The sequence below is a fragment of the Marinobacter orientalis genome (genome assembly GCF_004792665.1).
Taxonomy (GTDB): Bacteria; Pseudomonadota; Gammaproteobacteria; order Pseudomonadales; family Oleiphilaceae; genus Marinobacter; species Marinobacter orientalis.
This window is the reverse complement of the sequence record NZ_SRZX01000007.1, coordinates 1-115,343: the sequence shown is the minus strand read 5'-3', so window position 1 is coordinate 115,343 and position 115,343 is coordinate 1. Positions and strand designations below refer to the sequence as shown.

Below are 115,343 nucleotides of genomic sequence, written 5' to 3'. Positions count from 1 at the left end.
GGATACATAATTGATTGCCACGTCTGCGCCGCGCTTCGCAAGTTGCAGAGCTATTTCTTTGCCGATTCCACGGGATGCACCTGTGACAATTGCGGTTTTACCTTTGAGATCTTCCATGCTGCTTTCCTCTGCCAGTCAGTGCCTTTTAAAAGGCGGTCAAGGTCTTGTTTTTGCGGTGGGGCAGTTCTGTTGATTTAAGTCACGATTGACAGTATTCAAGCTAGCAGAGAGCAATTCAGTCCACAATATTTAAACAGGCAAAGCTGGCAAAAGGTCGCTGGAGGAGCGTTGTGCCACTTTCATACACCAGACATCATCGAGTACGGTAGCGAATCTCTTGTCATCGTTACCGGGGATTCTGATGAGCTGTCGTTTATGCGCGTATTGAAAAAAAATCTGGTCAGGGGATGGCATCGTTTTACCCGAAGAATGTCGCCGCCGGTCTTCATCGGCTCGGCGCTTTGTGTCATCGGTTTCTGCATTTTTGGCGGTCTCTATACCGCGACGGCGAGTGAAGCCTTTTCGGGTCTGCAACAGTCCATTTCCAGAAGTTTCAGCTGGTATTACGCCCTCACAGTAACTGTGTTCGTCGTCTTTGCATTCTGGTTGATGGCGAGTCCTTACGGCCGGTTGCGGCTGGGGCCGCCGGATTCCCGGCCCGAATTCCGCTATCCCGCCTGGTTTGCAATGCTGTTCAGTGCCGGTATGGGGACTGGTCTTGTGTTCTGGGGTGTGGCCGAGCCGTTATATCATCATGCTAACCCGTTGTTTGCGGAGGGTGGCACGCCAGAAGCGGCCAAAGAGGCCATGCGTTACACCTTTTTCCACTGGGGGCTGCATCCGTGGGCCATCTATATTCTGTTCGGTGCCTCCATCGCCTATTTCCATTTTCGTCACGACCTGCCGCTTGCGCCCAGGTCCATTCTTCATCCGTTAATTGGCCGCCATATCGAAGGGCCGATCGGTCACGGCGTGGACATTCTCTGCACCGTGGGCACTCTTCTGGGCGTTTCCACCTCTCTGGGTCTGGGAGCCATGCAGATCAACAGCGGCCTTGCCCAGTACATGGACATACCGCTACAGACCAATGTGCAGGTGGGCATTATCGCCGTGATTACGCTGGTTGCCACCGTGTCAGTAGTATCCGGCATCAAGGCGGGTATCCGGCGGTTAAGCCTTATCAATATGGCATTGGCCTTCGGCCTGATGACCTTCGTTTTTTTCGCCGGCCATACGATCTATATTCTGGAAACGCTGGTGGGTTCGCTAGGGATCTATATCCAGAAACTGCCTGAGATGAGTTTATGGGTGGAATACACCAAAAACACCGACTGGCAAGCAACATGGACCATGTTTTATTGGGGGTGGTGGATCTCGTGGTCACCCTTTGTCGGGGTTTTTGTGGCCCGGATTTCCCGGGGGCGAACCCTTCGTGAGTTTGTTCTTTCAGTGATGCTGATCCCGACGCTGGTCACCTTTGTCTGGCTGTCGGTCTTTGGAGGGTCGGCGCTTCATATCGAACTGTTCGGCGACGGTGGGCTGAGCCAGATTGTTCAGGAGGATGTCTCGCTTTCACTGCATGCGATGCTCGAAGCGTTGCCACTGGCAGGCGTTACCATGATGTGGGCGACTCTGGTTATTGTGATTTTTTTCATTACTTCATCAGATTCAGGATCACTTGTGGATGACATGGTTACCTCCGGCGGTCATCCCAACCCACCGCGCGCTCAAAGGGTTTTCTGGGCCGTTTCCGAGGGCTCGGTTGCTGCGACTCTCCTGATTGTTGGTGGGTTGCGGGCGATTCAGGACGCTTCGATATCTCTTGGTTTCTTCATGTCCTTTCTCCTGATCGCGATCTGCCTTAGCCTTTACAAGGCGCTGCGTTCAGAACGCAATATGACCCGCGTCGGCAGCCATGGGGACTTCCGTATAAAACCGTGGAGCCAACAGCCAGGGGATGCGGGAGAGCCGGGTCCATAAACCCTCAGGCGGAGTGGTGACGTTCCCGTTTTAGTACTAGGATTGATCTGTAGGTTAACGTCAGCCCGGCCCCGTCAACGTGCCGGCTCTGACAACATTATGATGGGAGAGATCAATGATTAACCTGACTATAAACGGACAGCAGCATGAGCTGGACGTGCCCGACGACATGCCTCTGCTTTGGGCCCTTCGGGATGTTATCGGCTTGAAAGGCACCAAGTTCGGGTGCGGTATCTCCGAGTGTGGCACCTGCACCGTCCACCTGGACGGAGTGGCGACTCGCTCCTGTATGATACCGGTCTCCGCCGCCAGGGGTGAGATCACCACCATTGAAGCGATGGCCGAGGACGCCGTTGGCAAGAAGGTCCAGCAAGCCTGGCTGGACCTGGGTGTGGCCCAATGCGGTTATTGCCAGGGTGGTCAGATCATGAGTGCTACGGCTCTGCTGAAGAAAACCCCGGATCCGGATACCCGGGAGATTGCCGATGCCATGGCCGGCAATCTCTGTCGATGTGGTACTTACAATCGCATCCTTGCGGCCATTGAACGGGCTGCAGACAAGGAGGCCAGCTCATGAGCCAATCAGACGATACCCTACTGCTCGCCAACGTCAGCCGCCGCGGTCTTTTGAAGGGAATGGCCGTAGGCTCGGCACTGCTCCTGGCTGCCCGCTGGGATATGGCACTGGCCAATGAAAAGGCCCAGTTCGGTGCCGGAGCCATGCCCGGTGGCTGGGTCGATAATCCGAATGTGTTTATTCACATCGACTCTGACGGCGTGGTCACGATCATCAACAACCGTGCCGAGATGGGACAGGGCATCCGCACGAGTCTGGTTATGGTGGCAGCCGACGAGCTGGGCGCGGACTGGGATCAGGTTCGGGCACAACAGGCGAACGCAGACCAGGATAAGTACGGCAATCAGAATACCGACGGCTCCCGCAGTATGCGTCACTGGTATCAGCCCATGCGCCGTGCGGCAGCCGGCGCCAGGCTGATGCTTGAGCAGGCCGCGGCCAATCAGTGGGATGTACCGGTACACGAGGTGCGCGCGGAGGTTCACAAGGTGGTGCATCGGGAGACCGGGCGGGAGCTCGGTTTCGGAGAACTTGCGAGTGCGGCAAGGGAGCTGGATGTTCCGGGTCGCGATGCCCTGGTTCTGAAATCCGACAGCGAGCTGCGCTTTATTGGCAAGGAATCCGGCCTGATCAATGGCGAATTGAAATCCGCCTACCCCAAGGCCGTCGACGGTGAAGACATTGTTACCGGCAAGGCGGTTTTTGGCGCCGATGTGGATCTGGAGGACACCCTGTATGCGGTAGTAGCCCGTCCACCTGTTTATGGTGCCAAGGTGAAAAGTGTCGACGACAAAGAAGCTCTGGAAGTTACTGGCGTAAAAAAAGTGATCCGTATCGAGGGCACCGGCCAGCCGGCAGCATTCAATCCGCTCGGCGGCGTTGCCGTGGTGGCCAGCAATACCTGGGCCGCAATGCAAGGCCGCAGAGCCCTCAGGATTGAATGGGACACGGCCCCGGCCGGCGACAATGCGGATTACACCTCCGATGCTTACCGGAAGTCCCTGGAAAAGGCGGCGCAATCTCCCGGCAAGGTCATACGCCAGTCCGGCGATGTCGAAGCTGCCCTGAACGATGCCGACCAGCGCGTCTCCGCGACCTATTACATGCCCCATATGGCGCAGGCTCCAATGGAACCGCCAGTGGCAGTCGTCAGGATCAGCGATGGCAAGGCCGAGGCCTGGGCACCGGTCCAGAATCCCAGGGCGACCCGCGAGGGCATTGCCGCAATAATGGAGACGGACAAGGAAAACGTTACTGTCCACCAGACCCTGCTTGGTGGCGGCTTCGGGCGGAAATCAAAACCGGATTTTGTGAACGAGGCGGCCCATCTGGCGAAAGAGTTCGAAGGACAGCCCGTCCAGTTGCAATGGTCCCGCGAGGATGATATCCAGCATGCCTACTTCCATGCGGTCTCCGTCGATCACCTGGAAGCGGGCCTCGATGCGGAGGGCAAAGCCACCAGCTGGCGTCACCGCACACTGTCACCCAGCATCGCCTCGCTGTTTTCTCCGGACCCCAAGCACAAAGGGGAATTCGAGATGGGTATGGGATTCAATACCATGCCATTCAGCATTCCTGCTATCCGCCTGGAAAATCCGCCCGCCCCGGCCCATGTCCGCATTGGCTGGTTCCGCTCGGTGTACAACCTGCCTCATGCCTGGGCTATCCAGAGCTTTGCTCACGAGATGTCCGTGGCGGCAGGGAAGGACCACCGGGACTATCTGCTGGAACTGCTTGGCCCGGACCGTGAGGTTCATAACCTGACGGTGGGTGACGGCTGGAATTACGGCGAAGACCCGGACCTGTACCCGATCGATACCGCACGCATGCGCAGAGTGATTGAGCGCGCCACTGAAGAAGCAGGCTGGGGACGTGAGACCGGCAAAGGGCGTGGCCTGGGGCTGGCCTTTCACCACAGCTTTGTGTCCTACACCGCTATTGTCTTCGACGTTGAAGTGGATGATGAGGGCGAACTCACCATCCACCGGGCGGACATTGCCTTCGACTGTGGGCCCCAGGCCAACCCCGAACGAATACGGGCGCAGATGGAGGGTTCCTGTGTAATGGGAATTGGTATTGCGCTGAAAAGCGAGGTGACCTTCGAGGATGGCGTTGCCCAGCAGGATAACTTTCACAACTACCTGATCCCTGGCATGAAGGACGCGCCGAAAGTAATAAGGGTGCATCTTATAGACAATCCCGACGACGCCATGGGCGGCGCGGGCGAGCCCGGTCTGCCGCCAGTTGCTCCTGCACTTTGCAATGCCATCTACGCAGCCACCGGAAAACGCATCCGGCGTCTGCCTGTTGGCGACCAGTTGAGCTAATGCCTATGCAAAGCCTGGATTACCGGGTGGTTGAACAGGCCATTGAGTGGCTGGCGAATGACAGGACGATCTGGCTGTGCACGGTGCTGTCCACCTTTGGCTCGTCGCCCAGGGAGCCGGGTTCCCTGATGGTTGCCAATTCCCAGGGGGATCACCTGGGGTCACTCTCGGGCGGCTGTGTTGAAGAGGACTTCCTTGAGCGCCTTGCTGCCGGCGAGTACGAGCTGCCTGCGGTCATCGTGCGCTACGGTGCCCCGGACGACGGCCCCGAGAACGCCCGTATTCGCCTGCCGTGCGGTGGCATTCTGGAAGTGCTGGTGGAACGAATACCCGCCCAGCCGGATAGCCTGGCGCATCTTGAACAGGTCAGGGAGACCTTGTCGGGCGAGAGTGAGCTTACCCGGTATGTCAGACTGACCGATGGCGAGCACTGGCTGGCTGAGACTGATCCGATCGGACCGAGAGTGGTAAGAGAGGAGACTGAAGAACTGGTCAGTATTCGCGTTGGCCCCGTCGCCAAGCTGATCCTTGCAGGCTACTCAACGGTGGCAGAGGCCTGTGCAGGTTTTGCCATCAGCCTGGGTTACCAGGTGGTTCTCTGCGACCCGAGGGAAGAAGTCACCCGGGGTCTTAACCTGCCTGAAGGCGTCGAGTTCATCCCTGTGCTCCCTTCGCTATACATTGCCTCTGAGGGTGCCTGCACCCTATCCACCGCGGTAGTGGCAGTCACCCACGATCCGCGTATTGACGATCTGGCCATGATGGCAGCTGTCAAAACCTCTGCCCGCTATATCGGGGTCATGGGTTCTGTTCGTACATCGCAAACCCGGGCTGAGCGCCTTCGTCGCACCGGCGGGCTCTGTGAGGCGGAGATCGAACGGATCCGTATGCCAATCGGCCTCAATCTTGGCAGTAAGACTCCCTCGGAAATTGCGCTGGCCATCATGGCGGACATTGTTCGCGTAAGGCGGGGGCAGAGTCTTGGTGAGCTATGACTGATCGCCAGGCCTGCCATCTTTTACTGCGTGAGCGCCTTCTGGTCGATCAGCATCCGGCGCCAACTTGCCTCGGATACCGGGCGGCTAAAGTGATAACCCTGACCTTTGGTACATCCGAGATGCCGCACCAGCGCTATCTGGCTCGCTGATTCAAGCCCTTCGGCCACGACATCGGCATTAATCGCCGCGGCGATGACGATAACCGCCTGGACAATAGCCTGGGGGTAGGGCCCCTGATCCAGTTGCGACACAAAGCTCTTGTCGATTTTAATTTCGTCGAAAAAGTAGTCATTTAAATGGCTCAGTGACGAATAGCCTGTTCCGAAGTCGTCAAGAGATAGGCGAACCCCCATTGCGCTGAGGGCTTCCAGATCCCGCTTTAAAGTCTGACTGTGCTGCTCGAAAACGCTTTCAGTGATCTCTAGGGTCAGGTCTTCGGGAGCGACGTTGTAGTCGGTAAGTGCCTGGCGAACTTTATCTGGAATAGAGCCCAGCTGGAACTCGATCAAGGATAGATTGATTGATATGGGGGTAACCGGGAGCCCGGCTTCTCGCCAGGCTCTCAGATCCCGGCATGCCTGACGTAACACCCATTCTCCCATGGGTCCGATGAGCTGACTTTGTTCAGCCAGAGGGATGAACCGGTCTGGCGGAATAAAGCCGGCCTGCGGGTGATTCCAGCGCAGCAAAGCCTCCGCTGAAACAATACCGCCGTTCACCAGATCCACTTGAGGTTGGTAGTAAAGTTCCAGCTGATTGGCTTCAAGGGCGTGGCGTAGCTTCGTTGTCAGATCCACGGTTTCGCGCGTTCGATGTTCAAGCGCTTTTGTGTATTTTGTCCATGTCACAGTTGGATTGCGCTGGCTTAAATGCATCGCCAATGCGGCGTCGGTCATCAGCTTTCGCGCATCGCCTGCACTGCTGCGGATTCTTGCGTAGCCGAACGATGCCTCGACGTGAAAGGTGAAGCCTCTGATTTTGAATGGTACATCGAATACAGCCGCCATACACTCGCGCAACCGCCGCGGCGTACGTTGGTTTTCCAGGGGCGCAAGCACGGTAAACTCGTCGCCACCGGTGCGAGCAACCAGGCCATTGTCACCGATCTCGACCGACAGACGGCGGGCGACTTCCCGCAGCACCTCATCTCCAACCTCATAGCCCCGGGTGTTATTGATTTCCCTGAGCGCCTTGATGTCGACCACTACGACCGGGCTTGCCGGATGCAGATCATTTTTCTGCAGGCGATCGTCCAGACACTGGGCAAAGCCCTCCGGGGAGAGAATACCGGTCAGGCGGTCCTCATAAGCGGCGCGCTCAGCCTCCTTTTCGGCGCGTTTCAACTCGGTAATATCCTGAGAAGCGGCAATCCATTCGAGGAGCCTGTTATCATCATCAAGCACCGGTGTAACGCGATCCAGAAACCACCTGCAGGAATCGTTCGTGACAGGCAACTGATAGATCACTTGAAACGGAGCAATGTCTCTTAGCGCTTTGTTCCACCCGTCCCGGAAAGCTTCTGCAGCCTCTGGTGCCAGAACACCGCGAATCGCTGCCAGATGCGGCGGACCACTTGATGATGGCAGCCCGGCCAGCTTTAACCATTTTCCGGGAGCCTCGATGAGCTCGCTTTCCACATTCATGAGCCAGATGTAGCCTGATTGCATTTCAATCATGCTTTCATAGCGACGCTTCTGCCGGGCCAGTGAAGCGAGGGCCGAATGCTCTCTGGTGACATCAAGCTGAATACCAATTATGTAAGAAAGCGCGCCGTCATGAGTACGGAGCGTTCGAAGCTTGACGCGGTTTTCGAAAGGCTCTCCGTTGCTACGAAAGTTGGTCACCACGGCCGTACAGTCCAAGCCGCGGGACAGGGCGCTGCGGATAATTCGGACACCGTGCTGATCCTGAAGATCACCCTGAAGAAAACGGCAGTTGCGACCCAATACATCGGCTTTGCGATAGCCCGTCATGCGCTCAAATGCGGCGTTGGCATAAATTAGAGGGGTGTCGGCAAGATTCGGGTCAGCGATGGTCACACCACATTCGATTTCTGCAAGTGCTGCCGCCAGAAAAGGTGATTGCCGCAGTCGCATCAGTTCGCTGGAGGTTTCAGCTGCCAGGGAGTGCAATAGCGCCACGGCGCGATCGCGCTCGTGCAAGTGCTCGCCTGCGAACGCAATCACTGTCGCAGGCGCCGTTCGGTGGGGAATGCTCAGGGGTTCAACCGCGATGAAGGCGGCTGAGGCGAGGTCCATATCGAATGGCGATGATTCCGAACGAGGGACCCCGTCAGCCAATGTAGCCTGGACGCTGTCGAGCCCAAGCAACTGCTGCGCGGCCTCGGGGTCGCCAACGAGATGGCTCGGAGAGTCTCCGTCCTCGACAATGACTGCGGCGCAGACTACCGAGCAAGCCGATGCTAATGCTTCAGTGAGATCGGTGAAGAGGTCATGGTTGTCCGGCGGCACCGCCATATATTTCTCCTGAAAATCACTCGGACGCGATCTAAATGGCTATGATGTGCTGGAGGTTGTTTCATTATGTCAGGCAAGAACGGCCCCCTTCCGTACAATATAATAGCTGGTCTCTGGCCGACCTGCTCAGCGCCGCCGACAGTGTCTGCTACCTGTCCACTGCATGCTATATCTTCCGGGCTATGGGGGCGCTTGCATGAGGAAATACCGTAACGATGGATTGCAGGGCCTGCGTCAGATTTTCGGAGTATGCCAGAAGCATGGTATTTTCTTGCCAGAAGATGTTGTTGGCTAATATCTGAAAACTGACACTGACGAGTAGACTCTATGAACGTAATCATCATCGGCGCGGGGATTATGGGAACCACTTTTGCCACTCTGGCAAAAGAGATGGTGCCTGATCTGGATATCACTATTCTGGAGCGACTCGACGGTCCCGGTGAAGGAAACTCCTCGGCATTCTGGAACGCCGGCACGGGGCATGAAGCGAACTGCGAGCTGAACTATACCCCGGTTGACGAAGAGGTCATTTCGGTTGAGAAAGCTCTGAAGATTCATGCCCAGTTCAACGTTGCCAAGCAGTTCTGGGCTTATCTGATCGAAAAGGGCGCGATCAAGGACCCTACGACGTTTATCAATCAGACCAAGCACTGCACCATTGTTTCCGAACCTGCTATCCAAGAGCTGAAATTGCGATTCAAGGAAATGTCGGCTCATCACTTTTTTGAGCACATGCGTTATTCGGAAGACTTTGATGAAATAAAGAGCTGGATTCCCTATACCATGGAGGAGCGCCCGCGCCATGAAAAGATGGCGGCGACCGTTATTGAGACAGGCACGGACGTTAATTTTGGTGCTTTAACGGAGCAGATGGCAGAGTATGCCGTGAATGATCTGGGTGTCCGGATCGAGTACGGCACCCATGTCAGACGCGTTCACCGGAGCCCGACCGGACGCTGGGTTATTGAAGCCGTCAGCAAAGGGGTTCCGGTACAGCATAAGGCAGATGTGCTCTTTGTAGGCGCGGGCGGGGGCGCATTTCCACTTCTGAAAAGAAGCCACTTGCCGTTCCGCAGCCGGTTTGCCGGCTTTCCAGTCGGCGGGCGTTTTTTGCAGGCTCAGATCAGCGAAGAGCAGGCCAGGTATTACACGGCCAAAACCTATGGCAAGGCGAAAGTCGGTGCGCCCCCCATGTCCGTACCGCATCTGGATTTGCGGGTCGTGGATGGCAAACACTATTTACTGTTCGGTCCTTTCGCATCATTCAAACCGGTTCTCGAGAGAGGTCGTGGTTTTTTTGATTACCTGACGTCCATTCGTCTTCATGATATCCCCGGCTTGCTTAACGTTGCCCTGGAGCATTTTCCGCTGGTCAAATATCTGGTTTCAGAGAGTTTCAAGGGCGAAAAGAGCATGTTCGAGGAGCTGGACAGCTTTGCGCCTGGCTTGAGTAAAAAGTTTGACTGGAAACCGATTGCCGCCGGCCAACGGGTGCAGATCATTAAAGACGGAGACTTGCAGATGGGCACGGAAATTGTCGTGTCCAAGGACAAGACTTACGGGACGCTGCTGGGAGCCTCTCCCGGGGCGTCGGTTTCGCCCGAAGTTATGTTGCGCTGTCTGGAACAGTTGTTACCGTCTATCTTTTCCAAAGAAGAAGCCAGGAAAAAGAAGCAGGAAATGTTTCCCGAGGATGATCTGGATACATTGATCAACGCCCCTGATCGCTATCGTGAGATTCGTGATGCAGTGAACAGACAGCTGGGAATAACCCGGTCAAAGGCGCAATGAGGTCGACCTACACCGTTAATACCGCAGGGAGAAATCTATGGACAACAGGATCAAAGTAACTTCGCCTTTGGTCATTCTTCATGGTGACGAAATGGCCCAGGTTGCTTTCGAGCAGATTCTCAGGAAATTCGTGGCCGCGCGCCTGGACATCCAGCTCGAGGAAATCGACCTGTCGGCGGAACATCGCCTGCTGACCAATGGCGCGGCAGTCATCGATGCCATCGATGCCCTTCAGCGTCATGGGGTAGGGGTGAAGAACGCCGGCATGACCGTCAATCGGCAACAACTTGAGGACCTGCTCCGCAAGCACCCGGATGTGGACGCCGCCAATCTTCATCCACTGGCCACCAAATCGCCTAACGGCGCCATCCGCAAGGGCATCGGCGGCAACATTACTCGCGAGGACATCCAGTTTCGCAACCTCAACATCAGCCGGCCGGACTGGATAGGGCGCGACATCGAAGTGGATACCATGGAGTTTGGTGGCATCAAGGAGAGCTTCAACCAGCTCTCCGAAGCCACGGGTGTGGTCAAGCTGATGTTTGTGGGCAGCAGCGGAGACCCGGTGGAGTTGCACCGCCGCGAGGTCTGTAAAGGAGACCCGTGGCTGCTGGCCACCAATGATATGGAGGACGTCAAAGCCTGGGCTCACCGTTTCTTCCAGCGGGCTATTGACGAAAAACGAGATGTCTACCTGGGCCTGAAAGACACCGTTATCCCCGGCTACGATGGCGCCATGCGGACAGTAATTGAAGACATCTACGACAGTGACTACCGTCAGCAGATCAAGGATCTGGGGCTGAATTACTACTACGAGCTCATCGATGCCCAGGCCGCTCGCATCGTCTCCAATCCGCCGGATCGAGCCCTCTGGGGCGTGCCTGACAACACCACCGGGCGCAAGCTCTTCAAACTGGTCAACCAGCTTCGGAAATTCGGCATTCCCGGCCGAGGAGCCCACGTGTCCATCTCCCGCATGAGTGCCGGCGGTGGCGACCAGTACGGCAGCTTCAACATGCCGGCACAGGAAGACGGCATCATCAAGGTGATCGTAGACGGCGAAGAGAAGCATGCCCGCCGCGTCAGGAAAGGCGATCCCATGCTGCTCATGTCCAACGACCGTGAAGCCATCAAGGACTGGGTAACACAGGTGTTCCGCGACGCCTCCCGCAAGGACAAAGAAGTCTATTTCGGTCTCAAGCGCGAATACATGGAGTACGACGAAGTCTTCAGCAACGTGATCACCGAAGTGCGTCGGGAACTGGCGCAGGAGCATACGCCTCCGCCTTCATTCATGATCATGCGGCCCTCCAGTCAGCTCAAGAAGATGATCACTGACCCCCCCAGAAACGCGCTCTATCCCTCGCAGAATCTGGACGGTGACATCTTCTCGGATATCTCGGCCGCCCTCGGCGGCAGCCTCGCCACTGCCAGCTCTATTATCGAGAGCAAGGACGGCACCATGCTCTTCGAGGCGCCCCATGGCACCGCCCATGATCTCTACCTGAAATATCTGGAGAGCGACGGCCGCGACGCTCACTTCAATCCCTCCGCCCTGATCTTCGCACTGGCTAATGCCCTGGAAACCCTGGGTGAGCGCGAGGGCAACGAGCCTCTGGCCGAATACGCCGTCAATCTCAAGGCAGCACTGACCGACACAGTAGACAGGGGTATTGTCACCGCGGACCTCAAGGGCAAGACCATTGCCCCGGATTCGGAGCAGGTAGTGGACATGGCAGGTTTTCTGGATGCTGTAGAGGAGGCGCTCCGGTAATTTCTGGCGAACATTCGCTGGCTGATTGATCATTGGGGATTTGCTGCGGTTTACCGAGCGCTTGCAGCTTATTCACTGAGGGAGGTTAAATGAACGCACCACGCAGCTATTCGGGTCTCTCGACTCTCAATCACTGGATCACCGCCCTGGTGGTGATCGTCATGCTCGTACTGGGGTTCGTCGCTGCCTACGCCCCTGACGAGAATACTGAGGGCTACATTATGGGCGTACACGTCGCCCTGGGCTTTTTTGTTTTCTGGTTCGTCCTCTGGCGGGTGGCCTATCGGATCTTCGAGGGGTTTCCACCCAGCCAGGGCCATACACGTCTGGAGTCCCGGGCCGCGTTCTCCGTGCAAAGTCTGATCCTGTTGGCGCTGGTCCTCCAGGTAATCACCGGGCCCCTGTACATCTTCACAGAGGGCGAGGCCATCGATGTCTTCGGTTGGTTCAGTGTTTCCCTGCCGCTGGAATCACTCTCGTTGCTGCACGAGCCGGCTGAATCCGTCCATATTATTCTGGGCATTTACGTACTGCCCATACTGATAGGGCTGCATTTTCTCGGAGCGGTGAGACACTATCTGTCAAAGCGGCAGGAGACACCTGCAGATCTGTCTTGAGCACAAACCGACAACGCGTCACAGGCGGGACCAGGTGCCCAACAGAATAACAAAAGTCAGAACTGGCTCTCGCTCTGTGCCATCCAGGCCTCGTAGCACTGAACCTGTTGGCCACCATGCTCTTTGGCAGCGTACATGGCCTGGTCGGCGTTGTGCATCAGCTCTTCAGCATCCCTGCAGTCATCGGGGAAAATGGTCAGGCCGATGCTACCGGCAATGTGTACCGGCTGAGAATCAACCTCAAACGTCCGCTCGAGGCTGGCTAGCAGCGCCGTGGCCGCTTGCTTCGCACCGTCCCTGTCGGTTTCCTTCAAGATCAGGGTGAACTGTTTTCCGCCGAGACGGGCCACGGTGTCCATGGCCCGGACTCTGGAGCTTATCCTGTCGGCCACAAGCGCCAGAAGCCGGTCAGCCGCTTCGTGACCAGGCTGGTCGCTGGTTTGCTGGAGACGATCCAGATCGATGAACAGCAAGGCAAAGGAACTGTCCTTTCGCGTGGCTTCCAGAAGGGTCTGCTCAAGCCGATCAGTGAACAGCCGCTGGTTGGGGAGGCCGGTGAGTGTATCAAAATTGGCACTACGCCAGAGCTGATAGTCAGTCTGCTTGCGCCCGGTGATGTCCCGTGATGTCTTGACGACAGCTTCGATTTCATTGCGGTCGTTAAAAACCGGGACAAACTGGCAGTCAAAACAGGAGGGTAAACCGTGATGAAACTCCCTGTGCTGAGTCTGCCCGGTGGTAACGGTGGTGGTGATCGCATCGCGCAACTCTGTAGCAAGATCCAGCACCAACTCAAGGGGGGCTTTGCCAATAGCATCCCGATACGGCGCATTGACCAGATCATCTATCACCGTATCGGTAGGCAACCGCCTGGCACCGGGGCCCGATGAGGCGGCGGGATCAAGGGCTTCGCCTATCAATTCCCGGGCTTTGAGAAGTTGCTCTATTTCCGCATCGATGAACTGGGCAAGCTTCATAGCGAGGGGGCCTTCTGTGCAATACATTGGCGGGAGATAAGGCGTGGGCCCCGTTTAACCCGTTAAAACTGCACGCTATCAGTAAAATCACAGTCCTGTTTGTGCGGTAACAGACAGATGGAGGAAGGATGTTTACTCTTCCTCATGAGAAACCTCGCCTTCGGCTGTGTCGTAAATTGCTTTTGCCTGATGCACGAAATCAATATACGACCTGACCCAGGCGCGGGCTGCTTCGACACTTTCTCCCGCTTGAGCTTTCTTTTCCATACTCTGGCTAAACCTTTCCCTGATACCTTCCTCCACGGCGTTGTGCAGTAAATCAAGCAGATTTTCCACTGACCCGATTTCGACGCATTCGTCTACGGTGCGAACAGCTGGCCCCTCGTCCAGGCCTGCAGGTTTCAAGCCTGTATAGGGAGCGCCCTCCATCATTCTGTGAACCCGAACGCAGGTTTCGAAAAACCAGTAATCGGCAAGTTCTTTGGCTTCAGCGCCGTTCTTTCTTACATTTGATGCCTTCTGGAAAGCCTGCCTTATTTCCTCCTCCTGATCTTCCGAAATCCAGGGAAATACCTTTGTTACATCCTGCGATTCCAGAGCATGTCGGGCTGCTGTAACGACCGGACCGTCGAGTGTGTCGCAATGTGGAGGCATAATTTCTTCTCCTTGCTGTCGGGTTTAAGAGATATACCTGTCATTTGCCTTCCTCTACAGAAATATACAGTATGTATTTTTTTGAGCACTTCAATGCTTTTGCTCCGGATAAGCCTGGTGGAGGGCCTTGCATTCATGTCCTACATAGATCGCGAACATCACCGCACACAGCGAGTTGGCTGGCTTCGGGCTGCTGTACTTGGTGCGAATGACGGCCTTGTCTCGGTTGGTGCTCTGGTGCTGGGCGTTGCGGCCTCCCAGTCATCACCATCGAGTGTTGCCATTGCTGGCGTTTCGGCATGGATTGCCGGCGCGCTTTCGATGGCGGCGGGGGAATATGTTTCGGTAAGTTCCCAGGCGGACACAGAGGAGGCGGACCTTAATATGGAGCGCCGTGCGCTCGAGCGCTATCCGCGGGAGGAGCACAAGGAACTTGCCAGGATCTATGAGCGGAGGGGCCTGGAGCCTGAGCTTGCCGACAAGGTGGCCCGTCAGCTCATGGAGCACGACGCTCTTGGGGCTCATGCCCGGGATGAGATCGGCATCACCGACGCTGCCAGTGCCCGACCACTGCAGGCAGCGGGTGCCTCAGGCCTGAGTTTCACTGTGGGCGTGGCGCCGCCACTTCTTGCGATGTGGCTGGTGCCGGGCTCTCTGATCATACCGGTCGTACTGGCCGTCAGCCTGGCATTTCTCGCGGTGCTTGGAGCACTCGCCGCCTGGACGGGAGGAGCCCCCATCGTCCGCGGGACGCTGCGTGTGTTTCTTTGGGGAACGCTCACGATGGTGGCGACTGGAGCTATTGGCGCCATGCTCGGCTCTGCGGGATAAAACCTCTGGCTTCACTCCCCCTGTGAACACCGATGTTGCGAGACCGAAGAAGTCGGCTTGCCGGGGGTGATTTCCAGTGCCGGGTGTCGCTTGCGTCAATCGGCGGTGAGACCAACTTCCATGGCAATACGCTCGCCCTCCACTGAGTCGATCTCTTCGGGATCCAGAAGGCGCACCCGGTCAGATGCGATACCGGTATCCGCATCTGGTTTGACCAGCGCGTCCCGTACCGCCGATGCGCGGGCGTCGGCGATGGCTTCGAGCTCAGCGTCCGTGACCGGTTGTGCCGCGATGACCCGTTCGGCGAGGTGGTTACGGTAGGCCAGGGCGTCAATGTCAGTCTCGTCAGACGACCCGGTCTGTTTGTCAGTAAAACGCGCCTGGACTGCCTCCAGATCAATATCCGGGTAATACGTGGTGAACATCGTTTCGACAATATCCTGATTGGGCTCGACGGTCAGGCTGGGATCCGCAACTTCGCGGTCTGCTTCAGCCAGGCGTTGCCGCAGGGTTTCGATGGCTTTCTCATGCTGCAGGGCCGGGCCATCAAAAGCCTGGCTATAGGGGCCGGCAAGCTCCAGGGCCAGCGCCGGGCGCTGGTTCAGTGCCTCGCGTAGCTTGGCAATACGCTCCCGCTGGGGAGGGAGCAGGTCGGTACCGCCCTGCGTAAACTCAACCTGGCCAAGGTCCTCGGAGTCAGCTCCGACGAGGCCTGCCAGAAAACTGAACGGTGCCTTGATGACAGACGTTATGGCGTTCCCCAGTGCCTCGCGAATGACCTTGTCAAAGTCGAATTCCGGGTCCCCAACATTCCCGGTCACAGGTAGAGTCAGATCAATGACGCCGTCGCTGTCCTGGAGCAGGGCGATAGCGAGGTCCAGCGGCAGGTCCATGGCGTCGCTGGAGGCCATCTTTTCGCCGAGCTTCAGATCATGGAGCACGAGGTTGTTTTGTCCCTCGAGTTGCCTGTCTTTGACCGTATAGTCGAGATCGAGATCCATGGTACCTCCGGCGATCTTGCGGCCGGCAAAGTCCACCGTGTAAGGAGAGTATTCCGGAATCCGGAGGTTACGGAACCTGAGATGCAGGTTGGTCTGGCGTGTAGGATGCCAGGCGTGGACGGCACCCTCGACGTGCGCCAGACCGAACTCTGCCACCTGGCCTTCAAGCTTAACCCGCGCCGGCTCGGCCGAGGTAGAGCTCAAAGTCGATATCTGTCCGCTCAACGTGTGAATGCTCGTTGAGAAGGGCAGCGGCAGGGAGTAATCTGCAAACCGCAGCGCGCCGTCGGTCAGCTCAATGCTTTCAATAGTGACACCGAACGGGGTCGCTTCTTCATCAGTGTCTTTCGTTTGCTCGGCGCCATCATTATCCTCGGGGTCGTCCGGTGGCTTCGCCACGAGTTGCCCGAAGTTGGTGGTCTGGTCTTCGTGGATGACTATCCGGCCGGACAGACCGTCGACAGTGATAGTAGCGGTTTCAAGCTGTCTCTCTTTGAGACGCATATCTAGCTCGTCGATCTGAAGGCTTTGCCATCCGATGAGTGATTCGTCATCGGGACCCTCGCTGATGCTCAGCGCGTCGATGCCGGCGGAGCCCTGAAAGGCAAAGGGCTGCCGCGCGTCTGTATGGATCTGCCCGCTCAGGTTCAGGTTCCCGCTACCGAGTCGCACGTTCGCAAACTGCCTCAGGTAGGGTTCTGCCTGCAGAAGCGCCAGCTCATCGATACGGGCGCCGCCCTCCAGGGCTGGGCTTGGTAGAAGTTGAAGCGTACCGTCGAAGGCGAGCTTACCGCCACCCGCGAGCTGTCCGGCCAGACGCAGAGGAAAATGTGTGTCTTTCTGCAGCGTGAAGTCCGTTACGGATAACCTGACATCCTGCAACGCCAACGACACCTGTTCCGGTTTATCGGCAGCAGCCGGGTCCTGCAGATTGTCAGCGAAGCGCAGAACACCGTTCTCGATCTGCAGATCGTTGATCCGCAACGCCGGCAATGAATCTGGTTCATCTTCGCCCGGAGCCTTGTCATCGGCCGGGGCCTTGTCAGAAGACTCGGGGGCAAGCCGGGTGAGGCGGGTTTCGCCCGAGGCGAAGCGTTCTTCCTGAACCACTGGCTTGTTGAGTCGGATTGTCTGGAAAATCCAGGTTCTGTTGACCAGGCTCGACCAGGCGAGATCAATGAACAACCGGTTCCAGCCCAGCAGTTGCCGGTTGTCAGTGTCGTCAAGTTCGACCCCGTCAATCCGGAGCGTGAGCATGTAGGGGTTGGTCTGCACCGACTCTATACGGAGTTCGCGGCCAAAATCTTCCTGAACGGTACTCACTGCGACGGACTGAATGATCCAGGGCAACGCGAAGAAGCCCAGCAGGGTGTACAGGACCACCAGCACGAGCAGCCAGAACCGGAGCCGGCGCGGTGATGCCCACTTTGTTCTCAGGTAGCCGCCAAACCGGCGGAAAGGGGCCCTTTGCATAACACTACGATCATTGGAATGAATCATAATACCCAGTGTAGACAGGCCATTGCCCAGCGTCACTTCTTCATTTGTCCATCACCTCGCCTTGTCGATATGGCGAAATGGGTATTGAGGGTGGCAATGCTGATTAGCCAAATCATCCAGGTGCTGCTAGCGTTACTGATAACGTGATCGCTGTTCATCGCGTACAAATACCCCGCGCTCCTGGCACGGGGTAACCCACAGGAGTACAGCAAATACAGGAGTTCACTTATGATACGCACACGCTTGAGTCGGGCAACGGGCATCTTTCTGGTGGCCGGTTCCATGGCTTTCAGCCTGTCGGCCAATGCCGCCCAGGGGCTGTATTCAGCGGATGACCTGATGGACGCAGAAGTCTTCGACAGCAACGGTGAGGAGATTGGTGAGGTAGAGAACATCCTCATGGACGACAACATGTCGGTCCACTCACTGGTGATCAAGACCGGTGATGTACTGGGCCTGGGTGGTCGTGATGTCGTAGCCGAGCGGGGCACCTTCACCCTGCGCATGGAAGGTGAGGGCGCCAACGAGTTCGGCGATCAGGATTACGAGGTCCATATCGAAGCGACCCAGGATGAGGTCAAGGAACTGCCGGAATACGATGAAAGCTGGTGGAACCAGACCAGTGACGCCATGAGTCAGGCCTGGGAAAACACCAAGGAAACTAGCCGCAGCGCCTGGGAGGACACCAAGCAGGCTACCTCTTCCGCCTGGCAGAACGTCAAGCAGGGAGTGGGAGGCATGTCTGATGGCGCAGAGGATAAGGTTGAAAACTGATTTGACTGATCCTGTTTGACGGCTCTAACCTGAAAACAGACTCACTGCCGGCAGGCGCCATCTGACCTGGTGTCTGCCGTGCAGGATTAAGGTACCGGTGGTTGGCCATTGATGGCTACGGGCAAGACCCATAATACGGGCAAGACCCATAAACAGGAACGCCGCCATGTCCCATGCGGAACCGCTTTACCCCGCTCTCGCCGATGAGCCCACTTCGCCGGAAGGCTGGCTGGAAGCTTTCAGGGACGTTCGGGCTGTTACCGAACAGTTGTGTATTCCCCTGGAGACCGAAGATTACGTCATCCAGAGCATGGACGACGTCAGCCCGCCAAAATGGCATCTCGCCCATGTTACCTGGTTTTTTGAAGCCTTTTTACTAAAGCCGTTTGTGAAGGGCTATGTGTCCCAGAACGACAGCTATGACTATCTGTTCAATTCCTATTATGAAACCCACAGCAGCCCTTTTCCCCGGCCCAGGCGTGGGTTGCTTTCCCGGCCGACCGTAGCTGACGTCTATCGTTACCGGCATTACGTGGATGAAGCCATGGAGCTGTTGCTGTGCAATGCGCCGTCGGAGCATAGCCGCGCCATTGCCGAACGGGTCTGCCTGGGCATCCACCATGAACAGCAGCACCAGGAACTGCTGGCCATGGACATCAAGCACATTCTGGCCCAGAACCCGCTGCGACCGATCTATAGCAAGCGCCTGAAGGTCCCGCCAACGCGTCGCCCCGCGCCCATGGGATGGCGGACCTACGAAGGCGGACTGTTGACCATCGGCCTGGAGCCGGACAGCGAGGCGTTTGCCTTCGACAACGAACGGCCGGCACATCGCCAGTACCTCGAACCTTTCGAGCTGGCAACGCGCCCGGTGACCAACCAGGAGTATATACGTTTCATGGAGCAGGGCGGTTATCAGGACCCGGCCCTCTGGCTCTCGGACGGCTGGCACCTGATCCGGGAGAAGGGCTGGACGGCGCCCCTGTATTGGGTCCGGGACGGGGAGAGGTGGTATCACTTTACTCTGACAGGTTTGCTCCCGGTGGATACCGCTGCGCCGGTGTGCCATGTCAGTTTTTACGAGGCTGATGCCTTCGCGCGCTGGGCGGGGGGACGCCTGCCCACCGAAGCGGAATGGGAGCACGCCGCCGTCAATACCCGGGACTTGAACGGCAATTTTGCTGATAGCGGCTACCTGCAACCAGTTGCCACCGAGGCTGGCACTGTCCGCAACCCGCAAGATCCGCCGTTGCAGATGTTTGGCGATGTCTGGGAATGGACGGGCAGCGCCTACAGGCCTTATCCGGGGTTCAGGACACTCTCCGGGAGTCTCGGCGAGTACAACGGCAAATTCATGTCCGGGCAGATGGTGCTGAGGGGAGGGTGTTGCGCCACTCCTGCCAGCCATGTCCGGCCTACGTACCGCAATTTTTTCCCGCCATCAGCCCGCTGGGCCTTTTCAGGGTTCAGACTTGCCAGGGAGGCTACCGGTGAACATTGCAGAGATTCATTTTCACAATCAGCTGTCTGAAGACAACTTCCCCACGATGGCGCAAGAAGTGATCGCGGGACTGAGCTCCAGGCCAAAATACTGTTCCCCCAAATACCTTTACGATCAGAAAGGTTCAGAGCTTTTCGAGAAAATATGTGAACTCCCGGAATATTATCCGACAAGGACAGAGGAGGCGATTCTCCGGCAGGCGATGCCCGAAATCGCAGAGCTGGCCGGCAAGGACGCAACCCTGGTGGAACTGGGCAGTGGTGCAAGTCGCAAGGTCCGCCTTTTACTCGAGTCACTCTCGGTACGGTGCTATCTGGGCGTCGATATTTCCCGGGATTTCCTGGTCAGCAGTACCCGTCGCCTTGCGGCGGATTACCCGTGGCTCGAGGTGCATGCCGCCTGTGCGGATTTCACCCGGGGGGTCGCTTTACCGGAGGGCATCAGTCCGAAGCGACTGGTTACCTTCTTCCCCGGCTCCAGTATTGGCAATTTTACCCCGGAAGCGGCTGAACGTTTTCTGATCAGTCTGCGCCGCTGCCTGCCCACTGGAAGCGGTCTGCTTGTTGGAGTGGATCTTCTCAAGGACCACGCCATTCTGGAGTCGGCTTACAATGACGCCGATGGCATCACTGCAGAATTCAACCTGAACCTTCTGGATCGATTGCGCAAAGAGCTGGGGTTTGACATCGAGCGGGAGGGGTTCAGCCACCGGGCGTTCTTCAATGAACGACAGTCACGAATCGAGATGCATCTGGATAGTCGGGACTTTCAGGTGTTGTCCCTGAATACCAAGTCCATTCGTTTCAGGAAAGGGGAGTCGATCCATACCGAAAACTCTTATAAGTACTCCATTCCCGGCTTCCAGCGATTAGCTGGCCGCGCTGGTTTCTCGAGCCGCAGGGTCTGGTTTGACGACGACGGGCTGTTCAGCATCCATTATTTGATATCCAGTTCAAGATAAAGGGGTTTTACCATGAGCCAGGCCAGTGATGCCTTTCCTTCACGCCTGAAAGAGTCGGAAGATCGGGTCGCTCCTTTTATCCGAACCGATCCCGTGGTCCATTCCGGCAATAAATACCGCTGGCACGGACCACTGGATGAGGTCGCGTTATCAAAGTATGAGCGGGATGGCTTTCTGTGGTTTGAAGGGTTCTTCAATCAGGAGCGGATGGCTCCTTTCTTCGACGAACTTCTTGAGATGGCGCAGGACAAGGAACTGTTGGCATCAGACCAGGTTATCCGGGACCCTACCACTGGTGACATCCGCTCAGTGTTCGCCATGCATGAGTTTTCCGAGCACTTCAGCCGCCTGACCCGAGACCCCCGTATCCTGGGCATGGTCAGACAGTTGCTCGGCAGCGAGGTCTACATTCATCAATCGCGGATTAATGACAAGTTGGGGTTCGAAGGCAGCGGGTTTTACTGGCACTCGGATTTCGAGACGTGGCACAGTGAAGATGGCATGCCCCGCATGCGGGCGGTCAGCGCCTCGCTGATGCTCACGGACAACAGCGAATTCAATGGACCGCTGATGCTGATTCCCGGCTCCCATCATTACTTCATCCCGTGTGTGGGTGAAACGCCGGACCTCAACTGGCGACAATCCCTCCGGTCCCAGCGATTGGGGATTCCGGACCAGAAGGCCCTCAAGATGATGGCCGATCGCGGCGGTATTCAGGCGCCCAAGGGGCCTGCAGGTTCGCTGATGCTGTTTGAGTGCAACACTCTGCACGCATCAAATGCCAACATATCTCCCTGGCCCAGGTCCAATCTGTTCTTTGTCTACAATAGTGTCGACAACCTCCTGAAAGAGCCCTATGCCGCCAATTCGGAACGGCCCGACTTCCTGGGGGCCCGGGAAAACACAACACCCCTGACCATGCATGACGATTTTCCGGAACTGGCATGAGCAATAAATGACCAACCAAAGCACTAAATCTGGCGTACCTGGCCAACCCGGCAACCATTTTTTAGACTCGGGAATCATCGTAAAAGGGGTTAGGCCATTTACTTCCAGAAATTCACGACAGCTTTTTGCAAACTCTCAATCTCTGAATATACTGAAATTTGTCATAGCAAGAAGTCATGGTGCTGTTTGCTGTTAATGGGCCTTGGTCCAAATCCGCGCAACAGGGTTTTGATTGTGCAGTCCGCGCAATCGGAGGAAAGGAAGTAGGCCTTCCGGCGGTCAATATTCCCGCGCACTTTCGTGCGTTAAGGGAATGCTATCGGGGAACCGGGACAAACATGACTTCAAGGGTACTGGCCTGTTTCAGAAGCCTGCCGGTGGTGGATTTGCGAAAGGGCCCCCATTTGCAAACCGGCCCCGACCAGTGCTTCTCCCTGGTTTGAGCCATCAACCGCGACCAGATACGCTTTTGGCAAGCCTTCGGGTGTACTTTCTTTGTGTTCCATACGGTTGTTAACCAACGGGGAACTCGGTCCTGGCATAGCGAACGTGGGATTTTCGCCGCGCTGTCAGGGTGTATCCCAGAGTGAGAGGACCAAGACGGCCTATCAGCATGACCGCCATGATCACCAACTGGCCTGCTGTGCCAAGTTCGCCGGTTGTGCCCCGGGACAGGCCGACAGTGCCGAACGCGGAGACTACTTCAAAGGCTATGTCGAGAAAATCATCTTCCACCAGAATGCTCAGGGTGAGTACAGCCACGAAGACGACCGCCATGCCGATAGTCGCGGTCGCCAGCGCCTTGAGGACTGTCTCGCTGCTCAGAGAGCGTCGAAGAAGACTGACGTCGTGACTCCCCCGGAGGAACGATCGGGTTGCCGCAATAAGGATGACGAACGAAGAGATCTTGATGCCACTGGCCGTGGAATTGGGTGCGCCGCCAATAAACATCAGAAGCAACATAAAAACACTGGTTCCGGCGGTTAACGCGCCAATATCAAAAGTGTTGAAACCAGCCGTTCGTGGCGTCACCCCCTGAAACCAGGCCGCCAGAAGCTTATCCCAGAAACTGTCGAGGGCGCCGAGGGTGGCCGGATTGCCAAATTCCAGAAGCAGAATGGCGCCAGTTGCCGTCACGTTGAGGAGCAGAGTGGCCAGCAGAATCACTTTTACGTATACGGATAACCGCGACCAGCTGCGCCTGTCCAATAGCTCCATCATGACAATGTAGCCGAGGCCGCCGGTTATGAACAGCGCAGTGACCGAGAGGCTGATGCCCGGGTGATCCACATACGCTGACAGGCTATCGGGTGATAATGCAAAGCCGGCATTGTTGAATGCAGAAATCGTGTAGAACAGCGCCTCGTAAAGACCGTCCTTCCAGCCCAGCTCGGGCACAAAGAACAGGCTCAGGACTACAATACCGATGGCTTCTGCAGTCAACGCAAAAACCGCAATGGACTTACCGGCCCCTCCGGCCGTCTGGAGCGAGATTTCATTGAAAGCTTCCTGGGCGACGAGCTGCTGTTTCAGACGAAGTTTGAAACCCAGGGCGAGGGCGGTTAATACCGCAAATGTCATCAGTCCCAGGCCCCCGAGCTGAATCAGGGTCAAGATGACCAATTGGCCGAACAGCGTGAACTGGCTGCCCGTATCCACAACGATCAAACCGGTAACGGTCACTGCTGACGTTGCAGTAAATGCAGCTTCCATCCAGGTAACGGGTTCGACGGTGGCAAAAGGCAGTTTCAGCAGGCCGGCGCCAATTGCTATCAGCACCAGAAACGATTCAAGCAGCAGTCGGGGAGGATTGATGCCCGCCTTGCGACCTGATCCTTTGCCAGTGGTGCGATCCGACACCAGATCCAGAAAATGTATTTTCATAGGCGGTTAACGAGATCTCTAAGGTCTTCCAACTGGCCGCCCAGTACAATCCGGTCTCCATTGCGTATCTTCCAGCTATGATCCGGATGAGGGTGCGCCTCCTTCATCCGCTTAACAACGAGTGCTTCAACAGGCTCACCATTTATGATCTCGCCAATGGTCTTGTCGATGAGATCCTCTGTGGTGTGAAAATCGACGATAAAGTAATCATCGTCGAGTCCAAGGTAATCGTGCACCATCGGGTAGTTCAGTTCCTGGGAGATCCGGATACCCATTTCGTGTTCCGGCGCTATGATACGGGTTGCTCCGAGCCGTTCCAGAATCCGGTGGTGCTGGTGTGTCAGTGCCTTGGCCCATACCTTTTCCACCCCAAGTTCGCAGAGTTGCAGGGTTGCCAGCATGGTGGCCTCGACATTTCGACCAATGGCGACCACCGCTGCATCGTAACTGCCAGCGTTTAATTCAACGAGGGCGTTTTCATCAGTTACATCAGCGATCACTGCATGGGTTAACTCCTCCGACAGTCGGTCGACGCGATTCTCATCCGAGTCGATACCAAGGACCTCATGCCCCAGCCGGGTCAGCTCCCTGGCAACGGTTGCTCCGAAAATGCCAAGGCCAATGACAATAAACTGCTGCTTTTCAACCATGCGCGCGACTGTCCCCCGGACTCCATGTAGTGTAAAAGAAGTGGTATAGCTGAAAATCGTCGCACATACCAGCGAGGGATTCCTGCTGATCCTCCTCAGCTTTTTCATGACACTTCCGGTTAATCTTTTAGTGTATGGAGAGACACCGGATTGGCTGGCATTTGTGAAGTCCGCGAATATCTGCTGGGCGGTATCGGAATCATTGGTATGGCCGTGGCAATCCTGCCGTTTCTCAGAATTGGTGGTATGCGCCTGTTTGCCACGGAATCCTCTGAATGGGCTGAGAAGGCGGTTCCACGCACTAACCGTCTGGCTCGAGGGCTGGTATTCAGTTACCTGATTCTGACCGTCAGCTGCATTTCCGTTTACTGGCTCCTGGGAATGGATCTGTTCAATGCGCTCAACCATGCCCTGACCACGGTCTCGACAGGCGGTTATTCGACGTCTGACAGCTCGATGGGGCAGTACAGCCAGCTTTCGATTCTTTTCGCGTCTACTGTCTTCATGATGCTTGGTGGCATTCCATTCTTCCTGTTCGTCAGGCTACTGAATGGTCAGGCCCAGCCGCTACTGCGGGATCAACCAGCGGCGGCATGAAGATGTTCCAGTTGTCGCATCAGTTCTGGCGCTGCTGAGGCTAGATCTGACAACAAGCCTGAGCGGGGCGGCTACGGCATTGGCAAACGTGGGCCCGGGCCTGGGTGACACGATCGGCCCGGCGGGAAATTTCCAGCCATTGCCTGATGCAGCGAAGTGGGTGCTTATGATGGCGATGCTGTTGGGGCGGTTGGAGCTTCTGAGTGTGTTCGTGATGTTCTCGCCCCAGTTCTGGCGTAACTGAAACTGAATCAGGCGCAGGTGTCTCCGGAAGCCTCTTTTATCCTTTGCCTTCAACAAGGCTTTTTCTGGCGCTCCCGTTCTAGCAGTGCCTCGAAATCGTCCTGGCGCAGGGGCCTGGAGAACAGGAAACCCTGGGCATAATCGCAGCCGGCATGGGACAGGAATTGCAATTGCTGGTCCGTTTCAACGCCCACTGCAACCACCTGGACGTCTATGGCGTGAGCCATAGCGATTATGGCCCCGAGTATTCGGTCTGCATTACCACCCTGGCCAGCGTTCCTGATCAGTTCTCTGTCGATCTTCACACTGTCCATCCTGAACTCCTGAAGAGCCAGCAGGGAAAATGGTTCAATACCAAAATCGTCGATTGCCAGGTGGAGCCGCAAACCTGCCAGACCCAGGCTCCTGACCGGATTGAAACCGGAGGCACGGATATTGTTAAGGGAGGCCGGAGTCAGCTCCAGGGTGATATTGCTCTTATCGAGACCAACTTGCGCCAGCCGCGCTCGCCATTGGTCTACAAGACTTCGGGTGAAAAAGGAGGCGGGTGATTCGTTGATGTTGATCGGAAAGGCCTCATCACTCAGGTCCCGCCACCGGAGCGAACAGATCATCGCCTGCTCCAGCACGTAGGCGTTAATACTGTCCGTCAGGCCGCTTTGTTCGGTGATACTGAGAAAGGCATCGGGAGTCAACAATCCCTCGTACGGATGATTCCATCGGAGCAACGCCTCTGCCCCGGATATGGTTCCAGTACGGATGTCGATTATAGGCTGGTAGTATAGCTCCAGCTGACTTTCACTGAGGGCATCATCCAGTTCCCGGTTCAGGCGCATATGCTCTGATTCGCTCTGCGCCATCCAGGACTCGTAGACCTGAACCTGTTGGCCTCCATCTTCTTTGGCCGCGTACATAGCCTGGTCGGCATTGTGCATCAGCTTGGCCGCATCCCTGCCGTCATCGGGGAACACCGTAAGGCCTATGCTGCCGGAAAGGTGGACCCGGTGAGAATCAACGTCAAACGCCCGTTCGAGACTGATCAGAAGTGCCTTGGCGGCCTCCTTCGCACCCTCTCTGTCAGTTTCTTTAAGGATCAGAGTGAATTCGTCTCCGCCAAGACGCGCCACTGTATCCATGGCCCGGACCTTGGTGCTTATCCTTTCGGCCACCTGCGCCAGAAGCCGGTCACCAGCCTCGTGGCCGAGTTGGTCGTTGGCCTGCTTGAATCGGTCCAGATCGATGAATAGCAGGGCAAAAAAGCTGCCCTTTCGCTGGGCCTCCCGCAATGTCTGCTCAAGCCGATCAAGGAACAGCCGCCGATTGGGGATGCCGGTGAGCGAATCAAAATTGGCGCTTCGCCAGACCTGATGGTCCGTCTGCTTGCGCTGTGTGATATCCCGCGATGTCGTGACAATTGCTTCCACTTGGTTCCAGTCGTTAAAAACCGGGACAAACTGGCAGTCAAAGCACAAATCACGGCCCGAGGGTAAACCGTGACTGAACTCCCTGCGCTGTGATTGCCCGGTAGTGACAGTTGTGGCAATTTCGCTGTGAAACTCGGTGGCAAAATCCACACCCAGCTCAAGTGGCGTTTTGCCAATAACGTTCCTGTGTGACTCATTGACCAGATTGGCCATTGCCGTATTGATAAACAGGTACCTGCCATCGGGATCGAATATGGCGGCGGGATCGAGGGAGGCTTTCAGCATGGTTTCGATCAGGTGTGTTTCCTGATCGAAACCATGGGAGTAGCCAGACACCGAGTTGACAATCAACTGGTCGATGGTCTCGTTGAACCGTATTAATTCATTGATGTCTTTTGCGGTGAGGTCGTGCTGTGCGTCGCCCCAGGCACTGGTAATACGAACCCTCAGTGCCTGGAGCTCCTGTATCATCTGAAGCATGGACAGACCCTGCCTGAGACGGTCTATGCCATGTTCGTTATCAATAATGCCCGGAGCGGAAGACCTGCCTTTACCCAAGGCTTTGCCTGCCGACTCTTCGCGAGTCTGGGAGGTCAGGAGATTTTCGGTGATGAACTCCAGTATCTCACGGGCATGATCCCTCAAAGCCGGGCTGTCTTTGCCCTTCAACTGCGGGGCGATGTCCAGCGCGGCTTCTTCCCAGTCTTCGAGCAGTCGCTCCATGTTTGTCTGGATAAATTGGGCCAGCTTCATGGCTAGAGACATCCTCCGTGATGCACTGGCAAGGTACCAGCGTGGTTCATAAATCATCCGGATCTCAGGGCCCGATCAGCCCGTAACAACATACCTCCATGTATTATGCTAGGGCATATATTTCAAAATACACAATAGAAAGTTGGAGACCAAAGAAAGTCCTGAACACAGCCCAGCGATATATCGACAGCTTGCGCCGACTATTCCACACAACATGCTGGATTCGTCGCGAGGTACAGGAGAGCAGACGTGAACGACAAAACCAGGCCCAGAGCAATTATTATCGGAGGCTCTCTCGCGGGGCTGTTCAATGCACTTATGTTGCGCAGTATCGGCTGGCAGGTAGATGTATTCGAGCGGACACCACATGCCCTGGAAAGCCGTGGCGGAGGTATCGTATTACAGCCGGAAGTAGAGCTGGCGTTTGAACTCTCCGGGCTAAAAGACTATCCGGATCTGGGCGTGGTCTCTCATGAGCGGCTATTTCTGGATCATGACGGAAGTATCGCGCAGCGGATGAACGGCCAGCAAACCCTGACTTCCTGGCCGATGCTCTACAACACGATGCGTAACGCCATACCTGACGACAACTATCATTTGAATTCGCGTCTCGTGAGTGTTCATGAAGAAGACGACAGAAAGGTTACAGCGATCTTCCAGGATGGGCGAATTGCCACCGGTGATCTGTTAATTGGCGCAGACGGCGTAAACTCGACCGTCCGCTCACTCATGTTGCCAGGCGTGACACCCGACTACGCTGGTTATGTAGCCTGGCGAGGATTGGTAAAAGAAGGGGAGCTTGATCCTGAAGCGGCCCAATTACTGAGCGAGCGCTTTGTGTTCCAGCAATTTCCGGGGTCCCACATTCTGCAGTATCTGATTCCGGCCCCGGATGGTTCGACACGGAAAGGTGAGCGCTACTTTAACTGGGTGTGGTACCGAAATGTCAGCGCAGATGATCTACCGGAATTGCTCACGGACAAAACCGGCCGAAGCCGACTGACCTCGGTGCCTCCTGGATTAGCAAAGCAGGAGTTGGTCGATGAAATGCGGACAGCAGCAAGGTCGCAGCTGGCTCCGCAGATGAAGAGCCTTGTTCTGGCAACCAGGGAGCCATTTATCCAGCCGATACTGGACCTGTCAGTGAACAGAATGGTTTTCGGGCGCGTTTTATTGACGGGCGACGCAGCGTTTGTGCCAAGGCCGCATACCGCAGCAAGCACCTCAAAAGCGGCCGCAAATGCGATCGATCTTGCGGTTGCGCTCCGCCACGGAGATGAAAATCCAGACGCTGTTCTGGCACACTGGGAACAGCGCCAGATAGCCCTCGGCGAACGTCTTGAATCACAGGGCCAAAGGCTGGGAAACAGGTCTCAGTTCCCAGGCAGTGCTCAGTAGTTTTTCAGTGGCTAAAGCCTGAAGAGTTCATTCCATTAACGTAAATGACCACAGAAAGTGCTAAATTTCTGTATACCTACGATATTCGGCCAGAGGATAGTTAAAGATGAAGCGACCAAAGTTTCTCCAGGATTTGATCACGCAGCTCTCACCAAAACTGGACTCGACGACCTATGTCTATTGCACAGTTCCCCACGCAAAGTATGGCGAGCTGGAAAAGCTGAAACCCATTGTCAGCATCGCCGAACTGGAAGGTCTGACCCTGGTCATTCCTCTGGAGCAGGCCAAAGCCGAAGGCCTGGACTACTACAGAGTCTTCCGCCGCATCACGCTCGAAGGCCACTCCAGTCTCGAAGCTCTGGGCCTCACCTCCGTGGTAACGAGCCTGCTTGCCGAACGGGGCATTACCACTAATGTCATAGCGGGGTTTTATCACGACCACATGTTCGTGCCCAGCGATCGAATCGATGAGGCCATGGAAGCGCTGAAGGAGCTTGCCAGCAAACCCAACGGCTGAAGACGGGCATTGGACGAGCCGGATTTTTCTGACAGTGAGCGGTACTGAACACGGGTCAGGGTCAGTTATAAAAAAGAAAAACTGCAGGATTTTATTTTCAGGTAAGCTATTTTTAAAAAAGGTCTGATTCCACGTCTTGGCAAACATCATTGAATCGGCAGTTGGAATTTCGCGACATCGAGATAGGCTAATGTTCGATGGTGTTGAGGTCCTTCGGCAACCAGCCTCACCGTTATAGCTTCTTGACCAGTTTAAGGAGAAATCATGGCTGGCATCGAGGAAATGATCGACGACATACTGCGTCGTGAAGGCGGCTATGTCGACCACCCCGCCGATCGCGGCGGGCCCACCAACTTTGGAATTACCCAAAACACCCTGTCCCGTTACATCGGCCGCGCCGCGTTAAAAAGCGAAGTCAAAAATCTCAGTGAAGATGTAGCCCGGGACATCTACGAGAGCAACTACTTCGAAGGTCCGCGCATCCACCGCCTGCCGGAAGAAATCCAGCCTTTTATTTTCGATTGCGCGGTCAACCACGGCCCGCGCCGGGCGATAAAATTCGTGCAAAGCGTGATCAACCAGGCCGGTAAGGAGCCGCCCCTGGACGAGGATGGCGCCATGGGCCCCAATACCGCCAGAGCCGCTGCCTGGGCCCAAAACGTCATGGGCGACTATTTTCTCAAAGCCTTGTTGGAAGAGCGGCGCAACTTTTACCGCACCATCGTCGCTGCCCGCCCTTCCCAGGAAGTTTTCCTGCGAGGATGGATGAACCGTGTCGACGAATTTGAGCAGGAGGTAGCCTAATGGCCTGGTGGAGCGCAATCGGCGATATTTTCAGAGGTGGCAAAGAAGTTGTCGAGGTTTTCAAGCCCAACGCCACCGAAAAAGAACAACACCGCCACAACGAAGTCATGGCCGACCTCGACCGCGACAAAGCCGTGATGGGGCAATTCGCCGCGGAGTTCGTCGACCGGAAAAATCGCACCTGGTGGGATTCTCTGATCGATGGATTAAATCGCTCGGTGCGCCCGATCATCACCTTCGGCGTCCTGGCGTTTTTTATTATCGCGCCCTTAAGCCCGGAAAAGTTTCTCCTGATCGCCGAATCCTACAGCCTCATGCCCACCGGCTACTGGGCTTTGCTGAGTGTCATCATCGGTTTCTACTTCGGCGGGCGCATGCAATTAAAATCCCAGGATATGGCGGTAAGAAAAGACGCCGTGCAAGCCGCCAAAAACCTGGTCGTGATGCGCAAGGAATTTCGGCAACTGGACGAGCAGAACGACAGTAAGGAATCGAAAATCTTCGAAGCGGCCGTGGCCGAGCAGGGAACGCGGCCGAGCAATAAAGTGGTCGCGGAATGGTTGGCGATGAAGAAGCCGGTGAATGATTGAGCGGTAGACCGCCTGGTTGCTTCTACCTGCTCACCAACACCAGCCCCAACATGAGACCATCGACGAAACGGACATTCATGCCTTTGACCCTCCGGGTTAGCGGATTAAGTTGGCTCAACACAGCGATACCGATGGCAAGAACCGGGGGCAGGATGGACCAAGGCATCCTCTCGCTCAACGTGCCGGACATGAGGAAGAAGTCTTCAGAAACCAAATCTTTCCCGGTTTCCTTCTATACATGATGCTTTGAACCGGTGGGGAGAAGCAGGCCGGTGGTAACCACCGGCCAACCGCCTGTGTCGTTAACGGTATTGACCCTTGTCAGCCAGTGATTTTACCAGTGAGGCACAGTTCCACTGTGAGCATCCTGCCCGCGTTCCTGGAGCCGCTTTGGGCGCATCAGTTACCCGACCACGTTGGCCAGGCGCGTGATCTCGCCACGGGACCCCGGTACTTGCATGACATTCCGCTCGGGAACCGCCAGGTATGCCTCATCACCGGCCAACGCGGGGAAGGGAACCAGCAAGTTGCTGGTCCGGCCGTCATCGCGCACCGCAGCATTGCAATAATTAATCTAGCACGTCCCCCATTTCCGGAGAAGTGTTGCGAGAATGAACGGTTTTCAGGGTTCAAGGACGTCGATGGTTGCAACCACGTCGTCGGCGAGCCGGTTGATGGTTGTCAGTGCGCTCTTGTCGGTTTCGCCAAGGCCGGTTGCGACGTCTTGACCAAAGCGGTTGTAGATACGCACCAGCGTCTCCGCCCTGGATTCGCCAACGCCGCTGACACCTTGCACTGCCTGTTTAACCTCCTGCTCGGTGGCGCCTCTTGAGAGTGCCTCCCGGATAGCTCCGGTAATAGCCCGGTTGAGCCGGTAGGTCCGGCTGCCCTTCTGCTCATTGATGGTGGCATCAAGGTCGCTTTGCCTGGGGGTGACCTCGGTATATTCCGTACTCGAGTCAACGTTAGCCATCGAATTCCGGTTATCCCTGTCACTTTCGCTGGGCAGGGCGTATTCGGAAAAAATGGTGGTGGTTACCCTGTTAACCCGTTTGGCGTCCAGAGTGATGATGGCGGCTTCGCAGACCATCCGGCTGTTGACGTAATTGAACCCCTTGTTGCTTTCCGGGTGACTCAGAACGGGGCTGCCGTCCAGTTCCATCCGTACCTGGTAATCCACCCAGAAGCGTTTAACGTTGACCCAGTCTTTCACCTTGTTTTCGATCTGGTCACGGTGAGCCATGTTGGCCTGATGGGTGATCGGAAACAGGTTCATGTCTGAGCCTTCACCCCCGAGCTGGCCATTCAAAAGGTGGCCGCGAATGTAGCGACGGTCGCCGGACAGGTTGGTGGGTGTTGTGGTGAGCTTGTTCATCAGTGCGTGGATACCATTGGCATCGCTGCCGGACGGATGGTCCGGCCCCAGCTCGGCCTCCATGGCGAGACCTACCGTATGGCCACCCACGGAGCCTGTTCCATAGGAGATCCGTGTTTGCTTGCCAGCCAGGCCGGTACCGGAGGCCTCAAGGGAGTCCAGTACTTCGAGTCTGGGGTTGATGGCCAGCTCCACCGCTGTCTTGTCGCCCTTCTGGACGAAGCGGATCTGGCTCAGTTGGTAACGTTGCCGGATTTTTGCAAAGTAGCGGTTTTCCAGATCTTCAGAATCCTCAGACTGACCGAAGGCCTGTTTCAGTACCTTCTCGGCGGCTTTCAGGTCTTCCTGCTGTTGTGCCGATGTGCGAGGCATGGGGACCGGTGGTTCGTCCAGACTGGCGAGGGAGGGTGAGCTCGGGTGTCTGGGCCCCTTTTGCGGTGGTGTTTCTTCCTCGGCGACGGTGCTTTCCGTACGCGCAGGCTGACCCGCACTCTGGGTGTTCTCCGTAGCCTGATCAGCCTGGTCCGACCGGCCCCGGCCTTGTGGCTGGTTCTGTGTTTCCTGAGTTCTGCGCTGCTCTGCCCGTGGGCGACCCCCGCCACTTCCCGCCGAGGGCCGTCCTCCGGTCTCCGGAGCCTGCTCGGCCTGTCTGGCCAGTTGTTCAGGTACTTCGTTGTCGCTTCCGGGCTGGCGTGTGGGGCCGTTCCATTCGGCACGATTCTGCAGGGCTTCCCGCGTACCCGAGGAGGGCGGGCCATCCTTGGGTATGGCATCCTGAATCAGCTGTTCTGCGTCCGGTATATCGCCACTTTCCACTTCCAGGCTTGGGGGCTCGGGGTTGGAGAAGTTGTAACTGAGCCTCGCCTGCAGGGCGAGAGTGGGGCCAAGATCCCATACCCACTCTGCCAGTTCCCATTCCTTTTCCCAGACCGTCACCCAGAGTGCCTCTATCTCCGCCCAGGCATTCAGGCCCAGCTTGAACTTGGCGGCACCGGCCAGGGTAGCGGTGCCGTTGATCATGTAATCCCCGTCCTCGTAGGCCAGCTCCGGTATCACCGAGATGGCTCCGTAGATGCCGGCGGTGGCCATGCCTTCGATGCCTCCGGTGAGTGAGCCCAGGGCCACATCCAGCCCCAGACCCGCACCGATGCCGAGATAGGCCTCTGCAAAGGCAGGGATGTAGAGCTCGCCGGTGACCGAGAATGACGGGAGTTCCTCCGCGCCAATCGTATATTCACCTGCCACCGTGATGTTACGCAGCTGCCCCGGACCGATGCCGGCCCTCACACCGGCGCGGATCCGGATAACGGCGACCAGGATGGCCCACAAGGGAATGTTCTGGCTGTGACTGAACAGCTCCCCTTCCAGGCGCTTTTCCGGAAACAGCTCGATGGGTTCCGGTACGCGGATCTCGCCACTGGTATCAATCGTACCGTCGGGGTTGATGGTAAGGGCCAGGGTGCCTTCAAGGTTAGGGGCAATCTCGGCGGTGACATCCCCGCCGCCGTATACGTTCAGCCCGCCGTCTTCCTCCTGGGCAAGGGCCAGGGTGACCGTTCCGTGCAGCCGGCCATCGTCGACGCTGAAATCCACCTGTTGCTCGGCAGACCAGAGGCCTTCCCGGTAGGTCAGGTGCAGCCGGGCGCCGATGCCGGGCAGGGTTTCACTGTCTACGGCAATGTCGGCTTCGCCCTCCAGGTCACCATCGGTCAGCGTAATCAGCACGCTGGCGGATTCCAGGCCGGGCAGGTCGGTCAGTTCCACATTTGCGGTGACGCTGGTCGCCCCGTTTTCATAGGCTGCAGAGAATTGACCGCGACCCACGCTGGCCAGGGTAATGGCCACGGTGCCGCTGAAACTGACATTGCCGGACTCATCCAGGCGGCCGGTAATGCGCCCGGACTCGACCGGTAAGCCTTCGGGAAAATCGTTGGCGGTGAGCCGGAAGCCACCGAAGAACTGTCCCTGTTCGTTGAAGCCGACGTCGCCACTCACCTCGGAAAATCCCGGCAGGGACAGGTTGAATTCGCCGCTGCCCTCGGCATGATCGTCGCTGAAACTCCCATTGAGTGTGGCATCCCCCAGTTCACGATAGCTGAGGTTTACCCCCTCGATGCTGCCGGACAGCCGCTGGTTACGGTAGGCAAAGGTGACCGTCCCTTCGCTTATGGAGAGACCGGGGGCCGGCGGCTCCAGGCGCGCGGCTGGAAGTGAGACGCTGCCGGCGAGGTCACCCGCTTCGTCGATACCCAGTTCCGCCCGGATACCCGAGAGCAATGGCTGGGTAACCAGTGCATGGCCGCTGCCGGAAAAGTTGCCGTCCTCGGTAAATCGCATGGAAATCTGACCGGAACCCAGTCCCTCATAGACCAGGTCGAAGCTGAGGTTGCCGTTAAGCTTCCCCCGGGTCAGGGCGATGCGGCCGCTTCCGGTGACCGAAAGCTTCCTCATTCGTGCCGGCACCAGGTCCGCTCCTGCAATGTCCACAGCGGCGGAAAGCTCGCGGTTCTCATCCAGAGACACCGTCAGTTCCGGGTTATTCAGAGCCGGCAACTGCGCCGTGGCAGTGAGCTCGCCGCTCAGGCTTGCAAGGCCGCTGTCATCCAGCGTCAATGTGGCTTGTGTGGATTCCAGATAAGGCACTGCGAGTTCGGCATTGAGACGACCCCAGTTGCGGTTGGTGTTGTAGCGGAAACGGGTCAGGCGAAGCCCTGGGATGCCCAGGTTGAGGGCCGAGAGGTCGGCGCTGAGCTGGTTTTCGCCTTCAATGCTGTCTGCGCTGATGCGAACACCGCCGCCCAGACCGACTACAAAGCTGCCGTCCTCCATCAGGCCGGTAACCGCCGTATTGCTCGCACCCGATTCTCCGTTCTGCGGTTGCTGGGCCGCAGGAGCCGGCTGGGGTGCCGGGTCTGGGCTGCGCGACTGTCTCTGGGGTGAGGCCGTAGCGGTGGTCTGGCTCATGGTCTACTCCCACTGCCGCAGGCGGCTATAGTAGGGACCAAACAGGGTTTTGCTCAGGGGTTTACCCAGTTTGCTGTATTCCCGGGCGATGGCCCTCACCAGGTGCTCCATACCGATAGATTGCTGTTCGCCAGCAGCGTAGCAGCCGGCCAGCAGCAGAATACTCTTGATGTTGGCACCGGTCAGCTCGAACTGGCGCGCGAGGAACGGCAGGTCCAGATCGTCCCGGATGGGAGCAGAGGTGGTGAGCAGCTGGCCCCAGATCCTCTCGCGCTCCTTCGGGCCGGGGAAGGGGAATTCCACCACCACCTGGATGCGGCGCATAAAGGCGTCATCAATGTTCTGGGCCAGGTTGGAGGCGAGTATGCAGACGCCGGTATGGGCCTCGATCTTCTGCAGCAGGTAGCTGGTCTCAATGTTGGCGTAGCGGTCATGGGCATCCTTGACTTCGGAGCGCTTGCCGAACAGCGCGTCCGCCTCATCGAAGAAAAGCACCACATCCGCCCTGGCAGCATGGTCAAATATGCTCTGCAGGTTTTTCTCGGTTTCACCGATGTATTTGCTGACCACAGTGGCCAGGTCAATACGGTATAGCTCCAGCCCGAGTTCCCGGGCCACGACGCCCGCTGCCAGGGTCTTGCCGGTGCCGGAAGGGCCCACGAACAGTGCGCTCAGTCCGGGTTGCTGCCCGAACAGCTGGTCCATCCTCCAGTTGCCGAGCACCTGCTGTTGATGACTGGCGCGCAGAATCAGCTCTTCCAGCAGACCTTTACTCGCTTTGGGCAGGACCAGCTGTTGCCAGCCCTGGCTGGTCTTCATGCGTTGGGCACCGGTGCTCATGGGTTCCGCCGCTGCGGATTTGCACAGTGCCTTGAGGTCTTCCGCATTGAAGTCCGGGCTGAGTTGCAGGTGATGGCTCAGGCGCTGGCTGATTCCGGCAATCCTGGCCGGCGTCAGTCTGTACCGCCGAGCAACGTCGGGAACCAGCCCGGCTGGTTGCAGGTCCAGCCAGTGCTTTGGCAGGTGCTGCTGCCAGGTCAGTTCCCGTGTTTCCGGTGAGGGGATTGGAAGCGCAATTTCCACCACCGGTGAGGGCGCGCCCGCTGTTTCTGTCTGCAGGATCAGGTTGTCTGGCAGCAACTCAAGCAGGGCGGACTGCTGCTCCGGCGACATCCGTTCGGACCGGGGTACACTGACCAGCGCATTATGCAGCCGTTGCTCCCGACGGAGAGCGTAGAGGCTTTCCTGCCATTCTGACGTTCCAATCCACGTTTCTGTCCGTACACGAAGCAGGTTCTGGCCACGCTTACGGGCCAGCCACAGGTCGTGATCCTGGCCCGGCTCGCCGGTCAGTTGCAGCGGGGGCAGGGGTTGGATGCCGCCCGGATTCTTCACCAGTCCCGTCAGGGCTTCCGTCAATGGCGGGCGAAGGCGGGGCTGCGGGTAGGGTAAGAGCTCCAGATAGCCCGCCAGTCGGCGATCAATGGTGTTCCGGCCCAGCAGGAAATCAACAATGCGGTCATCCAGTTGCAGGGGGCGTTCCAGCAATGGCCGTTGGGGCTCGGTCACTAACACGACCCGGTGCCGTATCAGGGGCGCTTTAGCGGATAGCATGGCCCGGATGTCCGTTGCTGACCGGCTCGAACGGGGCAGGTCAGAAAGGTGATCCACCAGCCCGGGTGTCAGGTAGCGGCGTTGAACATCGTCCTGCAGGAAAGCCCACACCCGGGCGAAGCGGGGGTCTGTTTCTCCGGCCAGCAGGTACAACACCAGGTCTGTTTCCTGCTGGCCCAGGCCAAGGGCTTCGGCCAGCCTCTGGGGCGGCAGTTTATGGGGTGTGGCCCGGGTTTGCAGAATGATCTGCTGCCGCAGCCGGCGAATGTTTTCAGGCGTTGCAGGGGAATTGCCGGTCTCCTTGAGCTCTGCCAGGTTCCGGTCTATATCCTCGTCATCCAGGAACAGGCCCAGGAAGCCCTCCCGGTTATGGTCGCCTCGCACTGCCCGGAAATGGGCCACCGCCTGTTCCATTTGCAGGGTAATCAGTTGCAGGACGTCGGTCAGGTAGTCCTGATCGTTCTGATAGCCGTCCAGTTGCTCTTGCAGGGTCATGGTGGTCACCGGTCTACCGGAAAATGAACCGGTGGTTGTTCACCGGCTGCCCGTAGTCGAGTCGGATGGTGCGGGTGAGGTCGTCACTGCCATCGCTCAGAGTCAGGGTGATTTCCCGCGCCAGGGGCAGGTTATCGATGGCAAAGAACCCGCGGTCGTCCGTGGTAACGGCCGGGCGCGTCTCCGGGGCGGAGACCGTTACCTCGGCATTACCCAGTGGGGTTTCCGGATCACCATCCCGCAAAATCTGCCCGGTAAGGCGCAACGGTTTGGGAGAGAGCTCCAGGGTGAGGTCGTCGAATGGGCCGGCGATGCGTGTGACTTCCCGGCTTTCTCCGGCCAGGTCGAGATCCGAATCGGTGCTGGTCAGTTGTTCCGAAGCCAGCTCGAAGTTGTGGCTGAGCGGTTGATAACCGGGCGCCTCGGCATCCAGCCGGAATTGCATGTCCGGCATCGGGGAGCGATCGCCGAAAACCGGGCCGCCACTGGCGGAGAAGCAGAAGTAGCCGTCACTGGTCACCTTTTTGTAGAAGCCGGCTGGCCGGTATTCGCCGGCTTCGGCATCCCCTTCCGGCGCAGGCCGGTACCAGAGGCTGAGGGTGAGTCCCCGTGAGACAGGCAGGTTCTGAACCTGGTCCAGTACACGGCCACTGATCAAGGCTTGGGCGACGATTACCGGGTTGTTGCTCATGGTTCTGTCCTTTGCCTCGGGTTATTTCTGGCCCAGCACGGTATAGGCTTCGCGAACCGGTCCGTACTGGTGAGGGCTGCGATACGAATCAATGGCGACACCGTCCACCCGCAGAATGGTGGCCAGTCGCATGGGCTGACTGAAGGCATTCCATAACTGGGTAAGCTGCTCCAGGGGAATGTCTTCCGCCATCACACGAATCTGGTCCTGTCCGCGCCCGAAGCTGCTGTCCGGAGCTTCCCCGGCGATGGATTCCAGTACCGGGTGGTCATGGAAGTGTTGAAGAATGCGCCCCAGCATCAGCTGATTATTGGTCTCATTGTCGACCGGAAGCAGAAGGTATCTCAGTTGCAGTGGAAGCGGCGGGCGTTTTTCTTCACCGGCTCCGGACCGCAGGGGCATTGGGTTACGCGGCCGCTGCTGCTGGCTGATGTGATACAGGTAAAGGCTGACCACCACCTGGTTGTTGAGGTTTTCCCCCGGCGCTTCCAGGGCGATATTGGTAGCTGCATCGGTTACGGAGAACTCGGTGTCCGGTGCCTCGTCCAGGGCGGAGAAAATCTGCCGTCGCAGTTCCTCGCTGACGCGTTCGATAATGGTGTAGTTGCTCACGACGTGGCCCTCTGCAGGTGCGGGAAATGGTCAAAATGAAAGGTCACTACCGTGCCCAGCCAGGGAAGCCAGCCCGGATTGAGATCCAGTCCCGCCAGACGCAACTCCAGTCGTACCTGGCTGTTATCCAGGTACAGATCCAGGTGTCCGGGTGTATAGGCCAGTTCAGCCGGAACCCGGATCAGCGTGGGAGACCAGAGATCCTCCCAGCTGAACCATTGCCCGGCCAGCGACAGCACGGCCTGTCGCTGCGGCAGCTGTGGCAATGATTCCAGTTCCGCTACGGACTCCAGGCCAAGCCGCTCAGCCAGAAAGGCACACAACGGGTCTTCCTGGTCCAGATCCAGTTCCCGGGCCAGTCGATAGAGCCAGGCCCAGCCACTGGGAAGTGTCTGCCAGGCCTGTTCCATGATGGCCTGTATGGGCGGCCGATTAAGGATATTGAGCAGGTAGAGCGCTCCCCCCATGTCTGTGCGTACCCTGTCTGAGCGGATAGCCAGACTCTGGTTCTGCGGGAGGTCGTATGCGGCTGACAGCGCTTCTGTGTCTGCATCGGGGGCGGTCAGTCCACCGCCAGCTCCAGAGAGCTCAGGGATTGCTGGAGTGTTAGTGCCTATGCGGATGGCCGGTGATTCGCTTGTGGTTTGCGGTCCGGGTTCATTGTCCTGACTGGCTGCATGGGAATCGGTAGCGCCGGAGCTCTGTTGAGGCCCAGGTGTGTGTAACCTGTCACCGGCATGACTGCCAGTGCCGTTTAGTGTCAGGACGCTGTGCGAAGGTTGAGGGGGCTCGCCAGAGTGCTTCATGCGCTCCCGGATACTGGCCAGGGTGGTGGCTGGTTCGGCAAGAAGTGCCACTGTTGCAGACTCTGTGGCAATAACAAGGGCAGCCAGCGTTGAGCGTGGATCGGTATCGGGCAACGTTGCAAATATCGGCTGCCAGCGCCGAACCTGGCGGGATGGAATGACCATCCCGGGGCTGTCAGTCTTTGGGTCTGCCGTGGCGGAGCCGCGAGTGTGGTGCGTCAGTCCGAGTTCGTGACACAGAGCAGACAGCACGGCACTACTATTCTCCGCAGAAAGACGCTGCCAGACATCAATCAGATTTCCTTCAGAGGCCAGGAGATGGCAGACAGAAACCAGTTCACGGGGATGCTCCTGCATCACCTGCTGTATGGCATCTCCGGCTGGCAGCGGCCAGAACCGGGACCAACGCTGCCAGTACCAGCGTTGGGAGGCGATGCCCCTGGATAGATCGGTGATGAGGGCAGCGACCAATGCTGCCAGGCTGGCGAAGCGCACGACCTCGGAAGGATCCCCGCTGTTGATCTGCTGGCGTGCCTTTTCCACCAGTTCGCTGGCCAACCGGCTTTTGCCGGCAGAGGCCGCAACCTGACGAACCAGCACCCAGCTGCCATCCGTGGGTGCCGGCCAATGGCTGGCCTCCAGCTTTGGTAACAGGCGCTGGCGGGTCCCGGAAGGGCCCCGCACGATTAGCCTGTGGATTCGGGTGGTGTCTGGTTGCTGCGGCAGGGTCACTCCGGTTTACCTCCGTAACTTGCCAATAACCGTGGACTGGCTGCTTATCCGGATATTTTTCTGTAATACCCGGGTGATGCTTACCTCGGTACTGTCGGCCACCTGGTCCTCAACGGATAACACAGCGGAGACCCTCTGATGGTCGTCCAGCAGCTGGAGTTCGGTACCCGGCAGAGGAAACCGGTTCAGCCGGACCCGCAGTCGCTCACCGGGCCTGATAACCCGTGGGGGTGCGGTCACCTGGCCCCGGATGATGTCTTCCGGATCTCCCAGGGAGGCCACAATCAGGGTCGCCCGGATCATGTTCTCCATGGCTTGCCGGCTCTCGCCGGAGGGCTTGCCGTCAAGCTGCCTGAACCACCACGTCACCAGTTCGGAGATGGTGCGTACCCGGTTGAAGTCTTCCTTTTCTGCCCGCTCCAGGCCTGGCCAGCGGCTGACATCCGCGACCCGGAGCTGGTTATCCTCGGCCAACTGGCCCCAGGTCAGCCGCAGTGAGCCTGACAGGCCGCGGAGGTGCTGCAGAAGACAGCTTTGCGCCAGTTCCAGGTTGTTGAGCAGTTCCTGAGCCTTTTTCCGGAGCGGGGCGGATTTTGTGGTGATCGCATCCTCCAGCGACAGTACCCGGGAATTCTGCTGCTGACTCTGCCGCATACTGTCGGCCTTTGCCGGGAAAACTTTCTGCGTCATGCCGGTCAGAAGCGCCCGGTTATTCAGCCTGAGGGTCTTTAACCGTCCCTGGAGGGCCGTGGATATCTGTCCTGTCTCCTGCTTCTGTTGCTTCTCCTGCAGGCGGATCTTGCGATACTGCCCGATGACAGAAATGTTGAGGTTGAGTGGAACCCGGGGAATGACTGGCTGGAGTACCGCCCAGTCCGAAACTGGAATTTCCGCGACCGTATCCATGAAGCCGGCGAGGGATTCGGGTAAATCAACCGTCTTATCCGGGGCACAGGCGGGCATTTCGTCATTGCCCCGCCGGAAGCGGAGTGTCAACGGGTCTGCCGCGGGCAGTGAAGCCTCGGCGCTGCGCACCCGTATATACCAGAGCGCCCTGATCCCGGCGGTGAGTATGCGTGAGCGTGCTTCATTGCGTTTCTGCACCCGCTGCCAGTCTTCCATCAGCAGCTGTTGGGCAAGCGAGTAATCGCCTTTTTGCTCATTCAGCGCCTGGGCAAGACTGTCCAGTTTCTCCCTGGCAATGCGGATACTGGCGGAAAGTTTTTTCGCTTCCGCTTCAAGACGATTGAGCTGACTGATCTTTGCTTCCCGTTTCCGTTCGAGATCGTTGAAGCGGGATTCTGTGCCCCTGATCCAGCGGGTCAGAGCTTTGCCTGCATCGAGTAGCGCATCGTACTGATCCTTGATGACCTTGTTGTTGTCGCCCTGGCTGGTGTTCAGCTTTCCCGGATCGACAAGTTGCTCTGGTTTGAACAGCTTGTTGAGATTTCTGGCATCACCCTTGTCCAGCTGCTGGTCGGCGAGGGTGTTCAGCTCGAGTAGCTTGGCGTGGTTTTTCTGATACTGGGCGGCAGCGGGGCTGGCGTCTTCCATCACCGTGAATCCGGAGACAAACGGTGTGAAAGACTGCTTCATCACCGGCGTGTTGCCCCCGAGAGGTGCCAGCGGCTGCCCATGGGTTTGTGCCATGATCTCGATGGCAGAGGTGTTATCCGGGTTTTTCCGTAGCAGGGTGTCCTCCTGCACAGAGGCCCGCTTGACGGCGCTCTTTTCCAGTAACTCCATGGCACTGCCTTTACGGCCACCGCTGCTCTTTAAAGCTTTCGAAACCCCCCCATAGAGCCGCTGGTTCTCCTGGGCGCTGGCCACATTGTAGGCGTCGGGACTCAGGGCGTAGCTGTACTGAAGCGTACCCTTACCCTTGGACGCGTTGGTGCCGGAAGCCACTCCCCGGGCGAGGGCAGAAAGAGAGGCAGACTGAACGTCCAGTTGCTGGCGTTGCAAGAGCAGGAAGTCTCTAAGGCGGCCACCGCGGCTGGTCAGGTTGCGGATCTGGTTGCGGGTCTCTTCGATGTTCACCAGCAGTGCCGCGTAGCGGACCACCAGGCCGTCCTCATCCGGTTGTGTCGCATCGGGTGACTGGCTGCCGCCATCCTCCTGTCTGGCGATCCAGGCCCGGTAGTCTTCCGGCGGCTCCGGCTGGGGCTGGTCATAGGGGTAGACCGGCGTTTCAGGGCCACCCTCTGAATTCGTTCTCAGCTCCGTGAAGAAAGTGTCCGGTGTGACCGGCGCATTCTCCGCCTTCGGCAGGCCCAGATCGCCCAGCCTGTCAGGATCGTGGATGGTCCGTTCCAGGGCCCGTTCTTCCTCCGTTCTGCCAACCGGTGGTTCATGGCTGGGGACAATGTGGTACAGGCGATAGAACTGGGATTTCCAGCTCATCCATGCCTGGTGTGCGCGCATCTGGTACCGGTAGAGATCATCCTCAAGCCGTTTGTCAGTCGGTGGGATGTCCAGAAGATCCGGACGATAGTCGGCAGGGTTGAGAGCAATCAGCAACCGCAGGCGTTCTCCCGCGGGATGGTGAAGGTTAACCGGCCGGGAAGGGAGGTGGCGATGAATCAGGTCAGCTATCCGGTCTTCCGGTACCGGAATCATATCCAGGCCAATGTGCTCGTGCAGCCCGGTCATCTGCACTTCAGCAGACTCGGGGCGGTGCAGCCAGCTGACGGGTAGCTGTCCTGCTGCCGGCAGGTAGTCCAGGCCAAGGTTGGATTTCAGGAACAGATGCTGTTCTGAAGGGCCAGACGTTCCGCTGTCACGGAGCTTTTCCATTACCCGGTTGATAGCGGTTCTGGTCTGGGCCAGTAACACCTGATACCCACTGTCTGCAGTGGCCATGTAGCGCCCGGCTTCGGGGGAAACCCATTTCACTTCGGGTGCATCCTCGGCGCCCGGCGCCACGCACACCAGGGCCACCGGCACGGAGTCGGGATGGTTTCTCAGCAAATCGGCGCTGACACCCGCCACAGCGACCCGGTTTTCGATCAGTGAACGATCCAGATCGCTGGCAGAGGCACCGGCAATGGCCAGCCGACGCAGGGCGGCGGTGGTAACGGTGGTTAACTGGGAATCGCGGGTGGGATCGAACTCCGCTCGCTGACAGGGTTCCACTCCGGGACTGTCTACGTGGCGCAGTTCCTGGCTGAGGGTCAGGTAGTAGATGCCAGTGGGATCATTGCTGGCTACCGACTCCAGGTATTGGTCGATCAGCGCCTGCCAGCCGGCCTTCAGCTCAGAGAACAGGTGGATGGTTCTGCCGTTTCCCGCAATGGCTACGCCGGGTGTCACCGTCACACTATCCAGTGATTCATCGGCCAGTGTCAGGCCGTGAACAATGCCCGGGTGGCGATGCAGGAGCAGGGGGGACAGTCGGGCGTCGGCCCAGCCCTGTTGCCGGTCCAGTTCCTGTTCGCCCAGGTGCCTGCCCGGGAACATGTGTACCCGTTCCAGGCGGTGGTCGCTGCGAACGGGTCGGTTCAGCGCTATCAGTGTCATGGCAGGTTCCTCAGCGAAGGGCGTCCAGTTGCTCTTTCCATTGCTGTAGCAGGTTTTCTGCGAGGCCCAGGTCCGCACCTGCGCGGATTATGTGCCTGGCTGTGCTCCCGATATCGGGTTCCGCTTCCATGAGGAGATCGCGAAGTCTGAGCAGATTGTCCTGCTGCTGCGCCTGTTCCAGGGTTTGCCAGATAACCGGGTCGTAGTGCCGCTCAACCCTTAACAGGGTGTCGAGGACGGCGCGGATGGCCCGGAGCTCCCGGGGCAGGCTTTCGGTCAGTGCCTTGATGGATTCTTCGCCTGCCTCACTGTTCGCGGGCCGGACTTTTGCCAGTGACGGCACATTGACCATGCGTAAGAAGATGGTGTGCTCGTCCTCGATCTCGGTTGGCACCTCTGGTTGGGTATCGGCGTCACCGTCGTTTTCGGGTTGCGCATCCGGAATGCTGGCCCCCTGGGCAAGGATGATGCCGCTGATGCCGGTTTCCGCCGCCCGGACCGGGCGCCTCACATAGATCAGACTGTCGCTGTCGATCCGGTTCCAGATTTCGCCCCAGACACTGGCGTCGGTATCCAGGTTGTGGGAAGGGGACTTGCGATAAAGGCGCAGCGCCAGAGGGTCGGGGTACAGAAAGTCCCGTTCGTTCGGCGGGTTATCGGCAACCAGCTGTCTGGACAAGGTCCAGTAGTCCTTGTCTGAGAGCGGGGCCAGCACCATAACGCTGACGTCACTGTCCCGGTTCAGGTCAATGGCCGGAAGCCCCATGGACTCCCTGCGGATCAGCTCCAGGTCTGCTTCGCGAACCGGTGCAACAGCAACATCAAAGGACGCCGGGAAATAGCTGTGATAACCCTTCTGCGGATCCACGGCATTCCTGGGCAACCCGCCGGCCGGGGGAATGATCGGGAAATAATCGGCAGCGGCAAATGGTTGGTCCAGCCCACCCCCGGCGCGATGGCCGATGATATCGCCCAGCAGAGACTGATACTGACGGTGGAGGTCCTCCTGCAGGTCATTGTGGTCCGGCTCCGGGCGTATCGGATGTCTCAGCAGTTCATTGTCGACCCATTGCGGGGTGTCCTGCGCAATGGCCAGTACCCCCAGCGCCACCGAGTCTTCGGGCACCACGCTGCTGGCCAGTTTGTTATCCAGCAGTTCCGCCATCAGTCGCGCGCGCAGCCGCAGAGTGTCGAGTGCGGGCAAAGCGAGTGGCAGAGGCACCAGTCCAAGCTGGATGGACTCCGTCACCAGTGCATAGTCGGAGCCCCGGCGGTTCTTCAGGTCAGTGGGGAAAACCTCGGCTATGTCGGTGGGTACGTCCACGTAACGCAGAACCACCGCGTAGAGCCCGCGGTTGAAGTGGCGGTGTCGGCCGTCGTTGAGCTGCGAGATAAGCGCCTTGTCGCCGGGGTTCACGGTCATTCGGGTACCCAGATGCAGCACCCGACCGGCTGGCGTCATGGCCTTGCCGGGCTCGACAACCAACCGGTACGGATCGGTGCTGAAACTCAGCTCGAGCCCGTTAATGATGCCACTGCCAAGAGCCTTGCCGACTTCCCGCAACCGCTGGTCCAGATAGATCTGGTCGCGCTCAAGGTCTTCGGCGGTCAACAGGCGGCCGTCGAAATAATGGGTTCTTGTCATGCGCGGATCGATATCCGCCAGCTTTTCCAGGTTGTCGCCTCCGGCGATCGGGTCGCCGAGAGGCTGGAAGAGTATGTCGCTCATAACCGTTCCTTGTTCAGGCCATTACCCGTTGCCGTTCTGTCTGGCGAGCCACGCAAGCTGGCTGGCGGTTGCCAGAAACGGACGGACAAGATTGTTAATGTGAATCAGACCCGGGTTGAGAACGGTGTTGGACGGATCTGACGCTTCTATCCGGACACGCGCCAGCAGCAACCGGGCACCGTCTTCCAGCTCATGAGCCAGGTTGTGGGTCGACAGGCCGTCGCCTTCCAGGGAATGGAGCAACTGCGCATGCAGCGCCAGTTGCTGTGCGGCCACCGGGTTGCTGTCCTCCAGATCGTCCAGGGTCTGCTGTTCATCGCCAGAAAGAGGGGGCATGTCATTGTCCACCAAGTTGTGGCTGGCCCAGGGTGTGAAACCGTCTTCCGGTGATCCGGGAGGCAATTCGGGGATCAGTTCCAGTTGAACGCTGTCGGCGGTGCGGCTGGGCTGGACGGCATCGGTTCCGGCATTGAGTTTGCGGGTCAGAACCGGTTGCCGTGCGACCGGGCAGTCCTTGTGGCGCACGGTCACCTTCAGCCAGAGCTCCCCGGCGTCGCTGTCAAAACCTTCCAGCAGCTTTTCTTCGGGCTGGGCGGCAAGCCACTGGGCCAGGCGGATACAATGGCTCTCGTGGACCATGACTTCCCGTCCCAGGCCGTCAATGCCAACCCCCGGTCCCACGCGCAACTGCAGATCCTCCAGGTGGTCACTGCTGTTTTCATGGGTTTCGGGGTTCATGCTGACCCGCATGCCGGCCAGGGTTCCGAAGCCGTGCAACCAGTACTGATGGCGGGTAAGCCGGCGGCGGTGGTAAGCCTGTTCATCCCGCGTGGCTTCCAGCCCCAGCATCATGCCGGCTTCATAGGCGACACGGCGCAGGGGCTCTGCCAGTTGATCGTCCTGCTCCAGCGTGGGCAAGTCCTCAGCACTACTCATGTGGCCTCCTTGGTATCAGGTCCGGGCATGGACATCGGAAGGCGAGAAGGCCGCGGGGTTGCGCAGCAGGCCTTCCTGTCCGAGCCAGGTGTTGTCCAGTACAACCGGTCGAACTGCGGGCCGGGTTTCCATAAAAGTGTCCACTTCCAGAAGCGGCGCGGTACCCAGAACAAAGGGCTGTTCACTCTCGACAAACTGCCACTGGACATGCGCCGGCATGCTATCCACCAGAATCTCGCTGACACGGGCCCGAAGCTGTATGCCGGGCCCGCTCAGCACAACGCTGACCTTGTGTCCGTAGTGGTCGAAAAAGGCCTCTACCGCCTCGTTCTCCTCTTCATCCGCCAGTTCCGGGGCGAACAGGGCAAGAAATTCCCGGGCATTGATGTCAGCCAGAATCAGGCTGTCGCCGATGATGCTGTTGCCACTCATGCCGGTACCAAGGGTCAGCGGGTGATCCCGGTCATCCATGTGGCGGCCGAGAATGGTGGCCATGGTGCGGCGCAGTCGGAAGTTTTCCACCAGCACCACTTCTCCCCGGGTAACTGCACCGTCGCAGGCAATATCCAGCGCCAGATTGGTGGCCGGGAGGGTTCCCTTGTATTGCTGGATGAGAGTGGCGTGTTTCAGCCAGCGACGCTGCCGCTGTTCCGGCCAGTGAGCGGGAAGGTCGGTACCGATGGCGCTGGCAAGCCATTGCAGATGGTCGGCCGGGGCAGAATCCGGATGTACCAGCTGGTCGCTGGCGGCAATGCGGCCTTCCAGGGGAGTCAGCATGCCTTCGAAGCTGGCCAGCAGTCGTTCACGCACATCGGCACCATTGGCAGGGCCGCTGCTGGCACCGTCGCTGCGTCGTTTTTCCTGCTGGTACAGCTCCGGGAAGTAACGCTGCTGGTAGGAAAAGCGAGGATGGTAGACCCTCAGGGCATGCAGCGCGGGTGTCTGCCGCGGCGTTCCTCGAAAATGCACCCGCAGCTGCAGGTATCGCCCGCGGATTTCCCGAACTTCCCCGTCCGGAGCCTGCAGCAGGAGTTCGAACAGGCCTCGCTGGCCTGGCTGGTAACCGGACAGCGCCGATCCGAATGGCAGCTCCGAGGGCAGGTGATTCCAGACCGGAACCGGCTGATCGAGCAGCGGCGCCGACGTGCGATTGTCCGGATGGTCGTAGACCCGGGCAGCGAGTGTGAGGCTGCAGCCTGCCGGAATGCAGGCATCCAGGTAGACACGGTGCCACAGTGTATCCGGGTGCCCGGAGTCCAGGGTGTGGCTCAGCAAGGCGCTGGACTCCTGGTGGTAGCGGACCTGGCGCAGGGGGTGAAGCTCACGGGGGCGGATGGGCGTGCCCGCGAATTCCGGCCCTGCTTCGGCCTGGTAGCGGAGCTGGCCATCGGCACTGGTCACGAAACGGGGAACCGCCTGTGAGAGCATCGGATAGCGCTCCCGCACCAGGCGCGCCTGGTGGTTTCCCTCCTCGTCGTTCCGGTGAAGGTGCAGTACCGGGCAGTCCCTGCGTACGAATTCTGTGTCGCCTTCTTCCTTTGGCGCCAATGCTGCCAGTCTGCCGGCCGCGGTCACGCCCAGGTCAATCGAGAAGGGTATATCTTCATGGAAGGGGTATCGGGTCCACCCCTGTTCCGGGTCCAGTGTCAGTGGGCGGGCGAACACCGCCTGCTCACCGGATTCCTCCAGGCCCAGCAGATAGAGGTGTTCTTCGTCGCCACATACCGCCAGGGATTGCTCCAGTTGCGGCAGGGGATGCTGCCAGGTCTTGGCCAGCTTCTCAGGGTTGATGGTCTCCGGCTCGAAGCGACTCTGATCCGGCTGGTAGGGCAGCGGCAGCGGCTCGCCCTCGCACAGCATCAGCAGGCTGGCCCCCAGGCACCAGGCGCGGTTCTGCCGGTCCAGCCAGACCCGGTGTGCGCGCTCCGGCAGCGAGCAACTGGTCTGCCACCGGCGGCCGAGGTGGAACAGGGTCAGTCCATGCCGGGTGTCCCCGTCACTCCAGATCAATGCCAGCAGGCCTTCCCGGTTGAGGTTCATGTCCAGATACGCGCAATCTTCTGCAGGCGTAACCTCGTCCAGCTGTTCGTCCTCCAGAGGTCTGTTGCCCCGGCCGCTGTTGAACATGACCCGTCTCCGGTCCTCTGACAGGCGGGCAATCTGTCCGAAGCTGTCCATGGCCATTGGTGTGGCGGTATTCCATTGCGCCATTGCTGTATCCGGCTGGCTGGCGGGCAGGCGCAGCTCCTGATTCTGGGCCAGGGTGAGTGCCTGGCGCAGGGGATGCCACTGCAGTCGTGTCGAGGCGTTTGCAAACTCCTCGGCGGTGCGCAGCAGGAAATAGCGGGTACCATTAACGTCCATAGTGCACCTAGCAGAGATCCGGAATAACCGGGACAGCGATACCCGTCCCGCGCTCCGGCTGTTCGCCGGAAGCCGGGCCTATACCATCCGGAAGTGGCAGCGAACCCGGCCCGCTTTCGATCCGCACGCCGAGCAGTTCCGGCAACTGGTAATCCTGCAGTGACAGTTGTTCACCGTCCGCCAGGGGTTGCCAGGGTGTTTTCTCATCCGGCCGGGTGAACAGGGCCAGTCCATACCAGGACTGAACGCCGCTGACCCGGGCAACCTGGGTGGCCAGCTCATTGGCGCTGACCGCACGGCCCAGGGGCCAGCCCTCGCCATCGGCTCCGCCCGGAGCTAGTGGCCACAGATATCGGACCAGGGCCTCGCGGATATTCTGCAGGGTCTGTTGTTCGGTCTGCGGGTCTCTGACGTCTACCCGCACAGAGACGGCCACAGGCACAAACTCCGGGCTGAGTACATGCAGCTCCGTGCCAATCGTGATCCGTTGCAGCAGATAGCCGAACACGTCTTTCAGCAGGCCGCGGCTGGGCCGGGGGGCAGATCCCAGCGCCGGGGCAGCAGGTGGCAGCACGAACACGCTGACTGCTCCGGGTACATTTCTGCGTACCGCATGAATGCTGTTGCCGGGCAGAAAGCCGGGGCTGACTTCCGCGCGGGCGACCGGGTTGACCGGATTACCCTCGGTAATCACCTTGAAATCGGTGGCGGTAACGGCCCGGTTGCGATGGGTCAGAAACTTGGGAATACGTTTTTCCGCCTGCTCGACGCTCTCTGCGTCCAGCCCGCCGCTTAACGGCCAGAGATGTCTGACGCGCAGATTGCTGCTGCCCCCGATGATCTCCTTGATGGCCTCTGGCGGAAGGCTGGTTTCAGCGCCTCCCCCATAGAGGTATTCCAGCGCCCGGATTCTGGCGCCCGAAGGCACTCGTCGGCCGGCGGAGAGGCCATCGCCGAAATAGACGTAACCTGTTTGTGGATTCAGGCGGTATACCCGGTCCTCCGGGGACTGACCGGCCAGGAAATCATGTCGTGTCCAGGTTCGCCACTGGCCGTTTTCCTCCACCTGCAACTGCAGCGACGAGGCATCAATCTGGCTGTCGGGCAGGGCAATAACCTGATCGGGCATGCCGGTTCCCATGCCAACAATCTGGTTGGTTCGCTGACCCTGGGCGACAACGTCGACGCCGTTGAGGTCGATGTATCCCAGTGTCAGGCCGGGTTCATCCGGGCATCGCAGGCGCAGCCAGAACGCGGTCCGGGCGGCTTCCTCGGGGTCTTCCAGTGCCGGGGGCTGATCCTGAAGGCCGTTGAACATCGGGTCGCTGTCGACAAAGCTCTGGAGCAGTTGCGGGTTGCGGGGAATTCGCAGCCCTGCAACACCGGCCTGGCGGCCGCCACCGGAACTGTCGGCGATAATATCCAGGGGGAGGAAGCGCACGGTGCCGTCCTCGCTCTGGTTGACCAGTTCCCACACCAGCGCCCGGGGGGCAATGCTGTCCACCTGTTCTTCGGGCTGCGCATCGGCAGGCGCGATAGCAACATTCAGAATGATGCCGGCGAGCTTTTCCCTGAGCGGGTCCAACTGGTCTGCCAGCTGTTTGGGGGCAACACACGCCAGATAAAGGGCCTGGTCAAGGCTCCCGGCCAGTGACAGCGCTTCCCGGCCAGGGCTGAACTGGCGCGGGCGGAAGGGCGTCGGCTCTTCCCCGTCTGCCAGGCCGAACTGCTCCTTGAGGTCACGGGGGGTAATGCCCATCTCCCTGAGTGCCTCAGGGCCAATGGACTCCTTGATCAGGACCCGACAGCTCAGGTTCGTTGGCTGCAGCTCTCCGCGAGCAGTGAGAACATGCTTGCCGCCCCGTAACTGGCTGCCATCCCGCACCAGCGGAGGCAGAGTTGTGCTGCCAGGAGCTGCGTCGATACAGACAATTCCTGTTGCTGCCCGGGCAGGGCGGACAGGTATCTGTAGCAGATTGAGGAAAGCCCGCCGCTGGCGTTCGGGAATCAGGTTGGCCCGGTACAGAATGGTTTCTGTAAACCAGGCAAACAGGTCCGTGAACGTATGCACCGGATCCCCGGGCGCGATCTGTGTCAGCTCCGGCAGATGAGCGCCCAGTCGCTCCCTGGCTTCCTTTACCAGATCATCGAAGCGTCTGTCGTCCAGATTGGGAACAGGTAATGGCATAGAAAGTCCTCGTTATGCTCCCAGGTTGAGCGTGAAACCCAGTTCCGCCACTTCGTGCCGGTGTTTCAGCCGGTAGCGGATGTTGATATGGACATCAGAAAGTTGTGCTCTGCCGGGCTGTACACTGACCTGCTCCACGACAACTCTGGGTTCAAGCAGAGCCAGGTTCTTGCGCACGACGCCGGCCATCAGGTTACGGGTGGTCTCATTGTTGGGCTGATGGATGAAATCCGGCAGTCCCGCTCCAAACCCGGGCCGCTGTATCCGCTCTCCCTGGCGGGTCAGCAGGATATTCAACATCACTTCCCGGATGCTGTGATCGTTTCTGGCCCAGTCAAGTCGGCCGGACTCATCAATCCCACCCAGTGGCCAGCTCAGTATGTTCGGCGTTGGTGCCTGCATAATTGGGTTACCTGTTGATCTTCGGGAATGGCAGATAGATTTTCACCCAAGGCAGCCAGAAGAAGATGATGTTCAGAAGCGACACCATCACCATCAGCAGAATCATTGCCACCAGAGTGATCACCGGCAGGCTGAAAATCAGTATCCACTGCATGCCGGACTGGGGTACCTCATCACCCATCAGATCCTTGCCGATGCCTTTTTTCGGTCTCAGCCGCTTCAGCATGGCAAAGGTGTCGGAAGGGGTGAGCAGGCTGGCGCCCTTGGCCATACCCCGCTTCAGGTCGCGCATGCCGGGAACCGGTATGAGGGACGGCCGGCTTGCATCCGGGTCCAGTGGGCTGGCCACCCTGAACGGGAGTGTCTGACTGCTCTCGTCGGCCCAGACAATCTGTTCCCTGCCTTGATCGTTGCGAACTCTCAGGAAGGGCACGACGCGGAAGACATCGTTCTCACCATCTCCAAATTTCGGCACAGGTATTTCCCGGGCCTGGTCCAGGACCAGTTGCTGATAACGCTGGCCCAGCAGATGACGGAAGGCATAGGCCTGCTCCTCTGAAAGCGTCAGGTGCCAGCCCAGGGAGCCGGAACCGTCGGAGTCGGGGAGCCGCTGGGGTTCTGCTCCGGACTCGAGCCGCTCCTCCTGCTGGTCGAGCCAGGCCACCAGCGGATTCTCCGCTTGTTGGAAGCAGTGCCGGAGGTAGTCCAGCAATGTCTGTTCTCTGTACTGCCGAAGCAGGCCTTCTTCCTCCAGCCCCGGTTTCATAAGGTGGGCAGCCAGATGATCGGGGGTGCTGTGAAACCAGATGCCGGAACACAGCTGCTCCAGATTCTTGTTTTCGGGCGTGCTGGATGCCCCCAACCGGTAGCGTTCTGCAAGTAACCGGACCAGGTCCAGAAAGGCAAGGGTGGGCTGGCCGGAGGCAACCTGAAGGACATCGTTGTCTTGCCACTGGCCGCCAGCCCGGTTCCGGAAACCGAATGGCCAGTGCAGGGACTGGGCGTCGAACTCCCTGGCTTCTGCGAGCGATTCCGGTTGCACTGCAGAGGTTGCGTCCTGGTGATAACGGAAGCCGCCCAGCGGCAGGTAACCGAACAGCAGGGTGCGACTCCTGCCTTCCGGGTCCCGGGTGCCAAGGGTGTGCAGGGGGTGGGTCTGTTCGCCGGTATAGGACGGGTTCCCGGTACGTTTCCCGAGTACGCCGCTGGCGCACAGGCGTCGATCCAGATCTGGATCACCAGAATGCGTCGGTGCCGGTTTCCAGCCGATCACATCCCCTCCCTCCAGCATCCAGGCCTGTTGGCCTTCCGGGGTGATGCGGCGAATGACGAATCCCGCCGAGGTAATCTTCTGTGGATCCAGGGCGGGCTGACCGAGTTGATCGCAGACTGCTTCGCAACAGACCAGGTGGAATGTCCGGTGGGTAGGCAGGCGCAGAACCGGCAGGTTGTCCCACTGGCTGTGGCTTTCCTCGTTCTGCCAACCGCTGCCATGGGCAGCATCCAAGTGGCCTGAAACCACGTCCTGGCGAAAGCGGTTGATAAAATCCGCGTCCAGGTAGCGATGCAGGCCCGCGCCGCTTTCGTGCTGGTAAAAGGGGGACTTCAGTTTTACCGGGTGCAGCTTCTGTTGCATGTTCATGGCGGTCACTCCTACCAGATGTTTCCGGCACCGGGGGTGTAACTGGTTCCGACCACCGAATTGGCAATGACCGTATCGGCCTGGACGACACCGCTGAACCGGGACATGCCGGCATCAACCTGAACCATGCCGGCGGACACGTTCACATTCGAGGCGTTGATTTCGACAGGCCCTGCGCTGTTCACCTGAATGGAAGAAGATGTCAGCGTCACCTTCTGGCTGCCCCTTTCAATATTGATCTCGCCACCGTCACTCTCGGTAATGCGAATGCTGTAACCAGAACGGGTGTGCACTTCGAACGATGGACCGGAGCCGCTGTCGTCAAATTCCATAACCGTGCCGGAAGGTGTCCGTACCACATAATGTTCCTCCTGCGGGTCCGCCTCCTCCGGTCGGCTGTCCCTGCCGGTCCAGATACTGCCCAGCACCAGTGGCATATCGGGAGCCGCGAAGGCGGCTACCACGATTTCTCCTTCCCGCGGTATGAAGCTTGCCCCATAGCCTTCCCCGGCCGAGGGGGCAACAACACTTGCCCAGCATTCGAGCCGGGTGGACTGGAAGCGGATCCGTATACGACCCCGGTTTTCCGGGTCGGCATTGTCGGTCACCTCCGCCAGTTGCAGGCTTTGCAGATTGCCGGGGATGTGGTTGTTCATGGTTCCTGGCTCCAGTGGGCTCTGTGAATTTTGACGTGGGTGCGAAAACCGTTACGGTTGTCAAAGACGTGCCGGCAAAGTCCTACCTGCCAGGTGCCGGTAAGCCGGGGTGAGACATCCTCCAGTCGAATTTCCCTGCCCGGTTTCAGGCCGGACTCGCCCATACAGGTGATATCGCCGTGCAGGAATCTGCGGGCCTGCCTGCGGAAGCCCGCGGTGGCATAGGCTTCTGCCTCTGACTGGCTCCGGGCCAGTGGGTGGGGCAGGGTGTCGCTGCTTTGCCATCCCAGATCGGACAGGGTGTCACGGGCTGTTTTGCCCGGGGCGGGCTGACCGGGTTCATCTTCAGACGCGTCGACGGCTTCTGCAGTATCCGGGTTGTATCCCATCACTTCCGAGGACTGATACTGATGGTTCAGGTCGGCCAGGGTGCGAATGCTGAGGGCACCGTTGCCGGGGCCAAGAACGATTGGCTCGGGGTCGGGATCTTCCGCCATGGCCCGCAGTGCACCCTGGTCCATCCGCAGACCGATATCGAAGCGCTGGCAGAGTCGCAGCGCGAACGCCAGGTCGCTCTCGTTCAACTGATGCCAACTGGCGGTTATGCCGGATACCGCCACGTCTGCTTCGAGACAGCTTTCGCTGGCCAGCGTCTGCAGAACCTCATCCGGGCTCTGGTCCTCGTAGCACAGGCTCTGGCGCCGGCGCGCGAGGCGGTGCAGACGGTCCTGCAGAAGCAGGGTCAGGGTGGGGGCCGATTTGCCGTATTGCTCTTCAATGCCGGTCACCTCGCCATCAAACAGGGTAACCGGCGATTCGCCGTGAGTGATTCGAATGTGTGCCCCCATCCCGATATCACCGAACAGATACGAAGGCTGCGGACCGTTCTCCGTTAGGCCCCAGTTGGTCACCGACAGCTCGGCGCTGGCACAACCGTGCCAGGGGAGCTGAATCATCAGCGAACCCAGTTGCGCTGCCAGGTCGGGACGGGATTCTCCATCCACAACTATCTCCGGCCGGGCATTGATCAGCGGCTGATCGTCCATGGCAATCAATCCACCTCCAGTCGCTGTTGCCGTTCGCGGAGTTTCTCCAGTTGCTCGAACAGAGTTGCCTGATTCATTCCGTTATCTGAAGGAGCTGCAGCCGTCTCCGTATTCGGGGCGGGCGAATCTTCTACCTCGACAATGACTTCATCGATCAGTAATGGCATGTCTGCTTACCTCAGGTTGCTCAATCAAATCCAACGCCGGAATCCTGTGCGGCCTGGCGTACTGTATCGAGCCAGGGTTGGTCTGTGCGCTCCCGCAGCTCGTTCACCTTCTGGTCTCGGGTTTGCCGTAAAGACTCTGCACTGAGCCCATCAAACGGGCTGCCTCCCAGGCTGTAGCCAAATGCCCCTTCAATGGTGCTGCCGAGACTGGAGGAATTGCCGTAGCGGAAAGCAGGGGCCGCCGATTTCATGGCATCAGCAACGGCTGATCTGGCCGGATTCTGGTCCAGCCCCAGTTGCCTGGCTGGCGACTGTGCAGGGCTTGCAATTTCGTTACCGGATGGCAGACGCGGATTTTCCACCCCGTTATACAGAGCGGTATCCCGCCAGTTACCCTTGCTCCTGTCACTGGCCCCGGGAAGCGGGCGGGTGCTGGCTTCTGCTCCCGGTTGGTTGCTGTTACCGGTTCCTGTCAGTGTGGGCATATCCCGTTCTGCCCGGGCCGCGTCCCGGTTGCGGAACTGGAAGCTGTCTTCCTTGAGGCTGAGAGAAACCGTTGCTCTCAGCGGCGTTCCCTCGGGGGAGAAGAAATCCAGTGTTTCATCAAACTTCTCCACCAGCCCGACAAATTCGAATGCACCCCACTGGAACAGACACCGGCTGGGTACCTGTCTCTCCTCGGAGCCTTCCTCGACGCGGCCACCGGGTTTCAAAAACCGTTCTGCAATTTTGCGGGTCAGCAGCCGGACATCCGGGCTGGTTTGTTCATCTGCATAGTCATCCGGAAGGGTAGTGTCGAAGATCAGTTCGATACTCAGACTGGAGGAGCTGGATGAAACATACTGTGCCGCTTTTTCTGAGCCCCGCTGATCACCGGTGTTCAGGGAATTGGACAGCCCGACCCTCAGGCTGGTCGGGTTGAACTGAACATTCACGGCGTTATCCAGATCAGGCGTGTTTTCCTTGCCGGAAACCGGTATCAGTTTGCCTCGCTCCGGGTGTTTCATGACGCCGCCTCCTCCGGACCAGAGGTGGATTCTGTATCCGGGGAATGGCGCTCAAGCTCCAGTCCCTCATGGACCAGGTGCAATTCCTCGATGGCCACCTGGCTGGCCGTAGAGTTCAGGTCCGGCCCCTTGAAATGCGTTGCCAGCACGCCCGTGAGTTTCCATGTCATCACAGGGTTGTCCTGGTACTCGCCACCGGCTTTCCGGGGATGTCCCAGCAATACGATTTCGCCGTGCATCCGGTAGCCATAATTGGCACCCCGGGTTGTGACATCAAACCAGCTCCACAGGTCGTTGACGTGGGTGACGCCCCGTTTCAGAACCATCGGGGAGAAGCGGGTAGCTCCACTTCTCTGGTGTTCTCCCCAATTCCGGCCGCCCTCTGCAATGCTGCGTGGTTCCATGGTCAGTTCAAAGCCGGTGACCTCACTGAAAGCACCGCTGCACAGCAGTTCACCGGAGCGACTGTCATGGAGGTTGACCCGGAAGCGAAAGGGGACAAATTCACTCATCCTGCACTTCTCCCTGCCACTCGCCGTGGCGGTTGGTGAATGTCAGCCGGATGCGATCGATTGGCAGCGCCGGAGCCAGCATGATCTCGAAAACGGCTGCGCCCTCCTGGAGCTGCAGCTGTTTTACCCGGAAAGCCTCTTCGGGCAGCTTCCCGCGCAGGGCTCCCAGGCGGTGCAGTTGACCGAAGAAATTTTCCAGGGCCAGGCGTGGAGTGGGGTCCCGATAGTCCACTCTGAAAACAAGCGTTTCCCCGAGTCGTTGCAGCTGACGACGCAGATGGCCGAGAAAACGCATCACCTCTGCGCTTCTGAATGCGTCGTAGCGGCCCGACAGACGGGAGCGTGAGTAGTCGTCCGGATGCAGAGCAGGCACGGTAAGTCGTTCATCGTCCAGCATGACCCCGCGGGGCTTTCGTGTTATCACGCTGATACCAGGGTGTTGCCGCAGCGTCTGCTGTGCCGGGATGGACTGAGGAGGGAAAGGATCACCGGATGTGACCAGAATCCGGCCGGCAATGGATCGCCAGGGGCCATTGGTTTGCGCCACGCCGGATTGCGCCCCGGCGAGCACGCCGCAGGAGCTGACCGGTCTGCCACGGGCATTGGTCAGGTAAGGGAAAACGAACTGTACCTGTCGCAACCGGTGACCGGCGGGGGTTACGGCGATTTTACCAATGGCTTCCAGAGCTCTGCTGCTGGCTGCGGGAATCTGGCGATCCTGATCATAGGTCAACGGGACTGACCACAAACACTGGATATCGGGGCGGTGCTGACACAGCCATGGCAGGATTTGCCGCAGTAGAGCCGCTGTTGCCATTGGTTCCGTGGGGTTGGAAGAGGCCGCCTCAGGAGCGGTGACCGCCTTTGGAGGTGGCGTTGAGCAGGGCATGAACTGCGGAGCCTCTCTGGCGTAGTCTGGCTCCGGTATGCCAGGCAGGTTGGCCGGGATCTGCAATCGTTCCAGGTCGGGCAGGGCGAGTAGCCCGATGGCGGGTATCACCAGCAATGATGCAACCCCCCGCAGGGTGGATGTGTCGTGCAATACGGTGTCGGGGGCGGGCAGGAATGCTTCATGACCTTTTTCTTCCGGCACAGCCACAATCCATAATCTGGTGCCGCCATTGGCAAAGAAATCGTCTACACAGCCGGGTAGCCAGGCGTTCGCCCCTGCCAGAGTGCTCTGATAATCGGTCCCCGAAGACGCAGCATCCGGGAAGATGTCATGGAACTCAGCGCTGGAATTGAGCGGAACTGGCAGGTGGAAAATGGCGTCATCCGCTGATCTCAGCGCTTCGAGCCTGGTTCCGAATCCGGCCGCCCGGATGGCATCGACGGCTTCGGGAAGGTCGAATAGCCGCTGTTTCCGAACTCTTCCGGGGCAATGACCCACCATGCCGCAGACCAGAACCGGAGCATGATTCTGATAGGGGCGGGGAGTTAGCTCAATCCGGGACGCCAGCAGCGTTTCCATAATGGTGCGCTATTCCTGGGTAATGTGTTCCACGGCGAGCACCAGCTCTTCAATGGCGACGTCACTGCCACCCTTTGCTGTCAGGGTCGGGCCGGTCCATTTGATGGGCATGGCATTGACCAGCTTCCACTGGACCACCGACTCCGCATGGTTCTCGCTCATCAGCTTGACGACGACGTTGCGCTTTGCGGTGATATCGCCGGAGCGCACCTGATCCAGCCAGTTGTAAAGGTTCTCTGCCCCGATCACGCCGCGCTTGAGGGTAATATCCCCGGACTTGTGAATGGCCGGTACCTTGGTGACGTAATTGGTTTTCTGGTTTCCGGCCCGGTATTCCGCGACGGTTACCTCGGCATTCAGGCCGGAGACTTCGGAAAATCCGCCGGCCACATCGGTTTCGCTGCCATCCGACAGATCAACCAGGTAGTTGAATACGCCGTATGGTGTTTCTCTGAACTGTGCCATATCACGATCCTTCTTGAGGGTTCAATCAGCTGTCAGCGGTTTTCTGACCGATCCGGAAGACAACGAATTCCGCAGGCTTGAGTGCTGCCACACCCACCTCACAAATCAGCCGGCCGTTGTCCAGGTCGTTCTGGGTCATGGTGCTGCGGTCGCAGCGCACGAACCAGGCGGTTTTCTCGGAGCCGAGCAGTCGACCGTTACGCCACTCATTGAAGAGGAAGGCGTCCACTGTGTTGCGGACGTTTTCCCAGAGGCGCTCGCCGTTGGGCTCGAAAACCGCCCATTGAGTCGATTTCTGGATCGAACGCTCCAGATAGAGAAAGTACCGGCGCACATTGACGTATTTCCACTCCGGGTCGTCCGAGAGGGTGCGCCCGCCCCAGACCTGATGGCCGCGCCCCGGGAAAGAGCGTAAGCAGTTGATGCCGCTGGGGTTCAGCAGTTCCTGCTGGAACTGGTTGATCTCCTGGGCAAAACGCAGGGCACCCAGAACCGGGGTGTTGGCCGGTGTCTTGTGGACACCACGCTGCACATCCGTATGGGCATAGATGCCGGCGATAAATCCTGCCGGTGGCACGTTGATGGTTGTGTGCACACCCCGTGGGTCAGCAATCGTAATCCAGGGATAGTAGAGCGCCAGCCGCGAGTCGTTGAAGTTGGAACGGAAGCCCCGCACCTCGGACAGGGCCATAGCGTCCTGGCTGTCGACAATACCCATGCGGTATCGCATACGGCGGCAATGCTTCTGCATTTCCGTCACCACCGCCTGGTGCTGATTGGGATCGGCCGCCGCTGCGGGAGCCATGACGATGGATATGTCCTCGATGTCTTCCAGCGCAGCAAACCCGGTGCTGCCGTTCACTTCGTCGGTCGCGCCGCCATAGTGCAGTGCCTGGGGTGACTCGCCGTCAGAACCGTTCTCAAGTTGGATCAGGTAACGGGGACCTTCAACGGAAAGGCCTTCGGGATTCATGGCGCCTTCGTCGAACAGGCTGTAAAGGGCCGCCAATACCTCCCCTTCGGCAATGTTATCAGCAAATTCGCAGGCTACCGGGCTGGTGAGCTGGTCATTACGCGAGTCCGGCTCTTGGGGTAGCCGCCTGTCAAGACTGTTGTCTGCGTCGTGGGCCGTGGAGATGTCGCTGTAGGTGTGTATCACCGTGCCGTCCGGCCCGCCGTTACGAACGGAAATATCGAAGGTTCTCTGGACCATGACTGCGCTGACGGTATCCGGAGAGGCCGCCAGGGCAGCCAGAGGCAGGTCAATGTTGCTGTCGACGTCTTCGTTAAGGTCGCTGTTGATCTGAAACTCTGTGCCTTCTGCATTGATAGTGCCCAGCAGGGTTGTCCGGTCACCCCAGTGATCGCCATCAAAGAAACCGGAAAGATCCGTGGGGGCGGAAAAACTGAGGGACCCGAAGGCTCCGCCACTCAGATTGCCGGAAGCCGGCTGACGGATGCTGACCCGGGTGAATCGCAGCGATGTCGTGTTATCCCTTGTCAGGCCGGCGGCTGCCAGCAATCCTTCGCCGTCGCCGTTGGTTTCGAAACTGGCCGGCTCAACGGGGTCTTCACTGGTATCGGTAATCTGGCCCAGGTTCTGGTGAACGGCGAAGGTTGTAGCCGATATACGGCGCACCAGTGCGCTGATGGTCAGGGGGAAGACGCCATCATCGGGGCTGTCTCCGGATTTGACGGCGTTGGTCACTCCGGTTGCCTCAAGGAACAGAATCTCATCGACTGTAGGGCTGGAAACCGGCTGCATCTGAAGCAGGTTTTCGCTGTCGCGCCAGTCGAGCTCCAGGGTGAAGTTGCCCATGGTGCCGGGAAAGCGGCTGCGGAAAATGACGTGATTGTCGGTGTCGCTCGCTGTGCCAAAGCTGTTGTCGGGGTCGGGAAAGTTCCCCACCCGCGATACGTAAAGCTGTTTGCCACCGTTGTCGAAAAAGGCTTTTGCAGCGATGGTGGTGTGGTTAAGCGTGGGATTGCCATGCAGCTTCAGATCCTGAATATCGCCGTATATCCGCTGGAAGTCGGCGAAGCTGGTGACAACTTCCGGACGGCCCTGTAGTGGCCCGAAGCGGGCAGGTCCGACAATGGCAGCAACGCTGGTGCTGACACCTTCAATGGAACGGGAACGAAAACTGACTTCCTCTACAAAGACACCCGGCGCCAGATAGTTGGACATGATCTTCTCCTTGACAGTGCGTCAGCATGAATGCATAGCGATAACGTCCCGGAGCCAGAGACCGGAACAAACTATCACCGGGTATAGCAAACGAACCGACGGGTAATAATGAAGGAAAAACAAAAGCAATGCGGAGCGGGAATGGGGGGAAGGTGCCAGCAGGAAAAGGGGCCAGGCCCATGCACGAAGTCATAGAGGACAGTCCTCTTCAGAGGAAACCCCGACTGGACCGGAGCACAGTCGTTCTGCAGGTTTACTTCTGGCGCAGGTGACGACTTCTGTACAATCCCTGACCTTCACCTTGTAGGTAAACATACCTAACTATAGGTCAGCGTGTATAGGTCATCTTTGCATACATATTGAGGCCCGTGCATTGAATCGACTCAGCTACGGACATCTGTGCCAGTCGCTCAGGCCCGCAGCTTTAGCTCCTTTCCATAAACGACTTTAACGGCAGCATAAAGAACACCGATGTCCCGCTCAACCGACAGATTTGATAAACGTCAGAATGTTTTACATATAAGTCGTTCATGTTAAGTCCACTAGAAAATAAGTGGACACTATCCTGACGGCGGTAGCGCCTGGCTCAAGATGGGAACACCGGATGCTTACGAAACGCGTTCAAAAACAACGGACATTGCTAAGGAGCAGTTGATTAAATACTGAGGCAGGTCAGCTAGTGCTGAGCGTCATGAAGTACCCCCACCGATTTTTGCGCAAAATTGTATATTTTTGTTGCATTACTTTTCCGCAAGGTGCAATCTTTTTTCATTTTGTAATTTTAATGCGCTCCTGGCTCCAGAAACGGATTTAAGAGAGTTTGCATATGAAAGCGCCCAACCGTAACAACACTAAAAGTGGCTCTGTCCGAAACGGTTCGCTAGATAAGACGCTTAGCAGGACAAGACGCTCCCAGCTCTGGTCCGCAGCTTTTGATAAGCCCATTTCACCTTTTACGACGCCAAAAAAAGAGCTGTTGTTTGAAGCCTTAGAGCCAAGGTTGCTGTTAAACGCAGATTTGCCTGGCGTTGATATACTTCTGAATCTTAATGATTCCCGCGACCATGACGTTTTGGTTCGAATGGTCTCGGAAGTGAATGCGGCGAGCAACGAAAACCACTTGCCGACCAATCGTTTGCAAATTATCGATTTATCAAACAATAACGCGTTGCTGGGAAGCGCCGATGTCGACACGTTATCTGCAGTAACGCTAAATCTGGGCGACGGCGATGACCGTGTTCTCGTCGATGCCCTGTCCTTTGGTGATCAGGTTATCCCGGAAATTAATGTTGACGGGGGTGGAGGTAGCGATGAACTGCAATTGCGTACCCTGAGTGCAACCGTCTGGGATATTACGGGTGAAGGTTCAGGTGTAGCCAGTGGCCCCGCATCGCTTAATTTTGACGGTTTAGAGCTGCTTACCGGTAGCAGTGACAATGAAGATACGTTCATTTTGCATGAGTCGGGTAGTTTGGCTGGTCACGTAGACGGTGGTGACGGCGGCTTTGACGTCTTGGAATTGAAGGGAAATTTCAGCACCGTCACGTCGACTGTTTTCGATGCTTCGTCCGGCGTTATCGATTTAGACGGCAAGTTGATTACTTATACTGGATTAGAACCGATCACCCTGGGCGCCGATAGCTCCGTTACGTCGCTGGTGCTCAATACAGGTGACTCTGATGATGCGGTCATACTCGAGCAAGGCGCCGCGGATGGCACCTTCAAACTGAGCAGTGCCAAGGGTGCCTTTGAAACACATATTTTTTCAAACAACGTTCAAACCATTGTGCTCGGACTGGGAAGCGGTGCTGACAGCTTTACCTCAACCTTAAGCTCAGAAGATCGTTTTCAGGGTGACATCTTTATTGACCAAACCGTCGACCTGACGCTCGGTGATGTGACGGGTATTGATGGAAGCTTTACGGTCAATACAGTTTCAGGACTGCACAAAGCCGATGGTACTGATCTCGGTTGGGAAGGGTCAGCCTCGTTAGATTACGACGGCAGTTCCGTGACGCTTGATGATAGTGTCAATATCGACATCACCGGTGACTTATCCATTACAGTCAATGCCAGCCCCGTATTGAATCCTTCAAGCCTGCAAGAATTCATTAATGCCCCTATTGTGCGAGGCATACTGAATGTTGGTGATAACGCCAACATTAACGCCAACAGTGTCACCATGGCCACAGTTACCAATGGTGAGCAGCAGATGCACCTGGGCATCGACACGGCAGCCCTGATCCAGATAGTGCTGGACGACGCCAAAGTTGCCAATGCCGGTACCTGGAGTCAGTTGGACTTCGTTGACAACAATGACGGTACCGGATCAATCACCCGCACGGGTGGTAGCTGGTTGGCTGATGGTTTCGCCGTTGGGCAGGACATCGGCATCGAAAACGCCATCAATGCAGACAATCAGGTCTATCAGATACTGGATGTCAGTGCTGAAGTGGTCACCGTAGCACTGGTCAACGGCGCTACTATGATGACCGCAACAGAGCTTGCGTCGGTTAACTCCACAATGACTGTCAGCGGCTATAGTTTTGTCCGTCATAACGGCAGTGAGCAGATCAGTTTTGCCGTCGATGACGACGGCAACTACCTGATCGCCCGCAGCGTCCCGGTTGCAAACGCAGAAGCCGGTATGACCGGAACTTTGAACCTGACCCATAGTGATAGTGCGTCAGATACCATCACCCGAAGTTCAGGTTCCTGGTTAAGCGACGGTTTCAAAGTTGGTCAGGCGATCACGGTGCGCAATGCCGGGGTGCAAAATGGTAACTTCACAATCGCTGCGATCACTGACACGACATTGACCCTGGCGTCCGGCGATAAAGTCACCGACGGCCTGGTTAACAACGCGATAGTTAAAGGGCAAACATTAGGCAGTTATATTGATGAAGGGTTTGCCGTAGGCGATGAATTTATTGTCGAAGGCAGTGAGTTCAATAACGGTACCTATACGATCGCAGAAGTATACGATCGCAGCCTGGTATTAACGAGTGGTCAACGGCTGCTGGCGGAAAGCATCGATTTAAGTGCGGCCGACGCGCCAGACCTTGTCATCCAGAAACTCAAGGCAGACCTCGCGCTTGAAGAAGTGCCCCTCGTATTAATGGGTCCGGACGGACAAGTACTGGATGGAAGCAATGGTCCATTAAGCTTTACCCAGCAAGAACTGCAGGATGCCTACAGCAATAACGCCGCTGCAGGTGACGAGATCCTGAACTTCCTGGAAACGACACCGGTGTTGAGTGATATCTTTTCAGCATTCACGTCTTTCGGTGTCAAGGTTTGGGTCAGTGATCTGACGGGCGAGGTAATCCTGGGCCAGGGATCTGCGATTACCGCCGCAGGTGATGTGTCGATTACTTCAGAAGTAGATGCGGCCGTCGAAGCGGCAACCCCGAGCATTATGCTGGGTGTCAGTGTCGTGAATTCGGTGGTGTCTTCTGCGGTTGAGATTCAGAGCGGCGCCACGATTTCAGCGGATGGTGCCGTCACTGTTGATGCCAGCACCAGCAACGTCATGGAGTCCTCCATGAGCGTTACTACCGGCACAATTCAGAATCCGGCGCAAAACGTTGTCAGCGGCGCCCTGGACGGAGCGACATCGGACGAGCTTGATCCGACTGGATTCTCGGCGTTTATTGCGCCAACGGTTGCGGGTGCCTATCTGGGGCCTGTCGGCTACATTCGTGTGCCAGGACCTGCCATTGCTGTGTCTTTGGGCATGGCTGATACCGACTCCTCCGTCACCATTGCCGAAGGCTCGGCAATTACGGCCAGCAATATTGATGTGGCTTCCGCCAATCAATACAGCTATAGCGTTGAAGCCGCATCGACCATCTTTCAGCCCGATGCCAACATGGGTATCGGCGCAGCCATTGCTGTCAGCATTACCAACACCGATAGCGTGACGACGGTTGCCGGCGAGCTTTCTGCGGGCAGTAGCGCTGATGGCGATATCAATATCAGCGCGGAATCAACCGTAACCTACGACGAGGTCGAACAGGCCGACGGCACCTTTGAGCGCGATTACACCGGCACCAATTCTGTTTCCTCATCAACGTGGGTGAGGGATGTTCCTGCGGGCGGTGGTCCTCGCGGTGTTGATGGTTTTTCCAATACCATCGCAGATATTCAGAATGATCTTCGCGATGCGACCGCCTTTGGTGATATCAGCAATGAAAACCCGGGGCAGTTTGAGCTAGCCGCGGCTATCTCAGTCCTGGTCAGTGACAACAATGCAGAAGTCATTCTGTCCAGTAGCGAAGACATTGACGGTAAAGGCGGAATTGTTGCCGGCGGCAATCTGAATATCCATACCGCAGCGGTGGATAAAATCTTTGCCGGCGCCTCGGGTACAGCGGAGTCCGGTGGCGAATTGGCGGTTGCCGGTGGGGTCAGTTTTGCGCGTTACGACAACAGTGCGACCACTACCATTGTGGCGGGTGCCGATCTTTTGGCCGGTGGCTCAATGGATATTGCTTCTCACGCCGAAATACCAAGCAATATCAGCCTTGATGAAACCTTTTATGGCAATTATCAGGCTGCGGCAGATCAGTTTGAAATAGACAAAGCTGCCGCAAATGACGGTGATTACACAGAAGAAGAAAAAGCCGAACTGCTGGCTGAAGCCCAGGTTAAGTTTAATGAAAGTATCGCCGCTGCCGCGGTCGAAACGGCTGAGTTCATGTATAACTTCGCGTCAACGTATCGTTTGGGACTGGGCGGTGCGGAAGGAGGCTTGTTATCCACCTATGTAAACAGCGCAGCCGGTGGCACCTACAACTCAACAGATACACGCGAAGAGCAGGTTTTCAAAAAAGATGGCACCACGCCTGTCTTCACGTCTACGGGCCGCGATAAAACCAGGACGGTTTCCAACGAAACACAAGCGGGCGACTATGCGATTTCGGGTAATGTAAATATCCTGGAAATCCACAACAGCGGTCAAGTCAATGTCGGCGAAGATGTGAAAGCTATCGCCAACGAAATAGTCAATGTAGTGAGTTCGGCAGAGATGGATACCATCAACATGACCGGGCTAGCCAGTATCCGGGATATTTTATACTCATGGAGAGAGCGGGCAGCCGGCGGAGACGACGGTGGGGCGATCGTATCCGGTACTAAAGGCGGTATTGGTGCGAGTGTTGGTATCCGAGTGCTGGAAACGGTTGCCCGAAATAGTGTTGCAGCAGGCGCTACGCTTGTTTCCAATCTGGACGCCGTGAACGTAGATGCGCAGACCCGCCAGATGCACATCAATATTAATGAGATGGGCAGTGATGGGGGTGAAGTTGGCATATCGGGCAGCGTTTCCGTCGATGTTATTAACACGAACACGGAGACACTGGTCGACGAGTCCGCTGTAATTTATGCCGCTACCGATATTACACTCAACGCGACCAGCGATTATCTGCAAGTCAATGCTGGTATCGCCGGTACTGAAACAGAGAGCGGTGTTGCAGTTGGTGCTGCATTATCCGTCGAAGTCTCAGAGTCGTCGACGCTGGCCAGAATTACCGACCTGGATGGCAATGTTGTCACCCCTGCTGAGACCACTATACAAGCTGGTGGTGATATCAATGTAACCGCCAAAGCAGAAGAAGCAGTCATCACGGTTTCGCTGGCTGGAGCACTGCAAAAAGACCCGGCCTCAACGTCATCAGATAGCTCCAGTCCCGCATGGGATTATGAGTGGGGCGATACGCTCACCCAGGTAACAGACAGCAATGCGACAGCCTCTGATCGTGCTGGCGCTGTCACCTCACAAGATCAGGGCACGCAAGTAGGTGCCGCGGGTGCGGCTAATGTCGCCATTAGCACGGCCACAGTCGGGGCAGGAATCGGTGCAGGCGCTGCTGTCATAGCGGAAGGGAAAACCAGAGTTGATGCCGACTTTGACCGTGACAGCATCATGGTTGAAGGGGGTGGTCTGCTCGATCTTACGGCTGACGGTAGTGATCTGGCGATTGCCGGCGCCGTTGGCGTCGTGGTGTTCAACCGTGACATTGACGCGCTGGTAAACGGTGCGACGATAATCGCCGGCGACCTTGATGTCAAAGCGGATCACGATGACCTCATAGTCGTCATCTCGGCCGGTGGAGCGGGCGCTGCCCGAGCAGACACCGCCGTTGGTGTTTCGGCCAACATTGTGGTGACCGACAGCAATGTTGACGCCAGAATCGCTGATAGTGATGTTGATCTGACTAACAGCGCTCTCATCAACGCCAACTCGAATGTCTTGCTCGTCAATGTCGCGGGTGCAATCGGCTTAACGCTGGGTGGCGATACGGGGGTTGGTGCCGCCATTGGTGTTTCACATGCCAGTGGCGACGTCATAGCGGCGATAGACCGATCGCAAGTTACCGCAGGTGGTAGCGTAATCGTCCACGCGTTGCACCAGCATCAAGTCGTTTCCATTGTTGCGAGTGCCGGTTTGGCCGGCGATGGGACAGGTGGTGCAGGACAACTCACACTTCATTTGCAGACGGGCGAAACGCAAGCCCGGATAGATGGTGGCGCAACTGTCTCTGCACTGAATAACTTAGCCTTAATCGCTCAAAGCCAGGTATCGATGGTCACAGTGACCGGCGGGCTCGCCGTCGGTGAAGACAGCGGTGTAGGCATTTCTTTGGCTAGCACCAATATTTACGATCGGTTGGTGAAAGCGTTCATTGGCAATGGCGCGACGATAACGGCGGATAGTCAGGGCAGCGCGCAAACGGTGGGCGATGCCAGCATTGACGGGGTAGCAGTCAGGGCTGTTGCTGACGACGACATTATTAATATCGTGGCGGGTGTTGCAGTAGCAGGTACCAGGTTTGCTGTTCAAGGCTCGGTATTAGTCGACACAAATGACACTTCAATCCACGCCGGTATTGGCAGCAACAATGGCACTGCAGGCAGCTACACAACGGTTACGGCAGGTAATAGCGGCAATATCGTTGTCTATGCGGCTTACGACTTTACCGGCATTAATGCGGTGGGTGGAGTCTCCGCCAGTTTTGGAAAACTGGCCTTGGGCGCCTCCGTTGACGTCTCGGTTCATAAACGTGATGTGACGGCTGAAGTCGGGCACTACAGCCGACTCAACGCGGACGGCTCAGTACTGGTCGATGCAAGTCTTGATGCGACTCATGTCTATGTGATTTTTAATGCGGGCGTATCCAGAGGTTCGGCTGGATCCGGTGCTGTCTCGGTACCTGTCTATAACGATACTGTTAAGGCCTTGCTGGGGAATCATAGCCGGGTTGATGCTGACGAAGATGTTGCGGTCACGGCTGCGCATCACTTCGACCACATCATGGTGGATGTAGCCGTTGCGGCTGCACTGGCTGATTTTGCCGGAGGTGTTTCGCTCGGCGTCGTGGTGCAAAATGACACCGTCCGAGCCCTGGTAGGCAATAACGCGACCGTTTCAGCTGGAGACACCGTTCTCGTTTCGGCAGAAAGTGAAGCATTGATTGCTAATGCGGCTGGCGGTATCGCCGTCGGCGGAAAAGCCGGCGCAGGTGCCAGTGCTCTGCTCCTGGTGCGCAACGATGATGTTCTGGCAGATATCGGCGCTAGCGCGGCCTTGACCGGCCTGGCCATAGGTAACGGGTTTGTGCGTCAGTCTCCGAATGGTTCAGGCACGCACCGTGGCGTAAGTGTGATCGCTGATTCCAAAGAGAAAATTGTGGGTGTTGCGATTCAGGGCAGTGGAGGTGGTACTGCCGGTATCGCCGGAGCAGTGCCAGTAACTGTCATCACCGAAACAACTGTCGCCAGGGTGCAAGATGGTGCCGCCCTCGAGTCTGGCCTGGATCTGCAGATCAGGGCGGAGGATAACACCGAGCTCTATAACGTAGCGGGTAATATTGCCGGTGGCGGCACCGCCGCGATAGGTGCCAGTATCGATATTGCCAGTGTCAACAAAACGACAAGGGTGAGCCTGGGTGACAGCACCATCACCAACCTGAATGCACAAGGCGTGTCGGCGGATGCATTGGGTAACATACGGATTGAAGCATTCGCTAAAGAACAGATCGTTTCGATTGCGGTCGGTATTGCAGGGGCCGGCACGGCGGCGGTTGGTCTGAATGGTGGCGTCTACGTCTTGGGGCTGGATACTCATGCAACGATTGGCGCTAATGCCGAGGTAACTGCCGACGGCTCTGTGGTGGTCGATGCCCTGCAGGATACCGAAATTGACATGATCGCAGCTTCACTGGCGGGTGCAGGCACCGCTGCGATTGTTGGTTCTTTTGATATTCCGATAGTGGACAAGTCGGTAACGGCGACTGTACTTGACGGTGCCAACATCAATGCCAAAGCCAAACTCGACGCAATTAATACCCACACAGGCGGTGTAAGTGCGGAACAGAGTGGTCAGGGTTCGAGCTTTATCAATACGAGCAGCGGTTCAGTTGCCACACCCACGGACGCCATCGACGGTAGCCTGAATCTGTCCATGCCAGGCACCGATCAATCAAAAGATGGCATGTTTGACGCGACCGACTATCAGGCGGATACAGCCAACGTGACCGGTGTATCGATCACGGCGACCAGCCTCGATGACTTGCAGTCGATTACCGGAGGTATCGCATTGGCCGGCAACGCCAGCGTGGCAGTGGTTGCTGATGTCGATGTGGCGAATATTACGACCCATGCCACTGTTGGAGATGGTGTCAGCATTAATCATGACACCGGCAACGATGCCGGAGCCAATCAGTCGGTTAATATTGCAGCAGGCAGCGCGCTTGATCATATGGGTGTCCTGGCTGCCGTTGCGGTCTCCGGCGGTGCGGGTGTAAGCGTGGTGGCGGATGTTAAAGCCATAACGACAGATACGCGCGCCATGGTCGGCGATGCTGATATTTATGCCAGGGATGACATTTCCATTATTGCAGAGGCGGAAGAAGACCTTCAGTCGCTGGTATTATCGATTGCTGGTGGTTATGTAGCTGTCTCACCCGCCGTTACGGTTATCTCCTTACAAGCGACCACCACCGCTGAACTGGCCGCGGGCGGTATGTTGAATGCCGATAACAATGTGTTGGTTCATGCTACGGACAATACCAACATCGATATGCTTGATGGTGGCGTAGCGGGGGGCTTTGCTGCGGTGAGCCCGGGTGTTGGCATTATGGTGGTGGAGAAAACCACAACTGCCAGCATTGGGCAGAACACTCAGGTTGACGCTCGAGCTCAGGGTAACAGCACTGATGGCGTGCAGGGCTTGTCGGTTTATGCGACGTCGAGTGAAGATCTGGATCAGGTAGCATTTGGCGCTGCTGGCGGGGTAGTCGCCGTCGGCGGGTCGGCTGCCGTGATTGAAGTTGATTCGGATACGGTTGCGGGGGTGGGCAGTGGTGCTGCTATTAATCAGAAAGGATACCAGGCCGGCACCGGACCAGGCGATAAGCAAAACGTAACCATCGTTGCCCACAACGATATCAGTGTTGATGTTGTTTCGGGGGGGATGGGGATTGGTCTGGTCGGTGCCGGCGTTGGTGTTGGCGTTTTGACCGTCAGTAACGATACATCGGCCTATCTGAATGGAACGATCAATGCGAATGATAACGTTGCCGTTCTTGCGTTGTCAGATCAGGATGTCAAGGGGGTTATTTTTGGAGGCGCGGGCGGCGCCGGTGCGTTGGCCGCGGCGGTTGGTGTGTTCGATATCGGTGGAGACAAGAGCGATACCAGTTATGAATACTCGGATGGCGACGGTCAGGACCAGTCTGACAGCGCTGATGGGGATACTGTCACCACTGAATCCAAGGTAATGATTGATGATGGTATTGCAGGCCTGGTGGGTGAGCTTACCTCGCCACAGGCTGCAACAGGCGATGAAAACCTGGACCAGACGAATCAGCAGACTACCGACATAACAGCCTCCGCATCAGAGACCTATGCTGGAAATAAGGTTGGCAGCATTACGCTGACGGATGATATTCCCGCCGGCACCAGCGCCATTATTGGCTCGAATTCCAGTGTAACGACTGGAAACGGCGATATTACGGTTACGGCCAGACAGAACGCCGACTTCAAGGCGGTTGTCGGTGGCGCAGCAGTTGGTGGTGTTGCGGCCTCAGGCGGTGTTGGCGTAGCCACTCTGGATAATGATGTGACCGCCCGCATCAACAGCGGAAGCCTGATTTCGTCGGGTGGCGACATTTCTGTCAATGGCATTTTAATTCAAGACGCCGAATTCACAGGCTTTGCCGGTGCTGGTGCCATCGGCGTTGCTCTGTCCGCAACGGTGGTCTCCTTAACCGATACCAGTGACGTTATTGCTGAACTCGGTGGCACGATCGTTTCGGCGAGAGATGTCAGTGTCACGGCGACCAGCGAAATTGGTTTGTTTGCTGAAACCATCCAGATATCGCTAGCAGCCTTTGGCGCGGCAGGCGGCGCGGTGACCATAGTGAATGCAGACGGCGCCACGACAGCAGGCATTTTAGACGAAGCATCCTTGGGCGATTACAGCAATCCATCGGCAGTCGAAAATATCAGGGTACATGCAGCCGGTTCGCTTGAAATAGGCGATCTAAACATAGGTTCTGGCGATAATAACGCTATGGCGACGGGAGGCAGCGGAGGCGCAGTCGCTGCCTCTGTTGGTTATTCAAGCGGCACGGACAAGCGAGACACCATCGCTTATATCGGTACTGACGTTGATATTATCGCGGCCAATACTATCGATGTGCTGGCAGAAAGTTCCAGTCAATTAGATGTTGTTACCAAAGGCGGCTCTGGAGGCCTCTTCGCGGCCGGGTTGATGTTCTCGAACGCCGTTATATCCGATTCAACAACGCGGGCAGAGGTCCGTAACGCAAATCGGACGAGCCGGCTTGCGGCAACCGATGTTTCTGTTGCCGTCAAGGGCGATAAATTAGCGAATGCGCAAACCCTGGCTGTGGCCTTTGGTGGCATGTCGATCAGCGGTACCAGCGGAACAACCAGGGTTACCGCTGATGTCGAGGCAACGATAGGCAAGGGTGTTTTGATAGAAGCGTTGCAGGATATTGCCGTTCAAACCGAAAGTGATATTGAGGGTGACGCCTTTGTAGAAAGTGTCAGTGGCGGTGTGGTTTCCGGTGGCTTTTCTAAAGGGGATGTTGAGGTCACGCCCACGACGACCACAACGATAAGCGCAGACGCTTTGCTGCTTGCAGGTGGCCAGGTAGAGATATACACCCAGTCGGGTCAGGCTGAAGCACCTGCCTCGGCTGAAATCAGCAATGACAGTTTAGTCAACGACGGCGAATTCAAGATCAATCGCCGTGATGCGAATACCTTTGAACTGATCGGCTATCAGATTGACCCGGTCACACAGGAACGAGTGCCCGAACTCGATGAGGATGGCAACCCGACGGGTGCTTTTGTTCGCGTATATGGCGATGTTAATGGTGATTTCGAGACCGCAGATGGCACAGTCGTTGATACCAATGCGGTTGAACTTGTCTATGAAATTCTAAACCTGCGTACAGGAGATGTTGTTCAACTCAAAGATCAGGGCGGTTCGGAAGGGCAGTACTTTAACCGGGATTTACCCGTCATTCGAGTTGATCGGGAATCAATCCGTTTGGGCGCAACGTTTAACGGCACCGATCTGGACAAAGACAAGAACCTGATCCGATTCGAGACGGAACATAATCTGGAAACCGGGGATATCGTCTCGGTGAGTGAGCCCGACGCCCTGTATTTTGATGGGTCATCCGTGGTTTACAGCAACGATATAAAGACCCGCTATGCCTTCGGCAATAATAGCGAAGGTATTATTTCAAACAGTTTCTACCTGCCAGAGCATGGTCTGCAAACAGGTGACGCGTTTATCTATAACGGCGGATCTTTGCCCCTACCGGGGCTGATAGAAGGTCAGACCTATTATGTAATCACCAATAGCACCTATCTTCCCAATCACATTCAGGTTGCAAGCACTCAACAGGATGCCTTGAACGGAGAGGCTATTGATCTTGTGCGCTGGGGCGAGGCCGGCAGCCTGACCACAAGCCCGGTTGAGGTGGCACTGAACGAAGACACGATTCTATTTGGTGAGAACAGCCTCTACATAGCAGATCATGGCATGACATCGGGTGATGTCATCAATTTGCAGGCTGCACAGATTGGTGGTTATAAGTATTACAGCGACGCTGCGAACCCTGATAATCGTGCCGATCACTATGTCATCGTGACGAGCAAAGACACGGTTCAGCTTGCGCTTACCCTGGACGCCGCATTGGCTGGTGACGCACTTGAATTGCAGCCCACAAGCGGACCAAAAATACTGCTTGAGGGTGGTGAGCAGGTTGAGCTCTTCAAGATGGTGGCGAATGTTGGTAATGAGCTATCGGACGATGGCGTGCCTGCCAACAGCTTTTTGTACGAGGGACACAGTTTCGTCACCGGCGATGCGCTGACAATGAATGGCTCCGGTTTTGTCGGAGACACGATCACGCTACAGGGCATTAATCAATCCGGTCGATGGGCGACTTACTATGCCGTTGTTGATGGCGACTACCTCCAGATAGCCAGAACACTTGATGACGCGAACAACGGTATCGTTATAGATTTTACCCTTGCTACCCTGGAAACAGGTTCGTATATCCCTCAGTCGCACTTCGAGTTAGCTGACGTACATTATGGAGATCAACCTTCTGCTGACGGGACGCCGGCCAATAGCCTGACGATAGTCGAGCACGGCTTTAATACCGGCGATGAGGTTGGCCTTAACCCGGGTGGTGTGCCGGTCCAAGGGCTCGGCGAAGGCACGTTTTTCGTTATTGTTAACGACGAAAACACGGTTCAGCTGGCCGCATCGCTGGCAGATGCGTTGAATGGTAATGAAGTTGATCTCGTTCCGATTGACGGTGTTGTGCCCAGCCTCAATGCCTCTGGCGTACTTGAGTACCAAATAGGTCAGCAATCGATCACACCATTGGTTGATGACGGTTTGTCGGGTGAGTACCGGGTTATAAAACTGGATGACTTCCGCGTTAAGCTGCTTGATACCGATGTTGAGGCCGTTGATCGTACTTTCCTGAGCGAAAACAGTTTTTACTATCAAAACAACGGTTTTAACACTCAACTGCTTGCGTTTTTCAGTAGCGGTCAGTTTCAGGCAGGTGATTTTATCACCTATTATGAGCCCGGTTTGCTGGAAAATATCCGGGTCGGTGACCTGGGTGTTGAGGCTGCCTTGGACCCAAGTGGTGAGAAACGCTATGGCCAGTCAGATACCTCGCAGGCCATTTTTGTTGAGGATCATGGTTATCAGGGTGGCGAAACCGTTTGGCTGACTGTTTTCAGGTATCAGGGTGTCTATACCGTCAATGTGGTCGATGAAAACCTCTTGACCCTGACGAATAACAGTACAGGTGAGGTGTTTGATGCGATTGACGCGAGGGAAACCTTCGAGGGCGTTCTTGATCCGCTAGACGAGTTTACCTCAATACGCTTGCTTCCCGATGGCGCAACCCAAGCGAAAAGTATCGTAGGTCACGACGCCCTCCGGCATGGCCAGGGATATTACATAGTCGATGCAGACCCAGGCGACCCCTACCTGAACTTGTCGACTACCCCGAATGGTGAACCTCTCACTGTTACCGGAAGCAACGAGGTGAGTTATGGCGTTGAGTTTGCGATTGATGGCAATGACCTCAATCGGGCCTGGGGCGACCTTGAGTTGGCAATTGATGTTTCGGGGCTTGCATCTTTTGATATCGATTTGATGGGGCCGGGCGGTGTCGACCTGAATGAGGTATTGAATGACGTTGGCGACAGTGTTTCTTCGGTCACGGTCAGAAATACCGCGGGTGGAGCAGCAAACGTCGGCACCAGTGACGGATTCCTGAATTTAGATGTGACGCTGGATACCGATATCGAAGGGGCGTTGATTGCTGATGGCAGCATACGGGTCGACTCTAACAATAAGACGTTTGGGAAAATTGATAATCAGCTCGTTTCGATTGGGGTTCTTGGCGGTGTGACCTCAACATTCTCCGAGGCCACCTATACAGAGCATCAAGCGATTACCATTAGCGGCGACGCAATTCTCGATGCCGGCTACACGATGGTGGCTAAATCCGAGACTGCACCAAACGTTACTACCTTGTCGCATTCAAGGGGGGGCGCAGCGATAAGCGGAACCAGTGCCCAGGCCCAAACTACAGTGACGATTTATAATGATATTGTGATTGAAGGAAATGCGTCACTTTCTGCCGACGGCCGGAGGGTCACTGATTTTGATAATAATCCGTTGCCGGGCATGTCAATTGAAGCCATTACAGGTGGTCTCGCAAGTAACGAAGGCTGGGCCTCAAGTGGAGGCTTGGTCGCTGGTAGTTCTGTGAACGACGCCAATCTGCGTAATACGTCTTTTACCGCAAACACACGCGTCACTGTGCAAGGGAATGCGCAAATTAACGCCTACGAACTGCTGATTGATGCGTCGAATAAACATATTGATCTGGACTCAACGGCTTATATGACGCTTGGGGGACTTTTTGCCGGCGGCAACGCGCGTGCGCAGATTTCCGCGAACCTTACGAGTGAAGTGCTGTTAGGAGGCTCGGTGGTCATCACTGGTCGTGATGGCGTGAGGATTCAAGCGCTCAACTACGGCAATACCTTCGATACCAATCTCGAGATGTACATTATTGCGCTTGGTGGCGGTGCCGGGTGGAGTGAGACGTCATTAACGACCACCAGTAACGTCAAAGCAGGCGAGGGTGTGACAATCTATGGCGGAGACTTGCTTGAGGTACGCGCTGAAGATTTCGGGAATATCATTGGCGATAACGGGTGGAGAGGCGCATGGATAGGGCCTGTCTATACTAATGATTCTCCCAATCACTCAACATTGGTCGATATGAATGCCGATGTTCATATTGATGCACGAGACACGAATTTTGGTCTGGAGGTCGACGAGTCCGGGAACATCGTTTCGATGAATGGAGTGAGTGTCGAAGGCTATGATGTTGGTGACCAGATTACAGGCGCTTTTTTCATCGAGGCTATTAGCGGTAAACCAGCCCAGTTAGGTGATATCTGGATAACGGCGCGAGGTGATGGCACCGATCGTGTTACCGGCGCAGACGGTACCTTCTTTTACAATACCTCAAGCAGTGATCTGACCCTGATTAACAACTCAGAGTTCACCATGATCACTCAGGGCATTGATATCTCCAGTGGGAATGTCATTAACAAAGGTGAGTTTGACTCTGATGTGAGTATTACCGCAGATAACTCCCGCGAGCTGACATTCAATATCGCATTTGAAGCCGAAGGCAGTGATATCGAGATATTGAGCAAAGGCGCCGTAGTTATTACTGGAAACATCGAAAACCGTAAAGGCAGAACGGCGATAACATCCCTTGACTCCAGCATTCTAGCTTTTTCTTTATTTGGTAAGCCGGTTATCCGCTCCCAAGACCTTAGCCTTTCGGCTGAGCAAGGGTCACTGGTTAATCTGGGCATCAAGCTGTTTGATGATGGGCGAGGCAATGTTTTCACCATTGATGCTGCAGATGATGTTTCTCTTGATCTTCAGTCTTTTGTTGTCGGTGGCTCGGTTAGTGGCGCTTATACGACCGTAGTGCCTGAGATTAATGTTGCGGGCGATGTCTCGGTCAACTTGCGATCAGCGCAAATTGTTGCTGAGCAAATTATCAGCGGTGGCTCGATCGTTGTACATGCGTTTGATGATTCAGGTGCCCCAATTTCCGGTGAATCAGGTTCTTATAGCGAGCATTACCTGAATGGAGCGGTAACGAAGGCCGTGCCGGTTTCGGTGTCTGGTGGTGGGCTTGGTGGCTATGTTGCCAGTACCTTGGGCTTAGCAGATATTACTGCCGATAATATTATGGTTGAGGGTCTGGCTGAGGATGGCGTTGATGTCAGCTTGAATATTTCGACGGACATTATTGGTGATGGCGGTATATCCATCAAGACTGACGGAAGTATTTTTGCGAGTGAAGCCAGTGGCGATATGCGTATCGAGCTTATAGAGTCCACCGAAGCCGATATCTTTCTTTTTAATTTTGACGGAAGCATCGTCGATGCCAGAAGTGACAGCGAAACAGATCTTATCGCAGACCGCATCCAGATCATTTCCATTGGTAGTCTGGGCGAAGCCGGAAATGCCCTGGAGGTTGATGAACGAATCCAACTATCCGCTATCGCCTTCAGCGATATTTATATCACCAAAAACCAGGGCGATTTAAGGTTGAACACTGTCACCAGCGTCTTGGGTGATGTCACCCTGACGACCCTGAATGGCAGTATTCTCGATGCCAGCTACGACGAGTCATTTATCCGCGGTAACACCAGCGGCACTGCTGACACGGATATATCCGCTAACTCAATAAACCTGACGGCTAATAATGGCAGCCTGGGAACAGCAGATTACCAGCTGGAAGTTAACGGAACTATTCACGCGCAAGCTGACAGTGATATTGCCTTAATAAATATCAACGACGATATGGTTGTCAGTAGCGCTATCTCCGATCAAGGCAATATCATTTTATCCGCCCTGAGCCCGGTGACTGACAGCGGTGATAAGTCGCTGTCATTTAAACTCCTGGAAAATGGGAACATCGAGGCTGCCGGTTCTATCGATATTGTCGTAGATGATGACATTCACGCGGCAAAAAACAGCAAAATTGAAGCTGGCACTCTCTTGACTATCAACGGCGATGCTGACTTTGGAGTTGCCAGTTTTTCAACCAGTATCCAGGGCAAAACGCTGGCAGTAATAAGAGCGACCGAGGAATATCAACAATTCAAGAGCGAATACCCTGAGGCTACTGAAAGCATTCGTGCGCGTACCATTACCGATAAAGAAACCGGAGAAGAAATTGTTCTCTTCTACACCATTACCCTGACGGGCACGGTGGCCGCTATTGAAGATGCCTCCGGCAGTAATATGTTATTTGAGGGTTATATTGCCAGCGGTGACGGTGCCTTTATTCATGGTGGCAGTGATCAGGACTCAATTCACTTTAATGGTGCAACCTTGGCCGGTGAAGTGACTGCTTTCGGGTATGGCAGTGATGACCTGTTGATCGTGACCCGGCTTAACGCAATGCAGGATCCTGTTGGCAGTCAGGTAGATGGCAGCATCATCGGCCGCGATGTTCTCAACCTGGTCGGCGGTGAGGGCGTAGATGATGTCGATATTTATACCCACGGATCGGGTGATGTCAGCAACGAGTATGTCATTAATATCGACAGCGATGCGCTCGATAGTGTTGCGATACATGGTGCGGACGACAGTGACGATATTTTCCTGATGCGAGAAACCCTGGGTGTGGCGAGCTATCCCGGTGGCTTCAATATGGTCTCAGTGATTAATGGCACCCTGGAAGAGGCGACAACCAGCGGCGGACCGGAGAGTGTGCAGCGTATAAATGTGAGCACCAATGTAGATCAACTCTGGGTGTCTGGACGGTCGGGTGAAGATTACTTTGCCGTCGATAGCTTTACCGATACTGAGTTGCTGTTGGCTGGGGGAGAAGGGCCGGACACCTATGTGTTTGGCCAGTTCTTTGGCAGCAAGCGTGATCAGAACGCCCAGGTTGCAGCGCTCGATCAGTTCGGTACCTCCACCCGGACGATCGGTATTTCGACGGTTGAGGTCAGTCCTTCCAGCGACAAGCCGGCAATTATTCTTGATGGCTTCGATGCAACCACGGGCAGCTTTGAAGATAAGGTTGTTGTAAGTGACCCGGCGAACCTGCCGTTAGGTGCTGCAAACGCAAAAGCGGCCATTCAACCTGCGGTATTAATGCCTGGCGAACTGAATGACATTACGCTTAAAGACTTACCCGGTGGTGGGGATGTCCTGCTGGACGATAGTGCAATTCTGGTGGTCACCGATACAGCCACTACGGACGTGGCAAGTATCGATGTACCGTATACGGCTGGAAGTAATGACTTAGCGTCATTCACGTTTGATACCGATACCGGTGCGATCAAACTGTTTGGACTGGATAGTCAGGCCAGCATTACCTGGTCCTTGCTAAACGGCGAACTGATTGCCAATGACGGCAACGCCGATATTCTGAAGTTGACGATCGCTTCAGCGCCAATCGCTGCCAATACATCAGGTAGCGTGACCGTTAGCGCAACGCTGATGGGCGCGTTCGCACACGAAAGCATTGTGAACGTGGACACCCTGGTGATTACAGGCATTAACCTGGTGGCCACGGATTCCCAGGCCAATCAAACCATGAGCAGCATTCGTGTTGTTGTGGCCGACGCTTATCCAGATGTCGATCTGGTGGGTGGCGCTGTGAGCGGTACAGCCAACGAGGTATTGAGTGGCACTTGGGCTGCAGAGGCGGGTGCCGATGGTTTGGGAGCCTATTCCGTCAGTTTTGAGGGCAATCGCTATAACCTTGACGATGCGATCGCGATCGTCAGAGAAGGGCAGCAGATCGGTACCCTCACCGTGAAGTCTGACGGTACCTGGGTTGTCGCCGCAGGCAATGCACTCAATGATTTCTACGTTAACCGTAACTTTGATGTGCAGTTTGGTCTCACGCTGACAGATGGTGACCAGGACAGCGATTCCGATAATGTGAGCGTCTGGCTGACCGGTTCGAAGATTCCAGATATTCCCGTGCAAGGCGAAGACGCTGTTCTCAACGTTTCTGACACACTCACCAGTGACGTCAGCAGTGTAGATTTAACTTACACCGCGGGAATAGGCGATATTGTTTCAGTGACTTTTGGTTCTGATCTCAGTGCTATTGAGATCAACGGTCTTGACGACGCTGCATCGATAGGCTGGTCCGTCGTCAATGGGTTGTTGGTTGGTAATAACGGCTCAGAAGATGTGATCAGCCTGGAAATAACCGCCGACAGGATTGCGGGATTAAATAGCGGTACGGTCACTTTAACAGCAACCCTGATGGGCGCACTTGCTCATGAAGATGATGTGAATGTCGATACTCTGGCGATTACCGGTATTGAACTGGTCGCGACAGACGAATTTGGCCTGCAGGCGCGCAACAGCGTGACGGTCAACGTTGCAGACGCGTTCCCCGCCTTAAGCATACAAGGTAGCAATGCAAGCGGCTCTACGAACGATTTCTTAAGCGGCACGTGGGTGCCTGATGCCGGCGCCGATGGAGTCGGTGCTTATGGTGTGGCGATCGACGGCAATAGTTATGGTTTGGATGAAGCGGTGACGATTGAACGCGAGGGCCGTCTACTGGGAACCATGACCATCAGCGCTGACGGAACGTGGTCATTGAACATTGCTGACAAGCTATGGCACCTGGGCGGAGATGTCAGCTATGACATTGAGTTCGGTATAACCCTGATCGACAGCGATGGGGACCAGGCAGTTTCCAACGCCAGAGTGACAGTTGACGTACCTGCTTATGTCCCGGCGACCGGCGAAGATGCGACACTAAATGTTACCGATACGCTCACTGTTGACGTCGATACAGACATGCCCAGCTTTACGGCCGGTACACTTGATTTGACTCAATTTGTGTTTGGTGACGACTTTGCGGCAATCACCTTTGATGGTCTGGATGATGCCGCCGCGATGAATTGGTCACTGCAGAATGGTGCACTTGTTGGTAACGACGGGATGACCGATGTAATCAGGCTTGAAATTAACGCACCGCTTATTGTCGCGGGCGAAACAGCGCAAATTACAGTGACAGCGACGCTGATGGGCGCATTAGCGCATGAAGACAATGTGAATGTTGACCAGCTGACAATCAGCGGCGTTCAGTTAATTGCCATAGATGAAGCAGGCTTTGAATTACAGCAAACGCTTACGCTTGGTGTCAGTGATAGCCTGCCGGCGATCACTTCGTCAGCCCTTGAAAGCGTGGTAGTGCAAGGCGAGTTCATTCAAGGCGTATGGAATGTTGATGCCGGAGCTGATGGCCTGTCGCAGCTTAAGCTCCTCGTTGATGGCGCGGCACAAGACTTCGACCAGGCCATTGAAATTTATCGGGACAACCGCGTTGTTGGCCTGTTGACCGTCAGTTCCGCGGGCAGCTGGTCATTGCAGGCTTTGCCCGACTTATGGACAGCTGATGGTTCTGCTGCGCTTTACGATTTTGCAACACAAATTTCAGTGACGGATGGCGACCAGGATATTGCGACAACGAGACTGGATTTAGCGATTGAAGTACCGGCGGTTGTCTTTGTCACCATCAGCCCGGGCGAAGTTGTGGTGCGGGAAGACGCTATTGTTGATGCCCAGTCGATTGATCTTGCGGTGGCGACGGGTACCTTTGAATTATCCACGATTACCTTTAGCGCCGATACTTCTGGTATTGAGATTAGCGGTTTGGATAACGAGGCGAGCTTGAACTGGCGCGTTGCCAGCGATGGTCGTCTGATTGGTAATGACGGTACCGCGGATGTTATTGCCCTTTCCCTGGATTATGACACGGTTATACCCGCAGAGTCTGAAGGCAGTGTCACACTGACAGCAACCCTGCTTGATGCGATGTCGCATGAAGATGTCATTAATGTGGATAGCCTGACCATCAGTAACATTGATTTGGTGTTAATCGATGGTTGGGGCTTCGCCGTGGTCCAAAGCGTTTCGGTGAGCGTCATCGATGACAACCCCGAAGTTGGGCTGTCCAACAACAATGACATTGGCAATTATCGAGGCGCACAAGTTCACTCTGGAACCTGGCAAATGGACATGGGGGCCGATGACGATGGCACTGTGTCGGTTTGGGTCAACGGGGCAGAGTATGCAGTTGGTGAAACGATTGCAGTGATGTATGGCGAGGGCGACAGCCTGGATTATGCCGGTGATCTCACCGTCAATAGCGATGGCACGTGGACCTTCGTAGGCCAGAAGAAAACATACATTGATTACGCCACTGTTTTAGACGTCTCGTTCGGCGTAAAAGTTGTCGATGGTGATGGCGATAGCGTCATGGCTGAAACAACCTTTGAACTGGTCCGTATCCTTGGCAGGGCCAACAACGGCGTAGGTAATGGCCTCGACCCGCAACCGCCAGGCAACCCGCCTGAAAACGATACCGAGGAGGCGGTACCCGGTGATCCGGGCAACAAGGGCGGCGCAGACTATGATGATGGCTCACTTTCGGGAGAAGGTGTGGTTTCGCTCAAGCCGACGGAGGATGATTCGTTTGACAGCCGCTTTATCGCTTCCTCAGTAGGGCTTGAATATAACTACAATGAATCGATCATCCTGGTAACGGCCTCTGCGGCGACGCCGATGGCAGGCAGCACCTCCTCGAACGACGAGCTATGGTTGATGGACGACGCGACGGGCCAGTTAGAAAACGTCAAGGATCGAAAACACGCTCCTTCAGCAGTGGTTTCTGTTGCACGTATGAGCCATATGGGTGAAGACTGGAATGTGGTTTAAGGATGCGAGTGCCGCCATGCGCAGTCTATGATTTAAAACAAAACGAAAAAGGAAGGCAGTATGTCGAACGAAATAAAAAACGATAGCGCCGTAGCAGCAGAGACTAACCAAACGAAAGTCATCTGGAACGATAAAGATATGGCGACTCAGTTCGCGAATGTCGTAAACATACAAAGTACGAAAGACCAGGTAGATTTGTTTTTTGGCACCAACCAAACATGGAATCTTGGTCAGTCCAGGGAAGTGGTTGTGGATCTTTCCAGCCGTCTGATATTGACACCGCTAGTTGCGAAACGTTTGCACCACTCATTAGGTAAATTGCTCGAAGAGCATGAGTCTCGCCATGGGGCTGTTTCTGACTAACAAACTCTGGGCTACGTATGGTGGCAGCGCAGTCAGCGGTCGGGACCTATAGTGATCATTATTGGCCCCTGTTAATTGAGGCGTCATCATCCAGTGACGCTTTTGAACCATGGTTGGCCGTTATCTGCCAATCACTGGATTTGGTCGTCTCCGGGTTATTACTGTTTCAGGATGAAGATCAAACCTATGCACCGGTCGCTCAGTGGCCGGAAGCCCAACTCCCATCCAGGCATCTGTCTGAGCTTGCTGAATTAACCATCAAGCAGCAACAAGGCTCAGTCCGAAAGATGGGTCAGCAAACGCTGATCGCTTATCCGATAAAACTTGATCAAGAACTTCTTGGTGTCGCAGCGCTTGCAATTGATTCCTCTGACATGTCGCTCGTGCGTGCAGGGATGCGTCAGCTGCAATGGGGAAGCGCCTGGCTACGGGATATTATTCGTAAAGATGCCCTTAGCAACGAGCTTGGAAAGACGGAATATACGCGCTTAGCGCTCGATATCATTGGCGATGTTATTGATTCGAAAGATAGTAAAACCGCAGAGTATCAACTGGTGCACCGTTTGGTGAACCAGTTTTCACTGGAGCGTGTCTGTTTAGGGTTTTTTCAGAAACAGACGATTGCAATCTCGACGATTTCTCATAGCGCCAGTTTTGGTAAGCAGATGAATCTGGTGCGTAGCATCGAAGAGCTGATGGAGGAAGCGATAGAGCAGCGCACCATTATTCTGCATCCTGGCCCGGATAAAGACATACCAATGATGACGCAAGCGCATGCGTCATATCGCGAAGCTTACAAGACCGGCGACCTGTTAACCATTCCGTTAATGGTGAAAAGTGAAGCTGTTGGCGCTTTATTTTGCGAATGTGGGAGAGGTAAAAACCTGGGTGATCAGGACATTGAGTTAATCAATGGCGTTGCAGCATTTGTGGGATCTCTGCTGATCGAAAAGCGCATGAATGACCGGCACATACTGTTAAAGTGCAAAGACTCTTTAATGCTGCAATATGAAAAAATGGCCGGTAAAGGGTATACAGGCCGCAAACTGTTTGCCGCCGCTTCGATCTTGCTCATCGCCTTATTGACTCTGGTAAAAGGCACTTATTATGTGGCCGCCGATGGTGTTGTTGAAGGGGAGATTCAGCGTGCAGTTGTCGCGCCTTTCGATGGTTTTATACTGGCGAGTCATTTCAGAGCGGGTGACTATGTTGAAGAAGGTCAGGTCATGGCCACGCTTGATGATCGGGATTTGGCGCTTGAGCGCCTGCGCCGGGTATCACAAAAGCAAGAATATCAGTTCGAGTATGACCGGGCCCTGAGTAGTCGTAACCGCGCTGATGCGAATGTGATTGAAGCCCGCATTGAACAAGCCGATATTCAGCTAGAGTTGTTAGATAAACAGTTGACGCGAACCAGGCTAATCGCGCCTTTTAATGGGCTGGTTGTCTCGGGTGATTTGAGTCAGTCCATTGGCAGTAGTATCCGCCGCGGGGACACTCTGTTTGAGGTGGCGCCTCTGGATGCCTACAGGCTCACCTTGCTTGTGGACGAGACACAGATTATGGATGTTGACGTCGGCCAGTCAGGTACATTTCTGAGTGCGTCTCTCCCCGATATGCCTTTTGAGTTTTCCTTAAACAAAGTCACGCCAGTTGCGATCGCAGAGGAAGGCAAGACCGTTTTCGAAGTGGAGGCCAAGATACTCGACCCCGGCGGTGTGTTGCGTCCGGGGATGAGCGGACTTGGTAAAATTGATGCCGGTGATGAACCGCTGCTGTGGATCTGGACGCGAAGCTTTAGCCACTGGGTGCGACTCACGTTTTGGTCACTAGCGGGGTAGCGCAACGCCATGGGCAAATCGCATTTCTCGCATCACTGGTACCGTGTGGCAAACCTGAAGCCCGCACTGCGCAATCATGTAGAGATTCATCGTCAACGCATGCGCGGAAAAACCTGGTTTATCATTCAGGATGCCCAGTCGGGCAAGTACTTCAGAGTGTCGCCCGCCACAAGAGCGATGTTATTGCGGTTAGATGGTAGCGAAACGATCGATACCATCTGGTCTGAAGAAGGTCAAAAGCTGGGTGAGTTACAGCCGACGCAGGCAGAAGTCATTCAACTCATCGCCCAACTGTACCGCGCCGATCTGATTCGCGGGGACGTGCCCCCGTTTATGGCAGAGTTTATTGATCGCTCGGATAAAACAGCCCGCCAGAACCTGTTGGTACGCTATAAAAACCCTTTGGCATTGCGCTTCCCGTTAGTTGACCCGGACAGTTTTTTTGAGAAGGGCTTGCCTTTTGTGCGGCTGTTATTCAGCCGCTGGGGAGTGATCTTCTGGGCTCTATTACTCGTGCTCGGGAGTTTGCTGGCTACGATGCACTGGGGAGAACTCACCAATAACCTTTCAGACCGCGTGTTAAGTGCCAACAATGTCCTGTTGCTCTTACTTCTTTATCCTGTGATCAAAGTTCTGCATGAGTTGGGCCATGGCTTTACCGTTAAATCACTCGGTGGAGAGGTACATGACATTGGCTTAATGCTTCTTGTATTCATGCCCGTTCCCTACGTCGATGCTTCTTCTTCCGCCGTTTTAAAAAATCGTTGGCACCGTGCGGCTGTCGGTGCGGCAGGGATAATGGTTGAAAGTGGCCTGGCCGTTATCGCGTTGTTTGTGTGGCTGGCGGCTGAGCCCGGAATAGTACGTGCCGGCGCGTTTAATGTGATGATGATTGGCGGCTTATCAACGGTATTGTTCAACGGTAACCCGTTATTACGGTTTGATGGGTACTATGTCTTATCCGATATTCTGAACATTCCGAATCTTGGCGCGCGCTCGAATAAATATTTGTTATACCTTATCCAGCATTATCTGTTTGGCATGCGCGAAGTCGAAAGCGTAGCGACCTCCAAAGGCGAGGCGCGGTGGTTTATTGTGTATGGTATCTCAGCGTTTGTTTATCGGATGATTATCATGGTGGCGATCGCGCTGTTTGTTGCCACCCAGTTCTTTTTTATCGGCATTCTACTCGCCGCTCTTGCCGTACTTAATGCCGTCGTGCTGCCGCTATTCAAGGGTATCAAGTATCTGTTCAGCGCGCATGAACTGGGTCAGAATCGCCGCCGCGCGAAGCTGGTTTCTTTTGGAGCGGTGGCCACACTTGGCTTACTTTTATTTGTTATTCCTGCACGTCATGTAACCGAGTCGCAAGGTGTGTTTTCGCTGGGAGAGGGGGGTGCCGTGATCAACACCGCCGCGGGGTTCGTTGCGGAGCTTCCTTTGGAATCTGGCACTTTAGTAGAGGTCGGGACTACTCTGTTGTTATTGGAGGATGAGGAACTTGATACTCAGGTTCGATCGTTGGGGGCGGAACTCCGGGAATTCCAAAACAGTTTTGCTGCCGTGAATCTGTTTGACCAGGTCCAGGCCAACATTCTCAAGGAGCAAATTGCGCGTACAGAAGCGACGCTAGCGCACTATCTGAGTCGCCAGGAGGGTTTAACCATTAAAGCCCGGCGCGCCGGTATTTTTATCCTGCCGTCATCGACGGATTTGTTGGGGCGCTATGTGAGCGAAGGTAAAACGATTGCTTATGTAGTCCCGGTTCAGGTCAGGGAAGCACAAGTCGTCGTAAGTAGTGATCGTTCATCACTGGTCAGTGATGATACCCAGTCTGTTGAAGTCCGTGTTGAAGGCGCGATTGACCAATTGATTGAGGCGAAGATTTTGCGGCAGGCGCCTTCGGCACTTATAAGTTTACCGAGTGCGGTATTGTCTTCTGAGGGCGGCGGTTCTGTCGCGGTGAACCCACAGAAGGATGGGCAGCTTGAGCCCTTGCAAAAGCATTATCGCTTCGATATTGAACTGCTATCAGAACCTGAACAGGCGCCCGTCAATGCGCGTGTTCATGTCCACTTTGTTCATTCGGATAAACCCATAGGGCTGCAATGGATCAGAACCGCACGCCAAACCTTTATGAGCTTGTTCAATGTCTGAACATATTCCTTCGATCCTGGATCGCGACACCTTACCCGAACTTGTGCCCGCCTATGAGAAAACAAGGCGAGAGCGAACCGCTATTGATGCGTTAGCAGGCTTCCTGGAAGGAAGGCTTGCACGGCTTTTCCGACCAATTTACCAACGCAAGATCAGAGGCTTGCTCGTTCATGCAGAAGCGATTCGCGAAGATCTTGGCTCCCTGGGTGATGACGAATTGCGCGCCCAAACCCGCGAAGCGGGTGGGGTATTACGGCGTAATGGTCTCTCTGATAAGGCAACGATGTCGCGGTTTTTAGCACTGTTGAGCGAGGTATCTACGCGCACCCTCGGTTTAACCCCGCACCCTGTTCAGCTAGAAGGCGTGAGGGTGCTGCTTGATGGGAAGCTGCTGGAAATGGCGACAGGCGAGGGTAAAACTCTGGTTGCTGGCCTTGCTGCGGCAGCGGCGGCGCTTTGCGGAATGCGCGTGCACGTTGTCACGGTGAATGATTATCTGGCAGCAAGAGACGCCGATTACATAAAGCCTGCCATGGACTTTTTGAGGTTATCGCTGGGTGTGGTGGTGAAGGAGAGCAGTCTGGCCAGGCGCATTGAGGCGTACGCCTGCCCGGTGTGTTATTGCACGAACAACGAATTAGCGTTTGATTATTTAAAAGACTCGCTGCAGAGCCAGGCCCAAGGGCGTTTATCTGAGCGGGTGTTCTCGAGGTTTTATCAGAAGTCGGCGCGACGGATTAAAGGTTTAGAGTTTGCCATAGTGGATGAAGCCGATAGCGTGATGGTCGATGAAGCGCGAACGCCGCTGATCTTGTCGGAAGGGATTGATCGCGTCATTGATGACGAGGTCATCGAGCGGGTGATGGTTTATACGCAGCAACTTGAGCCCGGGGAAGATTTCATCGTTGATCATCTGAGATGGTCTGTCGTGTTGACAGACGCTTGTCAGCAGAAGACCGAGGGCGACTTTGCTCAAGTGACTGACGGGCCATTACTACTCAAAGTTTTGCGGCAGGAACTCATAATACAGGCACTGTGTGCTCACTATTTATACAAGCCAAATGAGCATTACCTGGTGCGCGATGAGAAAGTAGAGATTATTGATGAGTATACCGGTCGTGTGATGCCGGATCGGGTCTGGAGTGCGGGCTTGCATCAAATGATTGAATATAAAGAACACTGCCCGCTAACTGAGCCAAGACTGACGGTCGCGCGCATCACGTACCAGCGATTTTTCAGGCGCTACCGAAAACTGGCCGGGATGAGCGGTACCGTTGCAGAAGTCAGTAATGAGTTTTGGAATGTTTATGGTCTGGCCGTATACAAGGTGCCGACGCATAAACCGTGTGCGCGAAAAATACTTCCGGGTCAGGTGTTTCAAAGCAAAACTCAGAAGTGGCAGCATTTAGTCCGCCGGGTCAAAGACATCCACAACAGCGGTGCTCCGGTATTGATTGGTGTTCGCAGCGTCGCAGCCATCGAGGAAGTCTGCGAGTCTCTCTCGAGCGCTGGATTGCACTTCGAGACGCTGCACGCTGCGAATGACGAGCATGAAGCCGAGACCATCAGCAAGGCAGGGCAAAGAGGAAAGATAACCGTCGCCACTAATATGGCGGGTCGAGGAACGGATATTGCCCTTGGGCCGGGGGTGGATGCTCTCGGAGGCTTGCATGTGATTATGACCGAGCGACACGATTCTGGCCGGATTGACCGGCAGTTGAAGGGGCGATGTGCCCGACAGGGAAACCCCGGAAGTTTTGAAATATACCAATCGTTGGAAGACCCCCTGGCCCGGCTTATCAAGCCCCGTTTTTTGCTTAACATAGCGCGCTTTGGACTCACGAAGAACGCATCGCGCTTTGCAAGTTATTTATTAGCCAAAGCGCAACTCAAGCTTGAGCGACAACATTCAAAAACACGTGAATCGCTCTTGAGGAGTGACCATTCAGAAGGTGACTTGCTTGCATTCAGTGGTGAGCCTGAATAACACAACAAAGTAGAAGAGAGTGGCTATGCTTTTCATCAAAGGATCGGCTTATCATAATTTTTCTCTTGTCATTACCGCTGTGCTGTTGTGCCCCGGCATTGCGCTGGCCGAAGATCAGAATGAATATGACTGCCTGGTCGATCCCGCGCAGGTGTTGGATCTGGCAAGCTTCAGTACCGGCATTCTAGACGAGGTGCTGGTGTCGCGAGGTGATGAAGTCAAGAAAGGGCAGATCGTCGCGCGTGTGGAGTCCAGTCGCGAGAAGGCCGCTTTGGCTATCGCTGAAATCAGGGCGGAAAATTCAGCCACCGTGACCTCGCGCAAGGCTCAGTATGACTATGCTCAAAAACAATTAATTCGTGCGCAGGGGCTAAAACAAAAGGGGGCTATCTCGAGCCAGAGATTTGATGAATACCAGGCAAACGAGATTATTGCAAAACAAGAGCTGGAACTCGCAAAGCTTGAGTTGGCGCGATTGAGGTTGGAGCAAGAAGCAGCAAAGGTTGTACTGAAGGAAAGAGAGATACGAAGCCCCGTCGATGGTGTGGTACAAAAGGTTGATCGAGGTGCTGGAGAGTACGTTTTTCAAGATGCCTCAATTCTAACCGTCGTACAACTTGACCCTTTGTTTATTGAAACATTTGTGCCTGTGGAATTCTATGGAAAGGTTATTCCTGGCATGCTCGCTCAAGTGAGTTTCGACAAGCCCGATAAAGTCGTTTTAGACGCGAAAGTTGATGTTGTCGATCGCGTTTTCGATACCGGAAGTCGTACCATGGGGGTACGTCTAAAACTGGGCAACCCGGATGGAAAAATTCCGGCGGGCCAGCGATGCAGGGTTAGTTTTTCAGGAATCAAACAGACATTGTAAATTTCAAAGTAAGATGAGACTTTATTTTAAAGGTAGGCTTTAAGTTGCTGTTTTATAAGGTTTCCATATCGACCGGGATTGAATGAACATAACTGACGGCTTTCTCATGAGTTTCCGCCAAAGATTGTTCAAATCGACGCCAGCGTCAATTGCCCACACAGTCGCCATCCTACGTGGAAGAAAGCACGGGGTATATCGGCAGCAACCAGGAAATCGGCTCATCCGAGGTTTTCCGCCCCGCCCGTTTGGCGCGTTTCTTCGCGTTAATCGCGTCGTACACGCCCAGCGTTCCCACTTTTACAGGCATGGTTGGATTGATCACAATCAGTGGGGTGTGCGCTTCGCGCAGAGAGACCGGTTGATCGAACTTCTTTTCCTTTTCCCATTTTTCGCGACGGGCATCCCGCTCGGCCTGAGACAGGCGCCAGCGAATGTTTACCATGGGTCGGACCACCAGTTTCCGTCGTTGGCGGAGTTCGGTGTTGGAAGGCAGTGACTGCACGCGGTTCAGTTCCCTGGAAACATTCAATTGCCACTGAGCGGGCTCCATTCCCTCCGGAGCCGGATCGTTCATGATGTTTTTGATGCGTTCGACAGCCTCTGCCACGGTGACCTTTTTGATCTCCGTTTTTACGCCCCAGGTGAAACTGAGGCTTTGAATCAGCGGCTTCGGGGGCAGGGCAGTGTAGTGGCGCAGAAGCTGGAGGGTCACCAGCATGTGGTGATGATTGTGCAGCAGTTCGAACCGATCGTTTCGGTTGCCCAGCGTGGGAACGAGTTCCTTGATCTGGTCTTTCAGGGCATTGGCCTGTGCGACCCGGCGATTGATCATCCTGGCGTTTGTGTCGCCGCAACGAACCACAATGGTACCGGGCGTCCGGGCAACGGCTTTGGTGGAATGCTCGCCATCGCCATACCAATTGGTCAGGGCGAACAGGGCCCTGTCGAAGGCCCCGGTCCCGGTGAGCAGCTCCGGTTCAATGCGTTCCGGCAGGTCCGTTTCCTCACCTTTTTTCGGCCGCGGAACGACAGCGACCTTCGCCTCGACAATGTCGCACTGGCGCAAACTGGACTGAAGATCCGCCACGACAGTCTCCAACGCGTCAATCCGTTCGTTAATCTGGTCGATCGCCTGAAGCTGCGCTGCGCTATACTGGGACATAATCGGCCTCCTGTTTGTTTCGATATTCAATAATATACCAACATGCAAAGACAATCCTACAACAAAAATCAGCCTGATACTCTGCGTCATTCCTGCCAACTCTACTTTCTCTGGAACTGAATAGAGTGACGCGCAGCGCAACGAACACCGATGTCCCACTGAGCCGATAAATACGATAAAACGTCAGAATATTTTACATGTAACTTCCAACACCGAACCGTCGCTTAGCGCAACTCTATAAAGTCAAGCTGTTATTTTTACATGGCATGCATGTGGCTTGTCTTTCGCTGGCCTAAAAAACCACTCAACTCATGTCCGAGGGAATTATGTAGTCGTCGAGACAACGATAAAAAATGAGCAAAAGGGACGGGTACTATGAAGCAATTAAAAGCGTTCAAGCTTGCGTTGGTAGTCATTTCAGGCTTTATGGCATTCTCCGCGTTAGCGGCACCGCCACCGGTGGTTACCGACGATCCCGACGACGAACATCAACATGTAATAAGCATTTCGGATGGCCTTGTCCGTGCGGATCCGAGCGCCCCGCTCGTGGCACACGATGCCGCAGTCGCGGACATCATAAGTGATGCGCCGTTCGCCAAAGTTATCAAAAATCTGGCCGAAGCCGGCCGCGGCGAACGGCTTTCTGCAAACTCCACAACCGATGTCTGGGCACTGGGCAACTATGCGTATACCGGCACTTTTAATAGCCCTTGTGGTGGTGACCCGGACGCGGGTATCTGGATATGGGACGTGCGCAACAAAACCAAGCCAGAATTTGTCGGAGTCATTCAATCACCAGCCGGCAGCCGCACTAACGATGTCAGGGTCGCAACAATGGGGTCGGGCGATATCCTGGTGCATTCGAACGAATCATGTGGCGGAGGCCCCGGCGGGTATGAGGTCTATAACGTTGACGACCCCTCAAACCCTCTCCACCTGGCGAGCGTACAGACCGACGACGTCAACCTGTTGCTGCGTGACGACCTGGGCTTCGCCGATTTAGGCGTGCACAACCTGTGGCTTTTTACCCAGGGCGCCAAGGACTATGTCGCCGCAACGGTTGAGTCCGAGATAGGCAACTTCCAGATATTCGATATTACCGATCCGACTAACCCCACCCTGGTGGGTTTCTGGGGCGCAGAGCAACTGCATCTTCCCGGCATAACCGATTGGGTTAATTTAAGTGACTTTAGCGTCATCCTAGATGCTGATGCTTTTCTGTTCGGTGGCTTCGGCGCATCGCAAAACCGTTTTCTGCATGACGTTACCATTACCCCAGATGGTCTGACGGCATACCTGGCGAACTGGGATGCTGGCCTCGTCAGGCTCGACATCAGCGATGTAAGCAATCCACAACTTGTATCGGTTGCAATTGATCCGACCAGCGAGGACGGAGAAGTAAACAGCCACTCGGTCTGGCCCAACGCAACCGGTACAATAGTCGTTGAAGGTGAAGAGGATTTCTCCCCGTTCGAATCCCAGTTCACAATAGAGGGCGCGGGCCCCAACGCTGGCACCTATCCGTCTTCTGAGGGAGCGATCACTACGCCCATTGCCGAGGAACCTGGCTCTGAAATGAGCGGGCAGACTACCTACGTAGGCTTGGCCTGTGAGGGGGCCTCTGTGCCGGCGGGTACCGGGATTGCGCTGATCCAGCGCGGGGCCTGCGCCTTCACAGTGAAAGGCGAGAACGTTATCGCTGCCGGTTATAGCGGTATGGTGGTCTTCAATAACGAAGCAGGTGGCGATGCGCTGGTCACGATGGGCGGTACGGCTGTCTCACTACCCGGCGTTTTCGTGCGGCACTCCACTGGCCTCGCCATCATGGGAGTGGCAAACGCTGCTGATCTGGTGATTGGTGCACCGGGAGCGACCATTACCGCTGCGGTGGTTCCAAATGACTGGAGCGGCATGCGGATCTGGAGTTACGCTGACCCCGCCAACCCGATCCTGATGTCTACGTTTAACACTGTATGCAGTGCCAGTCCGACCGATCCCAGCTGTGACCCGCGAGGCACCTATTCATCACATAACGTGATTGTTGAGGGTAACAAGGCTTATATTTCCTGGTACTCGGATGGCGTCGTGGTGTTGGATGTCAGCGATCCGGTCAATCCGGTGGAAGTTGCACGCTATCATCGGGCCGGCAGCGAATTTGAAGCACAGAATGGTGGTATCCAGGATGTCTGGGGAATTTACAAGATTCCGAATCAACCGTGGATTTATGCGTCTGATCGTAACGGAGGGCTTTATATACTGAAGGAGTACGGTTCAGGTTCAGCCAAGAACGGTAAAGATTAACCGAAGTGACGATTTTGTTTGCTGGAGGCGGTGCTCGGCATCGCCTCTTTTTGGTTATCCTTCCCGTTCCATCCGGTCTGCAGCCCGACGCGCCGGGTCTTCTAGATAATCCAAGTGAATAAAGGACACATAGTGCTTGCCTCCGGCGATGTTGTGCCAAAGCTTGACTCGACGAACATGCTCATCCGGCGTTCGCGGGTACGCCAGCCAGCCACCCATGTGCTCAACGATTCTCTCTCGTGATTGTCGGGACAGCCGATAGCTAAGGGGCGTCCGGCAGCTTGGCCATGAGCAGTAAGTACAAGAGACCCAGAAATACCTTTCTCGAAAGCTATAATGTGAAATAAAAGAAAAGACCGGTTGAGGGTACCAAGCGGTGGCAATTTTGGCTTCGAGACAATTATGAGTCCGACTCTGGGATGAGAATTTCTAAGTAAAAAATGGTTCAGCTAAAGCGGGAAAGGTCAGCGGGATTACACCAGAAAGCTCCGGCGCACTTCAAATCCCAGCAAGTAGATGCTTTGAGCGTCAGAAATGGCTTTATAGCCTGAGTTCAAAGGCTGGACGACCACAGAAAGTGCTAAACACCGCCTAACTACAAATCAAAAGCTTACGTGGCTTATTCCACGCAAAGTACTAAACAAACTTAATTGGTCCGACCCCATGCGTCCCTATGTGCTCCATGGACCAGCCTCACGACGGATGCGGGACGAAATACTTTCGGGCCGTACCGGAGGCGAAGTACGCGCGGGTCTCTTCCAAAAATGCACGGGTTTTGTCCGGCAACCAACTCTCGTTGCGGTTGGCGTAGCCAGCAATGATGTCGATTCCCGGGCTGACTCCTGTTACGGGGAGGGTGACTAGCCGGTCTCCCGTGAAGGTGAGGTCGACCTGGGGCCGGAAGTGGGTCAGACCATAGCCGAGCACCTTGCCGATCAGTGCCCGCATGTTTTCGATGGTGTTGGTGTGGGCGGCAATTTTTGGAAGCTGACCCATGCGCTTGAAGTAAAGCAGCGACGTCATAGTCGGGTTCCGCAGTCCTCCTCCAGGAAATCAACGGCGCGGATCAGGGCGGACTTGGAAATGTTGATCTGCTCGGCGGCCCTGGCGAAGCTACCGTGCTTTGCCGTAGCCATGAAATAGTTCAGAAACCGCAGATTGAGCATGTTCGACCGTCATATCCATCTGAATTTATTCAAGGTGTAAAAATTAGAAAATATTGTACAGTATTTAGTCGCTTTTTAGGCTTTTCTTCCACTGCTACAGTCAATCTCGAAGACTTCGGGCATGCCCCAGGACCACTGGAGCGAACAGAGCGGTCAACGAAAGCCCGGAAAGTGGCGCAAGAGCAGGCCGCCGAGACGATCAGTAGCGGCCGGCGGAAAAACTGAGAGGAAAGAGCTGATGATGACTCGAGCTAAAGACATCCCGCGCCCCGGCGGGCCAAAACCTCTGGATATCGGCTATGAGGATTCCCGTGGACGAATTCTGGTGGCGGACTCGATGAGCTACTTCGACGACCGCGTGGAGAGCACCGATGTCCTCGTATGCGGCTCCTTCGCCGGCTCCAAGATTGCTGATCAGCTGGGCCTGTGTTGGGGCCCCCGGGCGATGATCGCCCATGCCTGCGGGGTTGGCAAGGACGATGCTGGAATCAGCGGCTTGGCGCTATGCGAGGAGCTGGGTGTGCCGATGGCAGCGGTTGATACAATGTCGGCAGGAATCTCGCGTGGGCGATCGGTCTACGAGGAAGGCAGAATCAGCCACGTCAATAAGCCTGCTGAGGTGCTGGGCGTTGTTGCGGGACAGCTCACCAGCGAAGCAGCGCAGCTGATGCTGGATGCCATCCCGGGCACCCCGCTGAAGAGTGATATCACGCCCAGTGACGTCGACATCGTCTACCGCGGTGAAGAGGGCGCCGTCTATGCCGTATGGAACGTACTGCTGCTGTTGGAACAGGCACCGCTCTCGAACGATGTCGTGTGCATTGCCATGCATTCCGGGAAGGTCATGGCCGAGTGGTCTGCGGCGGCCGCGCCCAAGGGCGTAATCGGCAACGACGGCGGCTTCGGCAAGGACGATACAGGGATCGCCGGTCTGGCGATGTTAGAGCGGCAAGGTATCGCCGCCGCATCGGTGGCCGCCATGTCAGCGCGGATCGGCGACGCCAGAAGCACATACTACGACGGAGAGATTTCCGCCATGAATGCTATCGCGCAGGAATGCGGTGTGAGGGTTGGCATGATTGCCAAAGAGGCGGCACGCCTGATGATCGAGAGCAATCATGCCGTGCATGCTCGACGTAAGAGATAAAATCACAAAAAGTACTCAAATTATTAGGATAGACCAGTGGGCGACGCCTTTAGCACTTGTTGTGAAAATTTAGTACTTTCTGTGGCTGTTCTTTAACGCCCAACGACAAATCAAAAGCTTACGTGGCTTATTCCACGCAAAGTACTAAACAAACTTAAAGTAGATTCTAGAATAGCGCGCGCGTTCCATTTTCCACACAAAGTACTAAATTCGTCGTCCAAGTCAGGAGCCGGATTTTTCTGACAATGAGCGGTACTGAAACGGGGTCGGGATCATAATTACTGGCCACTACGACCGCTGCGGATTAAAAAGTTGGGGGCAGGTCGCATGGGCTGTTCGTCATACAGTTCCGGAAACAGTTACTGGATAAGTTTTCCATTTTTTCTATAGTGATAATCATTGGCTTGCGTGTTCGCCAGAGTCTCATGGAAAGGTGTTAGATGGAGTTAAACGGCAAACTCAAGGAAATTCTTATACCAGCCTATTCGCCATGCGAAGGATTTTCGGGTGCCTGTAAAAGCATGCGTTGGGATCCCCGAGAGGGGCATGTGCCTAGGGGGTTTTTGGGTGCGCATGGCAGCCTAGAGGAAATTGAACTTGTGGATGACGGAGTCCGTTTTATGCTCAGCCCCCGTTGAATCGGGCTCGGTACGTGGGGTGTGCGAACGAAACTGCGGAACTCGCTACCTCTTGCCTCAACTTGAACTGCTCAATCACTGCGTAATGGCTGCGTTGGGGGCCAAGGCTCGGGATCGAATGCGCGCACTCGGTATCGAATCCTTCATCCCAGCTGTTGCTGCTGCGCCTCCGGGTTGTAACCTTAAAGAAGTGAGGTCCTCATGGCAGGCAATAGCAGACGCTGTACACAGGACTAATGCAGCCTGAGGTGCCAGGCTAGTAGAATTTCAGACACAACGACTGAATAAGAAATCATGTTTATAGCTGGAAAATCTCAAAATGGTCAGAGTCACTACCGTACTACTGAAAAAGGGTCGAAAATAACCGACATTACCAAGTAGTGAGTGGGGACAGGTCAATACAGCCGCGAACAGAAACACGGGCAGCAGTGTCGCGACCAGCAGGCGCATTCCGATAGTTCTGAACACGTTTACGCTGAACGGTTCCCCGGCAGAAGGCTAGGCAGCACCTTCAGATCGGCCAGTGACATGGGGCGAGCAAAGTAATTGCCCTGGAGGAGATCACAGTGCCGGCGGGCGAGGTCCTGTTGTAGCTCCAGGGATTCAATCCCCTCGGCTACCACACTCATATCCATGTTGTGGGCCATGGTGATAACCGCCTGGACAATCGCTGCCATCCGATGATCGGTCTCAATGGCCTGGATAAAGCTCCGATCGAGCTTCACTCTGTGCGTCGGCAAATCCCGCAGGTAACTGAGGCTGGAAAAGCCCGTGCCGAAGTCGTCCAGTGCCACCCGAATACCTTTGGCTTTGAGTGTTTGCATCAATTCAATGACCGGTTCCGCGCCATCAAGCAGCACGCTTTCCGTCACTTCCAGTTCCAGCAGCATTGGTGACAGGCCCGACTCGGCCAGGGTGTGCTTTACATCCTCCAGAAATCCATCTCGCAGAAACTGTAATGAGGAAATGTTCACGGCCACTGGCAGGTCATGCCCGGTCCTGGCACTGAAGTCGACCATGTCTCGACAGGCTTGCTGAAGGATCCAGCGCCCCAACGGAATAATCTGTCCGGTCTGTTCCGCAAGCGGAATAAACTCGCAGGGCGAGACCATGCCCCTCGATGGGTGTCTCCAGCGCACCAGGGCTTCCACACTGCGAAGACGACCACTGAGTGAATCCACCAATGGTTGATAATGCATTTCGAATTGTTGTTCTTTTAGGGCTGTGTAGAGATCCTGGCGCAAGGCCAATGTTTGCCGGTTTTTTTCCACCCTTTGCCCGCGATACCACTGCCAGGTGTTTCGCCCCTGTCCTTTGGCCTGGCGCAGGGCCAGGTCAGCGTATTGTATGATCTCATGGGGTTGCTCAAGTGGCAGGGCGTTGCCTGCAACACCAATGCTGGCACTGAGGTGGACGCGTTGGTTTTCAACGATAATAGGCTCGGCTACGGCCTCAAGAAAACGCTGGGCCAACTCAGTGGCCATTTCCCGGTTGTCAAAGCCACTCAACAACACGCCGAATTCATCCGCTGCGACGCGAGCCACGGTCGCCGTTTTTCCTGCAACCGAACCAAGCCGCCCGGCTACGGTCACCAGAACCTGGTTGCCAATTGAGTGACCGAGCCCTTCGTTGATGGCCTTGAAACCATCAAGATCCACATACAGTACGACGATCCGGCTTGGCTGATCTCCGTACTTCTCAAGAGCCTCGCCGAGCATCTCCGTGAACGTTTCCAGATTGGGCAGGCCGGTCAATACATCATGGCGAGCCTGAAAGAGGATCTGTGCTTCCTGCTCTTTCTGCCGGGTGATGTCCTGTTGAATCCAGATGAAATGAGTGCAGACGCCATCGCGATCCAGAACCGGGCTGATGCGCAGGTGATTCCAGAATGGCACCCCGTTCTTGCGGTAGTTCCGCAACACAACGTTTACCTCGGTCCGGTCGCGCAAACCCGCGCGAATCCGGTCAATGTTGGCGGGATCCGTATCCTCATTTTGCAGAAAATGGCAACTATGACCCAGAACCTCCTCCTCGGAATAGCCGGTCATCGTCAAGAAAGACGAATTGGCATAGACCACCGGTAGATTCGGTTGACGTGCGTCGGCCATGACGATGCCGTGAGGGCTGGCCTCAACACCACGCTTCAGCATACGCAATTCGGTATCCCTCTCCTTGCGTTCGGTAATATCTCGGCAGACGCCGTACACACCGACGATTTTTCCTTCAATGACCACCGGGAAATTGGAGATTTCCAGATGGTAGCAATATCCGGCCTTATGAAGCGCCTGAATCTCGTAGGCCACTGATTCGCCCCCTCGGGCTTTTTCGAACGCAGCCAGGGTTCGCTCCCGGTAATTCGGCTCCACAAACTCGGTGAAGTGGGCACCCACGATGTCGGCTTGTGAATAGCCCGAAATGCGTTCCAGCGCTGCGTTGCAGCTCTGGAGGTATCCCTGTAGATCGTAGGTGAAAACACCATCCGGTTGGTTATTGAAAAGCGCTTGATGCCATTCCGACAGTGTTTGATGGTCTCGGGTTTGGCGATCCCGAAGTAATACAAGTGCTGCAAGAGAGGCGCCATACTCAAGACTTCTTTGATCGGACTCCGTTGGCGACATCGGATAGCGATAGTACGTGGCAAATGTGCCGAGCAACTCTCCTCGGGCGGTAATAATCGGTGTCGACCAGCAGGCTCGCAGGCATTCGGCCTCAGCGATATCGCGATACTGGTCCCAGCGCGAGTCCTCGCGAATGTCTTCAGTGACAATCAACCGGCGCTCATAGGCAGCTGTCCCGCATGTGCCCGAATCGGCAATCACCGGGAGGCCCTGCATGACCTCAAGATAGCGCTCCGAAAACCAGGAACTGGGCACGAGACTCAACGTGTTAAGTTCCGGATCAAACCGCATGACCGAAACCATGGCCTCCGGAATGGTTCTGTTGATCCAGACCGCAATCGCATTCAGGGTCTCGTCAAGAGGCAGTTGCCGGGCAATCAGCTCATGAATCGCCTGCTGGGATTCCAACAAAATCCGATCATCGTTCATGTGATCTTCCCAATAAAAAATTTGCGTTGCGCCCCGGATAGAACGGGAATCAACGACGCTGCGCCTGATTAAATCGCGCCCGCAAAAACGATCAAGAATAGCTGGTGCTCATGGTAGGTCCGCCTATGGCCAGTTAGAGGGGGGCGAATGAGAGGAGCGTGGCAAATGCCACAAACCCTGGCCCAACCAGAACGGTCCGGCCTCAGAAGGCTGCTGCGCGAACAGACCCAACATTTGTCATCCACAGCAAACATTTAGGCTTTACTATCCATGTTGAGGCCCAGGAACCGAGTTTTCTCACAACGAGCGGTAAGCACGTCCGGAGAACCCATCGTGAGCCGAACGCCGTTAAGAAGCTTTTTCCTGACGATCCTGACTAATTAATGCATCGAAATCATCCTGGCGTAGCGCCTGGGAGAACAGAAAGCCCTGGACATAGTCGCAGCCGGCACGGGAGAGGAATTGCAATTGCTCGTCCGTTTCAACACCCACTCCAACCACCTGAAGCTCTATCGCGTGAGCCATAGCGATTACGCCTTCCAGTATTCGGTCGGCATCACCACCCTGGCCAGCCTCCTTTATCAGCTCTCGGTCTATCTTGACGCTGTCCATCTGGAACTTTTTAAGAGCAAACAGGGAGAAGGGTTCGATGCCAAACTCGTCGATTGCCAGATGTAGTCGCGAACCCGCCAAATCCAACCTCTCGACTGGATTGAGACCGGAGGCACGAATGTCGTTAAAGGAGGCCAGTGTCAGTTCCAGGGTGATCCGACTTTCATCAAGACCCGCTTGTGTCAGCCGCTCCCGCCATTCCTCCACGAGGGTTCGGGTAACAAAGGAGGCCGGGGATTCGTTGATGCTGACCGGAAAGGCCTGATCATTCAGGTCACGCCACCGGAGCGAGCAGGTCACTGCCTGCTCCAGTACGTAGGCGGTGATGCTGTCCGTCATGTCGCTGTGTTCGGTAACGCTGAGAAAGACGTCAGGGCTCAATAGACCCCTGACTGGATGATGCCATCGGAGCAAAGCCTCTGCTCCGGAAATGGCTCCAGTGCGAATGTCGATGATAGGCTGATAGTAAACCTCCAGTTGATTCTCCCTGAGGGCATCATCCAGTTCCCGGTTCAACCGCATATGCTCTGATTCGCTCTGCGCCATCCAGGGCTCGTAGACCTGAACCTGTTGACCGCCATGTTCCTTGGCCGCGTACATGGCCTGGTCGGCATTGTGCATCAGCTTGTCGGCATCCTTGCCGTCATCGGGGAACAGCGTCACGCCGATGCTGCCGGAAAGGTGTACCCGGTGAGAATCAACGTCGAACGCCCGTTCGAGACTGACCAGCAATGTCTCGGCGGCTTGCTTCGCACCCTCCCTGCCGGTTTCCTTCAGGATCAGGGTGAATTCGTCTCCGCCGAGACGGGCCACCGTATCCATGGCCCGGACCGTGGCGCTTATCCGCTCGGTAACCAGCCTCAGAAGCCGGTCACCGGCCTTGTGGCCGAGTTGGTCGTTGGCTTGCTTGAAGCGGTCCAGGTCGATGAAGAGCAAGGCAAAGGAGCTGTCCTTTCGCTGGGCCTCCAACAAGGTCTGCTCAAGCCGATCGAGGAATAGCCGCCGATTGGGGATGCCGGTGAGCGAATCAAAATTGGCGTTTCGCCAGGACTGATCTTCCGTCTGTTTGCGCTCAGTGATGTCCCGCGACGTCTTGACGACAGCTTCCACTTCGTTCTGGTCATTAAAAACCGGGACGAAATAGCAGTCAAAATCCAACTCGCGGCCTGAGGGTAAACAGTGATGCCACTCCCTGCGCTGGGTCTGACCTATGGTAACGGTTGTGTCGACCGCGTCGTGACAATCTGCGGCAAAATCCAGACCCAGCTCACGTGGCGTTTTACCAATCATGTCACTTTGCGGCACATCGACGAGATCGGCCATCGCCTTATTGAGAAACAGGTGTCTGCCATCGGGATCGAATATGGCGGCGGGGTCAAGGGAGGCTTTCAGCATGGTTTCGATCAGGCGTGTTTCCTGCTCTTTGAAGGCTGAGAAACTGGACACCGAGTTGGCAATCAACTGGTCGATGGCTTCGTTGAACCGCACCAGCTCATCGATCTCTTTTGCGGTGCAGCTCCGTTGCTCGGAGCCCCAGGCCCGGGTAACACGAGCCCGCAGGGCCCGGAGTTCCTGTACCATTTGAAGCATGGACAGACCCTGCTGGAAACGGCGTGTGCCATACTCTGCTCCGATATCCGAAGCAGGGGCGTTGCCCTTGCCAAGGGCTTTGCGAGCCGACTCTTCGCAAGTCTGGAAGCTCAAAATGTCTTCGGCGATGAACTCCAGCATCGAGCGGGCATGATGCCTCAGGGCGGGGCTTTCTTTGCCTTTCAACTGCGGGGCGATCTCCAGCGCGGCTTCTTCCCAGTCTTCGAGCAGTTGCTCTGTTTCCGTCTGGATAAACTGGGCCAGCTTCATAGCGAGAGGCCTCCTTCATGGTATGTTGGCCGGTACCAACTTGGTTCATAAACCGTCAAGGGCTGAGGCCTGTGCAGCCCATTTAACAGGATTTAACACACCCTAACAGGACAGGCACAAAAAAATATACATCAAATATATTTAAGTGCGCCAATCTGACCAGCCTCTTCAGGAAAATTGTAAACAGCCCTGTTTTACTTGCACCGCTAATAATAATTTCTCGCCCGCAGCCTTTAATACAGTATCCCCATTGTGTCAGGGTCAGGGCGTCCGGTTTATAAGCGGGCAGCTTCAGATACCGGTAGGTTAAGTCTGCAAGGCTAAACCTATGGCCTAAGGTCGCCTGAAACCAGTCTGTCTGTCTCTCGCTTCACCACGGCGTAGCATTCGCAACTAAGTGCTTCTAGCCCGGGCCGGTCCAACACGGTAATTTGTCCTCGATGGTATTTGATAACGCCCCGGTCTTGTAATTTGTTGGCGGCTGCGGTGACACCCTCGCGGCGAACTCCCAGCATGTTGGCAATGAGTTCCTGGGTCATTTTCAGCTGGTTGCTCTGGAGGCGATCGAGAGATAACAGCAGCCAGCGACACAGCTGCTCGTCGATCGTGTGATGGCGATTACACGCCGCCGTCTGGGCGATTTGAGTGATCAATGTCTGGGCGTAGCGCAACATCAACCGTCGTACGTCGGCATAGTTGTCGAACTCAACCTTGAATTCCGACGAGTTCATTCGATAAGCGAAGCCTTGGCTTTGCACTACAGTACGGCCTGGGGGGGGCGCTGCCCATGAACACGGGAACGCCGACCACGCCCTCGCGACCCACGACTGAGATTTCGGTGGATGAGCCGTTTTGGATGACGTAAAGCAACGAAATAATGCAATTGGTGGGAAAATAGACAAATTTAATGATATCGCGGGATTCGTGGATCACGTCGCCAAGGTTCATATCAACCAATCTTAGACGCGGAAATATTCTAGCCTGGGCACTCTTTGGCAAAGCTGCCAGCAAGTGATTCTGTTCGAAGCATATTGATGGGGCGTCCACAGCCACCTCCTTGGCCTGACTCTTTTAAAGGACAACATCAAAGTATAGTACAAAATACATATTCTGGTTGCTGCAATGTCATGTCAAAGGCGGCGACGCTCGCCTCAGCGCGGGAGCTAACAAGCAAAGAGTTACAGAATAATCTGCCAGAGATCCTGATTGACCTGGCTGATCAGTACACGCGCGCCGTGGATAAAACGCGCCACATCAATGTAGGGGGGGAATAATAACCGGCATGCTACATATTATTATTTTCTCCATGAAAGCATTTGGAGATATCCGGGATTCACTGACCCGGTACCGACACAGAGGAACAACGCCATCGATGAGCTATTGCCTAACAATTGGAAATTGACTACGGCTGACCAGACCTAATGGCCAAACGCCTACTTTTTTGATTGCCATGGAGGAACCTGGGAATTTCGAAGCAGTCAAAGCCTATAGAGGCTATTAGTAACCAGCGGGTGAGTTTCATGTTTTTAAAATCGTGGTTTCTTGTACTACTGGCCACCTTCACCACCTCAGCTTTTAGTGACACTAGCATCAGGGTGGGTGTTGGCTCCGGTATGCTAGATGTCATTAGCTATTCAAACGGAGTCCTTTCGGGCCCAATGGCTCCGCTGTATAAATGCGTCTTTGACTATGCTGATCTGGAGGTAAATTATATTGAGCTGCCATTGAAGCGGGGATTGCAATATTTAGAGGTTGACGAAATATCAGCATTACTGCCTTTAGCGAAAAGTCCTACCAGGGACAGGATCGGCTTGTTTGCCGGCGAATTATTTGTCACAGATTATGTTTTTGTTTCCCTAGATCCATTTCCAGTGCTTGAGAAGAAGGAAGGCCTAAAATACGTCGCTCCCCGAGGCTCTGTCGCCCCTGAGTTCATTCATGGTCAGGATGCAGAGATTTACGAGGTGACTGAATGGTCCCAAGCGGCTTCCATGTTGCGATACGATCGTGCTGATGTTGCTGTCCTCCCGGAGCTGCTGGTAAGCAAATTGCTTGGTCTTGACACCGTGGATGTCTATCAACGGTCGGCGGGAACTTTGCCTGTATCGCTCTACTTGGCACGCAATACAGAAGACACGTCCGTATCATCGAAACTGATAGCGGCAGTCCAAGATTGTAATGTCCAATATTCCATATAAGCCAATCTGTTGGAATAAGCCGCCTGCTGATTCACCTACAAACGCCGCTGATCGCGGTGTCATCGTGCTTAAGGTGCCATACCGCCGGCTATCCGGAAACCGCCGGAAACATTCCCAGGGACCAGTGGCTTACCGGAATTTACCATTTCATAAGGTCCCTCGGGCCGGCCAGCGATCCGGTACCGCAGTGGCCGATTCGGATAGGTACGCCTTCACGCGCCGCCACGCCGATAATTCCTTCTCCTAGGCCAATCTCTGAACCCACGCCGGAGTGAAGATAGCCGCGACTGGCCACGGTATAGAGTTTGTCGCCAACGGCGTCCAGCATCAGAACCATGGCGTGCTGGATGTTGAACTCCTGGGCCAGACAGGCCAGGGCGTCTGTCAGCAGGGAAGAGAGGTCCTGGCAGGCCCCAAGTCGCTCAATACTGCGCCGCAACACAGGCAAAAGGCTGGGCGCCAGAGGTGCCGCGAATGACGGCGAAGTACCTGGTACATGCTCGACACTCTGTACCCAGTAGATATCAGAGCCTTTCAGCCGGAATACGTCACACGACAGGGCCACATGGTTTTCATCGATGTAATGCACCTGTGAGAGGTAAGCCACGTTGGGCATGGCATTCTCATCACAGGTTGCGATGACGGCAGGAACGGCGCCTTCAAAGCAGCGCCGAAGACTACTCAGAAGCGGCTGCATTACCCGGCTCCGAGCGGTTGACCCGCGCCAACGCCGGGCGTCTGGTTAAAACCGACTACGGGCATAAAACAGACAGCATCGGTAATATCAGGCGCCATCAACGCCTGCGAAAACGCGGGTGAGTAACCCAGGGAAATCAGCTCGCCAGCAGCGCGCAGGCCATGTCGTTCGATAAGGACCTGGTCGCCGGCCGGCTGAATACCGCAGAGAAAGCACCTCCGTCGCGTAGGTCACGCAAATCAGCTACTTACCCAAGAAATTCCAAACAAAGTGCTAAACAAACTTAAAGTAAATTCTAGAATAGAGAGCTAGTTTCAATTTCCACACAAAGTACTAAATTCGGCGTCTAGCTCACGACTGGAAATGACTCGACTGGAAAAGGTTAATCTAGAGGCAGGTCAACTGCCTTGCACTCCCATAACTATGTGCAATACTCAATCAAATACGTCGACATACGTATCAATGGAGCGTTCTAGCGCGACCCTTCTTCAGCTGACGTTTGCTGAGACTTATGCGCCAACGCAGGAGGAAATACCCATTCCTGCACGGGAAGTCCCTCAAAACAGTCATAACAATGAATAAGGGCTGCAATCATGAAAAAGATACATACTGGCGCCATTGGCGCTTTTGCAATCTGTGTAGCGTTCTCTGCTCTGGCGGATACCGAGGAGGTCGACAGCACTCTGTATTGGGTACAAACGGATCCAGGGCAAGCCGTAGAGATGCCCAGCGGCACAAAAGGTAGAACGGTTATCAGAAACCATGCAACCGTGATTCAGGCAGACGGCGACGTGTCTAGCCAATGGTGTACTGGACACCAAGGGGTTGATGGTTCGGGAAGAGCTGGAGGCGCGGGCTATTGCACGAGCATCTCGGATAACGGCGACATGCTGTATCTTTCCTATGTGCTTGGTGCAGAGGATGAACCAGCGAATTGGACGGTAATGGGCGGTACTGGCGCTTATGAAGGCGCCACCGGTAGCGGAACATCGACGATCACGTCCCTTCGCGGCGATGGGCGCGCCTGGACCAGCCGTGCCCAGGGAAGCATCACGACCAAATAGAGTTGATTTGAAGGGGCGGGCGGGGCTCTCGGGCCCGCTCGCCAAAGCGGTTAGAGGCTGCGCAGCGAAGGAGTAGGGTGGTAGTTTTAAATTGCTTTTAGATTACTCGCTACGCAACCAGCGGTAATACCCTAACCAGGCTCTTACCCGAATTTTAGTAACAGCGTTCCGGGCGGTATGGCTGAAGTTCTCATCGAAATGAAAAATCGGGACAGCGCCATTAATGCCATTTCAGAACCATCGAAATAGATTTGTCCCGGTTTTGTCCTCAATTTTCTGGTCCCCCGGATATTTAAAAACTGCTCCAAAAAAAAATCACAGTGATGGTTGGTTGCAATATTGGAAGTAGTCTCGAACTGGACACTATTCGGCGTGAATCGCACAGACTGACCCGACACGGCCAGGTACCGGTCAGAAAACGGCATCACCGGTTTGAGGATTCGGGTCGCCATTTCTTGCGAAAGCGGTCCAGTAATCAAGCATCGTTTCCGTTAACCATCAAGTCTGGCAATAATGTACTGCGTATAATGTATATTATGTTAAATGGTATGCAGACCAGGGCGACTCACAATCGCCAATGACAAGTATTATTCATCATCAAAGAAAGTCCGTAAAAGTTGCCCGAAAAATAGCGGAGCATGTCTCGCCCTCTACGGCCCTTATTTACGAGGAACCTCCTGAAGAGTCCCTCGCAGAGGCCCTCAATAATTCAATCTGATAGTCAGATCCAGATTTTGCCCATCGTATGAAAAGCTAGCGTCCTCGAATGAAGGCGCGCTCAGCGCAGCCTCTGCGCCACTTGAAAAACCATAGCCTTCCGTGGGGACCCCTAGAAAGTTAGTGTTGAGCTTGCCATCCATATTCTCATCATGGATGACGGCCAACGCATACGTTCCTGGAGGAATATCCAGAAAGCTACAACGTGCCTTCGTATCTCGAATTTTCATCATCATTATATTGGTCGCGGAGTGCAGAAACTCATTGGGGAAGCCCGCTGGCGATTCGAAAAGTGCGCAAGCTACAGTCCCGGTGCTGTTTTTAATGTTCGGAATTTTCACATGAATTCCGGGACACGATGGTTCGGCGAAGACGATGGCGGGAAGATTCGTAAACGCCAGCACGAATCCCAATGCCATATACCTGCCCCCCATGGAGTGCCGAATCAGGGCAAGCATGGCGGTGGAGGTCAATGCTGATTCCCGATTATTTGACTTACTCATCAGTATCTTCATAGCTCTGATCTCCCTGGCCTGGTCGGACCCCTGATTAGACACTCATCAGCTACTGTAATCCCTTATGGTGGCTACTCACTGGTTGCCTCTGGCTGCCTTGCTGAGATGCTCGCTGATGCGTTGGTCGACCATTTCAATGACTCCGGAAAAGCCGGATTCCGCGACAACGTCACTGAACTGAGTCTGCATCATTTCCAGGACACCGACCCCCTCGTTGACCACGTCATAAATCCGCCATCGGCCATCACGCAGGAACAGGCGATAGTACAGTGAGATTGTGCCTGCATCCGCCGTGGCGAGCTGAGAGTCCACCTCAATTCGGTTGCTGGCAGTGGATGTGCTGTCGAGAGTTCTGAATGCCTGATCTTCGAATTCGGTAAGTCGGGCGGCGTAGGTCACCGCAATTAATTGCCGAAGCCGATCAACAAGTTTCTGTCTTTCTTCCTTGTGCATGTCGGCCCAATGTTGGTCCAGTGCAATACGTGCCATAAGCGGTACGTCGAAGTGTTCCTTCACAATTGGCAAGAGCCGCTCGTAACGCAACGTCAGCGCCGGGCCTTTCTTCATTATGTTGATCAGCTCGGCATGGAAACTATCCACCCGATGCATGGCGGCCTCCTGGTCTTCCGCGTCCTTGCTGCCATAGGCTGGCATTGCTGCGATTGCGCCAAGCACCAGCATCACGAAGGTCAGACTGACCAGGTAGGCCGTGCTAGTGCGGAAAGATTGCCGCAGTTGAAGAAGAGAGGGGTTAACGTATGTTGATTGGGCCATGAGTTCATCATCCTGTGACAGCGCAGGAGGTCAGTTCGCGGGCGATCACTTCCCTGGTTTTGCTAGGGGAAGGCAACCATCTTTTGCTGACTTTCGTCCCAGAGTTTGAGCCGGAAGGTGTGCAGGCTCTGCCGCAAGGTCAAAGGCTCTTTGGCACGCACAGCGGAAACCTCGTCGTAACACTCCGGCAAACGATAATTGGGAATTCGGGCATTGAGATGGTGGATATGGTGATACCCGATGTTCGCCGAAAACCAGCGCAAAATAGTCGGCAATTGATAGAAGGAACTGCCCTCCATGGCGGCCCGCAACGGATCCCAGTCACCTTTTCGGGCCCAGTAGCCGCCTTCGAACTGATGCTGGACGTAGAACAGCCAGATGCCGCCCATACCCGCCAACCACAACACAGGCAGCTGAATCAATAAATAAGTCTGCCAACCGATCGTTTGGGCGGCGACGAGGAATATACCAACGATAGCAAGATCCGTGAACAATACGCTCTTACGCTCTTTGTGCTGCACTTTCCGACTCGGCAGACGGTTGCTTAGCAAGAAATTGAAAATGGCGCCGAAGCCCAAGAGCACCACAGGATTACGGTAGAGCCTGTAAAGCCACCGCTTAAGCCTCGGCGACTGGTTGTATTCGCGCAGGGTGAGCGTCCAGATATCACCAAAGCCTCGGGTATCGAGATTGGCGTAGCTGACGTGGTGACGAAGGTGGCTGAGGCGCCAGTCGTCGAATGATGTAAAGACGAGGACCCCCAACAGGCGCCCCACCCAGGTGTTGGCACGCCTTGATGGCAGGAACGAACTATGGACGCAATCGTGGAATAAAATGAAAAGGCGGACCAGAAACGCCGCCGCCACCACCGAGAGTGCCAGTGTCCACAAATAGGAAAAATCGTGCCGGTTAGAGAGGATCATCAAGTACCACAAGCCGGCGTAAGGAACCAGGGTATTGATAAGCTGCCAAATCGCCTTGCCACGGCTGGGGGTGCGGTACGGGTGCAGCGCCGGACGCGCGTCCGGCCATGGGGAATTGGCTTGCATATCGCCTCCATTCGATTTTTGCGGTACTCAGACCGTTGAGACCCTTTGCGATCAGCGCAAGCAAACACCGATCAAAATGCTTTTAATCCCTGGAATTCATTTTTGACTACTTGTGAATCATCTTATGACCTTTGAACCCGTCAGACAACCCAGGTTCAGTTCGGTTGTATCAGGGCTTCTTTCCCAAATCGTCCGCGACAAACGCATCGCGCTTACCCACAGCTTGATCATCGCCCACGGTAGTATCCCGGCTTGTCTGATGCTCCATTTCAGAATTCAACTCGGCTCCGAGAATAAAAATATACGCGGTAAGGTAGAACCAGAAGAGCAGTGTAATCACGGCACCGACCGAGCCGTATGTCTCGTTGTAATCGCCGAAGCTGGAAACGTACCAGGAAAACAGGCCTGAGGTGATTAGCCAGACAATGACCGCCAATAAGGCACCAGGCGTGAGCCAGCGCCACTTCGGGGCCTGGCGGTCCGGGCCGAAACGGTACATAACCGACAACGCCAGCACCGCGATCAGGCCCAAGGTGGGCCAACGGAGAAGATCCAACGCTAGTTCAACGGTGGGCCCAGGGTCTAGCAACTGAAGGACAACCGGTGCGACCGCCACAATGGCCAGGGAAATGGTGAAGAAGATGACCAATCCCAGGGTCAGCGAGAAATCCACCAGCATCTTACGGATAAAGCCACGGCTGCCCTCTTCCTTGTAAGCGATGTTCATCGCAATTGTCATGGCGGTGGTGCCTTTGTGCGCACTCCAGATCGCGATGAGGATACTGATCAGGGCGCCGAGTCCCAACGCAGATCCAGAGCCGCTGGTAAGTTGCTCAGTCTGCTGGGCAAGTATACTGCGCGCTTGGCCGGGCAGAACCCCCGACAGCGCCGTGACGTGGGCCCGGGCCTCCGCCGGGTCAAATATCAAGCCGTATACGGATAAGAAGGCGGCAATCATGGGGAAGATCGCCAGGAAAAAATAGAAGGCGACGCCGGCGGCAATCAGTCCAAGATGATCCTTTTTTATCGCGCACTTGACCCGTAACGCGATATCACGCCAGCCTTTTACATCAATTTGACTCGGATGCAAGGCGTTGCGGCCGCGCGAATTCGTGTGGCGGGTCTTGCTGATTTTTTTGCTCATTGGCAAGTCCCTTCCTTAGGTTAAGACAAAGGATCAAGCACTAGCGCAAAACGTTGCGCTAGTCGGCGGCCCCTTCTCTAACCGCTTCAGTGGGGTGGCCATGGAAAGGTTTGATCAGTGGTTACCGCCATTTTTTGCTGCTTAACCCTGGCCAAAAAATTGCGTTTCAAAGGCAGCCGGCATTACCGGTTCACTGAAGTAATAGCCCTGAACACCTTCACACTCATTTTCGACAAGAAAATCCATGGTTGCTTTATCCTCGACACCTTCGGCGATCACCCGCAACTTCAAGCTTTGTGCCATGCGAATAATCGCCTGAACAATGGCGGCGCTATTCACGTCGGTCAGGATGTTGTGCACGAAGCTCTGGTCTATCTTCAGCTCGTGAACCGGGAGGTCTTTCAGATAACTGAGTGAAGAGTATCCGGTTCCAAAGTCATCAATGGCGATGTGGATGCCCATGTCTTTGATCTTTCCTACTCGTTCGGTGGCCCCTTCAATATCACTCATGATGATCGACTCTGTCAGTTCCATCTGCAACAGGTCCGCAGGAAGACGGTAAAGTTGCAGGAGCTTTTCCACATACGCCGGGAACTCGTCGTCGCGGAGCTGGGCTATGGAGACATTCACCGACATGCGCACAGCAGGATGCTCGGCGTCGAGCCAGGCCCTCGCCTGGGCGCAGGCTTTTTCGATCACCCAGTTTCCAATGGTAGCCATCAGATGGCCACTGTCTTCCGCGACCGGAATGAATCTGGCTGGAGGAATCAGGCCCTTTTGTGGGTGGTGCCAGCGTAATAACGCCTCGACCCCTATCATCTGGCCGGTGCCCGGAGAAATCTGAGGCTGGAAGTACAGGGACAGCTGATCCTGAGCAATCGCCGCACGTAAATCCTTCTCCAGTTCGTGGCGTTCCTTTGCCCGCCTGTTCATTTCCGGAGCGAAGAACTGGATGCAGCCCCTCCCCCGTGCTTTTGCCTGATACATCGCGGTGTCTGCGTGTTTGACCAGCGACTCTGCATCCTGTCCGTCCTCCGGAAACACGCTGATACCGATACTGGTCGATACATTCACCGTTTCCTGGTCAAGGACGAAGGGCTCGCTCAAGCGCTTGGTTACTTTTGTGGCCAGCTCATCGGGAAAGGTCTGGCGGTCGAAACCGGTCAAAAGAACCGCAAACTCGTCGCCTCCCAGACGGCTAACGGTATCCGTCCGGCGCACGCAGCCCAGAAGCCTGTCGGCAACCTGTCTGAGAAGTTCGTCACCCACCCCATGGCCAAGCACATCATTGACTTGTTTGAACAGGTCCAGATCCAGGTACAACAGGGCAAGCGTGATATTGTAGCGCTCGGCGTAAGCCAGTTCCTGAGTCAGCCGTTCAAACAGCAAGGCACGATTCGGTAAGCCCGTCAGAGGGTCGTGGAAGGCAAGATAGCTTAATTCCGCGGTCAGCAGGCGGATCTCACTGATGTCGCGAAATGTGACTACCGCACCCCGGTTTTGGCCATGACCACCCCGCAGCGGAGCGGCATGCTTCTCTATGGGGAGTAACTCGCCATCGTATCGGCGCAGCAGAATGTTACCCGACTGTTGGGGTTCGTCCAGGTCTATAGCCCTGAGCGTTGTGCTACTGCATATTTCCCGCGTGGTTTCATCCAGGGTGATCAGAACCTCATCTACGGGTTGACCGATGGCTTCGGCCCTCGGCCAGCCACTGATTTGCTCGGCGGCGGGATTTAGAAATGTTATGCGACCTTCGGTATCCGTGCTGACTACACCGTCAGCAATGCTTGTCAGCGTCACCTGCAAGCGTTCCCGTTCATTCTGAAGACGGCTGTTCGCCTTCTCCACGTAGGTGGTCACCGATTCGACAATAGCCTTATCCAGGGCTTCATTGAGAAAGACCAGTTCGCCTTCGGGAAGTTCGCCCATCCGGGAAGACAGTGTTTGCAGGATAACTACCCGCAACAGACCATACTCCCGAGCGACCTCCTCCAGCGAAAACCCCAGTTCCCAGCGGTTTTGCGCATGAAGACGGGGACCCTGTTGTGGAAAATTGATGTGGCGCGTTTTATCCACGGTGCGCCTGTACTGATCAGCCAGGTCAATCAGGATCTCTGGCAGATTATTCTGTAACTCTTTGCTAGTTAGCTCCCGCGCTGAGGCGAGCGTCTGCCGGTCGAGGCTTTCCCAGTCCTGGAGTATGGTTTTGCGCTCCTGGCGGAGAAATTTGTCAAGCGGGAGCCTGGGTTTTGCTGAGGCTTGATTTGGCGACATGCCGATCCGTCCCTGTAGAAGTGCTTAATCAGAATCTTATCAGGGTGAAATCTGTAAAGACATGCACGAGAGTATTCATCGGTAGGGTTTGTCTGCCTTGGTTTTAATATGTCAAACATGTATTTAACATTATTTGACATCTTTACACACTAATATCCTTATCAGGTTTTCTTAATCTGTGTAACTTGCCTCCCTAAGCTGAAACCAGTCAGGGCCTGGGCAATGGTTTCTGGCGCACCAACAGTTTGCTGACGAAGACCTGATTACAGGAGTTCTCTGATGAATACTGCCAAATACCGGATTGATGACCTGTACCTGTTATCAGGCCTGACCGCGGATCTGTTCTACCACGAAGCCTCCAAAATCATGGAGGAACACGCCGTCCGGTGTGGCAGTATTATCATCGACATGCCGCCACCGCACAGCGAGCCGGAGGATGCAGCAGGCCAGCCCTACCCTGAACCGGACATCATCTTTCGCCCTGAACAGAAGAAAGGGCCTGCGGCTGACGAAAACAATCTGAAAATGGAGAATGATGGCAAGCCAGCCCTGAATCTGTATCGCTGGGCGTCCAGACTGCCCCGGGCCCATGGCAACGGTGACATCATCGTGATGGCTGAGAGTCTTGACCAGGCCCGCGAGTTTGCTCGTATTCAGGGCCGCAAATACATCCAGGAACAAAGCAGTTTCATCGAAATGCTGCGACTCAACGAAGAACTCAGGGTTCTCGAAGCCGACCTCCTGAATGAACCTGAACTTATACCTGCCGGTGTGGTGCTGATACGCCGATCCGAGTGAACTTTCCGAGCCAGGTCTGCAATGCCAGCCCGGAGTGAAACCTCCGGGCCTTCAATATCAGATCAGGGCTCAACCGGCTTTGGCTGGGTTGCTGGTGCTGCTGGCTGGGCAGTGCCCTCGGATTCATCCATTCCCACGGGCGAGCGGGCACGAATCACGATGGAACGGGCATTGAGTTCGCGACGTTCAAACACGCCCGGGTTCATCTGGCCACTGACCGTAACCAGGTCGCCCACATCTACCGAGCGGTTTCGCAATCCCGGCTCTTTGAGCGGATCATAGTTCATCATTGACGTATCTACAGTCAGCTCCCGTGAACCCGTGTCAATGGTAAAGGTACGGTTTTCGATGTTCTCCACCCGGCCGCTGACGGAGAGATCACCTGTTCGCACTGGAGGCTGGGGTTCAGGTGCGACACCGGTAAACGCTTCCTCGCCACCGGCACCACCGTGAAAATGGATGCCCAGGTCTTCAACATAGACACTGTCTGCCTCAATGGTTTCAGTCTCGTAGGTGTCCTGGTCCACTCTGCCGTATACCTTTACCTTGTCCCCTTCGAGTACCTGACCGGGCAGATCTGCCCAACTCCAGTTATCCAGTTCAATCCGGACCGTGTCCCCGCCGTAGTTCAGCATAAAGGTATCGGCGTCTTTGGTGCTGGCTACCTTACCGCTCAAAACAATCCAGGAACCGTCCTGCTTCTGGGGGACCTCCTCAGCTGCCAGCGCTGGGAGCGTGGCGAGGATCGAGGCTATAAAAAAACTGGCAAGAACAGGTTTGCTCTTCATGTTTTCTCCTTTTATTTGCAGAGCCGCTTGAGGACTCCTGACTAATACCCTTTTCTAAATACTTGTTGATGATTTCCAAAGTATCAAGGGCGATCTGTGTTTTAGCTTCAAAAACCCAGTACTTTCCGTGGTTGTTCAATCACTCATAACCTGCCGCCCAACTCGTGCGACCAAGCTCTACCGCACGGGTAACGTCGGTTTCGGGAACCACCGACATGTCCCCCACCTCCCTCATGTCGTAATGAAACACGCACAAACGCGATGCAAACTCGGCGAACGGCAGCGATGCTTCACCATGTCGCTCACCATTACTCTCGGTCGAGCAACTAATGCCCTGGCCCCAATCCTGTCCGCTGTCGTTGTTGGGGTTGAAGAAGTAGATGCGCATCTCGCCCGTGCGATCAAGGTTGACGCGGATGATCGTTATGGCATGGCGTCCAACGAAGCGTCCTCCACTGTCAGTGACAGCAATACCGGCCGGTTGCGGATGGATGACCGGCAGGTTGCCATTGTAATAAGGGTGATAGCAGGCATAAAAACGGCGGATAAAATCCTCATAATCATGGATCTTCCCCGTTTCCCGGTTAATGACACTGAGAAAGCCATGCCCTACCCACCAGCCATACATTTCCGGGTTGATCCAACGGTGCAGGTCGTCGTCGCGTACTCCGCACAGTCGCCCCATCTCGCCATAGATGCGATCAAGGTGAGGTGCGAGAATCAATGAAACCGGGTCGACATCGGTTGGAGGTTCTTTCGCAAGCCCGGCTTCCAGATGCTGTGAGGTAATCGTCTGGCCCTCGAAACGCATGATGACATCGTCATCACGGGCAGCCCAGGCCACCAGCTGTAACAGGAAATCGGCGTCGTTAAAGGACCACATGGAAAGACCGATAACCGACTGGCAGGTCGGATTATTACCCTGTCCGACACCCAACGGTTGCCCCAGAAGGCTCAGCACACCGGCCAGCAAATACACCCGTGGCGGGTGGGCGTTACCGAAAACTGCGCTCAGTTTTGCGTCTGCGGCGGGACACAGTTTCAGTTGCAGTTGCCGCCACAGGCCAGAAGCCACCGGGGGGGTGAATAAAGAGCCACGCTCAAGAAACATGGCCAGGCCGTAGACAGCTTGACAGGTTTCCGGATGAACGACCTGGTCAATCAGTTCGAGCACGATCTGACGGTAGCTCTGAAGCACATCGTTACCGGTGATGCTCAAGCCCAATGCCAGTGGTATCAGGTCATCCCGTTGTGCCCGCAGATGTCGTAACAGCATGGGATGATAGGGAGACACCATACCTGTGCCGTGCATGGCGCTGGCAAAGCCCTGCGCCTCTTCGGTGAGCGCGAAGTCGTCCATGGCGGCCAGACGCTCGCTGTACACCGCAAAACCCGGATCATCCCGGCACCCTCTGGTTGGGCCGAACAAAGCGCTGACAAGGCGCGCCGCCTTGTGCATACCCGAGGTCTCGATTTGCGGGTCAAACAGACACTTGGCAATCTGGCTGACCATCTGTTTGATGCTGTCAGTCTGTATCGGGCGCTGGGCCAGCAAACGTTCTACTTCATCCACCAGGCTCTCGAGAATGCTCTCGTACCCTAGCCTGTTGAGCAGGAACTGATAGAGCGAGTTGACGATGTGGCCCAGCCCCTGCGGTCGCTCCCGGTCCGCTTCGCTCATCTGGCCGGATAGCAGATCCAGGTTCAGTGCTGTCACCTGGGTCAGGAAGTTTCTGGCCTGCTCCGCTGAAATGCCGGGATGGAGATAATCGCCCATGGCAACGGCAAGCAGGCGAAGCTCGCTCAGGGCTTCGATGCACGTGTAGGCGGGTGCTCCCTGACGTAATGTCCGCACCGCCAGTGCCGGTCGCAGAATGGTAGGGTGATCCCAGTCGCTGTTGGCAAATACGCCCTTGGCTTCGATCGCAGGCACTCGAGCATACAGCGCGTCCAGTCCGCCGGGAGCTTTCATGACATGAAGCGCCGCTTCGAGTACCTCAGTGTTAGGCGCCAGGGGATCGCTCTGGTGCGTAAGTGCAAGCTGTTCCAGGGCCTCGTCAAACGTCGCTACAGAAGCATTGATATCGGTATCAGAGGTTTGAATAGTCACAATGTTTTCCTTGCTTAATTAATCAGCTATTTCGTTGATCATCCATCACCCAACGATGCTCCTAAGGGGTTTCGGAAGCAAACTTTTCCGGGGTTTCGTTTCTATTTGTAACCATAGCGACTATATTAAATGCGATGGTTGGAAGGTGATGACCTTTGATATTCGGCCAGTGAGAACTTCATCAATTCAAGTGTCACGCTCGGCTTCAGGTCACTCAACCCCCGCCATAAACGACAATGCCTGACAGGTCGGTTCACCTGTTGTGCTTAAAATGCAGCGCAGTTTTCAGGCAAATCAGCGAGGAGAACATCGAATGTCTATGACATCGGAGAAAGAGTTGCCCAAAGAGGTAGCAGCATGGCGCGATCCGGAAATGCCCTCGGTCAAGGGTACCGAGACGCCGAAGGATCCGAACAAGGGCTATATCGCCCTGCTCGGCTGGAGCGTTAATGCAATCAAGGCTGCACAGAACTTTGACCGTCGCTACATTGTGATTGCGCCGGAGTGGGCCACGGATTTCTGTACTGCCAACAACATACCCTTCATTCC

General features: G+C 55.8%; 69 protein-coding genes and 3 pseudogenes (1 of these 72 running past the window's edge). 30 read left to right on the top strand and 42 right to left on the bottom strand.

All coding sequences use genetic code 11. The features are described from left to right. On the bottom strand, positions 1 to 117 hold the beginning of the coding sequence (gene fabG, locus DIT72_RS16160; protein WP_135956279.1) for a 3-oxoacyl-[acyl-carrier-protein] reductase. It extends 627 nt beyond the left edge of the window; the window shows 117 of its 744 coding nt (coding positions 1–117); it begins with the start codon at positions 115 to 117; its stop codon lies beyond the left edge, outside the window. A 258-nt stretch (positions 118 to 375) separates the two neighbouring features. Here fabG and DIT72_RS16155 point away from each other — a divergent pair, with 258 nt between their 5' ends. The 4 genes from DIT72_RS16155 to DIT72_RS16140 all read left to right on the top strand — a co-directional run bounded on the left by DIT72_RS16155 (position 376) and on the right by DIT72_RS16140 (position 5,879). Next, positions 376 to 1,980 (top strand): BCCT family transporter, encoded by a 1,605-nt coding sequence (locus DIT72_RS16155; RefSeq protein ID WP_228260846.1) that lies wholly within the window; start codon positions 376 to 378, stop codon positions 1,978 to 1,980. 115 nt (positions 1,981 to 2,095) lie between these two features. Further along, positions 2,096 to 2,557, top strand: coding sequence for a (2Fe-2S)-binding protein (locus tag DIT72_RS16150; protein ID WP_135956278.1), 462 nt, complete (start codon positions 2,096 to 2,098; stop codon positions 2,555 to 2,557). Further along, positions 2,554 to 4,884, top strand: coding sequence for a xanthine dehydrogenase family protein molybdopterin-binding subunit (locus DIT72_RS16145; RefSeq protein WP_135956277.1), 2,331 nt, complete (start codon positions 2,554 to 2,556; stop codon positions 4,882 to 4,884). The genes DIT72_RS16150 and DIT72_RS16145 overlap by 4 nt, the downstream gene beginning before the upstream one ends. A 5-nt stretch (positions 4,885 to 4,889) precedes the next feature. Beyond that, the gene (locus DIT72_RS16140) at positions 4,890 to 5,879 is read left to right on the top strand and encodes an XdhC family protein (protein ID WP_135956276.1); all 990 of its coding nucleotides are present in this window, start codon (positions 4,890 to 4,892) and stop codon (positions 5,877 to 5,879) included. Positions 5,880 to 5,902: 23 nt separating this feature from the next. Here DIT72_RS16140 and DIT72_RS16135 read toward each other — a convergent pair whose 3' ends face one another. Next, positions 5,903 to 8,359, bottom strand: coding sequence for a putative bifunctional diguanylate cyclase/phosphodiesterase (locus DIT72_RS16135; protein ID WP_135956275.1), 2,457 nt, complete (start codon positions 8,357 to 8,359; stop codon positions 5,903 to 5,905). Positions 8,360 to 8,686: 327 nt separating this feature from the next. On the opposite strand from DIT72_RS16135, the gene DIT72_RS16130 reads away from it, so the two are divergent. The 3 genes from DIT72_RS16130 to DIT72_RS16120 all read left to right on the top strand — a co-directional run bounded on the left by DIT72_RS16130 (position 8,687) and on the right by DIT72_RS16120 (position 12,541). Then, complete coding sequence (locus DIT72_RS16130; protein ID WP_135956274.1) at positions 8,687 to 10,150, top strand: malate:quinone oxidoreductase; 1,464 nt, start codon at positions 8,687 to 8,689, stop codon at positions 10,148 to 10,150. Positions 10,151 to 10,187: 37 nt separating this feature from the next. Then, positions 10,188 to 11,924, top strand: a complete 1,737-nt coding sequence (locus DIT72_RS16125; RefSeq protein ID WP_135956273.1) for an isocitrate/isopropylmalate family dehydrogenase — start codon at positions 10,188 to 10,190, stop codon at positions 11,922 to 11,924. Positions 11,925 to 12,013: 89 nt separating this feature from the next. Next, a complete protein-coding gene (locus DIT72_RS16120) occupies positions 12,014 to 12,541 on the top strand; it encodes a cytochrome b/b6 domain-containing protein (RefSeq protein ID WP_135956272.1) in 528 nt (175 codons plus the stop codon). Between the two features lie 56 nt (positions 12,542 to 12,597). Here the strand turns inward: DIT72_RS16120 and DIT72_RS16115 are convergent, their stop codons facing one another. Together DIT72_RS16115 and DIT72_RS16110 are read right to left on the bottom strand one after the other, a co-directional pair. Then, positions 12,598 to 13,518, bottom strand: coding sequence for a GGDEF domain-containing protein (locus DIT72_RS16115; protein ID WP_168355075.1), 921 nt, complete (start codon positions 13,516 to 13,518; stop codon positions 12,598 to 12,600). 132 nt (positions 13,519 to 13,650) lie between these two features. Further along, entirely contained in the window at positions 13,651 to 14,172 is a 522-nt protein-coding gene (locus DIT72_RS16110) for a DUF6448 family protein (RefSeq protein WP_135956270.1), read from the bottom strand. Positions 14,173 to 14,307: 135 nt separating this feature from the next. On the opposite strand from DIT72_RS16110, the gene DIT72_RS16105 reads away from it, so the two are divergent. After that, positions 14,308 to 15,003 carry a VIT1/CCC1 transporter family protein gene (locus DIT72_RS16105; protein WP_135956269.1) on the top strand — a complete coding sequence of 232 codons (696 nt, stop codon included), beginning with the start codon at positions 14,308 to 14,310 and terminating at the stop codon, positions 15,001 to 15,003. Between the two features lie 95 nt (positions 15,004 to 15,098). Here the strand turns inward: DIT72_RS16105 and DIT72_RS16100 are convergent, their stop codons facing one another. Further along, positions 15,099 to 17,477 (bottom strand): DUF748 domain-containing protein, encoded by a 2,379-nt coding sequence (locus DIT72_RS16100; protein WP_135956268.1) that lies wholly within the window; start codon positions 17,475 to 17,477, stop codon positions 15,099 to 15,101. A gap of 255 nt (positions 17,478 to 17,732) precedes the next feature. Here DIT72_RS16100 and DIT72_RS16095 point away from each other — a divergent pair, with 255 nt between their 5' ends. The 4 genes from DIT72_RS16095 to thpD all read left to right on the top strand — a co-directional run bounded on the left by DIT72_RS16095 (position 17,733) and on the right by thpD (position 21,688). Beyond that, a complete protein-coding gene (locus tag DIT72_RS16095) occupies positions 17,733 to 18,278 on the top strand; it encodes a PRC-barrel domain-containing protein (protein WP_135956267.1) in 546 nt (181 codons plus the stop codon). A 166-nt stretch (positions 18,279 to 18,444) separates the two neighbouring features. Further along, the gene (gene egtB / locus DIT72_RS16090; RefSeq protein WP_135956266.1) at positions 18,445 to 19,809 is read left to right on the top strand and encodes an ergothioneine biosynthesis protein EgtB; all 1,365 of its coding nucleotides are present in this window, start codon (positions 18,445 to 18,447) and stop codon (positions 19,807 to 19,809) included. Between the two features lie 16 nt (positions 19,810 to 19,825). Next, positions 19,826 to 20,740: an L-histidine N(alpha)-methyltransferase gene (egtD, locus tag DIT72_RS16085; RefSeq protein ID WP_228260851.1), complete on the top strand. Its 915-nt coding sequence runs from the start codon at positions 19,826 to 19,828 to the stop codon at positions 20,738 to 20,740. Between the two features lie 12 nt (positions 20,741 to 20,752). Then, the gene (gene thpD / locus DIT72_RS16080; RefSeq protein ID WP_135956264.1) at positions 20,753 to 21,688 is read left to right on the top strand and encodes an ectoine hydroxylase; all 936 of its coding nucleotides are present in this window, start codon (positions 20,753 to 20,755) and stop codon (positions 21,686 to 21,688) included. 513 nt (positions 21,689 to 22,201) lie between these two features. Here the strand turns inward: thpD and DIT72_RS16075 are convergent. Together DIT72_RS16075 and DIT72_RS16070 are read right to left on the bottom strand one after the other, a co-directional pair. Beyond that, positions 22,202 to 23,572, bottom strand: coding sequence for a TrkH family potassium uptake protein (locus DIT72_RS16075; RefSeq protein WP_135956263.1), 1,371 nt, complete (start codon positions 23,570 to 23,572; stop codon positions 22,202 to 22,204). After that, entirely contained in the window at positions 23,569 to 24,330 is a 762-nt protein-coding gene (locus DIT72_RS16070; RefSeq protein ID WP_228260845.1) for a potassium channel family protein, read from the bottom strand. Before DIT72_RS16070 ends, DIT72_RS16075 begins: the two co-directional genes overlap by 4 nt. Positions 24,331 to 24,372: 42 nt before the next feature. Here DIT72_RS16070 and DIT72_RS18460 point away from each other — a divergent pair, with 42 nt between their 5' ends. Next, on the top strand, positions 24,373 to 24,819 hold the full coding sequence (locus DIT72_RS18460; protein ID WP_228260844.1) for a potassium transporter TrkG: 447 nt from the start codon (positions 24,373 to 24,375) through the stop codon (positions 24,817 to 24,819). A 25-nt stretch (positions 24,820 to 24,844) separates the two neighbouring features. Then, a pseudogene (locus DIT72_RS18455) lies at positions 24,845 to 25,063 on the top strand (potassium transporter TrkG); the annotation flags it as partial. Positions 25,064 to 25,112: 49 nt separating this feature from the next. On the opposite strand, the gene DIT72_RS16060 reads toward DIT72_RS18455, so the two are convergent. Then, a complete protein-coding gene (locus DIT72_RS16060; protein ID WP_168355074.1) occupies positions 25,113 to 27,239 on the bottom strand; it encodes an EAL domain-containing protein in 2,127 nt (708 codons plus the stop codon). A gap of 249 nt (positions 27,240 to 27,488) precedes the next feature. Here DIT72_RS16060 and DIT72_RS16055 point away from each other — a divergent pair, with 249 nt between their 5' ends. The 4 genes from DIT72_RS16055 to DIT72_RS16040 all read left to right on the top strand — a co-directional run bounded on the left by DIT72_RS16055 (position 27,489) and on the right by DIT72_RS16040 (position 30,548). Next, positions 27,489 to 28,637, top strand: a complete 1,149-nt coding sequence (locus tag DIT72_RS16055) for an FAD binding domain-containing protein (protein ID WP_135956261.1) — start codon at positions 27,489 to 27,491, stop codon at positions 28,635 to 28,637. A gap of 106 nt (positions 28,638 to 28,743) precedes the next feature. After that, on the top strand, positions 28,744 to 29,154 hold the full coding sequence (locus DIT72_RS16050; RefSeq protein ID WP_135956260.1) for an ACT domain-containing protein: 411 nt from the start codon (positions 28,744 to 28,746) through the stop codon (positions 29,152 to 29,154). A 264-nt stretch (positions 29,155 to 29,418) separates the two neighbouring features. After that, positions 29,419 to 29,958, top strand: coding sequence for a glycoside hydrolase family 108 protein (locus tag DIT72_RS16045; RefSeq protein ID WP_135956259.1), 540 nt, complete (start codon positions 29,419 to 29,421; stop codon positions 29,956 to 29,958). Next, the gene (locus DIT72_RS16040) at positions 29,958 to 30,548 is read left to right on the top strand and encodes a 3TM-type holin (RefSeq protein WP_135956258.1); all 591 of its coding nucleotides are present in this window, start codon (positions 29,958 to 29,960) and stop codon (positions 30,546 to 30,548) included. The genes DIT72_RS16045 and DIT72_RS16040 overlap by 1 nt, the downstream gene beginning before the upstream one ends. A gap of 622 nt (positions 30,549 to 31,170) precedes the next feature. On the opposite strand, the gene DIT72_RS16035 is transcribed toward DIT72_RS16040, so the two are convergent. From DIT72_RS16035 to DIT72_RS15945, 20 genes are read right to left on the bottom strand one after another with little or no spacing between them, the layout of a single operon-like run. Then, positions 31,171 to 34,887: a DNA/RNA non-specific endonuclease gene (locus DIT72_RS16035; protein ID WP_135956257.1), complete on the bottom strand. Its 3,717-nt coding sequence runs from the start codon at positions 34,885 to 34,887 to the stop codon at positions 31,171 to 31,173. 3 nt (positions 34,888 to 34,890) lie between these two features. Next, positions 34,891 to 36,996, bottom strand: a complete 2,106-nt coding sequence (locus DIT72_RS16030) for an ATP-binding protein (protein WP_135956256.1) — start codon at positions 36,994 to 36,996, stop codon at positions 34,891 to 34,893. Positions 36,997 to 37,009: 13 nt separating this feature from the next. Further along, positions 37,010 to 37,687, bottom strand: a complete 678-nt coding sequence (locus DIT72_RS16025) for a peptidase associated/transthyretin-like domain-containing protein (RefSeq protein WP_135956255.1) — start codon at positions 37,685 to 37,687, stop codon at positions 37,010 to 37,012. 21 nt (positions 37,688 to 37,708) lie between these two features. Next, positions 37,709 to 38,299 (bottom strand): Pvc16 family protein, encoded by a 591-nt coding sequence (locus DIT72_RS16020; RefSeq protein WP_135956254.1) that lies wholly within the window; start codon positions 38,297 to 38,299, stop codon positions 37,709 to 37,711. Further along, positions 38,296 to 39,837, bottom strand: a complete 1,542-nt coding sequence (locus tag DIT72_RS16015; RefSeq protein ID WP_135956253.1) for a hypothetical protein — start codon at positions 39,835 to 39,837, stop codon at positions 38,296 to 38,298. The genes DIT72_RS16020 and DIT72_RS16015 overlap by 4 nt, the downstream gene beginning before the upstream one ends. A gap of 6 nt (positions 39,838 to 39,843) precedes the next feature. Further along, positions 39,844 to 43,356, bottom strand: a complete 3,513-nt coding sequence (locus DIT72_RS16010; RefSeq protein WP_135956252.1) for a hypothetical protein — start codon at positions 43,354 to 43,356, stop codon at positions 39,844 to 39,846. 10 nt (positions 43,357 to 43,366) lie between these two features. Then, on the bottom strand, positions 43,367 to 45,085 hold the full coding sequence (locus tag DIT72_RS16005) for a hypothetical protein (RefSeq protein ID WP_135956251.1): 1,719 nt from the start codon (positions 45,083 to 45,085) through the stop codon (positions 43,367 to 43,369). Positions 45,086 to 45,106: 21 nt separating this feature from the next. Further along, entirely contained in the window at positions 45,107 to 46,021 is a 915-nt protein-coding gene (locus DIT72_RS16000; protein ID WP_135956250.1) for a hypothetical protein, read from the bottom strand. A gap of 15 nt (positions 46,022 to 46,036) precedes the next feature. After that, positions 46,037 to 48,385 carry a phage tail protein gene (locus DIT72_RS15995; RefSeq protein ID WP_135956249.1) on the bottom strand — a complete coding sequence of 783 codons (2,349 nt, stop codon included), beginning with the start codon at positions 48,383 to 48,385 and terminating at the stop codon, positions 46,037 to 46,039. A gap of 7 nt (positions 48,386 to 48,392) precedes the next feature. After that, a complete protein-coding gene (locus DIT72_RS15990; RefSeq protein WP_135956248.1) occupies positions 48,393 to 50,573 on the bottom strand; it encodes a putative baseplate assembly protein in 2,181 nt (726 codons plus the stop codon). A 12-nt stretch (positions 50,574 to 50,585) separates the two neighbouring features. Continuing rightward, positions 50,586 to 50,975 (bottom strand): GPW/gp25 family protein, encoded by a 390-nt coding sequence (locus DIT72_RS15985; protein ID WP_135956247.1) that lies wholly within the window; start codon positions 50,973 to 50,975, stop codon positions 50,586 to 50,588. Between the two features lie 7 nt (positions 50,976 to 50,982). After that, positions 50,983 to 52,617 (bottom strand): hypothetical protein, encoded by a 1,635-nt coding sequence (locus DIT72_RS15980; RefSeq protein WP_135956246.1) that lies wholly within the window; start codon positions 52,615 to 52,617, stop codon positions 50,983 to 50,985. Positions 52,618 to 52,628: 11 nt separating this feature from the next. Further along, positions 52,629 to 53,273 (bottom strand): phage baseplate assembly protein V, encoded by a 645-nt coding sequence (locus tag DIT72_RS15975; RefSeq protein WP_135956245.1) that lies wholly within the window; start codon positions 53,271 to 53,273, stop codon positions 52,629 to 52,631. Continuing rightward, positions 53,270 to 54,319: a phage late control D family protein gene (locus tag DIT72_RS15970; protein ID WP_135956244.1), complete on the bottom strand. Its 1,050-nt coding sequence runs from the start codon at positions 54,317 to 54,319 to the stop codon at positions 53,270 to 53,272. Before DIT72_RS15970 ends, DIT72_RS15975 begins: the two co-directional genes overlap by 4 nt. A gap of 5 nt (positions 54,320 to 54,324) precedes the next feature. Beyond that, on the bottom strand, positions 54,325 to 54,486 hold the full coding sequence (locus tag DIT72_RS18295) for a hypothetical protein (RefSeq protein WP_168355073.1): 162 nt from the start codon (positions 54,484 to 54,486) through the stop codon (positions 54,325 to 54,327). A gap of 20 nt (positions 54,487 to 54,506) precedes the next feature. After that, positions 54,507 to 55,493: a CIS tube protein gene (locus DIT72_RS15965; RefSeq protein ID WP_135956243.1), complete on the bottom strand. Its 987-nt coding sequence runs from the start codon at positions 55,491 to 55,493 to the stop codon at positions 54,507 to 54,509. Beyond that, complete coding sequence (locus DIT72_RS15960; protein WP_135956242.1) at positions 55,490 to 56,005, bottom strand: phage tail protein; 516 nt, start codon at positions 56,003 to 56,005, stop codon at positions 55,490 to 55,492. Before DIT72_RS15960 ends, DIT72_RS15965 begins: the two co-directional genes overlap by 4 nt. Next, positions 55,998 to 57,476, bottom strand: coding sequence for a hypothetical protein (locus DIT72_RS15955; RefSeq protein ID WP_135956241.1), 1,479 nt, complete (start codon positions 57,474 to 57,476; stop codon positions 55,998 to 56,000). Before DIT72_RS15955 ends, DIT72_RS15960 begins: the two co-directional genes overlap by 8 nt. A gap of 9 nt (positions 57,477 to 57,485) precedes the next feature. Beyond that, positions 57,486 to 57,941: a phage tail protein gene (locus DIT72_RS15950; RefSeq protein ID WP_135956240.1), complete on the bottom strand. Its 456-nt coding sequence runs from the start codon at positions 57,939 to 57,941 to the stop codon at positions 57,486 to 57,488. A gap of 25 nt (positions 57,942 to 57,966) precedes the next feature. Next, the gene (locus DIT72_RS15945; RefSeq protein ID WP_135956239.1) at positions 57,967 to 60,129 is read right to left on the bottom strand and encodes a phage tail sheath family protein; all 2,163 of its coding nucleotides are present in this window, start codon (positions 60,127 to 60,129) and stop codon (positions 57,967 to 57,969) included. A gap of 826 nt (positions 60,130 to 60,955) precedes the next feature. On the opposite strand from DIT72_RS15945, the gene DIT72_RS15940 reads away from it, so the two are divergent. The 6 genes from DIT72_RS15940 to DIT72_RS15915 are packed head-to-tail and all read left to right on the top strand — an operon-like array spanning position 60,956 to position 88,730. Further along, on the top strand, positions 60,956 to 81,511 hold the full coding sequence (locus DIT72_RS15940) for an LEPR-XLL domain-containing protein (protein WP_135956238.1): 20,556 nt from the start codon (positions 60,956 to 60,958) through the stop codon (positions 81,509 to 81,511). Positions 81,512 to 81,571: 60 nt separating this feature from the next. Next, entirely contained in the window at positions 81,572 to 81,874 is a 303-nt protein-coding gene (locus DIT72_RS15935) for a DUF3467 domain-containing protein (protein WP_135956237.1), read from the top strand. A 17-nt stretch (positions 81,875 to 81,891) separates the two neighbouring features. After that, positions 81,892 to 83,715 (top strand): HlyD family efflux transporter periplasmic adaptor subunit, encoded by a 1,824-nt coding sequence (locus tag DIT72_RS15930; RefSeq protein ID WP_135956236.1) that lies wholly within the window; start codon positions 81,892 to 81,894, stop codon positions 83,713 to 83,715. Positions 83,716 to 83,724: 9 nt separating this feature from the next. Then, complete coding sequence (locus DIT72_RS15925; RefSeq protein ID WP_135956235.1) at positions 83,725 to 85,872, top strand: zinc metalloprotease; 2,148 nt, start codon at positions 83,725 to 83,727, stop codon at positions 85,870 to 85,872. Further along, positions 85,865 to 87,859, top strand: coding sequence for a preprotein translocase subunit SecA (locus DIT72_RS15920; protein WP_135956234.1), 1,995 nt, complete (start codon positions 85,865 to 85,867; stop codon positions 87,857 to 87,859). The genes DIT72_RS15925 and DIT72_RS15920 overlap by 8 nt, the downstream gene beginning before the upstream one ends. Before the next feature lie 25 nt (positions 87,860 to 87,884). Further along, on the top strand, positions 87,885 to 88,730 hold the full coding sequence (locus DIT72_RS15915; protein ID WP_135956233.1) for an efflux RND transporter periplasmic adaptor subunit: 846 nt from the start codon (positions 87,885 to 87,887) through the stop codon (positions 88,728 to 88,730). Positions 88,731 to 88,899: 169 nt separating this feature from the next. Here DIT72_RS15915 and DIT72_RS15910 read toward each other — a convergent pair whose 3' ends face one another. Next, positions 88,900 to 89,892, bottom strand: coding sequence for a DNA replication terminus site-binding protein (locus DIT72_RS15910; protein WP_168355072.1), 993 nt, complete (start codon positions 89,890 to 89,892; stop codon positions 88,900 to 88,902). A gap of 375 nt (positions 89,893 to 90,267) precedes the next feature. Between DIT72_RS15910 and DIT72_RS15905 the strand changes: the two genes are divergently transcribed. After that, on the top strand, positions 90,268 to 92,193 hold the full coding sequence (locus DIT72_RS15905) for a PA domain-containing protein (protein ID WP_135956231.1): 1,926 nt from the start codon (positions 90,268 to 90,270) through the stop codon (positions 92,191 to 92,193). A 693-nt stretch (positions 92,194 to 92,886) separates the two neighbouring features. Here the strand turns inward: DIT72_RS15905 and DIT72_RS15900 are convergent. Both DIT72_RS15900 and DIT72_RS15895 read right to left on the bottom strand, forming a co-directional pair. Beyond that, entirely contained in the window at positions 92,887 to 93,216 is a 330-nt protein-coding gene (locus DIT72_RS15900) for a type 2 periplasmic-binding domain-containing protein (protein WP_135956230.1), read from the bottom strand. Next, the gene (locus DIT72_RS15895; protein ID WP_135956229.1) at positions 93,213 to 93,359 is read right to left on the bottom strand and encodes a LysR family transcriptional regulator; all 147 of its coding nucleotides are present in this window, start codon (positions 93,357 to 93,359) and stop codon (positions 93,213 to 93,215) included. Before DIT72_RS15895 ends, DIT72_RS15900 begins: the two co-directional genes overlap by 4 nt. 238 nt (positions 93,360 to 93,597) lie before the next feature. Between DIT72_RS15895 and DIT72_RS15890 the strand changes: the two genes are divergently transcribed. Continuing rightward, a complete protein-coding gene (locus DIT72_RS15890) occupies positions 93,598 to 94,506 on the top strand; it encodes a hypothetical protein (protein WP_135956228.1) in 909 nt (302 codons plus the stop codon). A 1,108-nt stretch (positions 94,507 to 95,614) separates the two neighbouring features. Here DIT72_RS15890 and DIT72_RS15880 read toward each other — a convergent pair. The 3 genes and pseudogenes from DIT72_RS15880 to DIT72_RS15870 form a co-directional block, all read right to left on the bottom strand. After that, entirely contained in the window at positions 95,615 to 98,191 is a 2,577-nt protein-coding gene (locus tag DIT72_RS15880) for an EAL domain-containing protein (RefSeq protein ID WP_135956226.1), read from the bottom strand. Between the two features lie 348 nt (positions 98,192 to 98,539). Beyond that, positions 98,540 to 100,663 carry a putative bifunctional diguanylate cyclase/phosphodiesterase gene (locus tag DIT72_RS15875; RefSeq protein ID WP_135956225.1) on the bottom strand — a complete coding sequence of 708 codons (2,124 nt, stop codon included), beginning with the start codon at positions 100,661 to 100,663 and terminating at the stop codon, positions 98,540 to 98,542. A gap of 326 nt (positions 100,664 to 100,989) precedes the next feature. Next, positions 100,990 to 101,695, bottom strand: a pseudogene (locus DIT72_RS15870) (Crp/Fnr family transcriptional regulator). A 488-nt stretch (positions 101,696 to 102,183) separates the two neighbouring features. On the opposite strand from DIT72_RS15870, the gene DIT72_RS15865 reads away from it, so the two are divergent. Then, positions 102,184 to 102,861, top strand: coding sequence for a hypothetical protein (locus DIT72_RS15865; protein WP_135956224.1), 678 nt, complete (start codon positions 102,184 to 102,186; stop codon positions 102,859 to 102,861). Between the two features lie 139 nt (positions 102,862 to 103,000). Here DIT72_RS15865 and DIT72_RS15860 read toward each other — a convergent pair whose 3' ends face one another. After that, positions 103,001 to 103,558: a hypothetical protein gene (locus tag DIT72_RS15860; protein WP_135956223.1), complete on the bottom strand. Its 558-nt coding sequence runs from the start codon at positions 103,556 to 103,558 to the stop codon at positions 103,001 to 103,003. Between the two features lie 593 nt (positions 103,559 to 104,151). Here DIT72_RS15860 and DIT72_RS15855 point away from each other — a divergent pair. Then, the gene (locus tag DIT72_RS15855; RefSeq protein ID WP_135956222.1) at positions 104,152 to 104,622 is read left to right on the top strand and encodes a hypothetical protein; all 471 of its coding nucleotides are present in this window, start codon (positions 104,152 to 104,154) and stop codon (positions 104,620 to 104,622) included. A gap of 701 nt (positions 104,623 to 105,323) precedes the next feature. On the opposite strand, the gene DIT72_RS15845 is transcribed toward DIT72_RS15855, so the two are convergent. The 5 genes from DIT72_RS15845 to DIT72_RS15825 all read right to left on the bottom strand — a co-directional run bounded on the left by DIT72_RS15845 (position 105,324) and on the right by DIT72_RS15825 (position 111,098). Next, on the bottom strand, positions 105,324 to 105,854 hold the full coding sequence (locus DIT72_RS15845) for a DUF2141 domain-containing protein (protein WP_135956221.1): 531 nt from the start codon (positions 105,852 to 105,854) through the stop codon (positions 105,324 to 105,326). Between the two features lie 75 nt (positions 105,855 to 105,929). Then, complete coding sequence (locus DIT72_RS15840; protein ID WP_135956220.1) at positions 105,930 to 106,628, bottom strand: MlaC/ttg2D family ABC transporter substrate-binding protein; 699 nt, start codon at positions 106,626 to 106,628, stop codon at positions 105,930 to 105,932. Positions 106,629 to 106,690: 62 nt separating this feature from the next. Then, positions 106,691 to 107,677, bottom strand: coding sequence for a fatty acid desaturase (locus tag DIT72_RS15835; RefSeq protein WP_135956219.1), 987 nt, complete (start codon positions 107,675 to 107,677; stop codon positions 106,691 to 106,693). 169 nt (positions 107,678 to 107,846) lie between these two features. After that, positions 107,847 to 108,821 carry a YihY/virulence factor BrkB family protein gene (locus DIT72_RS15830; protein ID WP_135956218.1) on the bottom strand — a complete coding sequence of 325 codons (975 nt, stop codon included), beginning with the start codon at positions 108,819 to 108,821 and terminating at the stop codon, positions 107,847 to 107,849. A gap of 141 nt (positions 108,822 to 108,962) precedes the next feature. Continuing rightward, positions 108,963 to 111,098, bottom strand: coding sequence for a putative bifunctional diguanylate cyclase/phosphodiesterase (locus DIT72_RS15825; RefSeq protein ID WP_135956217.1), 2,136 nt, complete (start codon positions 111,096 to 111,098; stop codon positions 108,963 to 108,965). Between the two features lie 279 nt (positions 111,099 to 111,377). On the opposite strand from DIT72_RS15825, the gene DIT72_RS15820 reads away from it, so the two are divergent. Further along, positions 111,378 to 111,896: a hypothetical protein gene (locus DIT72_RS15820; RefSeq protein ID WP_135956216.1), complete on the top strand. Its 519-nt coding sequence runs from the start codon at positions 111,378 to 111,380 to the stop codon at positions 111,894 to 111,896. 62 nt (positions 111,897 to 111,958) lie between these two features. Here DIT72_RS15820 and DIT72_RS15815 read toward each other — a convergent pair whose 3' ends face one another. Together DIT72_RS15815 and DIT72_RS15810 are read right to left on the bottom strand one after the other, a co-directional pair. After that, positions 111,959 to 112,684: a NirD/YgiW/YdeI family stress tolerance protein gene (locus DIT72_RS15815; protein ID WP_135956215.1), complete on the bottom strand. Its 726-nt coding sequence runs from the start codon at positions 112,682 to 112,684 to the stop codon at positions 111,959 to 111,961. Between the two features lie 139 nt (positions 112,685 to 112,823). Continuing rightward, on the bottom strand, positions 112,824 to 114,794 hold the full coding sequence (locus DIT72_RS15810; protein WP_135956214.1) for a hypothetical protein: 1,971 nt from the start codon (positions 114,792 to 114,794) through the stop codon (positions 112,824 to 112,826). 313 nt (positions 114,795 to 115,107) lie between these two features. Here DIT72_RS15810 and DIT72_RS15805 point away from each other — a divergent pair. Continuing rightward, positions 115,108 to 115,343, top strand: a pseudogene (locus DIT72_RS15805) (carboxylate--amine ligase); the annotation flags it as partial.

What these genes read in the sequence shown, in the direction of transcription:
- DIT72_RS16155 (WP_228260846.1), top strand. Translation starts at nt 376, where the DNA reads ATGCGCGTATTGAAAAAAAATCTGGTCAGGGGATGGCATCGTTTTACC.
- DIT72_RS16150 (WP_135956278.1), top strand. Translation starts at nt 2,096, where the DNA reads ATGATTAACCTGACTATAAACGGACAGCAGCATGAGCTGGACGTGCCC.
- DIT72_RS16145 (WP_135956277.1), top strand. Translation starts at nt 2,554, where the DNA reads ATGAGCCAATCAGACGATACCCTACTGCTCGCCAACGTCAGCCGCCGC.
- DIT72_RS16140 (WP_135956276.1), top strand. Translation starts at nt 4,890, where the DNA reads ATGCAAAGCCTGGATTACCGGGTGGTTGAACAGGCCATTGAGTGGCTG.
- DIT72_RS16135 (WP_135956275.1), bottom strand. Translation starts at nt 8,359, where the DNA reads ATGGCGGTGCCGCCGGACAACCATGACCTCTTCACCGATCTCACTGAA.
- DIT72_RS16130 (WP_135956274.1), top strand. Translation starts at nt 8,687, where the DNA reads ATGAACGTAATCATCATCGGCGCGGGGATTATGGGAACCACTTTTGCC.
- DIT72_RS16125 (WP_135956273.1), top strand. Translation starts at nt 10,188, where the DNA reads ATGGACAACAGGATCAAAGTAACTTCGCCTTTGGTCATTCTTCATGGT.
- DIT72_RS16120 (WP_135956272.1), top strand. Translation starts at nt 12,014, where the DNA reads ATGAACGCACCACGCAGCTATTCGGGTCTCTCGACTCTCAATCACTGG.
- DIT72_RS16115 (WP_168355075.1), bottom strand. Translation starts at nt 13,518, where the DNA reads ATGAAGCTTGCCCAGTTCATCGATGCGGAAATAGAGCAACTTCTCAAA.
- DIT72_RS16110 (WP_135956270.1), bottom strand. Translation starts at nt 14,172, where the DNA reads ATGCCTCCACATTGCGACACACTCGACGGTCCGGTCGTTACAGCAGCC.
- DIT72_RS16105 (WP_135956269.1), top strand. Translation starts at nt 14,308, where the DNA reads ATGTCCTACATAGATCGCGAACATCACCGCACACAGCGAGTTGGCTGG.
- DIT72_RS16100 (WP_135956268.1), bottom strand. Translation starts at nt 17,477, where the DNA reads ATGCAAAGGGCCCCTTTCCGCCGGTTTGGCGGCTACCTGAGAACAAAG.
- DIT72_RS16095 (WP_135956267.1), top strand. Translation starts at nt 17,733, where the DNA reads ATGATACGCACACGCTTGAGTCGGGCAACGGGCATCTTTCTGGTGGCC.
- egtB (WP_135956266.1), top strand. Translation starts at nt 18,445, where the DNA reads ATGTCCCATGCGGAACCGCTTTACCCCGCTCTCGCCGATGAGCCCACT.
- egtD (WP_228260851.1), top strand. Translation starts at nt 19,826, where the DNA reads ATGGCGCAAGAAGTGATCGCGGGACTGAGCTCCAGGCCAAAATACTGT.
- thpD (WP_135956264.1), top strand. Translation starts at nt 20,753, where the DNA reads ATGAGCCAGGCCAGTGATGCCTTTCCTTCACGCCTGAAAGAGTCGGAA.
- DIT72_RS16075 (WP_135956263.1), bottom strand. Translation starts at nt 23,572, where the DNA reads ATGAAAATACATTTTCTGGATCTGGTGTCGGATCGCACCACTGGCAAA.
- DIT72_RS16070 (WP_228260845.1), bottom strand. Translation starts at nt 24,330, where the DNA reads ATGAAAAAGCTGAGGAGGATCAGCAGGAATCCCTCGCTGGTATGTGCG.
- DIT72_RS16060 (WP_168355074.1), bottom strand. Translation starts at nt 27,239, where the DNA reads ATGAAGCTGGCCCAATTTATCCAGACAAACATGGAGCGACTGCTCGAA.
- DIT72_RS16050 (WP_135956260.1), top strand. Translation starts at nt 28,744, where the DNA reads ATGAAGCGACCAAAGTTTCTCCAGGATTTGATCACGCAGCTCTCACCA.
- DIT72_RS16045 (WP_135956259.1), top strand. Translation starts at nt 29,419, where the DNA reads ATGGCTGGCATCGAGGAAATGATCGACGACATACTGCGTCGTGAAGGC.
- DIT72_RS16040 (WP_135956258.1), top strand. Translation starts at nt 29,958, where the DNA reads ATGGCCTGGTGGAGCGCAATCGGCGATATTTTCAGAGGTGGCAAAGAA.
- DIT72_RS16035 (WP_135956257.1), bottom strand. Translation starts at nt 34,887, where the DNA reads ATGAGCCAGACCACCGCTACGGCCTCACCCCAGAGACAGTCGCGCAGC.
- DIT72_RS16030 (WP_135956256.1), bottom strand. Translation starts at nt 36,996, where the DNA reads ATGACCCTGCAAGAGCAACTGGACGGCTATCAGAACGATCAGGACTAC.
- DIT72_RS16025 (WP_135956255.1), bottom strand. Translation starts at nt 37,687, where the DNA reads ATGAGCAACAACCCGGTAATCGTCGCCCAAGCCTTGATCAGTGGCCGT.
- DIT72_RS16010 (WP_135956252.1), bottom strand. Translation starts at nt 43,356, where the DNA reads ATGACACTGATAGCGCTGAACCGACCCGTTCGCAGCGACCACCGCCTG.
- DIT72_RS16005 (WP_135956251.1), bottom strand. Translation starts at nt 45,085, where the DNA reads ATGAGCGACATACTCTTCCAGCCTCTCGGCGACCCGATCGCCGGAGGC.
- DIT72_RS16000 (WP_135956250.1), bottom strand. Translation starts at nt 46,021, where the DNA reads ATGAGTAGTGCTGAGGACTTGCCCACGCTGGAGCAGGACGATCAACTG.
- DIT72_RS15995 (WP_135956249.1), bottom strand. Translation starts at nt 48,385, where the DNA reads ATGGACGTTAATGGTACCCGCTATTTCCTGCTGCGCACCGCCGAGGAG.
- DIT72_RS15990 (WP_135956248.1), bottom strand. Translation starts at nt 50,573, where the DNA reads ATGCCATTACCTGTTCCCAATCTGGACGACAGACGCTTCGATGATCTG.
- DIT72_RS15985 (WP_135956247.1), bottom strand. Translation starts at nt 50,975, where the DNA reads ATGCAGGCACCAACGCCGAACATACTGAGCTGGCCACTGGGTGGGATT.
- DIT72_RS15980 (WP_135956246.1), bottom strand. Translation starts at nt 52,617, where the DNA reads ATGAACATGCAACAGAAGCTGCACCCGGTAAAACTGAAGTCCCCCTTT.
- DIT72_RS15975 (WP_135956245.1), bottom strand. Translation starts at nt 53,273, where the DNA reads ATGAACAACCACATCCCCGGCAATCTGCAAAGCCTGCAACTGGCGGAG.
- DIT72_RS15970 (WP_135956244.1), bottom strand. Translation starts at nt 54,319, where the DNA reads ATGGACGATCAGCCGCTGATCAATGCCCGGCCGGAGATAGTTGTGGAT.
- DIT72_RS18295 (WP_168355073.1), bottom strand. Translation starts at nt 54,486, where the DNA reads ATGCCATTACTGATCGATGAAGTCATTGTCGAGGTAGAAGATTCGCCC.
- DIT72_RS15965 (WP_135956243.1), bottom strand. Translation starts at nt 55,493, where the DNA reads ATGAAACACCCGGAGCGAGGCAAACTGATACCGGTTTCCGGCAAGGAA.
- DIT72_RS15960 (WP_135956242.1), bottom strand. Translation starts at nt 56,005, where the DNA reads ATGAGTGAATTTGTCCCCTTTCGCTTCCGGGTCAACCTCCATGACAGT.
- DIT72_RS15955 (WP_135956241.1), bottom strand. Translation starts at nt 57,476, where the DNA reads ATGGAAACGCTGCTGGCGTCCCGGATTGAGCTAACTCCCCGCCCCTAT.
- DIT72_RS15950 (WP_135956240.1), bottom strand. Translation starts at nt 57,941, where the DNA reads ATGGCACAGTTCAGAGAAACACCATACGGCGTATTCAACTACCTGGTT.
- DIT72_RS15945 (WP_135956239.1), bottom strand. Translation starts at nt 60,129, where the DNA reads ATGTCCAACTATCTGGCGCCGGGTGTCTTTGTAGAGGAAGTCAGTTTT.
- DIT72_RS15940 (WP_135956238.1), top strand. Translation starts at nt 60,956, where the DNA reads ATGAAAGCGCCCAACCGTAACAACACTAAAAGTGGCTCTGTCCGAAAC.
- DIT72_RS15935 (WP_135956237.1), top strand. Translation starts at nt 81,572, where the DNA reads ATGTCGAACGAAATAAAAAACGATAGCGCCGTAGCAGCAGAGACTAAC.
- DIT72_RS15930 (WP_135956236.1), top strand. Translation starts at nt 81,892, where the DNA reads ATGGTGGCAGCGCAGTCAGCGGTCGGGACCTATAGTGATCATTATTGG.
- DIT72_RS15925 (WP_135956235.1), top strand. Translation starts at nt 83,725, where the DNA reads ATGGGCAAATCGCATTTCTCGCATCACTGGTACCGTGTGGCAAACCTG.
- DIT72_RS15920 (WP_135956234.1), top strand. Translation starts at nt 85,865, where the DNA reads ATGTCTGAACATATTCCTTCGATCCTGGATCGCGACACCTTACCCGAA.
- DIT72_RS15915 (WP_135956233.1), top strand. Translation starts at nt 87,885, where the DNA reads ATGCTTTTCATCAAAGGATCGGCTTATCATAATTTTTCTCTTGTCATT.
- DIT72_RS15910 (WP_168355072.1), bottom strand. Translation starts at nt 89,892, where the DNA reads ATGTCCCAGTATAGCGCAGCGCAGCTTCAGGCGATCGACCAGATTAAC.
- DIT72_RS15905 (WP_135956231.1), top strand. Translation starts at nt 90,268, where the DNA reads ATGAAGCAATTAAAAGCGTTCAAGCTTGCGTTGGTAGTCATTTCAGGC.
- DIT72_RS15900 (WP_135956230.1), bottom strand. Translation starts at nt 93,216, where the DNA reads ATGACGTCGCTGCTTTACTTCAAGCGCATGGGTCAGCTTCCAAAAATT.
- DIT72_RS15895 (WP_135956229.1), bottom strand. Translation starts at nt 93,359, where the DNA reads ATGCTCAATCTGCGGTTTCTGAACTATTTCATGGCTACGGCAAAGCAC.
- DIT72_RS15890 (WP_135956228.1), top strand. Translation starts at nt 93,598, where the DNA reads ATGATGACTCGAGCTAAAGACATCCCGCGCCCCGGCGGGCCAAAACCT.
- DIT72_RS15880 (WP_135956226.1), bottom strand. Translation starts at nt 98,191, where the DNA reads ATGAACGATGATCGGATTTTGTTGGAATCCCAGCAGGCGATTCATGAG.
- DIT72_RS15875 (WP_135956225.1), bottom strand. Translation starts at nt 100,663, where the DNA reads ATGAAGCTGGCCCAGTTTATCCAGACGGAAACAGAGCAACTGCTCGAA.
- DIT72_RS15865 (WP_135956224.1), top strand. Translation starts at nt 102,184, where the DNA reads ATGTTTTTAAAATCGTGGTTTCTTGTACTACTGGCCACCTTCACCACC.
- DIT72_RS15860 (WP_135956223.1), bottom strand. Translation starts at nt 103,558, where the DNA reads ATGCAGCCGCTTCTGAGTAGTCTTCGGCGCTGCTTTGAAGGCGCCGTT.
- DIT72_RS15855 (WP_135956222.1), top strand. Translation starts at nt 104,152, where the DNA reads ATGAAAAAGATACATACTGGCGCCATTGGCGCTTTTGCAATCTGTGTA.
- DIT72_RS15845 (WP_135956221.1), bottom strand. Translation starts at nt 105,854, where the DNA reads ATGAAGATACTGATGAGTAAGTCAAATAATCGGGAATCAGCATTGACC.
- DIT72_RS15840 (WP_135956220.1), bottom strand. Translation starts at nt 106,628, where the DNA reads ATGGCCCAATCAACATACGTTAACCCCTCTCTTCTTCAACTGCGGCAA.
- DIT72_RS15835 (WP_135956219.1), bottom strand. Translation starts at nt 107,677, where the DNA reads ATGCAAGCCAATTCCCCATGGCCGGACGCGCGTCCGGCGCTGCACCCG.
- DIT72_RS15830 (WP_135956218.1), bottom strand. Translation starts at nt 108,821, where the DNA reads ATGAGCAAAAAAATCAGCAAGACCCGCCACACGAATTCGCGCGGCCGC.
- DIT72_RS15825 (WP_135956217.1), bottom strand. Translation starts at nt 111,098, where the DNA reads ATGTCGCCAAATCAAGCCTCAGCAAAACCCAGGCTCCCGCTTGACAAA.
- DIT72_RS15820 (WP_135956216.1), top strand. Translation starts at nt 111,378, where the DNA reads ATGAATACTGCCAAATACCGGATTGATGACCTGTACCTGTTATCAGGC.
- DIT72_RS15815 (WP_135956215.1), bottom strand. Translation starts at nt 112,684, where the DNA reads ATGAAGAGCAAACCTGTTCTTGCCAGTTTTTTTATAGCCTCGATCCTC.